Origin of the sequence: Shimia sp. R10_1, assembly GCF_017744095.1 — a bacterium.
Lineage (GTDB): Bacteria > Pseudomonadota > Alphaproteobacteria > Rhodobacterales > Rhodobacteraceae > Shimia.
On the sequence record NZ_JAGHQX010000002.1, the window covers coordinates 111,627 to 225,843 of the forward strand.

Sequence of the window (114,217 nt, forward strand, 5' to 3'; positions counted from 1 at the left end):
GGCAAGAAAGCGAAAGTCCTGACCGTTGAGGGGGAGCGTCTGGACGTGAATGCCCGCAACGGCGTGAAAGTCAATGATGCGAAAGTGACCGCAGCAGATATCGCGGCTTCTAACGGCGTGATCCATGTGATCGACAAGGTGCTGATCCCCGGCAGCTGATCGACAGATCACAAACACCATCACCACAAGCAAAAGGCGCGGGCATGTCCCGCGCCTTTTCTATTTGTTCTGTGATCGTTGATCAGGCTTTGATCAGGCCCAGGCTTTCCAGCTTCAGGATCACCTGATGCGCGCAGTTGTCCACGTCGGCACCTTCGGTTTCCACACGCAGCTCTGGATCAACCGGCACGTCATAGGGGTCAGAAATCCCGGTGAATTCCTTGATCTTGCCTTCACGTGCGAGCTTGTAGAGGCCCTTGCGGTCACGGCGCTCACATTCCTCGATCGAGGTCGCCACGTGCACTTCAACGAAAGCACCGAACTGCTCGATGTCCTCACGCACCGCGCGACGGGTGGTGGCATAAGGCGCAATCGGCGCACAGATCGCGATACCACCGTTTTTGGTGATCTCGGACGCCACATAACCGATACGACGGATATTGAGGTCACGGTGCTCTTTGGAGAAGCCCAGCTCGGAGCTGAGGTTCTTACGCACGATGTCACCATCCAGAAGCGTCACAGGGCGGCCGCCCATTTCCATCAGCTTCACCATCAGCGCGTTGGCGATGGTGGATTTGCCGGAACCGGAGAAGCCGGTGAAGAACACGGTGAAACCCTGCTGGGCGCGTGGCGGCTTGGTTTTGCGCAGCTCTTTCACAACCTCAGGGAAGGAGAACCACTCAGGGATTTCAAGACCTTCGGCCAGACGGCGACGCAGCTCGGTGCCGGAGATGTTCAGGATGGTCACATCATCCTTGTCTTCGATCTCGTCCATTGGCTCATACTGCGCGCGCTCCTGCACCCAAACCATGTGTTTGAAGTCGACCATTTCGATGCCGATTTCTTCCTGGTGCGCACGGAACAGATCCTGTGCGTCATAGGGGCCGTAGAAGTCTTCGCCTGCGGAGTTCTTGCCGGGGCCGGCGTGATCACGGCCAACGATGAAGTGGGTGCAGCCGTGGTTGGCGCGGATCAGACCGTGCCAGACCGCCTCACGTGGGCCTGCCATACGCATCGCCAGGTTCAGCAGGGACATGGAGGTGGTGGATTGAGGATATTTGTCCAGAACCGCCTCATAGCAGCGCACGCGAGTGAAGTGATCCACATCGCCCGGCTTGGTCATACCGACAACAGGGTGGATCAGCAGGTTGGCCTGCGCTTCTTTGGCGGCGCGGAAGGTCAGCTCCTGGTGCGCGCGGTGCAGCGGGTTACGTGTCTGGAACGCAACCACTTTGCGCCAGCCCATTTTACGGAAATAGGCGCGCAGCTCGTTTGGTGTGTCGCGACGGGCGCGGAAGTCATAGTGCACAGGCTGCTGGATACCAGTCACCGGGCCGCCGAGGTACACTTTGCCAGCGTGGTTGTGCAGATAGTTCACCGCAGGGTGGGCGTCGTCATCAGCGCCAAACACTTTTTCGGCTTCACGCGCTTTGTTTGGCACCCAGTTGTCGGTCACAGTCATCGTGGCGAGGATCACGCCCTCTTGGTCGCGCAGCGCGATGTCCTGACCGGCTTCCAGAGAGGCGGCAAAGTCTTCATTCACGTCCAGCGTGATCGGCATGGGCCACAGAGAGCCGTCTTCCAGACGCATGTTTTCGACAACACCGTCATAGTCTTTCTCGCTCAGGAAGCCCTTGAGTGGGTTGAAGCCGCCATTCATCAGCAACTCGAGATCACAGATCTGACGTGGTGTCAGATCCCAGCTGACCAGATCAGCCGCTTCGACTTTCAGTTTCTGAGCGCTCTCATAGGAGACATAAAGCTCAGGAATCGGAGCCAGGTTGTTTTGCATTGGATGTGTCCTGTGTTTGATAGGGACCAGGCCGCTTGCCGAGCCTGTGAGTTCCGCGTGCAGCGCGTTGTATTCAGCCAGCTTGCGGGCGAGGAATTGATCTGTGAGCCGCACTTTCTCCGTCGCACCGCGCGCGGTGAGCGAATAGGCAAACCTCTGTCGTTTGTCGGGACCTGCGCGATCACTAATGGTGATCAGCCCCGCATCTGCCGCCGCGCGCAGCTGCGCATTCAGACGCCCCAAAGAGATCCCAACCGCTGCCGCTGTGGCGCGCTGAGAGGCTTCCGGCGCCTGATCGAGCTGGCGCAGAAGGCGGAAGAGCACGTCTTCCTCATCCGTGGTAGGTTTGGCGGTCTGTGGCGACATGACAAACGACTCAAAGTGTGTTCACGAATGAACACATAGGGGCAAGACGCGATTTCGCCAAGGATTTTTTCCCCGGCATCGGAAAAAATGCTGCAACTGCAGCATTTCGCACGAGAACCCCTTTCTCCAGAAACCCGGTTTCAAGGATCGTTCGCCCAGCCGGACAAACAATGGCCAGAAATGGGATCTTGGGCGTGCGGTCAGCCAAGGACATCGCCCCTTTTCTCGCGTTCATCTTTCGCAAGCAAAACTCAAAAAGGGATCAGGCCACCGCTTGCTGGGCGAGAATATCGCGCAAATCGCTGCCAATCTGCACCGGCAAGGCGAGCACAGGCTTGGACACACCGCGCAGCTCTAAAATCTCCAGATCGAGCCGATCCACATCCTGCCCAACCGCCCGCAGCGCACTTTCAGAGACCAGCAACTCCACCCCGAGCTCTTTTGTTGCGCCCTCAAGGCGGCTTGCGGCATTCACTGTGTCGCCGATGATCGTGCGCGGCGCGTGTTGAGCCGCACCAATTTCGCCGATCACCAATGTGCCCAGATGCACCCCCATACCAATGGCCACGGGCGCAGCTTTTTCGGCACGCAAAGCTTGGTTGAATGTGACAAGCGCGGAGCTGATGCCGATCGCGGCTTCCATCGCGGCACGCGCGCTGGCGGCTTCGTCTTCCTGCTCAAACACCGCAAGCAACCCGTCGCCAAGATATTTATCAACCGTGCCGCCTGCCCCGATGATCGACGGCACAATGGCATCAAAAAAGCGGTTCAACAGGAACACCACATCATACGGCAGTTGCCCGGTGGTGCGCGCTGTAAAGCCACGCATATCCAAAAACAGAATGGCCATGTTGCGCTCTTTGCCAAGGCTTTCATGCGCCCGGGCACGCCCGCCATCACTGTTGAACACCCGCAACACTTTGGCCCGCTCTGTTGGCCGCAGCTGACAGGCCAGCCGCGCATTGGGCGGCGCATTCACCGCAGCCAGACTTGCAGCTTCCTGCGGGCTGGGCGGTGGCAGGTGTTCTGCGCCTTCTTCGACGATCACACGACAGGTGGTGCAGCGCCCGCGCCCGCCGCACATCGCCAGATGGGACACGCCCGAGGCCCGCGACATCTCAAGCAAAGTCATACCGGGCTGGCCAGAAATTTCCGGGCCAGAGACATATTTGATCCGCACAGCCCCGCGCCGCGCCAAAAGACGCCGCGCGGTCATTGCCGCGATCACCAAAATCAGCACAGCGGTAAAGACCAGCTCTGCCGCGCCAGCCCAGCCACGCAAAGCGCCAAACGCCTCCGCAGACAGCCAATTGTAGTATTCTGCCAACGCTGGGAACACATCCGGGTCGCGCAGCGCAGCCGATTGCACACGCCCCTGCACCATAAACCCTGCCAGCGCCCAGGCCGGCACAAGAACCGCAGCCGCAATAAATGCTGGCAGCGCGCGCTCCCACCAACCCTGCGTGCGCATCCAGAAGTGCAGCCCCATACAGCCATGCGCCCATGTGATCAGCAACAACGCCGATTGCTTCCACGCACTGCCCGTGTTCCAAATCAAGCCAACGAGGTAACCCATTTCATCATTGAGGGCGAAAACCTCATGCGCGAGTCGCGTATGCGCCACATGCGTGATGAGCAGAAAGGGAATGGTCAGCCCCAGCGCCACCTGCACCCACTCCCAGATCGGCATCCTGAGCGTGCGCCGACGCGCAAGACGCCACAACGCAAGCCCCCCGTGCAACAAAAAGGCGCCATAAAGCACGACGCTTCCAAGAAAGCTGCGGTGCACTGCTTCGCGCATATCCTGAAACCGCTCTGCCAGGTCCAGCGAAATCAGCCCAAATCCAATGTTGAGAAAATGCAGCAGGACATAGGTAAAAAGTACAAGGCCGGAGACGATCCGCACCCGAACGCGCCAATTGCCTTTCCAGAGTGTGTTCATCTGCGCCCGCTTGTTGTTGATGTGCCCTGCCCCAAACTGTGCGCCAACACGGGCCAGCGTCAAGATCACCCTCTGCGCCCTCGCGCAGATGTGCTGTGCGCGTCAGCGCGAGCCTCATGAAAACAGGCCTCAAAAAAGGGGCCGCAACTTTCGCTGCGACCCCTGAAATTAACACGCGCCTGACGGCTTAGCTGTTTTCCGCGACAAAGCGCTCCGCATCAAGTGCGGCCATGCAGCCCATACCGGCGGATGTGACCGCCTGACGATAAACATGGTCGGTCAGGTCACCCGCGGCAAACACGCCGGGGATCGAGGTCTTGGAGGTGCCGGGCTCCACCTGAACATAGCCGCCGTTGTGCAGCTCCAGCTGATCTTTCACCAACTCGCTTGCAGGCGCGTGGCCGATGGCGATGAACACACCTTTTGCCGGGATCTCGGTGATCTCGCCGGTTTCCACGTGCTTCACTTTCACGCCGGTCACGCCTTTGGGCATCTCGTCGCCCACAACCTCGTCCAGCTCGTGGAACCAGAGCGTTTCGATCTTTTCGTTTTTGAACAGGCGGTCCTGCAGGATCTTTTCCGCACGCAGCTCATCGCGACGGTGGATCAGGGTCACTTTGGAGGCGAAGTTGGTCAAAAACAGCGCTTCTTCAACAGCGGTGTTGCCGCCGCCCACAACCACAATTTCCTGACCGCGATAGAAGAACCCGTCACAGGTTGCGCAGGCCGACACACCAAAGCCTTTGAAGGCCTCTTCGCTGTCCAAACCAAGCCATTTGGCGCGCGCGCCGGTGGCGAGGATCACCGCATCGGCGGTGTAAAGCGTGCCGCTGTCGCCTTTGGCCTTAAAGGGGCGCTCGCTGAGATCGAGATCGGTGATAATGTCGCCCACGATCTCACAGCCCATGGCACGGGCGTGCTCTTCCATCTTCTGCATGAGCTCTGGGCCCTGCACTTCCACGAAAGAGGGATAGTTTTCCACCTCAGTTGTGGTGGTCAATTGGCCACCCGGCTCAATGCCCTGCACCAGCACAGGCTCCAGCATTGCGCGGCTGGCATAAACACCCGCAGTGTAGCCCGCAGGCCCCGACCCGATGATCAGAACCTTTGTGTGTTTTGTCTCGGCCATGAAGGCACCTTTCTGCATTGCAATTTCAAAGTCGGTAGCCGATATAGCCATCCCTGCCCCGCAGGGAAAGCCCAAGACCCAAAAGCGGAACAGTCTGACCAACAAACCACCGTGAGCAGGGAAGTCACAAAAGGATATTGCGCAAATACGAAACAATATTGCGCGCAACTCCTTTGGTGATATAACAACTGCAAATTTGACCAGTGAGAAAAAGACATGCCCGGACACCGGCTTGATCCGATTGATCGTAAAATCCTCGCAGAGCTTCAGGCCGATGGCCGCATGACGAACGTGGAACTTGCAAAGCGAGTCGGGATTTCTGCCCCGCCCTGCCTGCGCCGGGTGCGCACCCTTGAGGACTCAGGCTACATTCGGGGCTACCACGCAGATGTGGACAGCCGCGAACTGGGATTTGAGGTGCAGGTTTTTGCCATGGTTGGCCTCGTCTCTCAGGCTGAGGCGGACTTGTCTGCCTTTGAGGAACGCTGCCGCCAGTGGCCTTTGGTGCGTGAGTGCCACATGCTCAATGGTGAGGTCGATTTCATCCTGAAATGCGTGGCCCCTGACCTCAGTACATTTCAAACCTTCCTCACCGAGGAACTCACCAGCGCCGACAATGTGGCCAGTGTGAAAACATCTCTTGTGATCCGCGGCGCGAAAGACACACCCGGCGTCCCGTTTGAGGTCCTTGAAGAACGCCTGAGCCGGGACGCTTAACAGCACATCATTGTGGCGCTGGCTCAGACCAGCGCCAGTTGCTGATATTGCCGCACCCGATTGCGGCCCGTTTTCTTTGCATCCGAAAGCGCCTGATTGGCCCGCCGCATCACCGCATCAATCGCTTCATCCGCATTGCGCAGCTCAAATCCTATCGACAGCGTACAGCTCAAGGCCCCCTGATCCACCGGCAGGCTCTGTTGTTCCACAGCCGTGCGGATTTCTTCAGCTTTGCGCAATACAGCGCGCGCATCCTCCAACGGCAGGAAAATCGCGAACTCGGCATTCCCCAGCCGGGCTGCACAACCGCCGTGTACGGTCAATCGTTTGAGCGCCCGCGCGACCATCACCAGAATACGGTCCCCCATCAAAAACCCATGGGTGTCATTGATGTCTTTGAACCGATCAATCTGTATCAGCAGCACCGCGCCATTGCCCGGAGGGGTATCAGAGGTGAACATTTCCAGAAATGAGCGGCGATTGTACAGCCCGGTCAATTCATCATGCGCCAAGATTCGCGCCAATTCCTGATTTAATTCATGCACATGCAGGATCTTCTGCGCGCCCCAAAAAGACGCCAGCGGCGCGACAAACAACGGCACACATATCGATGGCAACAAGGCCTGTGGCGAAAGTCCGGTGGGCGATAAAACTGAGGTCAGGATCAAGGACCCAACAAGCGAGGTTACGGTGATCACAAGAACAAACACCAAGCGCTCGCGACTGTTCCGTATTTTCACGCGAAATAAACCCTTACCCATCCGTTGCTCCCCTTATGCGCGCATTAGGACTGAAACCCAAACCTGTTACCGCTCCCGTTTTACATGACCAAACGTAAAGAAGATCACTTAAAACGGCTCAGGATGTCAGAATAACGGCGGCTTCCGCCTGCAAAATTGCAGCCAGCACCGCGGCCCCGCGCGTCGGTTCCGCCCGCATGGGTTCCATCAGCGCAATGTCGCGGTGCGCTTCCGGGTGATCCAACCGGCGCAACCAGACATTTGTGCCGCGCTCTGCCTCGGTTGCCGCATAGATGCTTGGCAGCACCGCCACGCCTGCACCACTGGCAGCCATCAGCCGGATCGCATCCAGACTGGTGCCCTCATATTCATCCGACACCCGCCCGCCCGCGCGCAGAGCGAGCCCCTCCACAATATGCGAAAGACGGTGCTTGCGGCCAAGCGTCAGGAGCGTTTCGTTCTGCAACACCTCAAGCGCGAGTTCAGCCCCCTCCGCGTCCGGATGATCCAGCGCGAACGCCGCCCAGAGCGCCTCTGTGAACAAAGGCATGGCCCGTGCGCCCATGTGATCTTCGGGAGTGGAAATGATCATATCCAGTCGTCCAGAGCGCAGCCCCTCATCCAGATCATGGGTGCTTTCCTCGCGGATCACCAGGCGCAGATCCGGGTGTTCCGCATGCAGGCGGCGCACAACACCAGGCAGCAGGTAAGGCCCGATAGATGGCAAAACCCCAAGCCGCAGTCGCCCCTGGAAGATGCCGCCGCCTCGCGCCACGGCACGCAGGTCTTCGACCTCATGCAAAATCATGCGCGCGCGCCGCACCACCTCATCCCCGACCGGAGTGGGTTTGGCACCGCCGCGCCCGCGCAGAAACAAGGTGGCACCGAGATCCGCCTCCACCTCTGCAAGCTGCGCCGACAAGCTTGGCTGGCTCACGTTCAGCCGATCCGCCGCCACTCCGACGCGCCCGGCCTCAGCCACCGCCACGATGTATTCCAATTGCCGAAGCGTTGGCCGCATATTTCATAGCCTCAAACTATGTAAACCCCCGAAAGCTTATATTTGAACAAATGCTTCACACAAGAGATATCAGCCGAAACGCACATCCTGACGTCACCCAAATGGCTGACGATCCGACCAAGGAGCCGCTCGTGGATCATCGACGACCCCGCCAAAGTTGATCGCCTGATCACCGGCATCCCCTCCTGAAATCTTAAGAAAGTCACGCTTATGGACCTCTCCCTCGCCGCTCTGGCGGGCAACTTGCTTGCGCCCACAATTCTGTTTTTCCTCCTCGGCCTGATCGCCGCTTTTGCCAAAAGTGATCTCTCCATCCCGGAGGGGGCCGCCAAGATCATGTCGATCTATCTGCTGCTCTCCATCGGCTTCAAAGGCGGGGCTGCCGTCGCCGTCAGCGGAGTCAGTAATGCGCTGATCCTCTCACTCATCGCGGGGATTGCGCTGTCTTTCATTCTGCCTTTCGTGGCCTTTGGTCTGCTGTCGATCATGACCCGTCTTGATCCAGTAAACGCTGCCGCCGTGGCGGGGCACTATGGCTCTATCTCCATCGTCACTTTCGTCACCGCTGTCAGCCTGCTGGAAGGGCGTGGCATCGACAGCGAAGGTTTCATGGTGGCGGTGGCCGCCGTGATGGAGGTGCCTGCGATCATGTCCGCGCTCTGGCTGGCAGCCCGCAAAGGGGGCGGCGCAAAATTTGACAGCAAACTGGCCCACCACATCCTTGGCAATGGCTCCATTGTGCTGCTGCTGGGGGCGTTTGCCATTGGCGTCACAACGGGCGCGGAAGGGCTGGCGCAGATGGAACCCTTTATCATTGTGCCCTTCACCGGTGTGCTCGCGCTGTTCCTCTTGGATATGGGGCTGTCTGCGGGGCGCAGCCTGATTGAGCACCGCAAGGAAATCTCAGGCGGAGTGCTGATCTTTGGCTGTGTGATGCCGCTGATCGGATCACTGTTTGGCTGGGGCGCAGGCGCACTCGTCGGCCTCTCGATGGGCGGCACATTCCTCTTAATGGTGCTCTGCGCGTCAGCCTCCTATATCGCGGTGCCCGCAGCCATGCGTCTGGCCCTGCCGCAGGCCAAATCCGGTATCTATCTGTCGCTGGCACTTGGGGTCACCTTCCCCTTCAACCTGACATTCGGGCTGCCAATCTATTTCTATCTGGCCAGCCTGACCGGTTGATCCAACGCCTCAGCGCGAAGCGGGCGCCCCCAGACTTTCGCCCTTTTGGGCCTGTCGATAAGCTCTGGGCGACATCCCCGTCCAGCGTTTGAACGCCCGCGAAAACGCGCTCTGTTCTGAAAATCCAGTCAGAAAGGTGATTTCTATCAAGCTGTAAGAGGATGCGACCACAAGCTGCTTGGCCAGCTGGTGGCGCGCCTCATCCACCAGCGCCTGAAATGTCTGCCCCTGTTCAGACAAGCGGCGCTGAAACGTGCGCTCTCCTAGGCCCATGATCCCGGCCACTTCCGCCAGTTGTGGCACACCACCACTCAAAAGCTTGGTGATCTCTTCGATCACCAACTCGTCAAATGGGCGCGCACGGCGCGCATCGTCCTGCAACGCCTGATCCAGATGTGTGGTCAGATACTGCCAGATCGCAGCGTCGCCCACCGCGCAGGGCTGTTCCACCTCTGCCATGTCAAAATGGATCGCATCCCGCGCTGCACCAAATTCAGGCATCACCCCGAAATGCGCCATCAAGGCGTCTTTGCTGCCCTCGCGGGTGTGGCTGAACTCCACCTTTACCGGAGTCAGCGTCTTCTGCGTGGCTTCTCGACACAACACCAGCGTGGTCGCCATCGCCGCCTCAGCGGACAACGCACTGCCCAATCGCACCACTGCCGGCCCTTTCATGGACCAAACATACGCGCCACCTTCTGCCTCTGCTGCAAACTCAGAGACCCGATTGTGCAGGCGCACATATTGCTGAAGCCGCTGCAATCCCTGCCGCACCGTTGGCGCCGATTTGAAGGCCAGCCCAAACACCCCAAATTCATCGCAGCGCATGCTTTGACTTGTGCGCATGTGAAAACGCAAATCCGGCCACTCACTCTGTGCAATCGCCTCAATCAAGCTCAGGTAGGCCGCAATTGGCACCATGACAGCCCCGTCCTGCAGTTGATCAGGTGTCATTTCGATAATTTGATACAGGGGCGCCTTGTCGGGCAGGTTTATCGCCTGCTCGATCTGTTTGCGCGCATACATCGCAGAAACCGCGGTCACTTATTCACCCCACGTTCGCCTCTAAAGGGCATCTTTTGGCGCAACCCCACCGATCACGCTTTCGTGATCGACACTTTGACCTTTGACGCCTGCTGTCAAGTCTTTGGCACGCGGCGTCAATATTTCAGAGACCTGCAGCGGTATTCCTAATCACATCGAAACAACACGGCACATCGAGCCACCTTTGACAGGTCACGACGATGCGCCCCCGAGCGCCTCAATGGCGCAGCAGAAAGACGAAAGGAATACAACCATGACGTTATCCGCCCCATTGATAGGCAAGTCGATTGCAGTCGCAACAGTGGGCAGTGGCCTGACCATCTTTGCAGGCGCCCTTATCCTGGGGCTTGGCGGCCCCACCACCGGGGTCCACCACCTTGCGGATACGGGGGCAGCCCAAGTTGCGCAAACGTCAGACACATACATCGAACTGCCACGTCACACGTGACACTGCTTTCGGGGTGACCCTGTCCCTTTGTCCACCCCGTACCGGCGGTCACACTTCCCCAGCGCAGTCCCAAGTGCCTCCCGTGACCGCCCCTTTCCGACCCTGACAGATATCTCCTTTTCTGTCGGGGTCGGCTGTGGCCCGCACGTGCCCCCTCCCTCCTAAACAGCGAGCGTCATCATGCATGTCCTTACCGTTCTTGATCACCCCACCCCTTCCTGCTTTTCCGCAACAGCCGCCGCGCGTTTCATCGCCGGTCTGCGCTCCGCCGGGCATACTGCAGAACTCGCAGATCTGAATGCCGAAGGCTTTAACCCGCTCTGGTCTCTGGCCGATATTGCAGAACACCCAGCCGAGGATGTTCAGCAAGAGCAGGAACGCATGGCCCGCGCAGATGCAATCTGTCTGATTTTTCCACTATACTGGTGGGGGTTGCCTGCCAAAATGAAAGGTTGGGTCAACCGGGTGTGGCAGCCGACAGTTACGGCCAATGACAACATCGCTCCTGATGGCGCCGCGGTCTCTGCACAACAGCTGCGGGCTGGCCTTATGCTGGTTCCCGCAGGACCGCGTACAGATCGCATGGATCGCAAGGGGCACGCCCCTGCGCTGGACACCAGTTGGATGATGGGCGCCCCCGGTGCGTTTGGGACCTTGCCTGAGCGGCTGGAATTGCTGATTGGCAGCGCCTCCTCTCATGCGCGCCACGAACAGTTGCAACAACGCTGCTTTGACATCGGCCAAACTCTTCCCGCCCCTGCCAGCCAACGCACATGTTAAGCGCAGGGCTTGTTCCGCTGCCGCAGCAATGTGCCGCTGCACAAAGGTTGCTGCGCACCCAAAATCGTCCTTTTCCCGCGCCGCAACCCATGGCAACGTCGCGCCATGACACACCGCATCTTTAGCCCCAACGGCACCCCCGTCAGCCGATTTGCCTTTGGCACCATGCAATTTGGAGAAGGGGCCACCGCGCAGGACAGCGCCGAAATGTTCGAAGCCTGCCGCGGGGCGGGGATCAACCATTTTGACACGGCCCACCTCTACACCTCTGGAAAATCAGAGGAGATTCTCGGCGACCTGATCCGGGACTGTCGCGACGCATTGGTGATTGCCACGAAGGTGGGCTACAATGGCGGCGCAGGTCGCGCCAATCTTGCTGCGCAATTCGATCTGTCCCGTCAGCGGCTTCAGCTTGATCAGATCGACATCTTATACCTGCACCGCTTTGATGCAGGCACGCCGCTGGAAGAGACACTGGATTTCTTTGCCGAACAGAAATCACAGGGCAATATCCGGTATGTGGGCCTGTCCAATTTTGCCGCCTGGCAAGTGGTCAAGGCTGCCTGGCTTGGGGCGGCGCACGGCGTATCCATTGATGTGCTGCAACCCATGTACAATCTGGTCAAACGTCAGGCAGAAGTCGAAATTCTGCCCATGTGCGCCGATCTCGGCATCCTGGCCGCAACCTATTCGCCACTGGGCGGCGGTTTGCTGACAGGGAAATACAGCGCGCCCGATGGCAGGGGCAGACTGCGCTCTGATCGTGGCTATGCCGCGCGTTATGGGGTGGATTGGATGCACACCGCAGCGACAGAGCTTGCAAGCACCGCAACCGACATGGGCGTGAGCCCGGCCACATTGGCGGTTGCCTGGGCCGCGCGCCACAGCGCCGCGCCAAGCCCGATCCTGTCTGCGCGCACTGCTGCGCAACTGGCCCCTTCACTGGCGGCTGTGACTTTTGAAATGGATGATGCGCTATATGCGCAGCTGACAGCGCTCACCCCGACGCCGCCACCGGCCACCGATCGATTGGAAGAAGCATGATCGACTTCCTCATCATTGGTGGCGGCATCGCTGGGCTCTCTGCTGCGGCGCGCTTGGCACCACTGGGAAAAACCCTTGTTTTGGAACGGGAAAACGCGCTTGGCTATCATGCCTCAGGCCGCTCCGCCGCCATGTTTGAGCAAAACTACGGCCTGGCCAGCACGGTCGCGCTCAGCCGCGCCAGCGCAGATTTCTTCGCCACAACGGATGGCGGCTTCCTCTCCCCGCGTGGGGTGATGTTTCTTGCCAAACCCGAGGATCGCGCGGCTTTTGAGCAGGCGTGCGAAAGCTTTGAGGCCACACCCATCTCCACAGAAGACGCCTGCGCGCGGGTGCCCATTCTGAAACCAGAGGTCGCGGCGTTTGCCGCCATGCATGAAGAAGCCGCAGACATTGACACAGATCGCCTTTTGCAATGGTGCGCGAAGACTTGCCGCGCCCATGGCGGCGAGGTGCGCACCGGGCAGACCGTGACCAAGATCACCCGCACCGCGTCCGGCTGGCAAGTGATCGCAAATGACGCGGCCTACGAGGCCAAACTGCTTTTGAACGCGGCTGGGGCGTGGGCCGATCAGATCGCCAGTCTCGCGGGCATCGCACCGCTTGGCATCACACCGATGCGCCGCTCCATGGCGCGCATTCCAGCCCCCGGCGGTCATGACGTGCGCGATTGGCCCATGCTGCTGGATGTGCACGAACACTGGTATGCCAAGCCTGATGCAGGCAGCCTGATTGTGTCTCCGGCAGAAGAAGATCCAATGGCCCCGTTTGATGCTTGGCCAGATGATATGGTGCTGGCTGAAGGGCTTGCGAGATATCAGGAATTTGTCTCTGAGGAGGTCACCCGCCTGGAGGCCAGCTGGGCCGGATTGCGCAGCTTCACGCCAGATCGCAACCTCGCGCTTGGCCCTGACGGCACCGATCCCAGCTTTGTCTGGGTGGCCGGTCAGGGCGGTTATGGCTTCCAAACGGCCCCGGCTGCCTCTCAGCTGATTGCAGACCTGATCACCGGCCAATCCTCAGCGCTCGATGCGGCCACCCGCAGCGCCCTTGATCCAAGGAGGTTTTCGAAATGCCCCGCCGCCTGAACTTGCCTGACAGCGCCTCTGTGGCCACGCCGGACACCGCTGGCAAACTCTATGCCCCATCTGCCGCACGCAATGTCGCCCCACTGATTGACGCGCTGGCCGAATTGTTGCCCACAGAGGGCGAGGTTCTTGAAATCGCCAGCGGCACCGGACAGCACATCGCCGCCTATGCCGAAGCCTTCCCCGCGCTCACATGGCGCCCAACCGAAATCGACGCCACCCGCCGCGCCAGCATTCAGGCCTATGTGGATGAAAGCAGCCTCACGAATCTCTCCGCGCCTCAGGATCTGGACGCCACCGCCCCCGGCTGGGCAACACAGGTCGGCGCGCCACATGTGATCCTGCTGAGCAATCTTTTGCATCTGATCAGCACAGCTGAGGCGCAAACCCTGATTTCAGAGGCCGCGAAGGCGCTGCACCCGGGCGGTCAGCTGCTGATCTATGGCCCGTTCAAACGCGATGGCGTGCTGGTCAGCGACGGCGACCAACGGTTTGATGCAGACCTGCGCGCACAGGATCCGGAGATTGGCTACAAATCTGACCATGAGATTGCCGCGATTGCGATGTCTCATGGCTTGTCTGGTGGCACAATTACGGAAATGCCCGCCAACAATCTGCTGCTGCAGTACAAAAAGCCCCTGTAGTCACAGAAAAACGCCTAGCGGTGTGGCCCTTTGATCTTGGTCAATTTAATATTCCCTAACTGGAATATGTTGGCTCTGCAAATAAAAGGAGCCACCATGAGTTGGACTGACAAAATATCCGCCACACGCAATGAATTGCGCGGCCTGAACAAAACCATTCCAGACACCGCCAGAGCCTTTGGCGGGTTGAGCAAATCCGTAAAAGAAGGCGGCGTTCTGGATCACAAGACCAAAGAATTTGTCGCCCTTGGCATGGCCATTGTCAGCCGTTGCGAGCCCTGCATTTCTTTGCATTGCGAGGCGTTGGTCAAAGCCGGTGCCACCAAAGACGAAATAGCTGATGTGCTTGGTATGGCGATCCAGATGGGCGGCGGGCCGGCAATGATGTATGCGGGCAAAGCGCTTGCCTGCTTTGAAGAGCTATCAGCAGGCTGACATTTGCGCGGCACCCCCGTAAGGTGCAGACAAACATAGTCAAAATGATTGGACGAACCATGCGCATTACATTGATTTCTTCGGCTCTTGTGTCATTGGGCCTTGGGTTCAGCAGCCCAGCGCTGGCCGCAGACTCCTGGGATCTGGACGCAGACGGCACCATCACCTGGGCCGAAATGGAGGACATGCGCAAACGCACCTTTGAAACCTTTGACACCAATCAGGACGGCAAGCTCGACAATGCGGAATATTCCGCTTTTGATGATGCGCGCGCCCAAAATGCCAAAGATCACCCAAGCTCGCTGTCCAATCGCGCAGTGCTGGGCCTTGGCCGGGGCACCATGGACATCAACCTGGATGGCGATGTCACCCGCGATGAAATGACCACCCGCCTGCGTGAATGGTTCACCAGCATGGACAAAGATGGCGACAATATCCTGACCAAAGGCGAATACTAAGGCCGCACCGGACCAAGCCGGGGCCTCAAACAACAAAAAACGCCCCGCAAATCTGCGGGGCGTTTTCTTTTACTCTGAAACCTTAGCCGTCTTTGCGGATGGTTTCGTTTTTCGGATCGTATGGGCTGTCACAGGTCACAACCGCATCCCACAGCTTGTCCAGCATCTTCACCTTCAGCTTGGTGCCTTCGACCGCCAGCTCAGGCTTGACGTAGCCCATGCCGATGGATTTTTCAAAGGCCACGGAGTAGCCACCGGAGGTCAGACGGCCAACGCGCTCACCCTCAGGGGTGTAGAGCACTTCGCGGCCCCAAGGATCCGCATCTTCCGGCCCATCGATCAGCATGGTGCAGCACTTGAAGCGCACGCCTTTGGCTTCCATTTCGGCCTTGCCGTGGAACTCTTTGGACAGGTCGATGAAGCGCGGCAGGTCGGCCTCTGCCGGGGTCGCATCGCGGCCCAGCTCGGTGCCAAACGCACGGTAGGATTTCTCCTGACGCAGCCAGTTCTGCGCACGTGCGCCAACCAGCTTCATGTCAAACTCCGCACCCGCATCGACCAGCAGATCCCAGAGGTAGTTCTGCATCTCGATCGGGTGGTGGAGTTCCCAGCCAAGCTCACCGGTGTAGGCCACGCGGATCGCATTCACAGGGCACATGCCCAGCTCGATCTGGCGTGCAGACAGCCAAGGGAAGCGCTTGTTGGACAGCGCGGTGCTTGGATCGGCGTCGCTGATGACCTTTTTCAGCACATCGCGGGATTTTGGCCCGGCAATCGCAAACACACCCCACTGCGTGGTGACGTCCTGGATTTCGATGTAGCCGAACTCTTCCATCTTGTCCTCGGCCGCTTTGCGCAGGAAGTCTGCGTCATATTCGGTCCAGGCACCTGCGGAAACGATGTAGTAGTTGTTCTCGCCGTTGCGCACGATGGTGTATTCGGTCCGGGTGGTGCCGGCTGCGGTCAGCGCATAGGTCAGGTTGATACGACCCACCTTTGGCAGCTTGTTGCAGGTGAACCAGTCAAGGAACTGGGTCGCACCGGGGCCTTTGACAACGTGTTTGGTAAAGGCGGTTGCGTCGATCAGGCCAACACCTTCACGGATCGCTTTGGCCTCATCCACGGCATACTGCCACCAGCCACCACGGCGGAAGGAGCGGTTTTCCTCGTCAAAGTTCGAGGGCGCATCCACGGGGCCATAGTAGTTTGGACGTTCCCAGCCGTTCACCCAGCCAAATTGCGCGCCTTTTTCTTTCTGACGGTCAAAGGCAGGCGAGGTGCGCAGCGGGCGACAGGCCGGACGCTCTTCATCTGGGTGGTGCAGGATGTAGACGTGCTCATAGCACTCTTCGTTCTTGCGTGCCGCAAACTCGGTGGTCATCCAGTTGGAGGAGTACCGCTTCGGGTCGAGGCTCGCCATGTCGATCTCGGCTTCGCCGTCCACCATCATCTGTGCGAGGTAGTAACCGGTGCCGCCTGCTGCGGTGATGCCGAAAGAGAAGCCCTCTGCCAGCCACATGTTGCGCAGGCCAGGGGCAGGACCCACCAGCGGGTTGCCGTCTGGAGTGTAGCAGATCGGGCCGTTGAAGTCGTCTTTCAGGCCGGATTCCGCACAGGAGGGCACGCGTTCGGCCATCGCCATGTACTGATCCGCGATCCGGTCGAGATCCAGCGGGAACAGGTCTGCGCGGAAGCTGTCCGGCACACCGTGTTCAAAGCGCGCAGGTGCGCCTTTTTCATAGATGCCGAGGATCCAGCCGCCACGCTCTTCACGCGCATAGGATTCGTTGTCAGCGTCCCGCACAACAGGGTGCTCCGGGTTGCCCGCTTCACGCCATTTGACCAGCTCAGGGTCCTGATCCATCACGATGAAGGTGTGCTCCACCGGGATCGCTGGCATCTTGATGCCCAGCATTTTTGCGGTGCGCTGCGCGTGGTTGCCCGACGCGGTCACAACATGCTCTGCCGTGATCACCACTTTTTCGTCCGACTCAATCAGGTTGCCGCCTTTTTCCACCATCTTGGTGCAGGTGACTTCCCAATGCGTGCCGGTCCAGTGGAAGGAATCCGCCTGCATCTTACGGTGAATTTCCACACCACGCTGGCGCGCACCTTTGGCCATCGCCTGCGTCACGTCAGCCGGGTTAATATAACCGTCCTCGGTGTGGTAGATCGCGCCTTTCAGGTCGCCGGTCTCGATCAGCGGCCAACGCTCTTTGATCTGATCCGGTGTCAGCCACTCATAGGCCACGCCACAGGTTTCCGCGGTGGAGGCATAGAGCATATACTCGTCCATGCGCTCCTGGGTCTGCGCCATACGCAGGTTGCCCACAACCGCGAAGCCAGCATTCAGGCCGGTCTCTTCTTCCAGTGTTTTGTAGAAATCCACCGAGTACTGGTGGATGTGTGTTGTCGCATAGGACATGTTGAACAGCGGCAGCAGGCCAGCGGCGTGCCAGGTTGAGCCAGAGGTCAGCTCATCCCGCTCGATCAGCATCACATCGTCCCAGCCCGCTTTGGCCAGGTGATAGGCAATCGAGGTTCCGACGGCACCACCGCCCACAACCAGCGCTTTGACATTCGTTTTCATAAGACAGGCGACTCCCCGCAGAAGAATGATTTTGCGGTGACTGTAAACGATTGGCCACAAATCTCACGGTCCAGCCGACGCAATAGTGTGCGAATGCGACGTGACGTATCCGTCAAAACCCTTGCTGTGCAGCCGCAGCATCGTTACACCCGCCCCACCTAAAATGGAGACAGACCAGAATGCTGATCTGCCGCTCAGTTTCGGAGTGCCGCGAAGCGGTTGCAAAACTGCGCCAAAATGGCCACCGCATCGGCATGGTACCGACCATGGGCTACCTGCACGCAGGCCACATGAGCCTCATTCAGACCGCCAAAACACAAAGTGACGCCATCGTGGTGTCAATCTTCGTGAACCCCACGCAATTTGGCGAAACCGCCGATCTCGACGCATACCCACGCGATGAGGATCGCGACCTCGCTCTGCTGAAAGAGGCCGGCGTCGCGGTTGTTTTCCTGCCAGAGGTGGAGACCATGTATCCCCCCGGCGATGAAACCATCGTGGAAACCACCCGTCTGGCCAATATGCTGCACGGCGAAGTGCGCCCCGGTCACTTCCGCGGCGTGACCACAGTGGTGGCGCGGCTCTTTAACATCGTGCAGCCGGATGTGGCGGTCTTTGGCGAGAAAGACTACCAGCAGCTTCAGGTCATCAAACGCATGGTCGCCGACCTGCATATGCCCGTGCAGATCATCGGCGCGCCCACCGTGCGCGAGGCCGATGGGCTGGCCATGTCGTCACGCAATGTGCGCCTGACACCAGAAGATCGCGCCGCCGCACTGGTGCTGTCGCGCGCGCTGGACGCCGCAGCGACAGCAGCCAAGGGCGGCACCGTTGACGCCCTGCACGCCACCATCACCGCGACCATCGCCAGCGAGCCCCGCGCCACCCTCATCGGGCTGGACATCGTGGCCGATGAAACGCTCAATAGCCTCACCGGGCCGCTCACCGGCCCCACCGCCATCATGATCTCCGTTGCCTTTGGCGACATTCTTCTGATTGACCAAAGAGTAGTGACCCCATGAGCAAACAGACTCAGATCCGCCGCACCACCGTTCCACAGATCGCCGCCCGCAAAGGTGGGGAGCCGATTGTGTCGCTGACCTCCTATCACGCACACACCGCCGCGATTGTCGACAAATACGCAGATTTCATTCTGGTGGGCGACAGCCTTGGCATGGTCATGCATGGCATGGAAAGCACCGTCGGCGTGCCTCTTGATCTGATGATCATGCACGGCAAAGCCGTGGTGCGCGGCACCCAGAAAGCGCTGGTGGTGGTGGACATGCCCTTTGGCACCTATGAAGAAAGCCCCGCCGTGGCCTTCCGCAATGCCGCCAAGATCATGAAAGAGACCCAATGCGGCGCGGTGAAGCTTGAAGGCGGCAAACGCATGGCCGAAACCATCCGCTTTTTGACCGAGCGCGGCATTCCGGTGATGGCCCACATCGGCCTCACACCGCAGTCCTCAAACGTCATGGGCGGCTTCAAAACCCAGGGCCGCGATGAAGACAGCTGGGAATTGCACGAAGAAGACGCCCGCGCCGTGGCCGAGGCAGGGGCCTTTGCCATTGTGCTTGAGGGCATGGTCGAGCCACTGGCTGCCAAGATCACCAAACAGATCCCGATCCCCACCATCGGCATTGGGGCCTCAGCGGAGTGTGACGGCCAGATCCTCGTGCTTGAGGACATGCTGGGCCTGAACGAATGGACCCCGAAATTTGTGAAAGTCTACGGTGATTTAGGCCCAGCGATCGAACGCGCGGTGAGCCAATACGCCGAAGAGGTCAAAGACCGCAGCTTTCCGGGAGAGGATGAGGTGTATCGGTGACGGGGGATGACGAAGTTGGAGGGCCCAATAGGAGCCCTCTATTCGCATCGTGCTCAAAAACCAATTTACAGATACCGCTGCCATTCATCGAACCAACGCTAAAGCTGCGAACTCTGCTTTGCCCTCATCGTTGCCGTCCGTGAAACTAGCCACCGTTATCGGGTCTTCTAAATCTGGAAAATGATAAACGGCGTTGACGCAAAATGGTCCAGCTCCAGAGTGGCCAATTGAACGGCCAATACCATCTATGGTGCCTGACATAAGCCCCAGAGCATATCCACATTGGGACCATGGCCGCCCGGGCAATGGGCCCCCAAGTAGCTTTGTTTCAATCATCACTTTCAAAGTATCTCGCCGCAACAAGTTACCTGAGAACAGACCGTGAAGCAGGCGCGCGGCATCAGCCGCATTGCCGATGAGACAACCATGGTAAACCCAGAGAGGGTCATAATTTGCAGCCGCGCGCCAATGTAGTTTTGTAAACTGCTCACGTGTATCTGCGAACTCGATGCTATCAAGGCGCAAAGGCTTACAGATCATCGAAGAAATAGCCTGTCCAAGTGATTGCCCTGTTGCATCTTCAATGATGTCTCGGACAAACATGTAGCCGATATTTGAATAAGACCACCCTTGCTCCGGCTCAAACAGCATCCCTCTGGACAACGACAAGTCCAGCATTTTTTCGCGAGACCAAGGGGCTTCATGCGCGCTTACTGATCGCCCGTATTCCGGAAGCTGACAGTAGTCTGGGAGTCCAGATGTATGCGCTAGAAGCTGACGACACGAGTAAGCAGCGCCTTCAAGTGGCGCATCCAAGTCCAATGCGGAGTCTTCGTACAGCTTCAGCGCGCAAATCGCTATCGCTGTTTTGGTAAAACTCCAGTAGGGAAATCGGGCAGACTGAGAACCTCTGCTGCCTTCATTTCCAGAGGACCTGATCCAATGGGAATATGTGTTTTCAGCCCTCATAAGTGATGTATCTAACCGTTGCGTAAGGCGTCAATTGGACCTCAAAGCTGGAAGCAAACTTACTCAATCCTCTCACAAAATCTTCCCCGGATTCATGATCCCATCCGGATCAATCGCGGCTTTCACCGCCATCATCACATCCACAGCCCCGCCAAGCTCTTTGCGCAGGTAAGGCTTCTTGCCCTGCCCGATGCCATGCTCCCCCGTGCAGGTGCCGCCCATGGAAATCGCCAGATCATTGAGCCAGCTGACAAAGCCCTCCGCCTTGGCGACCTCTTCGGCGTTTTCCATGTCAATCAGCGGCAGCGTATGGAAGTTTCCGTCGCCCACATGGCCCACCACCGGCGCCAGCAAGCCAAGTTCCGCCGCCTTCTCTGTCGCCGCTGTCACACATTCCGCCAGCCGTGAAATCGGCACGCAGACATCGGTGGAAACCCCTTTTGCGCCGGGGCGCAGCTGTAGCGAGGCCCAATACATGTCATGGCGCGCCTGCCAGAGTTTGGTGCGGTCCTCAGCCTTTGTGGTCCATTCAAACCCCGTGCCGCCCATCTCCTCAGCGATGGCACCAAACATCTCTGCCTGCTCGGCCACGCCATTGTCAGAGCCGTGGAACTCCAAAAGCAACAGCGGTGTTTCCGGCAGCTCCAGCTTGGAATAGGCATTGGCCGCCTTCACGCTCATTGCGTCGAGCAATTCGATTCGCGCCACGGGAATGCCGTATTGAATGGTCGCCATCACAGCCTGACAGGCTGCATCCACGCTCTCAAACGAGCAGCGGGCGGAGGACATCGCCTCTGGAATGCCCTGCAATTTCAAGGTGATCTCTGTGATGATGCCGAGCGTGCCCTCAGCACCAATCATCAAACGGGTGAGGTCATACCCTGCGCTGGATTTCTTCGCGCGGCTGGCGGTGCGGATCACCTCGCCTGAGGGCAAAACCACCTCCAACGCCAGAACATTGTCCTTCATCGTGCCATAGCGCACCGCGTTGGTGCCGCTTGCGCGGGTGGAGGCCATCCCGCCGAGTGAGGCATTGGCCCCCGGATCAATCGGAAAGAACAGGCCGCGGTCCCGCAGATGGGTGTTGAGCTGTTCACGGGTGACACCCGGCTGCACCACGCAATCCAGATCCTGATCATGCACCGCGATGATGTTGTTCATTTCGGTCATGTCGATGCAGACACCGCCCAGGGGCGCGTTCACATGGCCCTCCAGCGAGGTGCCCGTGCCATAGGCAATCACCGGCACCTTATGGGCGGCGCAGGTTTTGACAATGGCGGCAACTTCTTCGGTCGATTTGGCAAAGATCACCGCATCCGGGGCTTGGTTGGGCAACCAGGTGGTGGTGTGGCCATGTTGCTCGCGCATGGCTTGGCCGGTCTGACAGGCCTCCCCGAACTGCTGCTTCAGCACCCCAAGCGCTGCCGCAATGCCCGTTTCATTGCGCTCCAAAACCTCTGCGTTTGCCATGCCTCTTCCCTTCGCAAGTCGCTGGGGGCCGCAAGCAAACGCAGAGCTTTGTACTCAGATGCGCTTATTCGCCATAGGCCACCCCTTCGCGGCGGTTGTCCGCCCCGCCCTGCAACCCATCACCAATTGCGATGGCATGCAAGCCAGAGTTCAGCCCCCGCACATTCACCTCAAAGCCCATCTCTGTCAGAGGGGCCTCAAAATCAGCCGCCGAGGTGCCTTCTTCCACATCATAAGTGCCAAAACGGTTCACCAGATGCGGCAGATCAATCGCCGCCTGCACATCCATACCCCAATCCATATGGGCGATGATGGTCTTGGCCACATAGCCAATGATCCGGCTGCCGCCCGGGCTGCCAATCACCAGCACAGGTTTGTCGTCTTTCAGCACAATCGTTGGCGCCATCGAGGAACGCGGGCGTTTGCCCGGCTCCACACGGTTGGCAATCGGCACGCCATCGCTGTGAGAGCGGAAGGAGAAATCAGTCAACTCGTTGTTGAGCAGATAGCCGCGCGCCATCACCCGGCTGCCAAACCCGTTTTCAATCGTGGTGGTCATCGACAAAGCGTTGCCATAGCTGTCCACAATCGAGATGTGGGAGGTGGAGGGCTGCGCAAAGGTCTGCCCGTCCCCCCAGTTCAGCGCATGGTCAAACTCCGGTGTTCCCGGTGCCACGCTTTCCAGCGCCTTATCACCAGACAGCAGCTCTGCCCGCGCGGCCAGATAGTCTGGCGAAACGAGGCCCGCGGTCGGCACTGGCACAAAATCACTGTCCGCCATGTAGCGCCCACGATCGGCAAAGGCCAAACGCGAGGCATCCCCGATCAGCCGCCAGGTATCCGCGCTCTCAGGCCCCATGCCCGCCATGTCATAAGACCCAACCAGCCCAAGGATCTGCCCAACAGTCAGCGCACCAGAGGAGGGCGGCCCCATGCCACAGACATCATGGTCGCGATACTCCACACAGACCGCATCGCGCTCTTTCACCTGATAGAGCGCCATATCCACCGTGCTCAGCACTCCTGGATTGTCGGCACTGCGCACTGTGGCCACAATATCCGTGGCAATCTCACCGGTGTAAAACGGATCCGCGCCATGTTCCGCCATCAGGCGCAGGCTCTCTGCATAATCTGCGTTCTGCAAAACACTGCCTTCCGCCAGCGGCGCGCCACCGGGCAGGAAGTAAGCCGCCGTGGTTGGATGGCTTGAGAGCCGCTCCGCATCATTGGCCACCGCGCCTGCAAGGCGTGGGGACACCGCAAAGCCGTTTTCCGCATGGCCAATCGCCGCATCCAGCAGGCCGGGCCAGGCGCTGCGCCCCCAACGGCGGTGCGCTTCTTCCATCAGCATCGGCGTGCCCGGCACCCCGACAGAGCGCCCGCCAACCACCGCATCAAAGAACTTCATACGCTCGCCGTTTTCATCCAGAAACAGCTTCGGCGTCGCCGCCAAAGGCGCTTTTTCGCGCCCATCGAGCGTGGTCACCGTGCCGCTCTCAGCATCATACCAAACCAGAAAAGCGCCCCCGCCAAGGCCCGAGCTTTGCGGCTCCACCAGCCCCAGCACCGATTGCACAGCCACCATGGCATCCGCCGCCGAGCCCCCGGCGCGCAGCACATTTGCGCCCGCCTCAACCGCCAGCGGATTGGCCGCCGCCACCATCCAGTTTTCTGCAGATGTGGGCTGACCTGCGACCTTGGCGTCCTGCGCGGCCATCAGCGCCTCAGGGATCTGACCACCAAGCTGAGTCGCAACCTCTGGCGCAACGCTGTCGGCGGCCTCCTGTGCCAAGCTCATGCTCGCCATCAGGCAAGCCACGGAAACACTTAATGAAAAACGCTTCATTCTACTCTCCCTAAACTGAAAAAGGGCGCGCTCTGCCGCTCCTCCACAGACCGACGCGCCGCTTCCCCTCAGCTTAAGTCAGAGCGGCGGCATCACCAACAGCGGATAATCGCTGAGCACCTCATACTGCGCCCCATCCGAGGTCAGATTGGAGCGATAGAGCGCGAATTCAGACACCGAGATCGGCCACATATCAAAATGAGCCCCACGTGAAATCGCACCTTGGATCTTTTCCGGTGCGTGCTGACCATCGCGAAACCGGCTCAGCGTCACATGCGGGCGAAACCGACGCTTTTCGATTTTCATGCCCACCCGACGCGCGGCGCGGGCCACGTCCGCCTGCAAATCCATCAACGCCGGATCCGGCGCCACCAACAGCCCAAGGCATCGGCTTTTGGCACCACCAAAAATGTCGATGCCCTTCATCGTCATTTCAAAGGGCAGCGCCTGGATCATTTCCAGCTCTTCATGCAGCATTTCCAGCTGCTCCACCGGCTGATCATCCAGAAACGCCAGTGTCACATGCAGATTGGCCGCCGCGACCGGTGTGCCAACCGCCAGACGGTCCTGCACATCCAAGAAACGATCCGCTTCTGGACCCTCCAGCGGTATGCCGACAAAAGCCCGCATGCCGCCTCAGAGCATCGCTGGCACAACCAGATCCGGTGGGCGGTGACCATCATCAAACGTCTTGATGTTGATCAGGACTTTCTCGCCCATCTCGATCCGCCCTTCGACGGTGGCCGATCCCATATGCGGCATCAGCACCACATTGGGCACACCGCGCAGATCGGGATGTACCTCATTGCCGTGCTCAAAAACATCGAGCCCTGCGCCCGCCAGATCACCGTTCTTCAGCGCACGTACCATGGCGTTTTCGTCGATCACTTCCCCGCGGGAGGTGTTGATCAGCACCGCCGAGGGCTTCATCAGCTTCAGACGACGCGCGTTCAGCAGGTGGAAGGTTGAGGGCGTGTGCGGGCAGTTCACGGAAATCACATCCATACGCGCCAGCATCTGGTCAAGGCTTTCCCAATAGGTCGCCTCATATTGCGCCTCAATTTCAGGGCGCAGGCGGCGGCGGTTGTGATAGTGGATCTGCATGCCACAGGCCTGCGCGCGCCGCGCCACAGCCGTGCCAATGCGGCCCATGCCCAGAATGCCAAGCCGCTTGCCACTCACACGGCCACCCAACAGCGCCGTAGGGGCCCAGCCGTCCCATTCGCCAGATTGCATGCGCTGCACGCCTTCGCTCACCCTGCGGGTCACGCCAAGAATCAAAGCCAGCGCCATATCCGCCGTGTCATCGGCTGACACACCCGGCGTATTGGACACCAGAACGCCGCGCTGACGGGCCGAAGCCACATCAATGTGGTCCACACCAGCGCCGTAGTTGGCGATCAACTTCAGCCTGTCCCCGGATTGCGCAATCATATTGGCGTCAATCTTATCGCTCAGCGTTGGCACCAGAACATCAGCGTCTTTCATCGCCGCCGCCAGCTCTTCGCGGCTCATTGGGCTGTCATCATCGCGCAGCCGCACATCAAACAGCTCAGACAGCCGCGTCTCAACAGCTTCCGGCAGGCGTCGCGTCACGACAACACTCAGACGTTGCTTTGGCATTCAATGCCTCCCCATACTTTCCAAATCAGCCCGTTGGTGTCACAGTGCAACACAGGCAAGCGGCGCACAAGAACCCCTCCGCACCTTCAATGCAGAAAAAATCAGGCAAAATGTTCACCTTGGGTCGAAATTCTCTTGTGAGCCTGGCCGCGGCTTTGCTGTTGGCGCTCACATCTTCCGTTGCGGCAAACCGCGTGTCCGCTCAAAGCGCAAGCACAGACACGACCGCAGAAACCGCTGCGCCCAAACGCGGGCCTGTCACCAACCTGCCATTGCCGCGCTATGTCTCGCTGAAGGCGAGCAAAGCCAATGTGCGACGCGGCCCGTCCCGCACCCACCGCATCGACTGGGTCTTCACCCGCAAATCCATGCCACTTCAAATCACCGCCGAATATGGCCACTGGCGGCGCGTGCGCGATATTGAGGGTGCGGGCGGCTGGGTACACTATTCTCTGCTCTCCGGCGTGCGCACCGTGATTGTGCAAAAAGACATGCTACCTCTCGCCGTGCGCCCGGATCAGACGCAAGTCTCTGCCCATCTGGAACTCGGGGTGATTGCAAAACTTGAGGAATGTACGCTGGAGTGGTGCCGCCTGAAGGCGGGCGGCTACAAAGGCTGGGTGCAGAAAACCGACCTTTGGGGCGTGTCAGCCGAGGAAATCCGCGACTGACACTGAATGGCCCTGAAGCAGAGGCGCTTACTGCGCCGCCTCTGCTGCAGCACGGATGGCGCGGATGTTGTCGCCATAGACCTGCGCCTGATCAACAGAGCCACCTTTGAACACCGCAGAGCCTGCCACCAGCGCATCTGCACCCGCCGCAGCCACCAGAGGCGCGGTTTCGGTGGTCACACCGCCATCAATCTGAATGTGGATCTCACGATCGCCAATCATCTCACGGCAGCGGCGGGTTTTCTCCACACCAGAATGGATGAACTTCTGCCCGCCAAATCCGGGGTTAACGGTCATGATCAGCACCATGTCCACCAGATCAAGCACATGTTCGATGCTTTCCAGTGGGGTGCCGGGGTTCACAGCCACGCCCGCTTTCACGCCCTGCGCCTTGATCGCCTGAATGGTGCGGTGAATGTGGGGGCCTGCTTCCACATGCGCAGTGATCATATCTGCGCCCGCTTCGGCATAAGCCTCGATGTAAGGATCCACTGGCGCGATCATCAGATGCACATCCATGAAGGTTTTCACATGTGGACGGAACGCTTTCACCGCGGGCGGGCCAAAGGTCAGGTTGGGCACAAAATGCCCGTCCATCACATCCACATGCACCCAATCCGCACCCTGATCCTCAATCGCGCGAATCTCCGCACCGAAGTTGGCAAAATCCGCTGACAGGATGGATGGGGCGATCTTAATCTTGCGATCAAAGCTCATATCTGGCTCCTTCCCGGCCGCGCCGGGAGCTGAAGAGAGGCGTTGGCAAGTCTTTGGCCAGCCCACGCATAAAGGCGATATCGCCACCGAAACAGCGATTCGAAACTGGCGGCAAAATGGCGATCACGTCGAGAAATTTCAATCCAATTGCCGCCCGCGCGCCAAAGTTCGCAGTTTGCCCGATTTTTCATCCAAATCGCTCAATATGCGCAAATTTCATACGCATGTGACAAATCCGCTCAAAAAACGGGCAGGCGTTCTTTTGATGCGCCGCCGCCAATGCGAGTCACAAGGAAAACCGACACCGCTCATCGGAGACGCCTATCACCGCCTTCACGCCCATATCACGCCCAGAGCCCGCTCTGCCGCAACAACCGCGCGCGCAAGGCAGTGCCGACATCCGCAGCAAACTGCGCGCGGGCAGCTCCGTTCTGGACGATCTGCGCCTGTCCGGCTCCAGCCGCGTCCTGTTTCCGCACGCAAACTACGCACGCGGACGCACCAAGGCGCTTCAGGCGGTTCTGCTCAACACCGCAGGCGGCATCACCGGAGGCGACCGTTTCTCCGTGGCCGCCGCCGCAGGCGCGGGCAGCCATCTCACCGTGACCACCCAGGCCGCAGAGCGTGCCTATCGCAGCATTGACGCCAAACCGGGACAGCTTGAGACAACGCTCACGCTTGAGAAAAACGCACAGCTCGACTGGCTGCCGCAAGAAACCATCCTGTTTGACGGGGCCTCCCTGTCGCGCAGCCTGACTGTGACAATGCACAAAACCGCGCGTTTTCTGATGGTAGAGCCGCTGATCTTTGGCCGCACCGCCATGGGCGAAACCGTGCGCAAAGCCGATATCTTTGACCGCATCACCCTGACACGTGGTGATGAGCTGCTGTTTGCAGACCGGGTCAAACTCAGCGGCAACATTCAGGCACATCTTGACCGCGCCACCATCGCAGGCGGCGCGCGCGCCATGGCCACCCTCCTGCTGGCTGCACCCGATGCGGGCCGCCATCTGGATAAGCTGCGCGCGCTTCTGCCCGCCACCGCTGGTGCCAGCGAAATCCGCGATGGCCTGCTGTTTGCGCGTATTCTGGCCGAAGACGGCCACGCCCTGCGCCAATCCCTCATTCCCGCGCTCACGCTTTTGCACGGCGCCGATATTCCCCGAACATGGATGCTCTGACCACATGCAACTGACCCCCCGTGAAAAGGACAAACTGCTGATCGCCATGGCCGCCGAAGTGGCCCGCAAACGCCTCGCGCGTGGCGTGAAGCTCAACCACCCAGAGGCCATTGCCCTGATCACCGACGCGGTGGTCGAAGGCGCGCGCGATGGCCGCTCGGTGGCCGATCTCATGCAATCGGGCGCACAGGTCATCACCCGTGACCAATGCATGGAAGGCATCGCAGAGATGATCCACGAGGTGCAGGTCGAAGCCACCTTCCCAGATGGCACAAAACTTGTGACCGTCCACAACCCAATCCGCTGACTGACGAGAGGAAGACAGACATGCAACGTTTCGCCGTCACGGCGCTCGCCACCGCCACAGCTGCCCCCGCCTTGGCCCATTCCGGCGCACATTTGCACCCTCATGCCGACCATCCGATCTGGCTGTCTCTGCTTTTGGGATCCCTCGCCGTAGGCGCCTTTGGTCTTTTCATGCGGAAGAAAAAATGATCCCCGGCGAACTGATCCCCGCAGAGGGCGACCTCACCCTGAACGCACACGCCGAAGCCACCACGCTGATGGTGGCCAACACCGGCGACCGCCCCATTCAGGTGGGCAGCCACTACCATTTTGCCGAAACCAATCCCGCACTGGATTTTGACCGCGCCGCCGCACATGGCCTGCGTCTGGACATCGCCGCCGGCACCGCCGTGCGCTTTGAACCGGGCCAACGCCGGGAGGTGCAGCTGATCCCGATTTCAGGCGCACGCCGCATTTATGGATTTAATCAGAAAGTCATGGGGCCTCTCTCATGACCTAACCCCAAGGAGATTTTGATGCAGACGATTGCCACGGGCTCGATCACGGCCTCACTGAATGGGTTTTTCTTTATGTCGCGGCTGATGGAGCGCAACATGCGCACCTCGCACGCGATGACAAAGGCACTGATGACATCCATGACGATGCCCTATCTGGTGAGCACATCGCCAGCTTTGGCCACGCCAAAACCTACGGCGGTGAAACCAAAACAGGCGACCAAACCCGCCGCGCCCCGGCGCAAAGCTGCACCAAAAACAAAACCGACCACCGCGCGCCGCGCGGCTTCCGCAACGGCTGCCAAACCTGCCGCGACAGAGCCAAGCATCAAAACGGTCACCGCCAAAACCGAAGCACCGGCAAAACCGGTCACCACAACACGCAAAGCAAAGCCAGAAGCAAAAGCGGCCCCAAAGCCCAAAGGTGCCGCCACACCACAACCAAAGCCCGCATCCAAGCCTGCTGCCAAACCTGCGGCAAAGGTGGTGGCAAAAACCGCCGCACCCGCGCCCAAAGCAGAGACAGACCCAGCGCCAGCGGCACGCAAAACCAAACGCCAGCCTTCCAAACCGCCGGCCATGCCGCCCGCTGCAGCCGAGACGGCCAAACCGAAAAAATAACGGGGCGCACGACCACGTTCTGCGCCTGCCAAACCAACAGAGACCCCTTTTATGCCAGCAAAAATTTCCCGCTCCGACTACGCCGCCATGTTTGGCCCCACCGTGGGTGACAAGCTGCGCCTCGCTGACACCGATCTTGTGATTGAGGTGGAGCGGGATTTGACTGCTGAGAAAGCCGGAAACGGCAACGCGCTGAGTTATGGCGAAGAGGTCAAATTCGGCGGCGGCAAGGTGATCCGCGACGGGATGGGCCAAGCACAGACCACCCGCGCCGAAGGCGCTGTGGACACAGTGATCACCAACGCGCTGATCGTGGATCACACCGGCATCTACAAAGCCGACGTGGGCCTTAAGGATGGGCGCATCGCCAAGATCGGCAAGGCGGGCAACCCCGACACCCAACCCGGGGTGGACATCATCGTAGGTCCCGGCACCGAAGCCATTGCGGGCGAAGGAAAAATCCTCACCGCAGGCGGCTTTGACAGCCATATCCACTATATCTGCCCGCAGCAGATCGAGGATGCGCTGCACTCCGGCCTCACCACCATGCTCGGCGGTGGCACCGGCCCAGCGCACGGCACTTTGGCCACCACCTGCACCCCCGGCCCATGGCACATTGGCCGCATGCTGCAATCCGCCGACGCCTTCCCGATGAACCTCGCCTTTGCGGGCAAGGGCAACGCCTCCCTGCCTGCCGCCATCGAAGAGCAAGTGAAGGCAGGCGCCTGCGCGCTCAAACTACACGAAGACTGGGGCACCACGCCCGCTGCGATTGATTGCTGCCTTTCGGTGGCCGACGCCATGGACGTGCAGGTGATGATCCACACCGACACGCTCAACGAATCTGGTTTTGTGGAAAACACCGTAGCCGCCATGAAAGGCCGCACCATCCACGCCTTCCACACTGAGGGCGCAGGTGGCGGCCACGCACCGGACATCATCAAGATATGCGGCGAAGAGCATGTGCTGCCCTCCTCCACCAACCCCACACGGCCCTTCACTGTGAACACCGTGGATGAGCATCTGGACATGCTCATGGTCTGCCACCATCTCGACAAATCCATCCCAGAGGATGTGGCCTTTGCCGAAAGCCGCATCCGGCGCGAGACCATCGCGGCTGAGGATATCCTGCATGACATGGGCGCTTTCTCAATCATCGCCTCTGACAGTCAGGCCATGGGCCGCGTCGGCGAAGTGTTGATCCGCACATGGCAGACCGCGGACAAAATGAAAAAACAGCGCGGCCGTCTGCCCGAAGAAATCGGCGAGAACGACAATTTCCGCGTCCGCCGCTATATCGCAAAATACACCATCAACCCCGCCATCGCCCATGGCATCGCCCATCAGATCGGCTCCATTGAGGAAGGCAAGCGCGCTGATCTCGTGCTGTGGAACCCGGCCTTCTTTGGCGTGAAGCCGGAAATGGTGCTGATTGGCGGCTCTATCGTCTGCGCGCAGATGGGCGACCCTAACGCCTCCATCCCAACGCCCCAGCCGGTCTATTCCCGCCCGATGTTTGGCGCCTACGGCCGCGCTGTGGAAAACGCGGCTGTGGTGTTTGTGTCAGAAGCGGCACAAGCCGAAAACATCAGGGCGTCACTGGGCTTGGCAAAACAAACCCTCGCGGTTCAGAATACCCGCAAGATTGGCAAGTCGGATCTGAAGCTGAACGCCGCCACCCCGGAAATCGAAGTCCACCCAGAGACTTACGAGGTGCGCGCGGACGGTGAGCTTCTGACCTGTCAGCCTGCCGAGGTGCTGCCCATGGCACAGCGGTACTTTATGTTCTGACCGGAGGCCCTATGCGCGCACTACTTCTCGCCCTCACCTGCTTTGCCAGCCCTCTTGCTGCGCAATGCCCCACCGCATCCGATATGGAAACCGGCATCCGCCTTGAGGATAAGGACGGTGCCATGGAGACGTATCAGAGCTTTGGCGCAAACCATGTCCGCGGCCTCTGGGAAGACACCACCGGCATTCAATCCAAATACGTCCTGCTTAAAGGGCTCTATATTGTGGAGCAGTTTGATCTGGAGGATGGCAACGCCATTCCTGACAGTCGCGCCACACACAGCTATCCGATCAGCCCAGAAGATGCGCCCCTGCCCGTCGCCGGTGGGCGCTGGGACACAAAAGTGGTCACCATGGACACCGAAGGCGTCGAAAGCCGTGTGGAAAGCTATGTCTTCGGAGACACAACCCGCATCACGTTGGGTGGTTGCAGCTACGACATGATCCCGGTCACAGGCATTTACTACGATGACGACGGCTACGAGGAAACGCTGCACTACCTGCCGGAGCTTGGCTTCTCCTATCTGTCGGAAGCCCGCTACACCAACGAAGCCCCAGACCGCTATGTCTATGTCGATATCAAAGCGGTGCCATAACACCTTAAGGCCACGCTGCATTGCAGCGTGCGCAAAACAGCTATGACGAAAGACCCTGTGCACATGCCAGACCTTTTCCCCCATATTCATCGCCAGGGGAGGACCGAACGTTTTTATCGAACTGAGGTTCAAAATGGCACTCACAGACACAACATCCGCCGCACCGTTTGCGCTTGGCAAACTGCTGGCAGCACCCTTCCGGGCAATCGGCAATGGCCTGATCGCGCTGGCAGAAAACAACAGCCGCGTACAGCAGATCGAAACGCTGAACGCCATGTCCGATGCAGAGCTGGCCAAACGGGGCCTGCGCCGCGAAGAAATCGTGCGCCACGTCTTCCGCGACTACATGCATCTCTGATCCTGCGGGCAACCGGGGGGGCGTCATGACCGCTCTGCCCACCGCCCGCGCTTATCACAGCCACGCCCATGCCCCCGCTGCGGGGCAGGTGGCGCTGAGCTACGAAGACCGCTTCCTGCGCCGCAAAACCCTGCGGCTGGAAGACGGCAGCCGCCTCCTCGTCGATCTGCCCAAAACCACATCGCTTGATCATGGCGGTGTTCTGGTGCTGAGCGACGGGCGCGAAATCACCGTGACCGCCGCGCCTGAGCCGCTCTTGCAGGTCACAGCAGATGATCTCACCCGCATCGCCTGGCACATCGGCAACCGCCACACCCCGTGCCAGATCGAGGAGGGCCGCCTGCTGATCCAACCCGACCACGTGATCAAAGACATGCTGGGCCTTTTGGGCGCAACCGTGACCGATGTGACCGAGCCATTCACGCCCGAAGGCGGCGCTTATGGCCATGGCCGCACCCATGGGCACGATCACAGTCATCCGCACGCCCATGACCACACACATGATCACAGCCACGATCATGACCACCCGCATGAGCACTGATCCAATTCTCACATTGGCCCAATGGCTGTCCCCTGCCTATCCGGTGGGGGCTTTCACCTACAGCCACGGGCTGGAGGCGCTGGTAGAGTGCGGCACGGTGCACAATGCCGCCAGCTTTTCAGACTGGCTCACCGACACGCTTACACATGGCGCGGGCCACAATGATGTCATCCTGCTCGCCGCCGCCTACAACGCGGACGATCTGAGTGCCCTGACGGAGGTGGATGACCTCGCCCGCGCGCTCGCCCCCTCTGCCGAGCGTCTGCTGGAAACCGATCAGCAGGGCGCGGCGTTTGTGCGCACCGCCAGCACCATCCACGACCTTGATCTGACGCAGCTCACCTATCCAGTCGCCGTGGGCCGCGCCGCGCGCCTGCAAGACCTGCCGCTGCCAGAGACCGCCCGCTTCTTCCTGCACGCCTTTGCCGCCAATCTCACCTCCGCCGCCACACGCCTTGTGCCTTTGGGACAGACCGAGGCGCAAAGCGTGCTCACCGCCCTCACCCCGCTGTGCCAGTCCATCGCAGATCAGGCGATCACAGAGCCGCTCTCGGCCATTGCCTCTTCTACATTTGCTTCTGACATCGCCTCAATGCGGCATGAAACCCAATACTCCCGGCTGTTCCGGTCCTAATCACAGGAAACCCACATGACCTCCTCCGCTTCCCCCCATGGCCCTCTCCGCATCGGCATCGGTGGCCCTGTTGGCGCTGGCAAAACCACGCTCACCGCCAATCTTTGCCGTGCCCTGCGCGACAAGCTCTCCATCGCCGTGGTCACCAATGACATCTACACCCGCGAAGACGCCGAGGAACTGATGCGCCAGCAGGTGCTGCCGCTCGAACGCATCAAGGGCGTGGAAACCGGCGGCTGCCCCCACACCGCAATCCGCGAAGACGCCTCCATCAACCTCGCCGCCATAGATGAACTCACCAAGGAAATCCCCGATCTCGACATCGTGCTGATCGAATCCGGCGGCGACAATCTCTCCGCCACCTTCAGCCCAGAACTGGCCGATCTCACCATCTATGTGATCGACACCGCCGCAGGCGAAGAGATCCCGCGCAAGGGCGGCCCAGCGATCACCCGCTCTGATATTCTGATCATCAACAAGACCGATCTTGCGCCCTACGTTGGGGCCTCGCTTGAGGTCATGGAGCGTGACGCCACAAAAATGCGCGGCACGCGCCCCTTCCTCTTCACCTCCCTGCGCCACGGCAAAGGGCTGGAGGCGCTGCTGCCGCTGATTGGCGACATCGGCGGCGTGCCTGCCCTCATGAGCGAATAGGCGGAACAGTTTCCCAAGAAACACACCCCGCAGGGCGTCTCATTCCCAAAATATCCCCGCCGGAGGCATCCTGCGCTTCAACCAGCGCGCGCGCCGCGCTATGAGCGCAAAAGGCAGCAACCGGCGGAACCAACCATGATCGAGCTTCAAAACGTCAGCCTCTCTTACGGGGACCGCGAGGTTCTGCGCGATCTCTCTCTGCGCCTGACGGAACGCCGCATCGCAATCATTGGCGCAAATGGCTCCGGCAAATCCACCCTCGCACGCCTGCTCAATGGCCTCGCCCTGCCCAGCACGGGCGACGTGCTGGTGGATGGGCTGAACACCCGCAAACAGGGCCGTGACGTGCGTCGCAAAGTGGGCTTTGTGTTTCAGAACCCCGACAACCAGATCGTCATGCCCATCGTCGAAGAAGACCTCGCTTTTGGCATGAAAAACTGCGGCTTCTCCAAGGCCGAGATCGCCGCAAAAACCGCTGAAATCCTTGCGCGCTACGATCTCAGCGACCTGCGCGAACACCCCGCGCACCTGCTGTCTGGCGGCCAAAAACAGCTGATTGCCATCTCTGGCGTGCTGGTGATGGAGCCTGACATCGTGGTGATGGACGAGCCAACCACGCTGCTGGATCTGCGCAACAAACGCCGCATTGCCCGCGCGGTGGCTGCCTTGGATCAGCAGGTGATCACCGTCACCCATGATCTCGATCTGCTCACCGACTATGACCGCGTGATTGTGATTGATGAGGGGCGCGTCTTTGCTGATGGTCTGCCTGCCGAGGTCATCCCCGCCTATCAGGAGCTCATGGCCTGATGCTGGATCTTTACTCACCTGGCCATTCGCCACTGCACCGCATGCGCCCGTCCCTGAAAATGGGCGCGCTGATGGTCGGGGCCACACTCCTGATGATCAACCAAAGCCTGCCAATCACCGTGGCCGCCGCGCTGGCCATCCTTGCGCTCTATCCGCTGGCGCAACTCACGCTCAAACAGGCTTTCGCGCAAGTTCGCCCGCTGCTGTGGATATTTGTGCTCTTTTTTGCAGTGCAATGGTATTTTTCAGGTCTCACACTGGCCACCTATGTGGTGCTGCGTCTGGCCGCGCTGATCCTGCTTGCCAGCCTTGTCACCCTGACCACGCGCTCCTCTGACATGATCGACACGATGACGCGCGCGCTTCGTCTCTTGCGCCCACTTGGCGTAAACCCCGCCAAAGTCAGCCTCGCCATCTCGCTCGCCCTGCGCTTTATCCCTGTGCTCGCCCAAATCATGACCGAGGTGCGCGAGGCGCAGAAAGCGCGTGGGTTGGAACGCTCTGTCATTGCAGTGGCCATGCCCATGGCAATCCGCGCCATCAAGATGGCGGATGATATTTCTGATGCCATCGATTCACGAGGATATCGTTCCTAAGTCCGCCCCGTTAGCGCCCGATGCACTTGAGCCCTCAGCGGCTTTTGCGCACCCCTCCAGCCAAACAGATTTCTGACAAGGGACGGACCAGATGGACACCGCACTCAAACAAGGCTTCGCGACCAAAGACATCGTCTATATCGCGCTCTTTGCCGCTCTCACCGCCGCACTTGGCCTGATGCCCCCAATCCACTTCGCAGGCGCGGCACTGCCGCCGATCACTGCGCAGTCGCTGGGTGTGATGCTTGCGGGTGCTGTGCTTGGGTCCAAACGCGGTGGTCTTGCGTTGCTGCTGTTCATCGCGCTTGTGGCCGTGGGCCTGCCGCTTCTGTCCGGTGGCCGTGGCGGTTTTGGCGTGCTGGTCGGCACATCTGGTGGCTTCCTGCTCGCATGGCCTTTCTGCGCCGCCCTCATCGGCTGGCTCATTGAGCGTGATAGCGACGCAAGTGCTGTCAAAACAGGTATTTACGTCGCAATCGGTGGCATTGCCCTGATGTATGCGGCTGGCATTCCTTGGATGGCCTTCATCGGCAAACTGGGCCTCACCAAGTCTCTGACGATCATGGTGGCCTACATCCCCGGCGATCTGGTAAAGGTGGTTCTGGCGACAATCATCGCCCGCGGTCTGCGCCGCGCCTTTCCAACGCTCTGAGGACGCGCTTGCCTTTACGACACGCAATAGATCATCACGCCCGCCAGCGCCCCGACGCGCTGGCGGTTGCTGTTTCTGACACCCGCCTGACCTACGGCGTATTGCATCGACGGCTGCAACGTCTGCATGCGGCCCTCAGCGCCCTGCCCGCACAGCCCCGTGCCGATCTCACCCTACCCGAAAACGCCCGTCTCTTTGCGCTTTCCGCAGGCAACCACCCCAATGCCCCCACGCTCTTGGCAACCGCACTGGCCACGCCCCATGCGGTCACCCTGCTCGATCCCCACTGGCCCGACACCCTGCACCAACGTGTGCTCGCCAAACTCCCGCCAGACGCGCTGTTCTGCCTCTCCTCCCAAACCGCGCTCATCGCCGCCGCTGAGCGCCTCGGCATCCCCGCTATCCGCATCGACACCGCCGATTTTGACGCCTTCCTTGCTGCACCCAAAGACATCCCTTTCACCGATCCGCGCGCGATCTTCATGGTGGGCTTCACCTCCGGCACCACGTCAGAACCCAAAGCCTTCGCCCGCGCCCGCCACAGTTGGCGCGCCTCGCTTGATGCCAGCCGCCTCGCCTTTGCCCTGACCGAGCAGAGCAACACCTTTGCCCCCGGCCCGCTGGCCCACGGCATCACGCTCTACGCACTCGCCGAAACGCTGGAACTTGGCGCCGCCTTCCACGCTCTGCCGAAATTTGATCTCACCGCCGCCCATAAAGCCATGGCAGAGACCCGCCGCATCGTCGCCGTGCCGAGCCTGCTCGGCGCGCTCTGTCACGGCGCGCCGGTGGATCAGGTCGTTGAAATCACCACCGCCGGGGCCAAGCTCGATCCAGCCCTTCTGACAAAGGCGCGCAGCCATTTCCCCCGCGCCCGCGTGCATGAATACTACGGCGCGTCCGAGCTGGGTTTTGTCAGCCTCAACACCCACGGCCGCCAAAGCTCCTCCGCCCCCGCCCATTCCGTGGGCCGCCCCTTCCCGCATGTGGAACTCTCCCTGCGCCAGAACGGCCAAGAGGTCGCCCAAGGTGAACCCGGCACCATCTTTGTGCGCGGGGATCTGGCGATTGACAGCTACCTCTGGGGCGGGCGCACCTCCGGCTTCCGCCGCGAAGGCCCATGGGCCACCGTCGGCGATGTGGGCAAACTCAACAATGACGGCAGCCTCAGCCTATTGGGCCGCGAAGGCGGCATGGTCATCACCGCCGGCCACAACGTCTATCCGCAGGAAATCGAAACCGCGCTCTCTGAAATCCCCGGCGTGTCTGCGGCCGTGGTGCTCGGCGTCGCCCATCAGTCGCGCGGCCAAGAACTGGTGGCTATTGTCGAAGGCGACACGCCGCTGGATGAGCTCCGCTCCCAACTCGCCATCCGTCTGCCGCGCTACAAACTCCCGCGCCATTTCTACCGCACGCAGGACTGGCCTCTGACCAGCTCCGGCAAACCGGACCGCGGGCGCCTGCTCTCCTGGCTCAGCAAAAAGGACGCGCGCCTTGTCCCTGCTGCCACCTGAGCTGCCAGCTGAGCGCCAGCCGGTCATCATCACCGCCCGCCGCAGCGCCATTGGCCGCGCAGGCGGCATGTTTGCCTCCCTGGATGTCGAAGAGCTCACCGCCCCCGTGCTGCAAGCCACCCTCGCCGACGCGGGCCTCCCCCCCGATCAGCTCGACGATGTGATCCTTGGCAACGCCGCAGGCCCCGGTGGCAACGTGGCCCGCCTCGCCGCGCTACACGCAGGCTTCCCCACATCCATCCCCGGCGTGACTGTCGATCGCCAATGCGGCTCCGGTCTTGAGGCGGTGATGTTGGCCTGCCACCTCATCATGGCAGGCGCAGGCACCGCCTATCTCGCGGGTGGCGTCGAAAGCCAAAGCCGCGCGCCCCTGCGCACCCTGCCCGCCAGTGGCACCCTGCCCGCCCAAAGCTACAAACGCGCGCGCTTTGCACCCGACAGCATCGGCGATCCAGAGATGGGCGCCGCCGCCGACACGGTGGCAGATGAATTCAACATCTCCCGCGCCCGCCAAGACGCTTTTGCCCTGCGCTCCCAACAACGCGCAACTGAGGCCCGTGCCGCGGGTCGTTTGACCGCCGAAATCACCCCAATCGCAGGCCACACCCTCGACGAATGCATCCGCGACAGGATGACAGCCGAGCGCCTCGCCCGCCTGCGCCCTGCGTTCAGCAAAGATGGCACAGTGACAGTGGGCAACGCCTGCCCCCTCAACGATGGCGCGGCTGCGCTGCTGATCACCACGGCCGCCAAAGCGCGCACACTGGGTCACACCAAAGCCCTCGCCTACCTTGGTGGCGCGGCGGCAGGTGTGGACCCCAATATTCTTGGCATCGGCCCCGTCGCCTCCACCCAAAAGCTGCTCAAGCACCACCCAAATCTGAACCTCTCCGACCTCACGCATCTGGAGTTCAACGAAGCCTTCGCCGCGCAGGTGCTCGCCAGCCTTGATGCGCTAGGGCTCAACGAAACCCTGCCCAACAAAGACGGCGGTGCCATCGCCCTTGGCCACCCTTTCGGGGCCTCGGGTGCCATCCTTGTGGTGCGCCTGTTCAGCCAACTCATCCGCCTACCCGCGCCCGAAGAGGCCCTCGCCATGGCCATGATCGGCATCGGCGGCGGCCAAGGGCTGACCGCCGCTTTCCAGCCCACACGCCTCTAAGCGCTTCTCATTCTTCAAATATCCCGGGTGAAGTTACACCTTTGGTGTGACGAGGGCAGCGCCCTCAAAACAAAAACGGGGCCGCACTGCGACCCCGTCTCAAATCTCACATCAGACGTGCTTATTCATCTTCGTCATCCAGCATCCGCACCGCGCCGAGCGAGGCGTTGGACACGTGCTGTGCATAAACCTTCAGTGCTTTGGACACCGCACGAGGGCGTCCCTCGGCTTTCCAGAACTTCTTGCCCGCCTGCGGGTGGTTGTCGCGGCGGCGTTGCAGTTCTTCGTCGCTCACATCCAGATGGATGGTCCGGTTGCGCACGGAAATGCGGATTTTGTCGCCATCTTCCACCAGGCCAATCACGCCTTTCTCTGCCGCTTCCGGCGAGGCGTGGCCAATCGAAAGGCCAGCAGTACCGCCAGAGAAACGCCCATCAGTCAACAGCGCACAGGTGTGATCCAGCTTCTTGGATTTCAGATAGGCGGTTGGGTACAGCATCTCCTGCATGCCCGGCCCACCTTTTGGCCCTTCGTAGCGGATCACCACCACGGAATACGGCTGCACCTCATTCTGCAAGATGCCATGCATCGCATCTTCCATGGATTCAAAGACCTTCGCAGTGCCTTCAAACTCATACATCTGTTTGATCACACCGGCGGTTTTCAGGATACAGCCCTGCTCTGCGATGTTGCCAAACAGCACGCAAAGCCCACCTTCTTCGGAATAGGCATTGGCAAAGTCACGCACGCAGCCGTCTTCCACGTCCAGATCCAGTTCGGTGTACATCCGCGACTGGCTGAAGGCCTCTGTGGTGCGCACGCCGCCGGGGGCCGCGATGAACAGATCGCGCGCTTCATTGCCGGCGGTTTCGCGGCGCACATCCCATTTGTCGATGAATTCGCCCACGGTGCGCTCATGCACGGTTGCGCAGTCGCGGTGGATCTTGCCCTCGCGCTCCAGCTCGCCCATGATCCGCGCAATGCCGCCGGCGCGGTGCACATCTTCCATGTGGTATTTCGGCGTTGAGGGCGCCACTTTGCTCAGGTGCGGGATCTCGCGGCTCAGGCGGTCCATATCCGCCATGGTGAAATTCACGCCACCCTCATGGGCAATCGCCAAGAGGTGCAGAACCGTGTTGGTAGACCCACCCATGGCAATATCGAGCGCCATGGCGTTTTCAAAAGCCTTGAAGGTCGCAATGCCACGCGGCAGCGCGGTCTCGTCACCTTCTTTGTACCAGCGGTCACACAGCTCGATAATCTTGTGACCGGCTTCTTCAAACAGCCCGCGGCGTTTGGAGTGGGTCGCCAGCAGCGAGCCATTGCCCGGCAGCGCCAGACCCAGCGCTTCCGCCAGACAGTTCATCGAGTTCGCAGTGAACATGCCAGAGCAGGAGCCACAGGTCGGGCAAGCAGAGCGTTCCAGCTTGTCTACTTCCTCCTGGCTGCGGTCTTCATCGGTCGCACCCACAATGGCGGTCACGAGGTCGGCCTTATGCTCGCCGTCTTTCAGGATCACCTTACCGGCTTCCATCGGGCCACCGGAGACAAAGATCGCCGGAATGTTCAGGCGCATTGCCGCCATCAACATGCCGGGGGTGATCTTGTCACAGTTGGAAATACACACCAGCGCATCCGCGCAGTGGGCATTGGCCATATACTCCACAGAGTCCGCAATCACTTCGCGGCTTGGCAGGGAATAGAGCATCCCGTCATGGCCCATGGCAATGCCGTCATCCACCGCGATGGTGTTCATCTCTTTGGCCACACCACCGGCTTTCTCAATCTCACGCGCCACCAGCTGGCCCATGTCCTTAAGATGCACGTGACCGGGCACAAATTCGGTGAATGAGTTGACCACCGCCACAATCGGCTTGCCAAAGTCTTCCGTTTTCATACCCGTCGCCCGCCATAGCGCGCGCGCAGCCGCCATTCGGCGACCGAATGTGGAGGTCTTGGAACGAAGATCGGGCATTTTATGCTCTCCTGAGGATGGCGTGGGCACCAAGTCTGATACCCCATTCATTTCTGGTCTGCACGGGTGCCATTCAAGAGGCCGGAATGCAAGCAAGATCAGAAATTTTGTTGCTCAAAATCACCGCACATCTTTCAGGATCAATCAATTGACACCCCAAATTGAGACCTACCTCCCAGTTTGAGGCTAAAATCAACGTAATCACGCGCGTGACAATCGCGCCCAGATCACTCAAAGAGATGGGCTTCGCTCTCTATGCACGCTATAGATGTGACAGGCAATCCCGCGCCGTAAAATCACACGCGCTTGCTGCAAGTGGCACATTGATACAGCGGCCTTTCCGTCACCCAATGGTCAGATGCGCCAGCAGTTCTGCGGCGTTTTTCACCTCGAACCGTTTCAACAGACGGGCGCGCACATCTTCTACCGTTCTTGGGGACAATCCCAGCTCACGGGCGATCTCCTTGCTGGTCAGCCCGCGCCCCAACCCGCCCACCACCTGCCGCTGCCGCAGGCTGAGTGACAACGACGGCCCGTCATGGATCACCGCAATGCTCATCACCAACTGCGCCAGCGGGTCCTCCGGCGTTCGGGTCTGCGCCCGAAACCGGCACCAGATCTGCCGCCCATCGCGCCGCCGCAACATCCGCTCATCGCTATAGGCTGTGTCCGCACGCAACGGCGCCAGCCCAATGTCGCGCACCCGGTCAAATTCTTCTGTGGTGTCATACAGCAGTCGAAAGGATTGCCCGATCAGCTCCGTCTTCCGGTAGCCCATCATTGCCGCAAAACTGTCATTACAGCCCCGGATCACCCGATGTTGCGTGACCACAATCCCCACCGGAGCGGCCTCATAGGCCAGCATATCCCAATCCATCACCTTCTCCCGCAGAACCGTAATCCTACGGTATTGATACCGTATACTGCCGCAATCCATGCTGAACCCATAGCTTTTTGTTGGCCTATGCGTCCCATCGCAGGCCCCGCGCCACCGCAGCTGGCGCGCATTTGCGAGGTTTGACCATGCCTTTAGACACTGACCGCCTGATTGCGCGCATAGACAGCATGCGCGAAGATCTGATCGCGCTGACCCAAGATCTGATCCGCATCCCAACACTCAACCCCCCCGGCGAATGCTATCGCGAAATTTGCGATTATCTCGACACCCGCCTCACCCGGCACGGGTTTGACACCCAGCTGATCCGCGCCCATGGCGCACCGGGAGACAGCGACAAATACCCCCGCTGGAATGTTCTGGCCCGCAAAGAGGGCCACCACCCCGGCGAGTGTGTGCATTTTAACAGCCACACCGATGTGGTGGAGGTCGGCCACGGCTGGACCTTTGATCCCTTCGGCGGGGAGATTTCAGACGGCAAAATCTATGGTCGCGGCGCTTGTGATATGAAAGGTGGGCTGGCCGCCTCTATCATCGCTGCCGAAGCCTTCATCGCCGAGTTCCCCGATTTTCACGGAGCCATTGAAATCTCCGGCACAGCGGATGAGGAAAGTGGCGGCTATGGCGGTGTGGCCTATCTGGCCGAGCGCGGCTTCTTTGCGCCAGAGCGGGTGCAGCATGTGATCATCCCGGAACCCCTGCACAAAGACCGCATCTGTCTTGGCCATCGCGGCGGCTGGTGGGCCGAAATCGAAACCTTCGGCGAAATCGCTCATGGGTCCATGCCTTTCTTAGGCGACTGTGCGGTCCGCCACATGGGTGCTGTGCTCGACAAATTTGAAAGCGACCTCTACCCCGCCATGGCCTCACGCCGCACCGATATGCCCGTGGTGCCCGAAGGCGCCCGGTCCTCCACCATGAACATCAACTCGATCCACGGTGGCCAGCTTGAGCAGCCCGAAGATTTCACCGGCCTGCCCGCCCACTGCGTGCCTGACAGCTGCCGCATCGTGATCGACCGCCGCTATCTGGCCGAAGAGTCGCACGCCGAAGTCTCCGGCGAAGTTGAGGGCCTGCTCAACGATCTTTCCGCCCAGCGCGAAAACTTCCGCTATGAAATGCGCGAGCTCAATCATGTCGCGCCTTCGATGACAGACCGCGCCGCGCCCGTTGTCACCACGGTGGACCGCGCCATTCAGGATATTCTTGGCAAATCACCTGATTATGTCGCCAGCCCCGGCACATATGACCAAAAACATATTGATCGCATCGGCAAGCTCAGGAACTGTATCGCCTATGGGCCGGGCATTTTAGAAATGGCCCACAAACCAGACGAATATATCGGCATCGACGATATGGTCGACAGCGCCAAAGTCATGGCCCACAGCCTGACACAGCTTTTGCTGCCGCCAGAAGATGTATAAGAAACTACTCCGGCCCAGTGCGCTCTAAGCCTGCGCCCAAAAACAATAAAAACCAGAATGATAAGGGAGAAAGACATGACATTTCACACGTCAAAGCTGGCCCTGACCAGCCGGATCGCCAGCACCGCCGCCCTCGCCACAGTCCTGTTTGCGGGCGCATCCTTCGCGCAAACCGACATCACCGTCGCGCTTCAGCTTGAACCACCACATCTGGATCCGACCTCCGCCGCAGCTGGTGCCATTGACAGCGTGCTTTACTCCAACGTCTTTGAGGGGCTCACCCGCTTCGCCAGCGACGGTGCGGTCATCCCCGGCCTCGCCAAAAGCTGGGAAATTTCCGAGGACGGCCTCACCTACACCTTCATGCTGAACGAAGGGGTGACCTTCCATGACGGCAGCGCCATGGACGCGGAGGATGTGAAATTCTCCCTCGACCGCGCCCGCGCCGAAGACAGCGCCAATGCCCAAAAAGCCCTGTTTGCCGGGATCACCGATGTCACCGTGGTTGATCCGCTCACCGTTCAGGTCACGCTAGAGGCCCCCAACGGCAGCTTCCTGTTCAACATGGCTTGGGGCGATGCGGTGATCGTGGCCCCTGAAACCATCGCCGACATCAAAACAACCCCGATCGGCACAGGCGCTTTCAAGTTTGAAAACTGGGTGCAGGGCGATCAGATCACGCTGGCGCGCAATGACGCCTATTGGGGCACCCCAGCCGCGCTGTCTGACGTGACCTTCAAGTTCATCTCAGATCCCACCGCCGCCTTTGCTGCGATGATGGCCGAAGACATTGATGTCTTTGCCGGGTTCCCAACACCCGAAGCCCTGCCACAGTTTGAGGCGGACCCGCGCTTTCAGGTGCTGGTCGGCAGCTCTGAGGGGGAGACCATCCTCTCCACCAATAACAAAATGCCCCCGCTAGATAATGTGAAGGTGCGCAAGGCCATCGCCCATGCGATTGACCGCTCTGCCATCATCGACGGGGCCATGTTTGGCCTTGGCACGCCGATTGGCACCCATTTTGCGCCACACAATCCCGATTACGTCGATCTGACCGGCAACTCCCAATATGACCCGGAGCTGTCCAAGAAACTTCTGGCGGAGGCGGGCTTTGCCGATGGCTTCACCACCACGCTGAAACTGCCGCCACCCTCCTATGCCCGTCGCGGCGGCGAAATCATCGCCGCACAGCTGCGCGCTGTGGGCATTGAGACCGAGATATCCAATCTGGAATGGGCCCAATGGCTGGAGCAGGTGTTCCGGGGCAAAGACTTTGGGCTCACCATCGTCAGCCACACCGAACCCTTTGACATCGGAATCTACGCCCGCCCGGAATACTACTTTCAGTATGACAATGCGGAATTCCAGAAGATCATGGAAACGCTGAACAAAGTCAGCAAACCCGCCGAGCGCAGCGCGATCTTACAAGTGGCGCAAACCATGATCGCCGAGGATTATGTGAACGGCTACCTGTTCCAGCTGGCCTTCCCCACCGTCGCCAAAGCAGGCGTCAAAGGTCTCTGGGAAAACCAGCCCACCCAGGCCACCGATCTCACCGCCGTTACTTGGGCGGAGTGACCAAATTTGACCAGCGTCGCCTCTGTGGCGGCGCTGCACCGATCCATTGACCCAGAAGGGGCGCAGCCATGATTGATCACATCCCTGCCGGACAAGTGCCCAGCCGCGCTGGCACACCGGAGTATTTCACCGGCACGGTGCGCCTCGATCTGATCACCGAAAGCCGCGCCCCATCAGAGCTGTTTGCAGCGCGTGTGACGTTTGAACCGGGCGCACGCACTGCGTGGCACACCCATCCGGTGGGCCAGACCCTGCATGTGCTCTCCGGCGTCGGCCTGATCGCGTTGCGTGGCGAAGCCCCGCGCACCATCCGTCCGGGCGACACCATCTGGATCGAACCCGGTGTGGAGCATTGGCACGGCGCAACACCGAACACCGGCATGTGCCACCTCGCCATGCAACAGGTCAAAGACGGCTCCGGCGCGGACTGGCTCGAACATGTGACCGACACAGACTACCTGATGCCCCCCGCCGAATGACCAACGCCCCAACGACCTGACCAGCCACCCTGAATCACGCAATGCTCCGCTACACCCTCAAACGCGCGCTCTCACTCGGGCTCAGCCTGATCGTGGCCTCCCTCGTGATCTTCTTTGTGATCGAGGTAGTCCCCGGAGATCCGGCCAGCTTCATGCTGGGCCTCAATGCCCAGCCCGACACCATCGCCGCCCTGCGCGCAGAACTGGGTCTGGATGTGCCCAAGTTTGAGCGCTATCTCACATGGGTTGGCGGGATGTTGCAGGGCGATTTTGGCCTCTCCTACACCTATCGCACCCCGGTGACAGAGATGATAGGCGACCGCATCTGGGTCTCCCTGCCACTGGCGCTTTATGCGCTTACGCTGTCCACCCTGATCGCCTTTCCCGCAGGCATCTACGCCGCCTCCCGTCGCGGCAAAGCAGGGGATATGGCGGTCATGGGGGCCACCCAATTTGGCATCGCCGTGCCAAACTTCTGGTTTGCGATGATGCTGGTCCTGATCTTTGCCATCAACCTGCGCTGGTTCTCTGCCGGGGGCTTTGTCGGTTGGGACAAAGGCTTTGGTGCCGCCCTGAAATCCCTCACCCTGCCCGCCATTGCGCTGGCCTTGCCACAATCCGCCATCCTCGCCCGCGTCATGCGTTCCTCGCTTCTGGATGTGCTTGGCGAAGATTTCATGCGCACCGCCCGCGCCAAGGGCCTCACACAAAGTCAGGCCATCCTGCGCCACGGGTTGCGCAACGCAATGATCCCGGTGCTGACCATCATCGGCATGCAGTTCTCCTTCCTGCTCGCAGGCGCGATCATCATTGAGCAGGTCTTCTTCCTGCCCGGCCTCGGCCGCCTGATCTTCCAGTCCATCTCCGCCCGCGACCTGATCGTGGTGGAAAGCGTGGTCATGCTCTTGGTGTTCCTCGTGATCCTCGTCACCTTCCTTGTCGATCTCGCCTACGCCGCGATTGATCCCCGCCTGAGGGCCCGCACATGAGCCTGTCGCGCAACATCCTGCTTGGCGGTCTGCTCTGCCTGATCGTGGTCAGCGCCGCGCTCACAAGCTTTGTCTGGACGCCTTATGACATCACCACGATGGACATCCCCAACAAGCTGCAAACACCCAGCGCGGTGCATTGGTTTGGCACCGACCACTTCGGACGTGACATCTTTTCAATGATCATGGTTGGCGCACGCACCTCGCTCGCCGTGGCGCTGGTGGCTGTAGGCATCGGCATGGGCCTTGGCGTGCCCCTTGGCCTCTGGGCCGCCGCGCGACAAGGAGGCTGGGCCGACGAGCTGATCATGCGCGGCAACGATCTGATCTTTGCCTTCCCCAGCCTCGTGATCGCCATTCTGATCACCGCCATCCTCGGCCCCGGCGCGCTCAACGCGATCCTTGCCATCGGCATCTTCAACGTGCCGGTCTTTGCCCGCCTCACCCGCGCAGGCGCGCTGCCGCTCTGGCAACGCGATTTCATACTCGCCGCCCGCGTCGCAGGCAAATCCCGCACCCTGATCAGCCTCGAGCACATCCTGCCCAATGTCGCCAACCTCCTGATCGTGCAGGGCACCATCCAGTTCTCCCTCGGCATCCTTGCAGAGGCAGGTCTCAGCTACGTCGGTCTTGGCGCACAGCCGCCCACGCCCTCCTGGGGCCGCATGCTGGCGGATGCGCAAACCATGGTCTCTTTCGCGCCCCACCTCGCGCTGATCCCCGGCCTCGCCATCATCTCCGCCGTGCTGGGCCTCAACCTCTTGGGCGACGGATTGCGGGACTGGCTGGATCCGAAAATCCGCGTGGTGCGCACATGACCCTGCTTTCCGTGCAAAACCTTTCGCTCAGCATCGGCCCCACCCCGATTCTGAAAGACATCAGCTTCACCATCGCGCCGGGCGAAATCCTCGCGGTCACCGGCGAAAGCGGTTCCGGCAAATCCATGACAGCCCTCGCGGTGATGCAGCTCCTGCCCGACTCCGCACAGGCACAAGGCCAGATCCTGTTAAACGACACCGACCTGCTGACCCAGTCCGAATTCGACCTCTGCACCATGCGCGGCAATGACATCGGCATGGTGTTTCAGGAGCCGATGACCGCGCTCAACCCGCTGCAGACCATTGGCACACAGGTGGCCGAAACCATCCGCATCCACTGTGTTATGCCCAAGGCCGAAGCCCGCGCGCAAGCCGCCGCCATGCTCACGCGTGTGGGCCTGCCCCAAGACCGCTTCCCCCTCAACCGCTATCCGCATGAGCTGTCCGGTGGTCAGCGCCAGCGCGTGGTCATCGCCATGGCCATCGCCCGCCGCCCGCGCCTGCTGATCGCTGATGAGCCGACCACTGCTCTGGATGTCACCACCCAGGCCCGCATCCTTGATTTGCTGAAAGATCTCGTCGCCGAGTTTGACATGGGCCTTCTGATGATCACCCACGATCTCGCCGTGGTTGCCGATATGGCCGACCGGATTGTGGTCATGCGCAAAGGCGAAATTGTCGAACAAGGCGCAACCAAGCAGCTGCTTTCCAATATGCAGCACCCCTACACCCGCGCGCTCTTTGAGGCCTCAGGCCACACCGTCGATCTGCCTGCGCCGCAAGGCACGCCTGCCCCGATCCTCACGGTGCAAAACGCCGTCCGGAACTACGCCCTGCCCCGCACTCAACTCTTCGCCCCGCGCACCTTTCACCGCGCTGTCAACGATGTGTCCTTCACCATTCACCAAGGCGAACGGGTCGGGCTGGTCGGCGAATCCGGCTGCGGAAAATCGACCCTAACACGGGCTATTCTTGGGCTGGAGCCGGTGCAAAGCGGCACAATCACCGCCTTTGGCCACCCGGTTGGCGGGGGCATGCCCGCCGCGCTGCGCATCAAAACGCAGGTCGTCTTTCAGGATCCCTACAGCAGCTTCAACCCGCGCCACCGCGTCGCTCGCATCCTGACAGAACCTTTTCATCTGGTGCAAGACCCACCCAAAGGCGCGGCCCTGCAGAGCCTCATCGGCGACGTCCTCACCGATGTTGGCCTCACGCCTCAGGACGCGCAAAAATACATCCACGAGTTCTCCGGCGGCCAGCGCCAGCGCATCGCCATCGCACGCGCCCTGATCACCCGCCCCGAGCTCATTATCTTTGACGAGGCGGTCTCTGCCCTCGATGTCTCTGTGCGCGCGCAAATCCTTGACCTGATCGCCGATCTCTCCCGACGCCACAGCCTCGCCTATCTTTTCATCTCCCACGACCTCTCCGTGGTGCGCACCGTCACAGACCGCGTTTTGGTCATGCAAAACGGCGAAATCGTCGAGGAAGGCGAGACCGAAGCGGTCTTTGCCACCCCGCAACACAGCTACACCCAAAGCCTGATCGCCGCCGCCCCTGTCCTACCCAAACTCGCCATAGAGGAGACCACCGCATGAGGCTTCTGATCAACGGCGTGCGCCTGTTTTTGGATTTTGACGGGCCGGAATGGGTCGCAGATGGCCCCACGCTGCGGCAGAAACCAACATTGATCGTCCTGCACGGCGGCCCCGGAGCGGATCACTCAATATTCAAACCGCATTACGCCGCCGCGCTTTCCGACCTCTGCCAGATTCTTTACCTCGACCACCGCGGAAATGGCCGCTCTGATGATGGCGATCCCGCACTCTGGACGCTTGAGCAATGGGCCGACGATCTCGCCACCCTCTGTGATGCGCTGGAAATCACCGATCCGATCCTCTACGGCGGCAGCTTTGGCGGCTTTGTCGCGCAGGCCTTTGCCACAAAATACCCCGACCGCCTCGCAGGCCTCATCCTGTCCAACACCACCGCACAGGTCGATTTCCCAACGATCTACAACGCCTTTGGTCAATTGGTCGGCCCGGAGGCTCAAGCGGCTGCACAAAACTACTGGGGCAATCCCACGTCCGCCTCCCGCGCCACCTACGGCCGGATCTGCGTCCCCCACTATACCCAAACCGCGATAGAGCCCGACTTCTGGTCCCGCGTGATGATGAAGGACCCAGTGGCCCTGCATTTCAACGGCCCCACCAATGAAATGGGCCGCTTTGATTTCCGCGCAGCGCTCGCCAAGGTCACCTGCCCCAGCCTGATCATCAGCGGCGACAAAGATCCGATCATGCCTAGCGCCTTTTCCGAGACCATCACTGCCGCGCTCACCCACAGCGACGCGGCCCACCATTGCCTGCCAAACTGCGGCCACCTGCCCGCGTTTGACACCCCTGACACCTATTTCAACCTCTTGCGAAATTTCCTCCAACGCATTCCCTCAAAGGACACTAAATGACTTCCGATCTCTGGTTTGACCCATCCAAATGCCTCATCGGCGGCACATGGCAACCAGCCCTCTCCGGCGACACACTGGCGCTGACCAACCCCTCAGACGGCAGCCTCCTTGCCACCATCGCCCGCGGGGCCAAGGCAGACATCGACGCCGCCGTGGCCGCCGCACAGGCCGCGCGCAACAGCGACTGGGGCCGCGCCACCGCTGTGGAACGCGGGCGCATCCTCACCCGCATCGGCCAGCTGGTGATGGAGCACGCCGAAACACTCGCCCAGCTAGAGGCGCAGGACGTGGGCAAACCGCTGACACAGGCGCGCAACGACGTCACCGCATTGGCGCGCTACATGGAGTTTTACGGCGGCGCAGCAGACAAAGTGCATGGCGAGACCATCCCCTATCTGGAAGGCTACACCGTCTACACCCTGCGCGAGCCATTCGGCGTGACCGGCCATATCGTGCCGTGGAACTACCCGATGCAGATCATTGGCCGCTCGGTCGGTGCCGCGCTCGCCATGGGCAACGCTTGTGTTCTCAAACCCGCAGAAGAGGCCTGTCTCACCGCGCTGGCCTTTGCCGATCTGGCGCAACAGGCAGGCCTGCCGGACGGCGCGCTCAATGTGGTGCCGGGTCTGGGCGCCGAAGCCGGGGCCGCGCTCGCTGCCCACCCCGATGTAAACCACATCTCCTTCACCGGCTCGGTGGACACCGGCCGCCTTGTGCAAACCGCCGCCGCAGAAAACGTCGTGCCGGTCACGCTGGAACTGGGTGGCAAATCCCCGCAACTGGTCTTTGCAGATGCCGATCTCGATGCCGCCCTGCCCTTCCTTGTGAACGCAGGTATCCAGAACGCAGGCCAGACCTGCTCGGCCTCCTCCCGCATTCTGGTGGAACGCAGCGTCTATGAAGAGGTCAAAACCCGCATGAGCGCCGCTTACAAAGCCATGCGCGCCGCCCCCGCCATGGAGGATGCCACCCTCGGCCCGCTGATCTCCGCACGGCAAAAAGACATCGTGTCAGACTTCCTCACCAAAGGCGCAGACCTGACCATCGCCGCCCAGGGCGAAATCGCCACCGACGCCCCCGGCCACTACGTGCCCCCCACGCTCTTTGCCGATGTGCCCACCGATCACCCCCTCGCGCAACAGGAAATCTTCGGCCCCGTGCAGGTCCTGATCCCCTTTGACACAGAAGACGAGGCCCTGCAGATCGCCAACAGCACCAAATACGGCCTCGTCGCCTCGGTCTGGTCGCAAAACGGCGCGCGTCAGTTGCGTCTGGCCAAACAGCTCAACGCTGGTCAGGTCTTTCTCAACAACTACGGCGCAGGCGGCGGGGTCGAGCTGCCCTTCGGCGGCACCGGCCACTCCGGCCACGGCCGCGAAAAAGGCTTTGAGGCCCTCTTCCACTTCTCCCAGCTCAAAACCGTGGCCGCTCTGCACGGCTAGGCTTCTCATTCTTCAAATATCCCCGCCGGAGGCATCTCTCTCTTTGCCCCGGCGCAGATAGATAGACTGATAAAAAGGACCAACACATGCGTCTTGCAAACAAAACAGCCATCATCACCGGCGGCGCTCAGGGCTTTGGCGCGGGCATTGTCGACAAATTTCTCACTGAGGGCGCCAAGGTGCTGGTGGCGGACATCAATGGCGAGGCAGCCGCCGCCAAAGCCGCCGAGCATGAAAATGCCACCCCCTGCACCGTGGATGTGGCGGATGCCGCCAGCGTACAGGCGATGATTGACACCGCGCTTGGCGCTTGGGGGCAGATCGACATTCTGGTGAACAACGCCGGTGTCACCCATCTGCCCGCCCCGATGGAGACTGTCACGGAAAGCGATTTTGACCGCGTCTTTGCGGTGAACTGCAAAGCCATTTACCTGATCGCACAGGCGCTTGTGCCGCATATGAAATCCCGCGCTGCAGGCGCGATCCTCAACATCTCCTCCACCGCAGGGCTGTCCCCGCGCCCCAATCTCAACTGGTACAACGCCTCCAAAGGTTGGGTGAACACCGCCACCAAAGCCATGGCCGTCGAACTCGCCCCCCATGGCATCCGCGTCAATGCGCTCAATCCCGTGGCCGGTGAAACCCCGCTCCTGAAATCCTTCATGGGCGAGGACACGCCGGAGGTGCGCGCCAAATTCCTCTCCACCATCCCGCTGGGCCGCTTCTCCCAACCCGAAGACATGGGCAACGCCGCCGCTTTCCTCTGCTCTGACGAAGCTTCCATGATCACCGGCACGCTGATGGAGGTCGATGGCGGGCGCTGCATCTAAAGCGCCTATCTTTCAGGCATCCAGCACGAAAACGGACCAACACTTAAGCAAACCGCAGCGTCACCTCCGCCATGCAGCCCTTCGCTGCGTGGCGCAACGCTGCACTGCGGCACTATCCCGAGGCACCCGCCACAGCCGCCCCGGAATCATCTCACCGTGCCAGCCAAGCTCACCATCCTCGTCGTGGAGCCCGACAAAAACCGGGCCGATGCGATCATCGACAGCCTTTCTGAGACAGGAGACCACCACATCCGTGTGCTCTCCGAATCCACCGGCCTCGCCCGCTCTGTGGCCGAGCTGAACCCCGATCTTGTGCTGGTCGATGTGGCCAATCCCAGCCGCGACGCGATTGACGCGCTCACGCTGGCCTCCTCCCCGCTTGAACGCCCGGTGGCGATGTTTGTGGACCGCTCAGACGACAGCCTGACCAAAGCCGCGATTGAGGCGGGCGTGTCGGCCTATGTTGTGGACGGCATGCACCCGGATCGCGTCAAACCTGTGCTGGATGCCGCCATCGCCCGGTTTCACATGTTTGCCCGCATGCGCAACGAGCTGGCCGCCACCAAACGCGCGCTTGAGGAACGCAAGATCATCGACCGCGCCAAAGGTATCCTGATGCGCGCGCGCGGCCTGCCGGAGGAAGAGGCCTACGCCCTCATCCGCAAAACCGCGATGAGTCAGGGCAAGAAAATCGCCGATGTCGCCCAAGCCCTTGTGACCGCATCGGAGCTTCTGTCATGAGAACCCTGCCGCTCTCTGTGGGCTTCATGCCGCTTGTTGATGCCGCCCCGCTGATTGTCGCCCATGAGCTGGGCTTTGCCGAAGAGGAGGGCCTCGCGCTGCATCTGCAAAGCGCGCCTAGCTGGTCCACCCTGCGCGACCGGCTGGTGCTGGGCCATATTGAGGCCGCCCATATGCTCGCCCCGGTGCCCGTGGCGATGGCGCTGGGTCTGGGCGGTGTCCCCACCAAGCTCGACGCGCTCTGCGTGCTTTCGGTCAATGGCAACTCCATCGGCGTCTCCAACGCGCTGGCCGCAGAGCTCTCCGCCAAACATCCCCTGCCCGATTTTCTCGATGCCGCGCAGGCCGGTCAGGCCCTTGCCAATCTGGGCCGCACCCTGCGCGTCGGTGTGCCGTTCCCGTTTTCCATGCACGCAGAACTTCTGCACTACTGGCTGGCCAGCTCGGGCCTCAACACGCCCGAGGCGCTGGACATGCGCATCATCCCGCCCCCGCTGATGGCGCAGGCCATTGCGGCTGATGAGATCGACGCCTTCTGCGTGGGCGAGCCTTGGGGCTCCATCACCGTGGAACAGGGCGGCGGCCGGCTTTTGCTCGCCGGGGCTGCCATCTGGAACTTCACCCCGGAAAAAGTGCTCGCCGTGCGCCGCGACTGGGCGCAGGCCGAGGATGATCTCACCGGCCGCCTGATGCGCGCGGTCTGGAAGGCTGGGCGCTGGCTGGCCGATCCGGCGAAACGCTCCACCGCCTCAGACATCCTCGCATGGCCCGAATATCTCGACGTCTCCGCCGAAATTCTGGATCGCGCCCTCAGCGGTCAGATGCTCACCCACCAAAGTGCAGCCAACCACAGCGTGCCCCGCATGCTCGAGTTCTTTGACAGCGCCGCCACTTTCCCATGGAAAAGTCAGGCCGCCTGGATCGGCACCCGCATGGCCGCCCGCTTCGGACTGGACCGCGCCCAATCCGCCGCCACCGCCGCCACTGTTTTCCGCTCCGATCTTTACCGTCGCCACCTCGCCCCGCTGGGGGCAACCCTCCCGGCAGCTTCAGAGAAATGCGAAGGCGCTCTGGCACACCCAACAGCGATGAAAGCCACCAATGGCCCGCTCACCCTCGGCCCGGATCGTTTCTTTGACGGACGCATTTTCGATCCGGCCCAACCCGAATGATGAAAAATTAGGCAAACACCCTGCGTCACGCGGCGACGCAGCATAAATCCGGCGATTCGTGCTTGAGCAAAGGCGCCGTGACCCGCCAAATGACCTTAACGCGGAACAAGGACGTTCCGCCCTATCAGCCCCCGAAGCCGGGGACATCCTGAGCAAAGCCGCTCGACCTGATACCGCCTCCTCCTCCCGCGGTGTCTTGGTCAGCGGCTTTTTTTTCGTTCCCCGCCCGCCTCCATCCAACAGGGCAAGCAAAAGGACACTTAAGATGAAACGCATTGCTTCCATTCTCACGGCCACAACCATGTTTGTGACCCCGGCCATGGCCGAACTGGAACTTGAGAAAGACGAGCTGACATTTGGCTTCATCAAACTCACCGACATGGCGCCGCTCGCCGTGGCCTATGAGCAGGGCTACTTTGATGACGAAGGCCTGTTTGTCACGCTGGAAGCACAGGCCAACTGGAAAGTTCTGCTGGACGGTGTGATCGACGGCCAACTGGACGGCGCGCATATGCTCGCAGGTCAGCCCCTCGCCGCCACCATCGGCTACGGCACCGAAGCCCACATCATCACCCCCTTCTCCATGGATCTGAACGGCAACGGCATCACCGTCTCCAACCAGATCTGGGAAGAAATGAAACCGCACGTGCCGCTGATGGATGATGGCCGCCCACAGCACCCGATCTCCGCATCCTCGCTGAAGCCTGTGGTGGAAAAATACACCTCTGAGGGCAAGCCGTTCAACATGGGCATGGTGTTCCCGGTCTCCACCCACAACTACGAACTGCGCTACTGGCTCGCCGCCGGTGGTCTGGAGCCGGGCTATTATTCCCCCGAAAACATCACCGGCCAGATCGGCGCGGATGTTCTGCTCTCTGTGACCCCACCACCTCAGATGCCAGCCACCATGGAGGCGGGCACCATCTACGGCTACTGCGTGGGCGAGCCTTGGAACCAGCAGGCCGTGTTCAAAGGCATCGGTGTGCCTGTGATCACCGACTACGAACTCTGGAAAAACAACCCAGAGAAAGTCTTCGGCCTGAACGCCGAGTTTGCCGAGAAATATCCCAACACCACGCTGGCCGTGACCAAAGCACTGATCCGCGCCGCCATGTGGCTCGATGAAAACGACAACGCCAACCGCGAAGAGGCGGTGCGCATCCTCAGCCAGCCGGAATATGTGGGCGCGGACTATGACGTGATCGCCAACTCCATGACCGGCACCTTTGAATATGAAAAAGGTGACAAGCGCGACGTGCCCGACTTCAACGTGTTCTTCCGCTACAACGCGACCTACCCATTCTACTCCGACGCGGTTTGGTATCTGACCCAGATGCGCCGCTGGGGCCAGATTGCCGAGGCCAAGCCGGACAGCTGGTATGACGAAGTGGCGAAGTCTGTCTACAAGCCCGCCATCTACCTCGAAGCGGCCCGCCTGCTGGTGGATGAAGGTCTCGCCAACGAAGCAGACTTCCCATGGGACAGCGACGGCTACAAAGCCCCAACCCCTGCCGAAGATATCATCGACGGCATCGCCTATGACGGCCGCACCCCGAACGCCTATCTCGACAGTCTGCCCATCGGCCTGAAGGGCGACCAGCGCGTCGTCGGCACAGAAGTGCAGGGCTAAATCACCACCCGTCGCCAGAGAGCCCCTTCCCCCCTCTGGCGACGCAACGGGCGGGCTGTTCACCTTTGCCCGCCCCGCGATTTTCCACCGTCGCGATACAGCCGCAATACCGACGCGATACCGACACGCCATTTCGCCGTTAACCTTTCACGCAACAGCGCCCCGAGCCACTCAAAGCCGCCACGCAAAGCCACGGACATATCCATGACCACAATCGACCCACAATCCATTGCTGAGGAAGACCGCGAAGCCAAACGCGCCCGTCTCTTCACCCGCATCAACAAGGCCGACGCTTGGTTCCAAGTCCTCGGCCTGAGCTTCATCACCCCGATCCTGAAAGCCGCCGCAGGCGACAACCCAAAGGCTCAAGCCACTGAAATCTGGCGACTTTTGGGCGTGCCGCTGCTCGCCATCTGCGTCTTTCTCGTGCTTTGGGGCAACCTCGCCCCCAAGGTGCAAACCTCCCTCGGCGCGGTGCCCGGCCCCAAAGAGGTCTGGACCGAAGCCGTCAATCTGCACGAAGACGCCCAGGCCAAGGCCGCCAAAGAAGCGAAGTTCATGGAACGCGTCGAGAAGCGCAACGCCAAGTTCATCGCCGCCGGCCAGCCGGAAAAAGTCAAAGATATCAAGTACACAGGCAGCCCCAGCTACTACGATCAAATCTGGACTTCGATCAAAACTGTGTTCTTTGGCTTCCTGATCGGCTCCGCCATTGCGATCCCTCTGGGCATCATGGCGGGCCTGTCGCTCTATGCCAACGCCGCCATCAACCCGCTGATCCAGATCTTCAAACCGGTCTCCCCACTGGCATGGCTCCCCATCGTCACCATGGTGGTCTCCGCCACTTACACCGTGGATGACGGTCTGTTTTCCAAAAGCTTCCTGACCTCTGCAATCACCGTAACCCTTTGTTCTCTCTGGCCAACTCTGATCAACACCTCTCTGGGCGTGGCCTCCATCGACAAGGATCTGGTGAACGTCTCCAAGGTTCTGAAGATGAACACATGGACCAAAATCACCAAGCTGGTACTGCCGTCTGCCCTGCCCCTGATCTTCACCGGTCTGCGTCTGTCGCTCGGTGTGGGCTGGATGGTTCTGATCGCCGCAGAGATGCTCGCCCAGAACCCGGGTCTTGGCAAATTTGTCTGGGATGAATTCCAAAACGGCTCCTCCAGCTCACTCGCCAAGATCATGGTCGCGGTCTTCACCATCGGGATCATCGGCTTCCTGCTCGACCGCCTAATGTACGCGATCCAGTCGCTCTTCACCTTCAGCGCAAACCGGTGAGGTCAAACAGATGAGTGTTCTGAAATTTGAAAATGTTTCCAAGAGCTTCGGGGAAGGCACCCACACCACCCACGTGCTCAAGGACATCAATCTCGAAGTGCAGGAGGGCGAGTTCCTCGTTCTCCTGGGCTTCTCCGGCACCGGCAAAACCACGCTGATCAACCTCATGGCGGGCCTTGAGATGCCCACCAAAGGCACCGTCAGCTTCAAGGACAAACCGATCACCGGCCCCGGCCCGGAACGTGGCGTGATCTTCCAAAGCTACTCGTTGATGCCCTGGCTCACCGTGAACGGCAACGTCCGCCTCGCGCTGGACAGCGTCTTCCCGAAAATGCCCAAGGCAGAAAAGGAAGAGAAAGTCGCGCATTACGTCAACATGGTGGGTCTCAGCCACGCCACCGCACGGCGCCCGGCAGAGCTGTCCGGCGGCATGCGTCAACGTGTGAACGTCGCCCGCGCACTCGCCATGAACCCCGAAGTTTTGCTTCTGGATGAACCCCTTAGCGCGCTTGACGCCCTCACCCGCGCCAATCTGGCGGATGAAATCGAAGCCATCTGGGACGCGGAGAAAAAGACTTGCGTGCTGATCACCAACGATGTGGATGAGGCCATCATTCTGGCAGACCGCATCATCGCGCTGAACCCTGACGGCACGCTGGGCCGCGAGTTCAAAGTCAATATCGAGCGCCGCCGCGACCGGATGGAAATGAACCACCACGAAGGTTTCAAAAAGCTGCGCGCCGAGGTGACAAAATACCTGATGGACGTGGGCATCGAGGCCAAGGCCGAAGGCTCCAGAGTGCTGCCTGACGTGACTCCGATTCACGGCGTGCCTGCAGCGGTCAAAGATGCCCAGAAGGGTATGATCGACCACAACTTCCTCGACTTCTCCCAACTGCATAAAGTCTATCCCACCCCCAAAGGTCCACTGACCGTAGTGGAAGATTTTGATCTCAAAATTCAACGCGGTGAGTTCATTTCGCTGATTGGCCACTCCGGCTGTGGCAAGTCCACAGTGCTGACCATGGCCGCCGGTCTGAACGCCATTTCCAAAGGCGGCATCCGTCTGGACGGCCGCCACGTTGAAGGCGCGGATCCGGAACGCGCCGTGGTGTTCCAATCCCCCAACCTCTTCCCCTGGCTCTCCGCCAAAGAGAACGTCGCGATTGGGGTGGATAAGGTCTATCCCAAGGCCAGTCAGGGCGAACGGCAGGACGTGGTGGAATACTATCTGGAGCGTGTTGGTCTGGCCGACGCCATGGACCGCCCAGCGCATTCCATGTCCAACGGCATGAAACAGCGTGTCGGCATCGCCCGCGCCTTTGCCCTCTCACCAAAACTGCTGCTTTTGGATGAGCCTTTTGGGATGCTCGACAGCCTCACCCGCTGGGAGCTGCAAGAGGTTCTGATGGAAGTCTGGGACCGCACCAAGGTGACAGCCATCTGTGTGACTCACGATGTGGACGAAGCCATCCTTCTGGCGGACCGCGTGGTGATGATGACCAACGGCCCACAGGCCACCATCGGCAAGATCGTCGATGTGGATCTGCCCCGCCCGCGCAGCCGTCAGGCACTACTCGAGCATCCAGACTATTACCGGTACCGCCAGGACGTTCTTGATTTCCTTGAGGAATATGAACACGGCGCGAAGCCAAAGCCCAAAGTAGCCAAAGCCATCGCTGCGGAGTGAATATGACACAGAAACTTATCATCATTGGTGCAGGCATGGCCGCGGGCCGCGCTCTTGAGCACCTGTTTGAACAAGCGCCGGACGCCTATGACGTCACCTTGTTCAACGCCGAACCGCGCGGAACCTACAACCGCATCATGCTGTCTCCTGTCCTGTCCGGGGACAAGAGCTTTGAAGAGATCGTCACCCATACCGCGGAGTGGTATGAGGAAAACGGCGTGACCTGCCGCTTTGGCGAGAAGGTTGTGAACATCGACCGCGCTGCCAAAACTGTGACCTCAGACACCGGCGACGTGCTGCCTTATGACAGGCTGGTCATCGCCACCGGCTCAAACCCGTTCATCATCCCGCTCCCCGGTCATGATCTGGACGGCGTGATTGCCTACCGCGACCTGGAAGACACCAACGCTATGATCGCTTTGGGCGACAAGCCAGACGCCAAAGCCGTGGTGATCGGCGGCGGTCTGTTAGGCCTTGAAGCAGCCGCAGGTCTTGCCCTGCGCGGCGTGGATGTGACCGTGGTGCACATCATGGGCCACCTGATGGAACGCCAGCTTGATGAGGCGGCGGGCTACCTGCTGCGCAAGGCGCTGGTGGACAAAGGCATCACCGTCAAATGTTCTGCCAACTCCAAGGAAATCCTTGGCGAAAACGGCAAAGTCAAAGCGCTGCTGCTGGATGACGGCACCGAATTGCCCTGTGATCTTCTGGTGATGGCCGTGGGCATCCGCCCCTCCGTCGTATTGGCCTCTGACGCCGGTCTCGCAACCGGGCGCGGCATCCACGTAGATGACCAGATGGTCACCTCCGACGAGAATATTCTCTCGCTTGGGGAATGTGTTGAGCACAACGGCGATGTCTTTGGCCTCGTTGCACCGATCTTTGATCAAGCCAAGGTGCTTACAAAAACACTGCTTGGCGAAGAAGCCTCCTTTGTGAACAAAGAGGTGGCAACCAAGCTCAAGGTGACCGGTTGTGATCTCTTCTCCGCCGGTGATTTTGCTGATGGCGAGGGGCGCGAAGACATCGTCTTCCGCGATCCGGCACGAGGTGTCTACAAGCGTCTTGTGATTGAGGAAAACCGCATCGTTGGTGCGGTGATGTACGGCGATACTGCAGATGGAAACTGGTTCTTCGGGCTGATCAAAGACCGCGAAGACATTTCTGAGATGCGCGATACGCTGATCTTTGGCCCAGCCTATCAGGGGGGCGACTCCCTGGACCCTATGGCGGCCGTTGCAGCCTTACCGGCTGACGCAGAAATCTGCGGCTGCAACGGCGTATGTAAAGGTCAGATCGTGGACGCCATCGGCAATGGCGCGACCACTTTGGAAGATGTTCGGGCAGTGACCAAGGCCTCCGGATCCTGTGGAACCTGCACCGGGCTTGTGGAACAAGTGCTTTCGGTCACTCTGGGTGATGATTTTGTCATGCCAGCTGCCAAATCGGTATGCGGCTGCACCGATCTCACTCATGAGGATGTGCGACGCCTGATCAAGTCCCGCGCGTTGAAATCTCAGCCGGCGGTTTGGCAGGAACTCGGTTGGAGCACGCCAAACGGTTGCCACGTGTGCCGGCCAGCGATCAACTACTACCTTCTGGCGGATTGGCCGTTGGACTATGCGGATGATCCACAAAGCCGTTTTGTGAACGAGCGCAATCACGCCAACATTCAGAAAGATGGCACTTATTCAGTTGTGCCGCGCATGTGGGGTGGGATCACCACCCCGGACGAGCTGCGCGCGATTGCAGACGCGGCGGATAAGTTTGACGTGCCAACGGTCAAAGTCACCGGCGGCCAGCGCATCGACCTGCTTGGCGTGAAGAAAGAAGACCTGCCCGCAATCTGGTTTGATCTGAACCAAGCGGGGCTTGTTTCCGGGCATGCCTATTCCAAAGGCCTGCGTACGGTGAAAACCTGTGTCGGCACAGATCACTGCCGCTTTGGCACGCAGGACAGCACGGGGCTTGGCATCAAGCTGGAAAAGCACCTCTGGGGATCTTGGACACCCCATAAACTCAAGCTCGCGGTCTCTGGCTGCCCACGCAACTGTGCGGAGGCAACCTGCAAGGACATTGGCGTGATTTGTGTGGACTCCGGCTATGAGGTGTCTGTTGCCGGTGCAGCGGGCATGGAAGTCAAAGAGACCCAACTGCTTTGCAAGGTGGGCTCCGAGGAGGAAGCCATCGAGGTGATCTCTGCCATGACGCAGATCTACCGCGAGAATGCCAAATATCTAGATCGCATCTGGAAATGGGTCGACAAAGTTGGGCTTGATTGGGTCAAGGCGCAGATTGTGGACGATCTGAAGAACCGCAAGGCGCTGGCCGAACGGTTTGAAATTTCACAATCCGTCTATCGTACAGATCCTTGGGCAGAACATGCCCGTGAGAAGGCGGAAACCTATCAACCGATTGCAAACCTGACACTGGAGGCTGCCGAATGAGCTGGATCGACATTTGTGACTTGAGTGACATTCCTTTGCGCGGGGCACGCATTGTCAAAACGGCAGTGGGCTGTGTTGCGGTGTTTCGCACCGATGATGCCGAGGTCTTTGCAACCTCAGATCGCTGCCCGCACAAAGGCGGCCCTTTGTCGGAAGGCATCGTCCACGGCAAGAAGGTCACATGCCCGCTGCACAACTGGGTATTTTCCTTGGAATCCGGTGAAGCGCAGGGGGCGGACGAAGGTCAGATCGCCACCTATGCGACGCAGGTTGTTGAAGGACGTGTCTTGCTGGATGCCAGCGCGCTGACAACAGGTGTGGCCGCAGAATGAGCCAAACTGTGTGCACCACCTGCCCTTACTGCGGCACAGGCTGCGGGGTCTTGGCGACACCAACAAAGGATGGGGCGCTCGCGGTCAAGGGTGACCCTAAGCATCCCGCCAATTTCGGGCGTTTGTGCTCAAAGGGCTCTGCGTTGGGAGAAACCGTCTCACCCGAGGGCCGCCTACTGACCCCAATGATCGGGAAAAAACAGACAAGTTGGGACACTGCGCTGAATATTGTGGCTGAAAAATTCAAAGCCACTGTTGCAGAACATGGCCCGGATTCCGTCGCGCTATATGTTTCTGGGCAATTGCTTACCGAAGACTATTACGTCGCCAATAAGTTCATCAAAGGCTACGTCGGTACCGCCAATATAGACACCAATTCCAGACTTTGCATGGCCTCAAGCGTTGCGGGCCACAAACGCGCCTTTGGCACTGACACTGTGCCGGGTACGTATGACGATCTTGAACTGGCAGACCTTGTCCTTTTGACAGGATCAAATCTGGCTTGGTGCCATCCAGTGCTGTACCAACGCCTGTCAGCGGCCAAAGCCAAACGCCCGAATATGAAAGTGGTGGTGATTGATCCACGGCGTACAGCAACATGCGACCTTGCCGATTTGCATCTTGGGCTACGCGCAGGAACAGATATCGCCTTGTTCAACCACTTGCTGAGAGCGTCTTACGAACAGGGGTGTGTCGATGCCGAATTTGTCGCGCAACATGTCACAGGGTTTGATGACACCCTTGATGCCGCAAGCGCCACCGATGTGACGGTGACCGGGCTCTCCGCCCAAGATATCGACACGTTTACACGCTTTTGGCTCACCACAGAAAAGACCGTCACCGTCTTTAGCCAAGGGGTCAATCAATCAGATCATGGCACCGACAAAGTCAACGCGATCATAAATTGTCACCTTGCGACCGGGCGTATTGGCAAAGCTGGTATGGGCCCACTTTCAGTCACCGGGCAACCCAATGCCATGGGTGGGCGGGAGGTCGGCGGGCTGGCAAACATGCTCGCGGCCCATCTCGACATCGAGAACGCCGACCATCGCGCAGCCGTGCAAAGCTTCTGGCAGTCGCCAACCGTTCCGGAAAAAGCTGGCCTAAAGGCTGTCGATCTGTTCCGTGCAATTGGCGAAGGCAAGGTAAAGGCGCTTTGGGTGATGTGCACAAACCCCGCAGTCAGCATGCCCGATGCGAAAGCCGTGCGCGCAGCCATTGCCGGATGCGATTTTGTGGTGGTCTCTGATATGTTTGGTGACACCGACACAGCCGAGCTGGCCGATGTGGTGCTTCCCGCCACGGGTTGGGGAGAAAAGGACGGCACCGTCACCAACTCTGATCGTACAATCAGCCGCCAACGCGGATTTTTGCCGCCCACAGGCGGCTCTCTTCATGACTGGCAGGCCATCTGTGGTGTTGCAAAGCGCATGGGATTTTCAGACGGATTCAATTTTGACTCCCCGGCGCAGATTTTTCGTGAACACGCCGCTTTGTCAGGCGTCGCAGCCGCCTTGGGCAAAGACTTCGACATTTCTGGCTTCGCTGATCTTTCCGACACCGACTATGACGCACTACAGCCAACACGTTGGCCGTTTCCAGCACATAAAACGCTGTCTGATCGCATGTTTCAGGACGGCAGATTTTTCACGCCAACGGGGCGGGCAAACATGCTCCCTATTGCGCAGCCTGTTTCGCAAACGACGTCCACAGACACCCCCTTCAGGCTCAACACTGGGCGCATTCGCGATCAGTGGCATACACAGACACGCACGGCGCGGTCACCTCGCTTAAATCAACACTACGGAGAACCCTTTCTGGAAATTCACCCAGAAGACGCGCTGGCCCTTGGCCTACGGGCTGCGGATTTGGCGACACTCAGCAACGCGCATGGTCAATCTATTCTTCGGGTATTGATCACAGATCGCGTGGCAAGGGGCGAAGTGTTTGCACCAATACACTGGACAGCCGCAACCGCGCCGAGCGGGCGTATTTCTGATGTTGTCTCCCCCAAGACTGATCCTTTTTCCGGCCAGCCAGACAGCAAAGCCGCCGAGGTGGGCATTCGTCCCTTTGCGCCGAAATGGTATGGGTTTGCAGTTTCACAAAGTGAACTTCACCCCAAGTCAGACTATTGGGCAAAATCGCGCCTTGAAGCTGGTTGGCAATATGAGTTGGCACATCAAGAGATGCCAAACTGCTGGGAAACCTATGCAAGGTTGCTATTTGACGCGCAGGACGCAGAAATTTCCAGCGTTTTGGATGCCTCACGCGACTCAGCGCGCATCGCGTTTCATAAGAATGGCGTCCTGATCGGCGCTTTGTTTGTGAGCGACCGTCCGGTTGCGGTCTCGCGTAGCTTCACGGGAAGTCAGCTGGGGTCGGAGAGTGAGACTGTGTTGCTCGGTCGGCCTGCCGTAGGGCAGCCTGATCCTGGCCCAACCGTTTGCGCCTGTTTCAGCGTCGGAGTGAACAGCATTCTGAAGGCCATCGAAACGCAAAGCCTCGTCTCAGTTGAGGCGATTGGCGAAGCACTTTCAGCTGGCACAAACTGCGGCTCCTGCAAGCCAGAACTCGCCGCCCTTCTGCACTCTGCTCAAAGGCGGGTCGCGGCTGAGTAGCCTTGTGCTGGCACCCAAGAATCTCTATTCAGCGGTCAACTCGAAAAGTGTTGATCGTCTCACTTGTTGCCAATATGCAACAAATGAGACGTGTTGGTCGCCAGTTTCGCGTGCAATCCGGCGCTATCCCGCGATTGAAGGCTTGGTATTCGCAACTCTTAGAGCCCAACCATTTTTGAAATGGTCATTTAAAATGTCGCATTTTTCACACAAGGGGGCGGTTTTCGCACACTCCACCAAAACAGATCGAGAAGGCGTTTTGGTGCTCTAAAAACTTTGCCAAGCTTGCCACATTTTCCTTGCTTTGAGTCGCGTTCAGATCGCAGCATGTCAGAAAACGACAAAATCAGCATGGGAGTCTCCAATGAACAACGAACTCAAGTACCTGAGCCGTCAGGCGGCGTTGGGCAAACTGTCACGCCGTCATTTCCTCGGACGCGCCGGTGCACTGGGTCTTTCCGCCACTGCCGCGACGACGATGCTCTCCTCTGCCGTTCACGCGGCCGGCCCACAAAAAGGCGGGACACTGCGCATTGGTCTGCAGGGCGGATCCACAACCGACAGCATGGATCCTGCGCTGGCAGCCAATACCACAGCGGTCAACCTGATCCGCATGTGGGGCGAGCCACTGGTTGAGCTGACTGATGACGGTGGCTTGCAAGGTAAGGTGGCAGAAAGCTTTGAAGCCTCTGCCGATGCAACGACATGGACGTTCACCATTCGCAACGGCATTACCTTCTCAAACGGTCAAGCCGTTACTGCAGAAGATGTTGTTGCAACAATCGACCGCCATGCCGGCGAAGACACGAAGTCTGGCGCTCTTGGCCTCTTGCGGGACATCAAAAATGTGCGCGCCGACGGTCGCACGGTGATCGTTGAACTGAACAACGGCAACGCGGACTTGCCGTATCTGATGAGTGACTATCACCTCATCATTCAGCCAAACGGCGGCAAAGACGCTCCTGACGCAGCCATCGGCACAGGCCCCTATATCATGAAAGAAATTGATATGGGCGTGCGCTTTGTTGCCGAGAAAAACCCGAACTACTGGGGTGATCTTGGCCACGTTCAGACAATCGAAATGCTGGTGATCAACGACAACACCGCCCGTGTTGCGGCGCTGCAATCCGGTCAGGTGGACATCATCGACCGCGTTCCACCGCGTACAGCGGGCCTCGTTGCACGTGCACCAAACATCACAGTGACCTCGACCGCAGGCCCAGGCCACTATGTTTTCATTGCGCACACAAATACGGCCCCCTTTGACAACCAAGACCTGATGATGGCGCTCAAGTATGGCATCAACCGTCAGGAGATGGTCGACAAGATCCTGTTTGGCTATGGCTCGGTTGGGAATGACACGCCAATCAACGCGTCCTATCCAATGTATCAGGCGCTGGAGCAGCGCGAATATGATCCAGAAAAAGCAGCGGACTATTTCAAGAAATCTGGCCATTCCGGCCCAGTTCTACTGCGGACATCCGATAACTCCTTCCCAGGCGCACCAGACGCAGCTGCCCTGTTCCAGCAGTCTCTGAAAGCGGCAGGCATTGATCTTGAGATCAAACGCGAACCAAACGATGGTTACTGGTCTGAAGTTTGGAACAACAAGCCATTCTGCACCAGCTACTGGGGTGGTCGTCCTACTCAGGATCAGATGTTCACCACAGCGTATCTTTCCACAGCTGACTGGAATGACACACGCTACAGCAGCGAACAATTCGACCAGTTACTCATCGCAGCGCGTGCCGAGCTCGACGAAACCAAGCGCAAACAGATGTACACCGATATGGCAACCATGCTGCACAACGAAAGCGGCCTGATTTGCCCGATGTTCAATGATTTCGTGGATGCCCATACCGACAAACTTGGTGGATGGGTTGAAGGCGTCGCAGGGTTCTCTCTGATGCATGGCTATGCAGCGCAGCGCATGTGGGTGACCGCCTGATATGCCGCTCCTTTTGAAACTACTGACCCAGCGCATCGCGCTGGGTCTGCTTCTGCTCTTTCTCGTCTCGATCCTGATCTTTGCTGGCACGCTCATTCTGCCGGGAGACGTGGCACAACAAATCCTTGGTCAATCGGCAACACCTGAAGCCCTCGCCAATCTGCGCGAAGAACTGGGCGTGAATGATCCGCCCGTACAGCGCTATTTTGACTGGCTTGGTGGCCTCGTTCAGGGAGATTTGGGCACGTCGCTGACCAGTGGCAAAGACATCACGGAGTCCATCGGCAGACGTTTGGGCAACACCCTTTTCCTCGCTTTCTGGGCAGCAATCATCGCTGTGCCTCTCGCGATTTTGCTGGGCCTTTTGGCCGTGCGCTATCGTGAACGCTGGCCTGACAAAATGATATCTGCCGTGACGCTGGCGTCTATCTCTGTCCCTGAGTTTCTGATCGCCTATGTCGCCATTTTCTTTATTTCGGTGCGCCTGCGTTGGGCACCCTCTGTTACGACCATAAACGACAGCATGAGCCTTGGTGAAAAGCTGCACACCATCAGCATTCCGATTGCCGTGCTTACACTTGTGGTCCTGGCGCATATGATGCGCATGACCCGTGCAGCCATTTTGAATGTGATGCAGTCTGCATACATCGAAACGGCAGAGCTTAAGGGCTTGCGCATGTTCACCATCATCTGGAAACACGCTTTACCAAACTCAATCGCACCTGTTGTGAATGTGGTGATGCTGAACCTCGCCTATCTGGTGGTGGGGGTCGTGGTGATCGAAGTGGTCTTCACCTATCCTGGCATGGGGCAGTACCTCGTTGATCATGTTTCCAAACGAGACATTCCCGTGGTGCAGGCCTGTGGCCTGATCTTCGCCGCGGTTTACATCGGCCTGAACATGGTGGCTGATATTGTGTCGATCGTCTCAAATCCGCGCTTGCGGCATCCGAAATAGGGAGGTTTTCCAGATGAGAATACCCATCGCCGCCCTGGTCGGGCTTTTTTTCACCGCGCTCTATTTCCTTGTGGCCATCTTTGCCCCGTGGATCGCGCCTTATGGCATGGCAGAGGTTGTCAGCCGAGATGTATGGCTGCCACCTTCCAGTGAGTTCCTGCTTGGCACCGACAACTTGGGGCGGGATCTGTTGAGCCGCATGATTTACGGTGGTCGCACCACGATCTTCATCGCGACAGCGGCAACGATCGTCAGCTTCACGACAGGTTCTGTCCTCGGTTTCCTCGCCGCTGTTCTTGGCGGTTGGGCGGATCAAGTGATGAGCCGTTTCGTCGATCTGGTGATGTCGATCCCATCCCTGATCTTTGCGCTGGTGGTGCTGTCAGTGACCCCAGTGACTGTCCCCGTGCTGATCGTCGTAATGGGCCTTCTGGACTCCACACGCGTGTACCGTTTGGCGCGCGCCGTGGCAGTGGACATCAACGTAATGGACTATGTTGAAGCCGCCAAACTGCGTGGCGAAGGCCGAGGCTGGATCATCTTCCGTGAAATCCTGCCAAACGCCCTCTCTCCGCTGATCGCAGAGATGGGCCTGCGCTTTATCTTTATGGTGCTGTTTGTTTCCACACTGTCTTTCCTGGGCTTGGGCGTACAACCGCCGCAAGCGGACTGGGGCGGCATCGTGAAAGAAAATGCTGATGGCATTGTCTACGGCATTGGCGCGGCACTTTATCCCGCAGTGGCAATTGCCACTCTCGCGATCTCTGTAAATCTCGTGGCGGACTGGGTTTTGAACCGCACCACATCGCTGAAAGGAGGCCGCGGATGAGCGACACGCTTCTAAAAGTCCAAAACCTCAAAATCGGCGCCACGGTGTATCCCCCCGGTGAAAAACCACACGATATTGAGATCGTGCATGGCGTGAGCTTTGAGCTGGAAAAAGGCAAAGTGCTTGGCCTGATCGGCGAGTCTGGTGCGGGCAAATCAACGATTGGCCTTGCGTCGATGGCCTATGGCCGAGGTGGAGTGCAGATCACAGGCGGCGAAGTCTGGGTGAATGGCCGGGACATTTTGAAAACAGGTCATGGTGATATCCGCAGCCTGCGTGGCAGCGAAGTGACCTATGTCAGCCAATCTGCTGCCGCTTCGTTTAACCCTGCCAAAAAGATCATGGATCAGGTCACTGAGGCTGCAATTGTGCAGGGCAAGTTTTCCAAGAAGGAGGCCGAAAAGCGTGCGATTGAACTGTTCCGCAAGCTTGGCCTGCCAGATCCGGAAAACATCGGAAGTCGGTATCCTCACCAGGTGTCAGGAGGTCAGCTGCAGCGCTGTATGACCGCATTGGCCCTATGTCCAGAGCCCGACTTGGTGGTCTTTGACGAGCCGACGACGGCGCTGGATGTGACCACACAGATTGATGTGTTGATGGCCATTAAAGAAGCCATTCGTGACACCGGTGTCGCGGCACTTTACATCACACATGATCTGGCGGTCGTGGCCCAAGTCAGCGACGAAATCCTCGTGCTCAAAATGGGGGATATGGTCGAGCATGGAACAGTGGATCAGATCATCAATGATCCGCAAGAAGACTACACAAAGGCCCTTGTTTCGGTACGTTCGATTGACCATGCCGAAAAGGAACCAACGCCTGAACCTGTTCTGAAAGTTCAAAACATTACAGCCCGCTACAAAGGCACCAATTTTGATGTTCTCAAAAACATCAATGTGGAGCTGCACGCAGGTCAAACGCTTGCGGTGGTAGGAGAAAGTGGCTCCGGCAAGTCGACGCTCGCCCGAGTGATCACAGGGCTTTTGCCGCCCAAAAATGGGACGATCCATTTTGCAGGGCGCGATCTCTCTCCTGATCTGGACGGACGTTCGCGCGAAGACTTGCGTGAGCTTCAGATGATCTACCAGATGGCGGATGTCGCAATGAACCCGCGCCAGACCGTGGGCACGATCATTGGTCGTCCGTTGGAGTTCTACTTCGGCCTCAAAGGGGCAGAAAAACGCAAACGCGTCGTCGAACTTCTGGACGAGATCGAGATGGGCGAGAAGTTCATTGATCGCTATCCAGCGGAACTTTCAGGCGGCCAGAAACAGCGTGTGTGTATTGCTCGTGCTTTGGCTGCAAAGCCCAAGATGATCATCTGTGACGAGGTCACCAGCGCGCTCGACCCACTTGTGGCGGATGGCATCCTGAAGCTGCTTCTGGATCTGCAGAAAATCGAGGATGTGGCGTATCTCTTCATCACCCACGACCTGGCGACTGTAAAGGCAATCGCGGACTCGATTTCCGTAATGTATCAGGGCGAGGTCGTCAGATACGGCGGGAAAACCGATGTGCTGAGCCCTCCATTTGATGACTACACCGACCTTCTGCTGAGCTCTGTGCCGGAAATGAAACTCGGCTGGCTCGAAGAGGTTATCGCGCACCGCAAAATGGAAAGCGCCGGAAACTAATTCCAAACACCAAATCGAAAAACATGGGCGATGTCATCAAGGCGTCGCCCTTTTTCATTAGCCGGGTTGAAAGTGTCGCATTCGCAATAGTTCTTGAGGGCGAAACTGGCGACCGTGGACCGGACTGAAAGGGAGACTCAAATGAACCGGAAACTTTTGCTCATCATTCTGGATGGCGTGCCTTGGCGCAATTGGGAACGGTTGTTTGGCAATCTGGAAGGTTGGGTTGCCGACGGCACCGCGCAGAAATGGAAAATGCGCTCGGTTTTGCCCTCTACTTCGGCCAGCTGTTATGCGTCGATCCATACTGGCGTGACGCCGCAGGAACACGGGTGCACAGGTAACGGCAATGTTTTTCGGATCAACCAACCAGATGTGTTTGCTCAGGTGCGCAAGTCAGATGGCGTGACCGGTGCAGTCGCGCATTCGTTCTGGTCGGAGTTCTTCAACCGGCATCCTTTCGACTACGTTCGGGATGTAGAGTATGACGAGCCAGAAAGCGACACGATCAATCACGGTCGGTTCCACTCCATGACAGGCTACGGCATGGCCAACCAGATGACCCCCAGCGATGTGGATCTTTTTGCCACGCTGACCAACCTTTGCCTGAAACGCGGTCTGAATTACGGCATGCTGCATAGCTGCACGCTCGATAGCATGGGGCATCGTTTTCAGCATGACAGCCACGAAATGGATCACGCCTGTTTTGTGATGGACGAGATGCTAGCACCGTTCATCCCGAAGTGGCGCGCCCTAGGCTATGAAGTGATCGTAACGGCAGATCACGGTCAGGATGCACGCGGGCACCACGGCGGTCGTGACCCTCTGCAACAGGAGTTCGCACTTTACTACTTTGGAGATGCAAAGGGACCGGAGACGGATACGGTTCTCGATCAGCTGCAGCTGGCCCCCACAATCCTGTCCCGTCTTGAGGCAGAGATCCCGGAGACCATGAAAGCGGCCCCTTTCCTAAGTTGAGGGCAGCACCGTATTAAACGCGGTCTCAAGCGCATCACAGATCAATGGGATATGGGCATCTTCCATAATGAACGGCGGCGCAAGCAGTACATGCGCCCCGTTCTGTCCATCAATCGTACCGCCCATTGGATAGCAGATCAGGCCAGCCTCAAACGCCGCGGTCTTGAGCTTTGCCGCAATGCCAAGTGCGGGATCAAACGGCGTTTTGGTGTCACGATCGGCCACCAGTTCGAGACCCAGAAATAGCCCTCTCCCTCGGATGTCACCGATATTGGCGTGCTGTCCAAACCGCTCTGCCAAAGCCTGACGCAGTTTGGCGCCCATAGGTGCCACCCGGTTAACAATGCCATCATCCACCAAGCGTGTGAGCACAGCAAGCGACGCCGCCGCAGCGGTTGGGTGGCCATTGTAGGTATGACCGTGTTGGAAGAAACCGGAGCCGTCCCGAATGGTGTTATAAATCTCGGCTGAGCAGAGCATCGCACCGATAGGTTGGTAACCGGCCCCGAGCCCTTTTGCGACAGCGCAAATGTCTGGCCTCACGTCGTCCTGCTCACATGCAAACAACGTACCGGCCCGCCCCATGCCACACATGACCTCATCCAAGATCAGCAACACACCGTTGGCGTCGCAGATTTCGCGGATGCGTTTGAAATAGCCTTCAACCGGAGGCACAGCACCCGCGGTTGCGCCGACGACAGGCTCCGCGACAAAGGCCAAAACGTTTTCCGCGCCCAGTTCATCTATCGCATCCTGAAGCTCATTTGCGACGCGCTGGCCATAGTCAAAAGCCGTTTCACCGATTTCTTGGCCGCGATAGGCATAGCACGGTGAAATATGGTGGGTGTCCATCAGGAGCGGCGCAAAAGGTGCGCGGCGCCATTCGTTCCCGCCCGTCGCAAGCGCGCCGAGGGTGTTCCCGTGGTAACTCTGTCGGCGTGCAATCACGTGGCGGCGATGGCCTTCGCCCTTCTCAAACGCATATTGCCGCGCGAGCTTAAGCGCGCTTTCCATCGCCTCAGAACCACCTGAAACGAGGTACACGCGATCCAGCCCTTTGGGAGCGTTCTCCACCAGTTTTTCTGCCAAAGCCTCAGCCGGTTCTGAGGTGAAGAAACCTGTGTGTGCAAAGGCGACCGCGTCCACTTGGGCTTTGATGGCTTGCACCACTGCCGGATCGGAATGGCCAAGGCAGGATACAGCCGCCCCTCCAGAGCCATCGAAATAGGCTTTCCCTGAAGTATCATACAAAAACGGGCCTTCGCCGCGCGCCACAGTGGGGAGCGTTTTCTTGGAGTGCCGAGGAAAAACAAAGCTCATGATTTTGCCGTTTCTTTTAATAGCGGGCGCCCCAACGCCTGGGCGATGTTGACCACGTGGCGGATGTTTTCGGCGTTGTCCTCTGCCAAACTGCCATCGGGGCGATGGATGTTGTTTTCAAAGCCTATGCGCACGTGACCACCCAACCGGATAGCCTCTTCTGCGACGGCTTGTTCATTTTTCCCAAAGGCGCAGACGGTCCAGCGGTCGGCCACATTTGCGACAGCTGAAACAAACGGTGCGAGCTCAGAGACCTCTGCCAAGCGCGGAGGCGCATAGCGCCCCAGGACGAGCAAGACATCACAACCTGACCGCTCCACCTGCCCCGACGCCTGCAAAGCCGCAAGCAAATCGATGTCTTCGTAGCTGTAAAGGATATGTTGAACATGCACATTTGCCTCACGCACGAAGGCATACACCTCGCGCGCCAGCCTCTCATCGCGCGCCATCTCGCGCACAGAAATGCTGGCCGCGTCGGGCACAAGCGATTTGAGGACTTCAAACTGGTCTGTGACGTCAAAAATTCCTGCTGATTCCGTTGTGATTTGCACGCTCAATTCAGGGGCGATTTGCGCCACTGCTGCCATAGCCTCACGGTAGCGCTGCGCATCTAGTGAGTGCTCTCCCGCATCGGTGCGTACATGGAGATGAATCTCATCAGCGCCGGCAATTGCACATTTTTGTGCCGTCAAGGCGATTTGATCGGTTGTAATTGGCAACGCCGGGTGATCTATGCGCCCGCGCCGGGCTCCGTTTGGGGCCACGGTGATTTTCAACGGTTCTGCCGTTTGCCAATCTAAGGTTCTATCAGACAAGTGCTCAGTCATGAGGTCTCTCGTTTTGCTCCACGTCCGCAAGCAGCAATACATGAAACAAATGTTCCAAATGTTGACATTCGTTAAAACACTTGCGTAAATCGAGTCAAGAGGAGGAAAACGTGAGCAACGCCAACCGTCTCCAAGAACGGGTTGCAAAGAACTACGCGGGCTTAAGCACAAAGCTTAAGGCTGCGGCTGACTATGTCGTGGCCAATCAAACGGATGTGGCGACACGCTCTTTGCGCTCTGTGTCTTCTGCGAGTGGTGTATCGCCCGCGACGCTGTCCCGACTGGCGCGCAGTTTGAACTTTGACAGCTATGAAGACATGCGCGAACTCTGCCGTGAAACCGTTGGCGCGCGCTCATTGTCCTTTTCAGAACGTGCTGAAGCACTCAAAAACAGCCAGCAAGCCGAGCAATCCATGCTCGACAGACAAGCGGCAGCCTGTGTTCTGAACATTTCAAAACTGGGAGAGCAACTGAACCGCGACCTGCTGCAAGACGCAGTCAACGCGCTTGAAAAGGCAGAGAATGTTGTGCTGTTTGGCGCGTTTGGTTCCACTGGGATTGTTGAGTACGTGGCCTATCTCGCCAATTACTTCGCGACCAACTGGACACTCGCAGGCCGTATGGGGGCATCACTGGGAGCATCGCTTGCCACGCTCAATGAGCGCGACACCCTTCTGATTGTAACCAAAGCACCCTATGCAAAAAAAGCAGTACGTGCCGCCGAATATGCGCGTGAAGCGGGGGCGCAGGTGATCATCATAAGCGATAGTCATGCGTGCCCTGCGATCAAATATGCAACTTTTCCCTTTATTGTTCCGTCAGATAGTCCACAATTCTTCTCGTCCTATGCTGCGACTCTGTCTCTTCTGGAGACCATGATAGCCATGCTGGTTGCGCAGTCAGGCGAAGACGCAAGCCGCCGGATCCGCGACGTAGAGCGCAGGAACCAAAGCTTGGGTGAATTCTGGAACGACTGACAACAAAAACACTGAAGTTAACAACCATCATCAACTAGGGAGACTATGATGATCTCGAAACTGAAACTGGCGGGTGCCGCCATTGTTGCCTCCATGGGCATTTCTGCTGGCGCGTCCGCACAGGAGTTTATCTCCATCGGCACCGGCGGCGTGACAGGCGTTTATTACCCAACTGGCGGCGCAATCTGCCGTCTGGTGAACAAAGGTCGCAAAGAGCACGGCATCCGCTGCGCCGTAGAGTCCACCGGTGGCTCTGTTTACAACATCAACACCATCAAAGCGGGCGAGCTGGAGTTTGGCGTTGCGCAGTCTGACTGGCAGTACCACGCCTACAACGGCACCTCCAAATTCGCAGACAACCCATTCCCAGATGTGCGCGCGGTGTTCTCTGTACACCCAGAGCCCTTCACAGTGGTTGCTCGCGGTGATGTGGACGTGAACAGCTTTGCTGACCTGAAAGGCAAACGTGTAAACGTTGGCAACCCAGGTTCCGGCCTGCGCGCAACCACCGAGGTTGTGATGGAAGCCTATGGCATGACCATGGACGATTTCGCACTGGCCACCGAGTACAAAGGGTCTGAAATGGCCAAGCAGCTTTGCGACGGCAACATTGACGTGATGATCTACACCATCGGTCACCCAGCTGCGGCCATCAAAGAAGCGACCACCACCTGTGACGCGAAACTGGTGAACATCACTGGTGCGGAAATCGACAAACTGGTCGAGGAAAACTCTTTCTACCGTGTCGCAACCGTTCCTGGCGGCATGTACAAAGGCACCGATGAAGACACCACCACCTTTGGTGTTGGCGCGACCTTCGTGACCTCCGCAGAGATTGCAGATGACGTTGTTTATGTTGTTGCAAAATCCGTGATGGAAAACATCGAAGACTTCCGCAAGCTGCACCCTGCGTTTGCAAATCTTGACCCAGCAGAAATGGTGCAAGACGGCCTCAGCGCGCCGCTGCACCCAGGTGCTGAGAAAGCATACATGGAACTGGGCCTGAAGTAACTTCAGGTTAACATTTCGAAAACACACAAATGCGCCCCAGAAATGTGGGCGCATTTGGCAAATGGGCTAGACGAGGACAAAAATGGTTCAGGACCCCAACAAAGATGGCAATGTATCCGCCGATGCCATGGTCGCAGAAGTCGACACGGGCGCACGCAATGCCGCGGGTTTTCAAGGAAAACTCATCATCGCGATCTGTATCATCTGGTCGTTGTTTCAGCTCTATATCGCATCAAAACTCCCCGGCACGCTTGCACAGCTCACCGGGTTTTCAGATTTTGCAAATGTGGTCAGCCAAGCGCGCTATATCCACCTCGCCTTTGCCATGGCGCTGTCCATTCTGGCCTTCCCGATGTTTCGCACGTCGCCGCGCGACCGCATTCCGCTATATGACTGGGCTCTGCTGATTATTGGCGTCAGTGCCTGTCTCTACCTCGTTTTCTTCCGTTACCAGATCGCAGACCGCCCCGGCCTTTGGAACAGCACTGACATCACAATGTCCGCAATTGGCATGGTCGTTCTGATGATCTGTGTTTATCGCTCTCTGGGCCTGCCTCTCGTGATCATTGCGAGCGCATTTGTAATGTTTGCCTTCTTTGGCGGCAACTCTGAGTGGGTGCGTGAGATCACCAACTATGGCGGCGCATCGCTCTCCAAAGCGCTTGGTCACTACTGGATGCAGACCGAAGGTGTGTTTGGTGTGGCTCTTGGCGTGTCCACATCTATGATCTTCCTGTTCGTTCTGTTTGGCGCCTTGCTGGATCGCGCGGGCGGCGGCAACTGGTTCATCAAAGTGGCGATTGCACTTTTGGGTGCCTTGCGTGGCGGCCCGGCGAAAGCCTCTGTTCTCAGCTCGATGATGACCGGTATGATCTCCGGCAGCTCGATTGCCAACACGGTGACCACCGGCACATTCACCATTCCGCTGATGAAACGCATTGGTTTCCCGGCCGAGAAGGCGGGTGCCGTTGAGGTTGCATCCTCCACCAATGGCCAGCTGACACCGCCTGTGATGGGCGCTGCGGCCTTCCTCATGGTGGAATACGTCAATATTCCTTACATTGATGTTGTGAAACACGCCTTCTTGCCGGCAGTGATTTCCTACATCGCACTGCTTTACATCGTGCACCTGGAAGCGCTGAAAATGCAGATGCAGGGCCTCAAGAAAGCGGGTCGCCATATCGGCCCGATCATGATCCTTGTGCTCTTTCTGACCGGCTTCATTGGTTTGGGGGCAATCACGTTTGCAATGATTGGCATCCGCAATGTGCTGGATCCGGTTGTAGGCGACAGTATCTACATCGCCGTGGCCATTGTTGCAGTGATGTATCTTGGCCTGCTCTATCTGGCATCCAAATATCCTGACATCGCCATGGACGACCCGAATGCACCGCTGGCGGCACCGCGTCTGACCCCCACACTTCTGGGCGGCGCATACTATGCGCTTCCGATCTTCATTCTGGTGTGGAACCTAATGGTGAAAACCGAAAATCTAGATCGTTTGTCCCCTGCGTTGTCGGCGTTTTGGGCGACGGTCTTTATGATCATCGTGGCCGTGACACACCGCCCAATCAAAGCGTTCTTCCGTGGTGAGACCGCTGTGAATGCGGCGTTCGCTGCAGGCTGGAATGACTTTGTACAGGGTCTGATCATGGGCGCGCGCAACATGATCGGCATCGGCGTGGCCACGGGTGCTGCGGGCATCATCGTGGGCACCATCAGCCTGACGGGCGCGCACCAGGTGATTGGTCAGGTGATCGAAGTCATCTCCGGGGGCAACCTGATCGTGTTGCTGCTGTTGGTGGCCGTTTTGAGCCTGATCCTCGGCATGGGTTTGCCAACAACAGCGAACTACATTGTGGTCAGCTCTCTGATGGCACCTGTCATTGTCGGCGTTGGGGCGCAGGCTGGCCTCGTGGTGCCACTGATCGCGGTGCATATGTTCGTATTCTACTTCGGTATTCTGGCAGATGACACGCCACCGGTGGGCCTCGCGGCCTATGCAGCGGCGGCCATCTCGCGCGGGGATCCGATCAAGACTGGTGTTCAAGGCTTTGCTTATGACATCCGGACAGCGCTTCTGCCATTCATGTTTATCTTCAACACCGACCTGTTGCTGATCGATGTGGGCTTTGGCAAAGCCATACTAGTGTTCTTTATCTCGCTCATCGCCATGCTGATATTTGCAGCGGCGACACAGGGGTATTTCATCGCAAAATCCCGCAAATGGGAAAGTGCTGCGCTGCTCTTTATCGCATTCATGCTTTTCCGTCCTGACTTCTTCCTGGATCAAGTATCTGAGAAGTATCAGACCGTTGTTGGCCCCGAGGCGATCCAGTTGGTTGGCGCTCAGCAAGAAGGAGCCTTGATCCGCTTTATGGTTGAAGGCCCGGATTTTGACACCGGCGACACGCGGACAACCACTGTCACTATGCTCTATCCGGGTGGTGATCCTTCGGCTGCAATGTCTGACAACGGCCTCAGCGTGCTTGAAGAAGACGGCAAATTGCTGTTGGAAGAGCCCTTCCCAGGCACCCCATACTTTGGCCAGTTGGGAACAGAGTACGACTACTACGGCGACCAGCCCGTGGTCATTTCACAAGTTCAGGTCGAGAATGACCGGATGCCAAAAGAGATCTTCTTCATTCCTGCGCTGCTGCTGCTTGCAGGCTTGATGATGATCCAGCGGCCACGAGCCACGCAGCCGGCGTTCTAAGGAGAAAAGCTGATGTTTAAGACAATCTTGCTAACTGTCGACGTCAATGACCTCAAAGGCTCTGAACGCCCAGCAGAGGTTGCACGCCAAATGGCCCTATCGGAAGGTGCTGAGCTACACGTGATGAACGTTGTGCCGGATTACGGCATGTCCATCGTCGGCTCATTCTTCAGTCAGGATCACAACAAACTGATCCTGAAAGAGGCCAAAGCCGCGTTGGAAGAGTGGTCCAAAAACGCCTTGAAGGACGTGGAGAACCTGCGCCTGCACGTTGATCAGGGGACGGTGTATGACTTGGTTTTGCAAGAAGCCAAAAACGTGGGTGCCGATGCGATTATCGTTGGCGCGCATAAATCTCAGCTGAAAGACTATCTGATTGGCCCCAACGCTGCGCGAATTTCGCGACACGCCAAACAGTCGGTTTTTGTGATTCGCTGAATCCAGAACATAAAATCAAAAAGAGCCCGCCAAGAAAATTGGCGGGCTCTTTGTCAATACCTCGGCCGAAGCCTACAAACGCGGTACAGCACTGTACCAGTTTTTCGCGAACACTTCAGTGCCATTCTCTGATGCCTTGAGCTCTGCTGCTACCAGGAAACTCTCGCCGTCAGTCCGCATAGACACCTTTGCATCAATCACGACTTGCCAGTCCCCGCGCCCGATCCGGCGCTGCCAGGTAAAACTGCTGTGCGCAGAGTTGGGATCTCTGTCTGTGATCGCGAACTGTTCCTGCAGTCGTGTCCCCGAGATGAGGCCCGTTTCCAGATCCTCAACCAGCCCAGTGTCACCAAGAATATCCAGCGTGAGGCGTGCTGTGCCGAGATCTTTGGTAATGGTCTTTTTGTTCTTTGTTTCTGAAAGCTGGCGTGTCCGTCGCGGTGTGGCAGCTTTGGGAAGATCAAAAGAAACGGTTGGTTCGTCGTCGCGGTCTGCTCTGACGGGCAATGCGATCGTCCCGGTGTGCAGCTCCAAGTTCGCCAGCTCACTTTCTGGCCAAACGTAGGGCCAATAGCTCGAGGACAGTGCCAGACGCAGGCTGTGGCCTGCTGGAACAGTATAAGCGCAATGATCCAGCGTCACCTCAACGTCCAAAGGTTCGCCGACAGGCAGGTCAACAAATGTCTCATGCCCGTCTCGATGGCGAAGGTTAAGCACACCGTGACTGATCAAAGTGCTCTGCCCATCAGGGTGTACATCACAAAGCCGCGCGATGATCTGCGCTCTTGGACGATCTGAGGTCAGGTTCAATCGCACGGATGGCGCGCCCACAATGGATCTCGCATCCTGTAGCGGCGCGGATTCAAAGCAGCAGGAAAGCGCATCATCTTCGCGTTGGTCACCCGGCAACTCGCCCGGCACCGTTCCAGCGGGCGCAAGCGAGACAGGAAAATACTCGCCGGCGGCTTGCCCACAAAGGAGCGCCGGCGCGATCACACGCCCAGCTTTACCCTGCTTTTGTGACAGGGTTTGCCCTGTCAGGTGCCAGTCTTCGGTCGCTGCGTTTGTCGCGGTCGCCGGATCGCCAATCCATTTGCCCGGGCGCTCATCATAACTGCTTGCGGGCGGCACGCTATCCATCAACCAGCGCCGCATATCAGGAAGGTTCTCAACCCCATTGTCGACGCCCTTCAGCCAACGATCCCACCACCGCAGCATCTCTCCTAGAAAATCAATTCGAGGTCCGGGGGCTGCAAAATGCGGGTATTTGTGGATCCAGGGACCAATCAACCCTTTGACTGGTGCGTCCAGATTTTCCACCAAATGTGCAATTGTGTTACGATAGCCATCGTGCCAGCCACCCACGCTCAAGACAGCCGCTTTTATGGCACTATAGTCTTCGCAAACAGATCCATGCTTCCAATAAGCGCTGCGGGCCTGTTCCTGCACCCATTTCTCTGCCAGAAAAGGCGTGTTTTCCAATCGGTGAAGCCACGCTTCGCGCCATCCATCGCCATAAATTTCGGGATCTGGCGGCAAGGCAAACCAACCAAGCACTGTGGACGCCCAGCCGACATTTTCGCCCAGCATGACGCCACCTTTGTAGTGAATATCATCCGCGAAACGATCAACAGTCGAACAAATACTGACAACAGCTTTCAACGGCTCCGGTGCCAATGCTGCAATTTGAAGGCCATTAAATCCCCCCCAGCTGATGCCCATCATTCCCACATCGCCAGAGCACCATTCCTGCGCAGCCAGCCAGTTGATGACCGCCACGCCGTCTGACAGCTCTTGAGGTGAATATTCGTCATCAAACAAGCCCTGACTGTCGCCACAGCCCCGCATATCAACACGCACACACACATAGCCATGGCCGGCCATATAAGGATGGGTCAATGCATCCCTCTCCGCCGTACCATCGCGTTTGCGATACGGCAGAAATTCGAGAATTGCGGGCAGCGGTACATCTGTTTCTGGTCGCCAGATCCGCGCAGACAACAGGGTGCCATCAGGCATTGGAATCTGAACATGCGCATGTTCGCTAACCTGATATGGGAACTCATTGACCGTTTGCATTGCGACCTCTCAAATTTGGCTTCTCGTCATGAAGCCAATCTGGGCAAATATATGCAAACAGGCAATAAAAAGCGGCCTAGCCTTCGCTGGAAATGAACCGCCGGATCAAAAGCAGCCGCGCCACCAACATCAGCACGAAACACAGAGCGAAAGACACTGTCTCCCCGATCAAAGGTGCCACAACCACGTAGATTGCGCCGCCGATCAGTGAGATCGTGGCATAAAGATCTTCTTTTAGGACGGACGGTGTCACGTTGCACAACACATCACGAATAATCCCGCCAACGATGCCCGTGATACACCCAATCACCACCGCGATAACGGCATGGGTCTGCGCCTCCAGTGCAACACGCACACCGACAAGCGTAAACAAAGCCAGCCCAATCGCATCCAGTTGCATCAGCAACCTGAGCCTGCGCCCATTCCCAGATGGCAAACGCGTGGCAATAAAATACATGGCCACTGCAACCGGAACCGCGGTGCCCAGATAACTCAGATCATTGATCCAGAACACAGGCATGCGCCCTAACAGCAAGTCTCTCAGCGTACCGCCCCCAACCGCTGTGGCGACCCCGATCAAAGACGCCCCAAACAGATCCAGACTATGGCGCACCCCCTGTATAGACGCAGATGCCGCCATAACCGCAGTGGCTATGATCGTCGTGAAGGCTACAAACTGTGTGAGCGGGTCAATCATTCGAAGGCCTGCATGTGGCATGACACGGATCAATAAAGCACGAACGCATACTAGACCCAATAAATTCAGGGGGCCCAAAGGCCCCCAAATATTAGCTGCCTGCCTACTGTCAAAACACCAAGCAGTAGGTTCCGCTTAGCCGATACGCCTTAAGCGTTTTCACGCAGGACATTCCCCGCCAGATAAAGAGACCCGCAAATCAGGATCCGCGCATCCGTTGTTGTTGCTGAGATGGCTGCAATCGCCTCTGCCACATTGTTGGCAACATGGGCTTTCATCCCTGCGTCAACAGCATGCTGTGCGGTTTCTTCGGCCAACAATGTGCTGGCCTCGCCTGGGATAGAAACCGCATGCAAACTGTCAGACACTTGCGCCAGCGGTGTCAAATAGCCCGATACGTCTTTGGTATTGAGCATCCCGCAAATGAGATGCGTTTCGCGTTTGGGCAACCCTGCGATATGTGCCGCCAAAGCTTGACCAGCTGCAGCATTGTGCCCTCCATCCAACCAAAGCTCGGCGCCTGCTGCCGCTTCCACCAACGGGCCGCTCCGCAAGCGCTGCATCCGTGCTGGCCAAAACACATCACGCATCGCAGCCTCACATGCATCAGCATCGAAACCAAGCTGGCGCAATGCAGCCAGTGCCGCACCCGCATTTTGAATTTGATGCGCGCCCGGCAAGGCAGGCAAAGGAAGATCAAGCAATCCTGTCTCATCTTGAAACACGAGCCGCCCACGCTCCTCATGCACATGCCAGTGCTGCCCGTAGGCGATCACAGGTGCACCAAGGCGCGCCGCGGTCGCCTCAATCACATCCATTGCCTCGTCAGGTTGGGGGCCCACGACAACAGGCACCCCGCGTTTGATGATACCCGCTTTTTCAGAGGCTATTTTGGCCAGTGTGTCCCCAAGGAACTGTTCGTGATCAATCGAGATCGGGGTGATGACGCAAAGCTCAGGCGCATCAATCACATTGGTCGCATCCAAACGCCCACCCAGGCCGACCTCAAGCAATGTGTAGTCGGCTTCAACCCGCGAAAACGCCAACAGCGCGGCACACGTCGTGATCTCAAAATAAGTGATGTTCTGCCGTTCGTTGGTTTCCCAGCATTCGTCCAGAACCTGCGTGAGATGCGCTTCGTCGATCAGGTCGCCCGCCAAACGGATACGCTCATGAAAACGCGCCAGATGTGGACTGGTGTAGGCGTGAACAGATTTTCCAGCACCTTCCAGCCCAGCACGGATCATCGCCTGTGTGCTGCCCTTGCCATTGGTGCCTGCAATGTGAATGACAGGCGGCAATTTTTTTTCCGGGTTGCCCAGCGCATTCAACAACCGCCACATGCGGTCCAAGGTCAGATCAATGATCTTTGGATGCAATGCCAGCATACGCGCGAGAATGGCGTCTGAGGTGTCAGGTGTTTGGGTCATATGCGCCTCCATTCCAGTCAGCTCGCCCTAAATGAAAGCGGGCTTCCGGTCAAACACACCGAAAGCCCGCATTGAAACGTTTTGGCTGGTCAGGTTACGCCTGCTGTTCGGCTTGCTCTTCAGCGGCCTTCTTTTCGGCCTCGTTTGGCGCAGGAAGATCCCCTTTTACAGCAGGAGGCATATCCATAAGCATCCGGATGATCGTCACCAGCTCTTCCTTCATCTCGGTGCGCTTGGTCACGCGGTCGAGCATGCCGTGGTCAAGCAGATATTCAGCGCGCTGGAACCCTTCGGGCAATTGTTCACCGATGGTCTGTTGAATCACACGCGGACCCGCAAAACAAATCAGAGCGTTGGGCTCGGAAATCTGGACATCGCCCAACATGGCGTAAGACGCTGTGACACCGCCGGTGGTCGGGTGCGTCAGAACAACGATGTAGGGCAGCCCTGCTTCTTTCAGCATCTGCACCGCAACAGTTGTGCGTGGCATCTGCATCAAAGACAAAATGCCTTCTTGCATGCGCGCGCCGCCAGCGGCGGAGAACAACACAAGCGGACGCTTCATGGCAACCGCCCGTTCTGCAGCTGCAATGATGGCATTGCCCACGTACATACCCATGGAGCCGCCCATGAAGGAGAAGTCTTGGCAGGCTGCGACGATCGGGGTGCGGCCAATCTCACCCTCGGCGACCAGCATCGCCTCTTTCTCGCCAGTCTTTTTCTGCGCGGCCTTCATGCGTTCAGGGTACTTCTTCTGATCGCGGAACTGCAGCGGATCAGCCAGCGGCTCGGGCACGTCGACCTCAACAAACACCCCACCGTCAAACAAGGCTTCAAACCGGTCACGGGCCGTTATTGCCATGTGATGGTCGCACTGCGTGCAGACGTTCTGGTTTGCCTTCAGCTCGCGGTGAAACAGCATTGTGCCGCATTCGTCACATTTGGTCCAAAGGTTATCTGGCACCTCGCGACGCGAAAAGATCGAGTTGATCCGCGGACGGACATAGTTGGTGATCCAGTTCATGTGATCAGGGTCCTCTGGCTTCCAATCAGTGACCGAAATAAGACGCTGCGTCAGGAAATGCAATCTATGCTGTGATGTCCAACACCGATCTTCGAATTTGCGCAGTCACTCAAAACGCACCACAGCCCTTGCCAACTGTCCCCAGAGCAACACTTTAGTGGCAAATATCCTTGATGGCTCAGAAAACTACCCTTGCGCGTTTGTCTCATCTCAACCAATTGGGTAGATAATAGAAAAATGGGATGCGCATCGTTTCGCAACCCGAAACAATGTGCAGGACTTTTTGACCATCATGGCAGGTAGCAAACGCGTTTTTCAGCAGTTTTTTCAAGCTGGTCTGGCTCGCTATTGGGCACGTGTCGCACGTAAGGCTTCACAAGAGGAACTGGGAAGACTGCGGCGTCAACGGCGTCGCGCGCGCACTTTGCGTCATCACCTAGACACGGTGATCTCAGTCTCTGAGAGCCGACTTGCGCTGCCTGTTGTCGGCTCTAACGCGTTTCCCAAACCACATGGCACTGACTGGTCTTGGCGGCCCGCCCTATGGCGTGAGCCCAACCCCACCAAGGGGCTGGCGTCTGTCCAGAACAAGGCAAAGCTTGGCAATGAGGTTACGTTGTTTCACGATTGCCGAATCTCTGAGCTGACGCTGCGCCAGCTGCGCAACCATCGCGAAAAGGACCTCGCACCTTTCGGCCTGCGCATGGATGTTTTTCGGTTTGACGGATCTTTCCTTTCGCTGGTGATTGATTTGCCGCCAGAGGCTGTGGTCGGGCTGCGCCGCGAACACGTGCTGCGGCTGGACACAATTGTTGAGATGGAAAAACCGCTGGAAATCTTTGCCCGCCTCAACATCCGCCATGGACCCAACACGGAACAAATCGTTCGTGAGTTGCCCCTAAGCGCCGAAGACATTCGCGTTGAGTTTGACTTGGCTTATTCCAACTTGAATGAAAAACGCGTTGAAAAGATGTGGATCGACTTGATCTTTGAAGGGCCGGAAATGAATCAGGTCGTGCTCAGAGATGTGACCCTGTCCAGACGCCCACGTGCCGAATTCTGAGCTACCGACAAAAAGGATTGAGATATGAGTGAGTTGTCACTGACGAAGACCCGCCTTTTTGATGGTATCTGGGAAGGCGCTCTGCACTATGAAGGTGAACCAGGTCCCGCCCCCAAGATTGATGTTACATTTCTGGGCGAAACGATTGATGGCGTCGCAATCGATACAACAGATACACCAAATACATGGAGACTTCGGTTCCCGATCCCAAAGGAGAGCTTGGCCGATGGTGTTCAAACCCTGTTGATTACCAACCAGATCACCGGCAAGCAGTTGGACAAGCTCAGTTTTGTGGCTGGTGAAGCTTTGGCAGATGACCTGCGGGCAGAAATCGATTTGTTGCGCGCTGAGCTGGATATGTTAAAGCGCGCTTTCCGGCGCCATTGCGTGGAAACCATGTAAGCGCACCGCGTCTGGCAACACACAACTCAAAATGGTGGCCAAACATTGGAAAACCCACTCACCGAATTGTTCTACATGAGCCAACCACGGCAACTGTTGTGGGGCACGATCGTGCTCAGTGCCTGCGCCATTATCCATGTGGGTTTCATCTCTGTGATGATCGAAGTGCTTGAAAAAATTGGGCGATGGGTGGCGATACGTTCGCGTTTCACCAAAACCGCAGTGCTGACCGGCGCGGCTTTCGCAATGATTGTCGGATCACACACCATTCAGGTTTGGCTTTGGGCCTATGTACTTATCTATATGGGCGCATTTACCTATCTTTATGACGCGCTCTATTTCTCGCTCGTGACCTACACGACTGTTGGCTACGGCGATGTTGTGTTGCCGATTGAATTCCGCGTGTTTGGGGCATTTGGAGGCGTCACCGGCATACTTTGCTTTGGCATTTCAACCGCATTTCTGGTGTCTCTGATCGGGAGACTGCTGCCACATTCCTTGGACTGAGACTGGACGGCTTGCCGCATTTGCGATCCCCTCAATCTAGGCCACAATAGATCTATGATGAAAATTGCTTACACAATGGCGCACGGGCGCGGGAAACTTGATCTGTTGCTTTCGGAGTTCGCTGAGCGTTTGAATGAGCGCGGCCTGACGGCACGCGGGATTGTGCAAACCAATACTGGCTGCGAGATCGATCAGCGCTGCGACATGGATGTGCGTGTCCTGCCAAATGGGCCGATCATTCGTATTTCTCAGGATCTCGGCAAAGAAGCCAGAGGCTGCCGTCTTGATCCAGACGCCATGGCCACTGCCATCACCGCTGTGTCGCAGTCCATGGAAGCGCCTTATGATGTGTTTTTGCTGAATAAATTTGGCAAGCAAGAAGCCGAAGGAAAGGGCTTCCGCGATCTGCTGGCAGAAGCGCTGGAGAACGGCGCAACCGTGATCGCAGGCACCAACCCGCTGAATGCCGAAGTGTTTGAGGAGTTCGCCGGGGGCATGGCCACGCAAGTGGCACCCAACATCGACGACCTCCTGGCCTGGTATGATCAGGTGAATGCCTAAACAGCCTGCACTCAACCGAAAAATGCGCGCCGCAGCAGGTTGAGCGAGGCGATCAACAGGACAAACAGCGTGGCCTGCCGAAAGCGGCGTTGGTCGATGCGATCCGAAATGCGCCCGCCAAACCACATGCCTAAGATCGCAGGTAGAACCAATAGCACCGACAAAGGCGCGGTCTTTGCAGTGAGCACACCAGAGCCAACATGGGCCAACAACAGCACGACTGATCCCAGCCCATAAATGACACCCTGAATGCGCATCTGCTCGGATTTCTCCGTGCCAAGCGCCGTCAGGTAAGCCACAGTCGGCGGCCCCCAAACGCCAGAAATTCCGCCAATGGCACCGGCCACCCCCCCGACAATCACCTCGCCGCGGGCTGTTGGCTTTGAGATCGTGATCGAGCGCCCCAAAAGCTGCAGCAGAGAAAACACGAAAACCGGCACCCCAATCACCAAAAGAAAAACATCCGCAGGCAGAATGCGGACAAACTGCGCGCTGATCACCATCACCGCACCACCTGCAATTAAGAATCGCCGGAAGCGCTTAACAGAGTGCCACGCGGCCGCACGGCCCTGACGCAACGCCTGCATTCCGTTTGTGACCAATGTGGGTAGGATCAGACCGGCCAAAGCCAGTTCCGGGGCCAGAAAAGAACTGAGGCCTGAGATCAGGACCATAGGCATGGCAAAACCAACCATCCCTTTGATAATCCCTGCCAAAACAGCAATCGCAGCACAAAGTAGCCACGCAACGGGCTGTAGGTTTAGAATGTCGAAATCCATATCTTCCTATAGTGCCTGACGTTCTGCCGGGCAAAGATTTGCCACGAAACAAACAATCAAAACGCAACGTCCCTTGGTATTTTTGTTGCGCTGCGGGTGCAAAGGAAATATGCACACTGCAGAAACAGAGGATATTGCGACATGGCTCATGATGGACAGGACTTGACGATGACGGCTCTGGTAACTCTACCCGATCTTCTGAAATTGACCGGCGCGGCTGTGGCCCCGGTTGAGGCCATTTTGGAAACCGCCATTGCGCGCGTGAAGGAAACTGTCTCCGAAAATGGTCGTGTTTCTGGCAAGTTGATTGAGGAAAATCAGACAGCGGCACATGGCCTGAGCTGGCTGGCAACCTACGCACAATCCCTCAAACAGATGCAGACATGGGCCGAGAAACTTGATGCGGATGGTAAGTTTGGTGAGATCGAACAGCTCATCCATCAGATCGCATTTGGCGAATACCTTTGGCAGGTTTATGGCGGCATCCCGATGAGCCAGGGCGAAATCATTCGCCTCCAGGACCTTGGGCTGACACAGGACGAGATGCGCGGCCTGATGGCACCTGACGTGATGACACTCTGCAGCGAAGGCAACAGCCAAGCGGCGCGTATGCGTCTTGTGGAGTTGATGCAGGAGCAGGCGGCCAATATCACCGTTGGCGCATCTGGTCTCGATGAAGAACTGGAAATGATCCGCGAACAATTCCGCCGTTTTGCGGTGGACCGCGTGGAACCCAACGCCCAAGAGTGGCACCTGAAAGACGAGCTTATTCCAATGGAAATCATTGAAGAGCTTGCAGAAATGGGCGTGTTTGGCCTGACTATCCCAGAAGAATACGGTGGGTTTGGCCTGTCTAAAGCCTCCATGGTTGTGGTGTCTGAGGAGCTGTCACGCGGCTATATCGGTGTGGGCTCGCTGGGCACCCGCTCTGAAATCGCAGCGGAACTGATCCTCTGTGGTGGCACTGAAGAGCAAAAACAGAACTGGCTGCCGAAACTTTCCAGTGCAGAGATTCTGCCGACGGCTGTGTTTACAGAGCCAAACACCGGGTCTGACCTCGGCTCCCTGCGCACCCGCGCGGTGAAAACAGAGGATGGCAACTGGGAAGTGACCGGCAACAAAACATGGATCACCCACGCGGCGCGGACCCAAGTGATGACCCTGCTGGCCCGCACCAATCCTGACAGCACCGACCACCGCGGCCTCTCCATGTTCCTGGCGGAGAAGACGCCGGGCACCGATGAAAACCCCTTTCCGACAGAAGGCATGACCGGTGGTGAGATCGAGGTGCTGGGCTACCGTGGCATGAAGGAATATGAGCTCGGTTTTGATGGCTTCAAAGTCAAAGGAGAAAACCTTCTGGGTGGCGAAGAAGGCAAAGGTTTCAAACAGTTGATGGAAACCTTCGAGTCAGCCCGCATTCAGACGGCGGCGCGGGCTGTGGGGGTTGCGCAGGCGGCGCTGGATGTGGGCATGCAATATGCGATTGACCGCAAACAGTTTGGCAAATCGCTGATTGATTTCCCACGTGTGGCGGGCAAGCTCGCGATGATGGCGGTGGAAATCATGATCGCGCGTCAGTTGACCTATTTCTCGGCCTGGGAGAAGGACCACGGCCATCGCTGTGATCTTGAGGCAGGCATGGCCAAGCTGCTGGGTGCACGTGTGGCCTGGGCCGCGGCGGATAATGCGCTGCAAATTCATGGCGGTAACGGATTTGCGCTGGAGTATTCCGTGAGCCGCATCCTGTGTGATGCACGTATTCTCAATATCTTTGAAGGGGCGGCTGAGATTCAGGCGCAGGTGATTGCAAGACGTTTGCTGAGCTGACACCCGCTCTCAGTTGGACAGCAGACCCGGCGCGGCTCTCCCTCGGAGCCGCGCTTTTTTTGTGCCCGTTAACAAAGTCGGTGATTCGACAAATCCGCAAAAACTGGGTGTCGGTATCGCGTCGGTATTGCGACTGTATCGCGGAGGTGCAAATTTCGGTGGTCTTTTCGCAGGTGCAGCACTTACCTGACCGCACGCTGTTGCGAGAAAAAGCGCAACATTTGGTCACACTCTGCCTGCGCCTGTTGCAGTGCAGCATTTGCACTCCTACGCTTCCATCATGACAAAGCGACTTTCACAGCAGGATTGGCTGCAGGCGGGATTTGAAGCGCTCACTGAGGCCGGACCAGCCGCCTTAAAGGCCGAGCCACTGGCGCGGCGGCTCGGCACAACCAAGGGTTCATTCTACTGGCACTTTGACGATGTACCGGGATTTCACGCCGCATTGCTCGCGGCCTGGGCGAAGGATGCTGAAGCGGTGATCACCGCGCAACGTGAGGAAACCGGTACGGCTGTGCAGAAGCTGCGCGATCTGGCGCAGATTGCCGAGCAAGAGACAGACAGCGAGGCCACGCGGCTTGGGCCAACGATGCGGGCCTGGGCGCGGGACAATGCGGATGTGGCCGCTCAGATCGCGGCGGTTGATGAGGCCCGCATGGCTTACATCACAACTCTGCTGTCAGAGATTGGGCTCACCAACCCAGAACTGACCCGATTGCTTTATGGCGCGCTCCTTGGCATGGAGGCCTTGTCTGCACATGATGGTGTGCAGAATGGCCCGGCGTTGGGCACATTGGTAGATTTGATTTTGGCATTGCATGAGGCGGAATGATGGCACGTTTTCTGGGTCTATTGGCCATAAGCTTGGGGATCGCAGCCTGCGCGCCGTCTGAGACCGTCACGCAATATGGCGGTGCAGACTACAAATGGCAGCTGCAACAAATTGATGGCGCAGCTGTGAACTATGCGGCAAGCCTCACCTTGGGCGATAGCGGCAAGGTGATGGGTGATGGGCCTTGCAACAGCTTTCTGGCGACTCAGGACGCACCTTACCCATGGATCAACATTCAGGTGGATGTGGTGGAGCAGATCTATTGCCCGGACATTGACCGCGAAGAGGCCTTTCTGACTGCGCTGCAGGAAATGAGCCTTGTGGAGGTGTCCGGCCCCAACATGGTGATGAGCAACGATGCGGGGCGGGAAATGGTGTTCAGCGGTCTGCCAACTGACGTGCAAAGCGATCAATAAAGCGCGCACGCGCATCCGGCAGCGGCTTATGGCCGAGATCGGGTGCGAGCTTTTCTGACAGGAAGTAGCCCGTGGTCGCCAGAGCGGCCAGAACTTCCTCATCGGGCGCGGGGCCTTCCCCCTTCAACACAGGCGGCAAAGGTAGCAAACGATCCGCCCACTCCCCTGCCCCTTTGGCAGAAACGGCGCGCCCGGATTTTGGGGAAACATAGATCAGGTTTTCAGTGCTGCCCGTTACCGCGCAAGCGGTCAGATCAAGGCCGTAGCCCAGCTCGGACAGCAGTGCCATTTCCCAGCGCAGATAGGCCAGCGGCCAGAGCTCCTGCTGCCCCAGCAGATCAAGCAACTGCATGCTTTGATGATAAAGCGCTGGATAAGGTTCACGGTCTGGCAAGCAAAAGGACAAAAGAGCTGTCACCGCATTAAGACCGGCCAACGAGAAGCGATCCCCCAGCACCGCCGCACGGGAGCGGAGAGGCTCCACCGTGTAGGTGCCAATGTGATCTGACAGGCGCGCGCGCCATGTGAGATCGACCTGCCCACCGGGTTGCAGGATGGGTGTCATCTTGCGGCTGATGCCACCGCGCACGATGCCCGCATGACGGCCCCGAGTCTCGGTAAAGGCCTCCAGAATGACAGAGGTTTCCCCGTGTTTTCGTGTGCTGAGCACAAAGCCCTGATCGCGCCAATCCATCGCCACATCCTTTGGCTCAGAAAAACCGTTACCGTGCTGAAAGGAAAGCCGTTTTTTGTGAGATCAGTCAGACAGACCCGGCTCATCGAGCAAATGGCGCCCCTGACGGTCCTCAACCTCGATCACCCAGGCGTCTGGGTCAAAGCTGCGCTGACGGGCCAATGCCGCATCCACATCAACCTCCTCGCCCTCGGACAGCACAACCCATTTGCGCGCCCCGCTCATCAGATCAAAGCTGCGCTGAAACACGGTGGCCTTGCCATCGAGCGTGTTGAGTTTCACCAGAACCGCCCCTGCGGTGTCATCGCCATGGGCGACGACAAAGGCTGGAATATCTGCCAGCCGAAGCCGCGCAATATAGGCATGCACCCAGAAATCAGCGGTTAGGCGCATTGGCGCGATCCTCAGGCGTTGCCGTCTTTGAAATCAAGGCCCATTTCAGAATAACGCTCTTTTTCCTCAAGCCAGTTCGGGCGCACTTTCACCTGCAAAAACAGGTGGATACGGCGGCCCATAAACTCTTCGAGCTCTTCGCGAGCAGCTTTGGAAACCGCCTTGATGGTTTCGCCTTTGTTGCCCAGAACGATGCCTTTGTGCCCGTCACGCATGACGTAGATCATCTGATCCACACGTGCGGAGCCGTCTTTGCGCTCTTCCCAGTTCTCGGTTTCCACCGTCATCTGGTACGGCAGCTCCTGATGCAGGCGCAGGGTGAGCTTTTCGCGGGTGATTTCGGCGGCGATCATGCGCATGGGCAGATCGGCGATCTGATCTTCGGGGTAGAGCCACGGGCTCTCGGGCAGCTCTGCGGCCAGCCATTTGCGCAGGTCGGCGCAGCCGTGGCCTTTCTCTGCGGAAATCATGAAGGTTTCAACGAAGTCAAAACGCTCATTGAGATCTTTGGTCATTGCCAGAAGTGCATCGGATTTCACGCGGTCGATCTTGTTGATGGCCAGCGCGACTTTGCGGCCTTCAGAAATCTCTTCGAGCTGCTCCAGAATGGCTTCGACACCTTTGGTGATGCCGCGATGGGCCTCCACCATCATCACGATGACATCGGCATCCGCAGCCCCGCCCCAAGCAGCGGCAACCATCGCGCGGTCCAAGCGGCGGCGCGGGCGGAACAGGCCGGGCGTGTCCACAAAAACAATCTGACTGTCGCCTTCCAGCGCCACGCCACGGATGCGGGCGCGGGTGGTCTGCACCTTGTGGGTCACGATCGAGACCTTCGCCCCCACCATCTGGTTGGTGAGCGTGGATTTGCCCGCGTTGGGCTCTCCGATCAGGGCAACGAATCCGGCGCGTGTGGTCATGTGAATGCCTTTGTGAGTCAGCTGTGGCTGGTTAAGGGGCGTCTGTAGCGGAAATTCTGCGCTGGGGCTAGGGGCCTGATGCGCATGGGAGATATGCGGTGCCACGCCCAGCAAGTCAGAGGGGCGCTTAACCGCTCACCTTCTCCAGCAGGGCCTTTGCGGCGGCCTGTTCTGCTTTGCGTTTGGAATTGTCGGTGGCCTCTGCCGTTGCGCCATTCTCAAGCTTTGCGGCAATGGTGAACACCGGAGCATGGTCTGGGCCGGAGCGTTTGACCAGCTCATAGCGTGGTGGTGGCAGTTTGCGTGCCTGTGCCCATTCCTGAAGGCTGGTCTTTGGGTCGCGCGCATCAGACTCAACGGTTTTGACCCGATCACCCCAAAGGCGCAGGATCAGGGCCTTGGCCGCATCAAAACCTGCATCACGGTAAACGGCGGCGATCACCGCCTCCATGGCATCGCCCAGAAGCGCCTGTTTGCGGCGGCCGCCAGACATCATCTCAGAACGGCCAAGTTTCAGCGCCGCGCCCAGATCAATCTCGCGCGCCACATCGGCGCAGGCTTCCTTGCGGACAAGAGCGTTGAAACGCGGGGCAAGCTGGCCTTCGGCGGCGGATTTGTCATGTTCCAGCAGAGCCTCAGACATGACAAGGCCCAGCACACGGTCGCCCAGAAACTCCAACCGCTGATTGTCCTGCCGTGTGGGCGAAGACATGGAGGAGTGGGTGACCGCGCGCACCAGAAGCTCGGGGCGTGCAAATTTGTGCCCCAACCGTGTTTCAAGCGCTTTCAGTTCCGCTGCGAGTTTCACGTGACCCTCACTCGATTCCTTTGAAGAAACGGTCCCCGCGCCAGGTCCAGAAGGCAAACATGGAGCTGCCCGCAGAGGAGAACATGATACGGTCAGCCCGACCGATTAGATTTTCATAAGGCACAAAACCCACCCCACGCGCGGATTGTGGCACGCGGCTGTCGGTGGAGTTGTCGCGGTTGTCCCCCATGAAGAAGTAGTGCCCTTCGGGGACGGTATAGATGCCTGTGTTGTCAGACTGCTGGTTGGTGATGTTGAGCGTCGCGTAGGATTTGCCACTTGGCAGAGTCTCGATATAGCGGGACTTGGCGCAGATACCGCCATCGCCAACCGGGCCGTTTTCACAGCGTGGGCGGTGGCGTTGCGGGCCTTGCGGGCCGTATTCTTCGCGGAAGACGCCGTCCGCCTGACGTTTCACTGGCGCGCCGTTGAGATAGACCACGCCGTTCTTGACCTGCACTTTGTCGCCGGGCAGACCGATCAGGCGTTTGATGAAGTCATAGCCCGTCACCGGATGGCGGAAGACCACCACGTCGCCGCGCTCCGGCTCTCCGCCCAAAATGCGGCCATTGTTGCCGCCAAGCCAGCCGCAGAGATCTTCGGCGTCGATGTTCACGCCCACTGCCGGAATGCGCACGGATGGGCAGGAAGCGTAGGAGTAGCCGTAGGTCATCTTGTTCACGAAGAGAAAGTCACCAATCAGCAAGGTGTCTTTCATGGAGCCTGACGGGATCCAGAACGGCTGGAAGAACAGGGTGCGGAAGACACCGGCGATCAGCAGCGCCCAGAAGATCGTTTTGATGGTCTCGACAATGCCGCTTTCACTTTTGGCTTTTTCCGCCATGGGGGATGCTCTCCGCTCGTTTTGCCAGTGGTTTTGGGTCTGAGGTTACATGCGGTCGCGGGCGCGGGGTGTCAAGCAGACTGTCCCGGTGCCGCTGCAAATGGGCGGGCTTCGATCACCACAAAGGCCTGCGCCCAGGGGTGATCATCGGTCAGGGTCACGTGAATGATCGCCTCATGGCCCGGGGGCGTCATCTCTGCCAGCCGCTCTTTGGCCCAGCCGGTGACCTCCATCACGGGTTGACCGGTGCGCAGATTGCTGACCGCCATGTCTTTCCAGCTGATGCCCATGGCGAGCCCCGTGCCAAGCGCCTTGGAGCAGGCTTCTTTGGCGGCCCATCGTTTGGCATAGGTGCCAACCGTGTCGCGGCGACGTTCAGCCTTGGCCTGCTCAATATCGGTGAACACGCGATTTTTGAAGCGATCGCCAAAGCGCTCTATCGTGCCTGCGATGCGATCGATGTTGGCGAGATCAGAGCCGATACCAAGGATCATCTGGAAAACGCCGATTTGATGAGACCGAGACCTGCGACAGCAAACAACCCCGCGACGAACCCGTCGATCCAGCGGCGGCATTTTCGATAAGCGGTCATCATGCCGCCTACAGAGAATAGCAGCGAATAAAGCGCATTGTTGGCAAAGCCTGCGAGGATGCAAACCGAAGTTGCAGCCACAACTGATGCAAAGCCATCCTCGGGCCCAAGACCCACGGACAGCGCGGCCATCCAGGCGATCACGGATTTGGGGTTGGAAAGATTGAGCACAACGCCACGCCAGAACCAGCGTCCCTGATTGGTCATGGCGACCTCTGCTTTGCCTGCGCGCGCGGCGGATTTGCCAGACTGCCACGCCAACCACAAAAGATAGGCACCGCCCAGCACCTTTAGCACCATCAACACGTAAAACGAGCTCTGCAGCACCGCGCCCATCCCACTGGCGGCGACAAGACCCCAGAAAATCAAACCCGTCGAAAGACCCGCACCATAGATCAGGCTGGATTTACGGCCAAAGCTCATCGCAATGGCGGCGTTGGAGACGTTTGCGGGCCCCGGAGAGACAGCGACCACAAAGAAGGCCAATGCGGTCAAGGCAAGAGATGTAAGGTCAATCATTCTATTTACCCCTGCAAACGTGCGGTCAGGATTTTGTAGCCAGCAAAGCCGAAAAAGCCTGCGAAGGCGAGATCAAACCAGCGAGACGCGCGGCGATAGCCTCGCACGACTTTCTCTGAGGAAAACAGGAACGCATAGCCGATAAAGATCAAGATCGAGCCCATATACAGCAGGCCGAAATAGCCAAAGAGTGTGACGGGTGTGGCCTCCGCCGGAGCGACAATGGCGTAGATCGACGCCCAGCTGAGGATGGCCTTGGGGTTCGTGATGTGGATCGCGGCGCCCTTGGCAAAAAGGCTGCGTGCGCTGCCAGAAAACGGCGTGCCTGCAGCGGTGGTTGTGTCTTTGGCCACCGCGCGCTTCAGCGCCTTAAGCGCCAGCCAGCCGAGATAAGCGGCCCCGACATAGCGCAAGATTTCAAAGACCCAGACATTGGCGAGCATCACAGCAGACAAACCAAGTGCGGCGGCAATACCCCAGCTGGCGGAGCCTGCCAAAATACCCAGTGCAAAGGCCAGTGCAGACCGGCGGCCTGCGGACATGGCGGTGCCCGCAATGCCCATGGTGGCCGGTCCCGGAGAGCCGCCCGCCATGAGCCAGGCAATCCAGATTGCTATGAACTCGGGTGTGATCATTCCTCTGAGTCGGCCCGCGCAGCATCCATCAGACGGCGCATTTCCTCGATTGCGGGTTGCAGGCCGCGGAACATGGCTTCGCCCATCAAGAAATGACCGATGTTGAGCTCCATCACCTCCGGCAGCGCAGCGATGGGGGCAACGGTTTCATAGGTCAGGCCATGGCCTGCATGCACCTCAAGCCCCAAGGAATGGGCAAAGGTGGCCATTTCGGTGAGGCGTGCCAGCTCTGCATCGCGCGCGTCAAAACGGCCTTCATAGTGGTAGTCGCAATAGGCCCCGGTGTGCAGCTCAATCACATCCGCGCCAATGCGGCTTGCGGCTTCGATCTGTTTTTGGTTCGCCTCAATAAAAATAGACACACGACTGCCCGCATCGCGCAATGGCGCGATGAAATGCGCCAGCTTGTTTTCCTCACGCGCGACCTCAAGACCGCCTTCGGTGGTGCGCTCTTCGCGCTTTTCCGGCACGATGCAGACCGCATGCGGTTTGTGGCGCAGGGCAATGGCCTGCATCTCTTCTGTTGCGGCCATCTCGAAGTTGAGCGGCACGGTGAGCGCCTCCATCAAGCCGTCGATGTCCGCATCCACGATGTGGCGACGGTCTTCGCGCAGGTGAGCGGTGATGCCATCGGCCCCGGCCTCTTCGGCCAGCTTCGCGGCACGGACAGGATCCGGGTAGGCAGAGCCACGCGCATTCCGCACGGTGGCAACGTGATCGATATTCACCCCTAGACGCAGCATGATCTCAGTCCTCATCTCGCTACTTCAAATATAGGGCGACCCTATGCCGGGGCGCGCGCGAGGAAAACCGAATTGTGATCAAAAGATTTGATAAGGCTCAGTTGTCAGCCTGAACATTTGCCGCCGCCTCTTCGGCACGGGCCCGCGCCTTTGCGATGCGTTCGGCAAATTTTGCGGAGCGGCGTTTTTGATAGGCGCGGATGACGGGAACAGAGAGATAATACATGATGGTTGCGGCGATGATGCCCGGAATGATCCCGCCAATCATGTAGGGGTAAAACACCTCATCATAAAAGATCCGCAGACCGGACCAATCTGGCACTTCGTCGGTGAAAAGCGCAAAGAGATTGTGCCACAAGTCCGCACCTGCGTTGGCGAATTTCGCCCCAAGCGACAGCTCGTGGCCTTTCTCAAACTCCGTGCCCAGCAAAAAATGCCCAGTTTGCAGAGACACCACACCAATCGGCACATAGGTGAGCGGATTGCCAAAAAAGGTCGCCAGCAGCGCAGCGAGAATATTGCCACCCAAAATGCGCGCCAAAATAGCGGCCACCACAAAATGCAGCGTGTAAAAGGGCGTGAAGGTGGTGAACACGCCCGCCCAGATGCCGCGGCCGATGGTTTCGGGTGTGCCGGGAAGGCGATGGACACGGTGCTTCACATAGCGAAACGCACGTCCCCAACCGCCACGCGGATAGAAAAATTCGCCGAGGACTCGGAGGAAGGGTCGTCTGTCGCGGCGCTTGAATACCACCGGGTCTGTCCTCAGTTACGTCAGGGCGCCAGCGCGGTGCGGGCCCTCTCCGGGTTTCTGTAACGTTCGATCTCGGCCACGTCGGTTTCCGCCTCCAAAGCCAGCATAAGCTTGTGCAGATGCTCAGCGTCGCTGAGATCCACGCTTAACAGCAGGCGGTAAAAATCCGGTTTCCGGTCCACGAACTCGAGGTCAGAGATATTGGCGTTGTTCTCGCCGATCAATGTGCAAATACGCCCCAGTACGCCGGCGTCATTGCCAATGGTGACAAAGAGCTGCACCGCATAGATCGCTTTGTGTTTTCCGGCATGCCAATGCAGATCCAACCAGCGATCAGGCTGGTCTTCGTAGTTGGACAGCGAATCGCAGTCGATGCTGTGCACGACTACGCCCTGCCCGCGGTAGGTGATGCCAATAATGCGTTCGCCGGGGAGCGGCTGACAGCAGGGGGCACGTTTGAAACTCTGGTCCGCAGACAGACCAATCACCGCGCGCTCAGAGCTGATTTCATCAGCTTCCGATGGGGCCAGATCAGGATAGACCGCCTGTAGAACCTGCTGCGCGGTCAATTCCGCGGAGCCAAGACGGGCCAGCACTTCGTCACGATCTTTCAGACGCAGGTGCTTGGCCGCCAGATCCAGCACTTTGTCGGTGGACTTTTTGCCGACATGCTCAAAAGCGGATCGGGCAAGTTCGGCCCCGAGTTTCACAAAACGCTCGCGGTCCATTTCCCGCAGTGCGCGACGAATCGCGGTACGCGCTTTGCCGGTCTTGGCCATATCAAGCCAGCTCGCCTGTGGGGTCTGCCCCTCGGCGGTGATGATCTCAACCGATTGGCCGTTTTTGATACGAGTCCAGAGCGGTACGCGGGTGTGATCGACCTTCGCGCCCACACAGGCATGGCCGATCCGCGTGTGGATGGAATACGCAAAATCGACAGGTGTCGCGCCACGGGGCAATTGCACCACTTCGCCTTTGGGCGTGAAGCAGAACACCTGATCGGAATACATCTCAAGCTTCACAGCTTCGAGGAAATCCTCGTGATCATCATCGGCATCAAACTGTTCAGTGAGGCCGGAGATCCATTTCACCGGGTCAACGGCAAAGGGGTTTTCGCCCCGCACACCATCTTTGTAGGACCAATGCGCGGCCACACCGGACTCGGCCACATCGTGCATCTGGCGTGTGCGGATCTGCACCTCCACACGGCGGCCATTGCGGCCGGAAACAGTGGTGTGAATTGAGCGGTAGCCGTTGGATTTTGGTTGGCTGATGTAATCCTTGAAACGCCCCGGCACCGCGCGCCAACGCTGGTGGATCACCCCAAGGGCGCGGTAACAGCTGTCCTCTGAATCGGTGATGATGCGGAAGCCGTAGATGTCGGAAAGTCGGGAGAAGCCCTGATCCTTCTCCTGCATCTTGCGCCAGATCGAATAGGGCTTTTTGGCACGCCCGTAGACCTCGCCGTGCACATGCTGGTCGGACAGCACCTGCACTATATCGGCGGTGGTCTTTTCGATCACATCGCCGGTTTCTTTCTGCAGGGTCACAAAGCGGCGCATGATGGAGGCGCGCCCATCGGCGTTGAGCACCTTGAACGCAAGATCCTCAAGCTCATCGCGCATCCACTGCATACCCATGCGGCCCGCAAGCGGCGCGTAAATATCCATGGTTTCACGCGCTTTCACGGCCTGCTTCTCTGGTCGCATGGCCTTGATCGTGCGCATGTTGTGCAAACGGTCTGCCAGCTTCACCAGGATCACGCGGAGATCCTTGGACATGGCCATGAACAGCTTGCGGAAGTTTTCGGCCTGTTTGGTTTCTGAGGAGGACAGCTGCAGGTTGGTCAGCTTGGTCACGCCATCCACAAGCATGGCAACTTCGTCGCCAAAACGCTCGGCCACCAACTCATAAGAAGCTTTGGTATCCTCGATCGTGTCGTGCAAAAGCGCGGTTATGATAGAGGCGTCATCCAGCCGCTGCTCTGCCAGAATACAGGCAACTTCGATCGGATGGGTAAAATAGGGCTCGCCAGAGTGGCGGAACTGGCCCTCATGCATCTCGCGGCCAAAGTCATAGGCCGCGCGAATAAGATCATCATTGGTCTTAGGGTTGTAGGCGCGAATGTGGTCGACAAGTTCGTCAGCAGGGATCATTAGCGCCTACCGTCATTGCTGGGGCCTTAGCCCTGGCCTTGCGCTTCCATGAGGGCACGCAGAAGTTTCTCTTCGGACATGTCGTCCTCAGCCGGTGTGTCCGCTTCGGCACCCATCAGAAGTGCCATGCGGTCTTCTTCTGGTTCGTCCACTTCGATCTGGCTCTGGTTGGATTCGATCAGGCGCTCGCGCAGTTCATCCGCAGTCTGGGTTTCTTCTGCAATCTCGCGCAGTGCCACCACTGGGTTTTTGTCGTTGTCGCGATCCAACGTGATTGCGGCACCAGCCGAAATTTCACGGGCGCGGTGGGACGCGAGCATCACCAGCTCAAAACGGTTCTGAACTTTGTCTACGCAGTCTTCAACGGTCACGCGGGCCATGAGGCACTCCAGTCATTAAGCATCGGGTCGGAAGTCGTGTATGTAAGCGGGATTGTACCCCTTGACAAGCAGGATTCACAGAGGCTGCGGTTCATTGCGGTCTGTTTCAGGCAATTGCGCAAACATTTCCGCAACTGTGAGGCCAATCAACGGGTGGCGCCAGTGCGGCGCGATGTCCAGAAGCGGCGCCAAGACGAAGGAACGGTCCTGCACACGCGGATGCGGGAGAATCAGTTGCTCTGGTGCGAGGGTTGCCTGTGTGGCCAAGTCGAGTTCACGCCAATGCGTTTGCGTGGCTGCATCGGGCAAAACCAAATCGTCCATCGCAATCAGATCAATGTCTAAAGGACGCGTCCCCCATCGCGTGATACGCTCACGGCCAAAGTCAGATTCAACTTGATGCAGGTGGGTGAGCAGCTCATTTGCTGTCAACTCTGTGTGAACGATGACCGCCGCATTCACAAAATCGGGCCCCGCACCTGCTGGAAAACAAGGGGTTTGAAAGAATCGGCTAATTGCGCGAAGATGGATTGCATTGCCACTCAGCAAGTTAATCGATTGAAAAAGCGTTTCTTTGGGGGACCCCGATTTTGAAGGCAGGTTGCTGCCAAGCGCCAGGAGGGCGTTTCTGCTCACGTAAAGACTCCGTTACACCGAGTTGAAAGAGACGTGCCGCTGGTGCTTGAAGGCACGGAGATATACCTATATTTTATTTAACGCTGTCGTGCCTATCCAAATTTACACTCACGGGACATTCAAAGCGCGACAGAGCCAGAAAGGACAATTTATGTTTTACAAAGACGAACGGCTCGCGCTGTTCATAGACGGTTCGAATCTGTACGCGGCTGCCAAGTCGCTCGGGTTCGATATCGACTACAAGCTACTGCGGCAGGAATTTATGCGCCGTGGTAAGCTGCTTCGCGCGTTTTACTACACAGCGCTTCTTGAAAATGACGAGTATTCGCCAATCCGCCCGCTGGTCGATTGGCTGCATTACAATGGTTTCACCATGGTGACCAAGGCCGCCAAAGAGTACACGGATGCTCAGGGCCGCCGGAAGGTCAAAGGAAACATGGATATCGAGCTGGCGGTCAACGCCATGGAGCTCGCACCGCATGTGGACCACATTGTGCTGTTTTCGGGAGATGGGGACTTCCGGCCGCTGGTGGAAAGCTTGCAACGTCAGGGCGTGCGCGTGTCGGTGGTGTCAACCATCCGCAGCCAGCCTCCAATGATCAGCGACGAACTGCGTCGTCAGGCCGACAACTTTATTGAGTTGGATGGTCTGCGCGATGTGATCGGCCGCCCGCCACGTGACCCGATGCCAGAGCCGGGCCGTGAAGCGGAGATGGTGGGCGACTAAGCCCGCCGCCATTGCGATCTTTGAAAACCGGGGTGCGCTGCATTCCGGTTTTTTTTTGCGGCCACGGCCCTGCGTCGTGTCAGCCCTGTTTCCTAACGCTCTTGCGCTTTTTTTCGCAGGCTTTGCCATCGCCATCGCGATCCAACCCGTAAGGGTCTGGCCCTACAACCTTGATTGGACCATTCACGTACATAGGGCCATTGCCACTGCCCCCCGCGCAGTCGACATCTGGCCCATTTGGCGGCAAACAAGCCCCGATATAGCTCGGATGACAGGATTTCTCAGCACTGACCGGAGAGCCTGTGAAAGGCGTGACTGTCACAACAAGCAACACGCCAAAGTTTATTCTGTTGCACTTCATGGCAGCGCGATAGTTTACTCGCTGAGCGTGTGAAAGCCCAAAGCGCCCGCAGCACGCAAAGACACAAACAAAGACAAGAGGTTGAAGATGCGACGCATTCCCTTGGCGCCCCTAACACTTGGGTTGGCAGGCGTGATCCCGTTTCTCTGGGGCGCCCTGACCTATGTGAACGCGGATCTGGCGCTTTGGACAACCGAAACGCTCGGCCCACGATTTGCTGGGCCTTATGTGCAGCTTTATTATGGTGCGATCATACTGAGTTTCATGTCTGGCGTGCTCTGGGGATTTGCCACCAAGGCCGAAGGGGGGCGGGCCGCCACCGGCTATGTGCTGTCGGTCATTCCTGCGCTCTGGGCGTTTTTCATGACCGGGGGCGGGCCGGTGAGTGCAGGCACCAATCTGATTTTCGGGTTTGTGGGGTTATTGGCGCTGGATTTTGCGTTTTTCCGCTGGGGACTGACACCTGTGTGGTGGATGCACCTGCGCCTGCTGCTAACGGCCATTGTGGTGAGCTGCCTTGCGATGACTGTGATGTTTTAGACAATTGCATTTGAAGCCCTTGGGAGGGAGATGATGATTTCAGTTCAGTTTTTGGTCACCGCACTGGTGGTGGTGATCGCGCCGGGCACAGGTGTGATTTACACACTGGCCATGGGATTGGGGCAAGGCCCACGCGCCGCGATTTGGGCGGCTGTGGGATGTACGGTGGGCATTGTCCCGCATTTGGTTGCCGCCACTTTGGGGCTGGCGGCGGTGCTGCACACCTCGGCTGTTCTTTTCAACATCGTGAAGTTTGCCGGCGTGGCGTATCTGCTGTATCTGGCCTGGCAGACGCTGCGCAGCGAGGGCGCGCTGCGGGTGCAGGCAGAGCAGCACCAGCAGATTGGCGGCGTGATTGCCCGGCGTGGTGCGCTGATCAACATTCTCAACCCGAAACTGTCGGTGTTTTTCCTCGCCCTGCTGCCTCCGTTTTTGAGCGGCAGTGCGGCCACGGCAACTGTTGAAATGGCAACACTGGGCGCGGTGTTTATGGCGATGACCTTTGCGGTGTTTGTGCTTTATGGGCTGTTTGCTGCCAAAGCGCGGGACATGCTTTTGGGCAGCGAGACCGTCATGGCTTGGCTGAACCGAAGCTTTGCGGCGCTGTTTGTGGCGCTGGCTGGCAGACTGGCATTGGAGCGGACATGAGCGATCAGGAAACGATGAAGGTTTATGCCAAGGCCGCCGGAGATTATGCAGAGCGCTTTTCGAAAGTGGCCGAAGGCGATATCGATCAGCTGAAAGATCTGAACGGGCTGTTTGCATTGTTGCCAGATAACGGGCTGGTGCTGGATCTGGGATGTGGGCCGGGACAATGGGCGGCCAAGATCCGGGATGCCGGGTATCAGGTGGAGGCGATGGATGCCTCCGCTGAAATGGCAGCTTTGGCGAAAGAAAAGTTCGATCTGGATGTCACAGTTGGGGTGTTTGAAGACCTGACAGAAGAGGCGAAATACGATGGGATCTGGGCCAATTTCAGTCTGTTGCATGCCCCCAAGGCGGATATGTCCGCACATTTGCTCCGCATCAAAACGGCATTAAAACCACGCGGGGCGTTCCACATTGGCATGAAGCTTGGCAGAGGCGAAAGCCGCGATGCTCTGGGACGGTTTTACAGCTATTATGAAGAAGCTGAGTTGATCGGCCTGCTGGAAGCGGCAGGCTTCACCATCACGCAGAAAAGACGGGGAAATGCCAAAGGATTGGCTGGCAGTGACGACACATATGTCATACTGACCGCGCATGGCTGATTTGATTGCATATACCGATGGCGCATGTTCTGGAAATCCGGGTCCGGGGGGCTGGGGCGTGCTGTTGCAGGCCAAAGATGGCGAGACCGTGATCAAGTCACGTGATCTGTCTGGCGGTGCCCCTGAGACCACCAACAACAAGATGGAGTTGATGGCCGCGATCATGGCGCTTGAGACGCTGGAACGGGCGAGCACCATCACCGTTGTGACTGACAGCACCTATGTCAAAAACGGTGTGACTGGCTGGATTTTTGGCTGGAAGAAAAACGGCTGGAAGACATCAGCCAAGAAGCCTGTGAAAAACGTCGAGCTGTGGCAACGGCTGGATGCGGCGCAGGCGCGCCATCAAGTGACATGGGAATGGGTCAAGGGCCACGCAGGCCATCCGGAAAACGAGCGCGCTGATGAGCTGGCGCGCGAAGGCATGGCACCGTTCAAAAAGTAACCAGTTGAACAGTAAGTGCGCTATTTGCGGTAATGCGTCGGCACGATGATCAGCGCGCCGATGGAGGCGACGATGGCGTTCATGCCGGGGCTGCCAAAGCCAATGTGGAACATGCGGCTAATCATAAAAAACAAGAACGCGCCGCCGACACAGATGATGATCGACGGGATATAGCCATTGTGCGTGAATCCGCTGCGCTCTGAGGCGTAGCCGATGATCCCGGCGATAACCATGGTTCCAAAAAAGGCAAAGAACATCGCGCGCCCTTAGAATTGCTGACCTTTGGTGAGCGGGAAGCCCCGCAGAAAGATATCCGCATCCTGCGCGCCTTTGCCCGCACGTTGCAAGCGCAGAAGCTGCACGGCCCCTTCACCACAGGCGACGGTGATTGACGTCTCATCAAGCAGGGTGCCAGCCTCCCCCTGCCCTTCGGCAAGGCGGGAAGCGAGGAGTTTCACCCGCTGGCCATCGATCTCGGTCCATGCGCCGGGGAACGGCGACAGGCCACGGATTTTGCGATCCACCTCAATGGCGGGCGCGGACCAGTCGATGCGGGCCTCTGATTTGTCGATCTTTTCGGCGTATGTCACGCCGTCGTCCGGCTGTGGCTCAGCCGGCAAATCCGCCAGAGAGGCCAGTGTGTCGACAATGGCGGTAGAGCCCAAAGCCGCAAGCCTGTCATGCAGCTGGGCGGTGGTTTCTTCGGCACCGATGGCGATTTCGCGGCGCAGGCGCACAGGGCCAGTGTCGAGCCCCGCATCCATCTGCATGATGCAGACGCCGGTATCCGCATCCCCGGCCATGATCGCGCGATGGATCGGCGCTGCCCCACGCCAGCGCGGCAAAAGGCTCGCATGGATGTTGAGGCAGCCCTGTGCAGGCGCATCAAGCACCGCTTGCGGCAGAAGCAGCCCATAGGCCACGACGACCCCCACATCTGCTTGAAGGTCACGGATGGTCTGCTGCACCTCGTCTGAACGCAGGCTTGTGGGGTGATGGACCTCAAGACCCAGCTCAAGCGCGCGGGCATGGACCGGGGTTGGGCGGTCTTTCTTGCCACGGCCCGCGGGGCGCGGCGGTTGGCAGAAAACGGCAGCAATTTCGTGGCCTGCCTGCACCAATGCATCAAGAACGGAGACGGAAAACTCCGGGGTGCCCATGAAAAGGATGCGCATGTTGTCTTACTCCCTCTTACCCGGCACCGCCGGGCTGCGCCTGCCTGCCCCATTGGCAGGCGCATTCGCGCCAGCCCAGACAGGCTTCGCCCTTGTGTCTCTGTCTAGCGCTGTTTCTGCGCCTTTTTGATCAGCATGGCCCGTTTGGTTTTGCTGAGGTGGTCAAAGTACATTTTGCCATTGATGTGATCGATCTGGTGCTGAACGGAAGTGGCCCAGAGACCGACGAAATCCTTTTCCACAGTCGCGCCATGCTCATCCATATAGCGTACGGTCACGGCGCGCGGGCGGGAGATTTTGGCAGACACACCAACAAGGTTGGGGCTGGCCTCTTCATGTTCACGCGGCTGCACCGAGGCGTGCAGAATTTCCGGGTTGGCCATGCGGACGGCCTGATTGCCCTCTTCGGTGGCATCCACCACGATCAGACGTTTGAGCACGCCGATCTGATTTGCGCCCATGCCGACGCCGGGCATGGCATACATGGTGTCGATCAGATCATCCCAGACTTGGCGAACCTCATCGGTGATCTCCGCCACAGGATCAGAAACAGTGCGCAGGCGTTTGTCTGGCCATGGCAGGCAGGGGCGAACGGTCATGGTGTGGTGTATCCTTGCAAAATCTCGGCGCGGGCGGAGGCTGACATATGATCGAGCGTCACACGGCCATCGAGATGATCCATTTCATGTTGAATGCAGCGGGCTTCGAACCCGTCAAAAGTCTGCTCGTGCGCCACGCCCAGCGCATCCATCCACCGCACTGTGACCTCAGACGGGCGGACAACGGGCACCATCAGATCAGGGATCGAGAGGCAGCCCTCTTCAAGCGTGTGCTCAACCGCGCTCTGATCGACGATCTCTGGATTGAGGAAGGCCATCGGCGTGCGCGTGCCCTCTTTCCAAGTGCAGTCCATCACAAACACACGTTTCATGACCCCGACTTGCGGCCCGGCGAGGCCACGGCCTGGGGCGGCATACATGGTGTCAAACATATCAGCGATCAGGGGGCGCAGGTCTTCGTCGTTCACAGGCGCGCAAACCCCAGACAGGCGCGCATCTGGATAGAAGACCAGCGGAAGAACACTCATCCGCGCGCCAGCTCACGCTTCATTTTCTGGCTCTTGCGCGTCATCATCTGGCGCTTCATCGGGCCCAGATAGTCGATGAACAGCTTGCCGTTCAGATGGTCGATTTCATGCTGCACGCAAGTGGCCCAAAGACCATCGAAGTCTTTCTCCTGCGGGTTGCCATCGATATCAATCCAGCCCACGCGCACTTCGGCGGGGCGGGTGACTTCGGCGAACTGCTCCGGGATTGACAGACAGCCTTCTTCGAAGACGCTGAGATCATCCGAGCTTGAGAGCACTTCGGGGTTGAACATCACCACCGGCTCCGGCTCGCCATCCTTGACGCAATCCATCACGATCAGACGCTCAAGCACGCCCACTTGTGGCGCAGCCAGACCAATGCCGGGCGCATCGTACATGGTTTGCAGCATATCATCGGCCAAAGTGCGCAGCTCGTCACTCAGATCGGCAACGGGCGCGCAAAGTTTTTTCAGGCGCGGATCGGGGTGGATGAGAATGGGTTTGATCATGGCCCCCATCTAGGACAGACGCGCCGCATACGCAACGGGGTAGGCACGCAGCGCGCAAGATGGGTTGCACCTGCGCCGCATTTCGCTAGCGTGCGTTGCATTGTTAAACAAAGGACCCACCGCATGAGTTTTGACGAGATCATCGACCGTTTTGGCACCCACTCTGTGAAATGGGACATGATGGAGCAAATCTATGGCGTGCCTGCCGATGACGGGATCGCGATGTGGGTTGCGGATATGGACTTCCGCCCGCCGCAATGCGTGGCAGATGCGATTGGCAAAATGCAGGCGCAGGGGGTCTATGGCTATTATGGTGACGAGACCGCCTACAATGAGGCGATCTGCTGGTGGATGAAGACCCGCCACGGCTGGGACGTGGATCCAGCGGCGATTTTCACCACCCACGGGCTGGTGAATGGCACCGGACTGTGTGTTGACAGCTTTACCAAGCCCGGTGACGGGGTTGTGCTGACCACGCCGGTTTACCACGCTTTTGCCCGCGTCATTAAGTCGGCCGGGCGTGAGGTGGTGGAATGTCCACTGGCGCTGAATGACGGGCGCTATGAGATGGATTTTGACGCCTGGGATGCGCAGATGCAGGGACATGAAACCATGTTCATCCTGTGCTCGCCGCACAATCCGGGTGGCCGCGTCTGGACCCGCGAGGAGCTGCAAGGCGTTGCCGATTTCTGCAAACGCCATGACCTCATTCTGGTGTCCGATGAGATCCACCACGATCTGGTTTATACGGGCAACACCCACATTCCGATGACACTGGTTGATGACAGCATTCTGGACCGGCTGGTCATGATGACGGCGACCACAAAAACCTTCAACATCGCTGGCAGCCATTCAGGGAACGTCATTGTCCCAGACACAGCCCTGCGTGCGAAATTTGCGGCGCGGATGGCTGCACTTGGGATTTCGGCCAACAGTTTTGGCCTGTTCATGGCAGAAGCGGCCTATTCGCCTGAGGGCGCGGCCTGGGTGGATGATCTGATCACCTATCTGGATGGCAACCGCAAAGTGCTAGACGCGGCGATTGCGGATATTCCGGGCGTGGCCTCGATGCCACTTGAAGCGACCTATCTGAGCTGGGTGGATTTCACAGACACCGGCATGTCGCGCGCGGAATTCACCAAACGTGTGGAAAAAGACGCGCGCATTGCGGTGAACCACGGGCCGACTTTTGGCAAAGGTGGGGACAACTTCCTGCGCTTTAACATTGCCACGCCACGGGCGCGGGTTCAGGAAGCCGCAGATCGTTTGCGCGCGGCTTTTGCGGATCTGCAATAAGAGAGTGCGCGCTCTCCGACCGTTCAGACGGTACGGGGAGCGCGGTATGCCCCAAAATCAGACCTGCTGTTCGATCAGCGCGACGGGGGCACCGTCTTCCTGATAGAAATCAACGGGCGCGCGATCCATCGCTGGGGTGGAGCGTTTGAACTCATAGCGCATTTCACCGTCTTCTTCGTCCGTTGCGATCACCAGACATTGATAGAGGTGCTTGCTGCCGTCATAAAGATCGACCAGCCCACGCAGTTGCGGAGCGGTTTCGGCGTCTAGGGTGAACCCATCTTCCCAGTAACGCAGCACGCGAATGCTACGACCATCCGCCTCGACACGCAGGCGGTGGCGCTGTTTCAGAGCCTTTTTACGGGCCGCGTCAATGCCCGCCTGAACTTCAGCAGAAAAATATGTGGTCATTTGGAATCTCCAGCAGCGGACCTCATCGTCCCTTTCAGTATGGCTCCGGTCAAGCGAAGATTTTGTAAACGTCGCGCCTGCGACGGCTCCGCAACGCCTTGTATTGGCGCGATTTACCTGTGGTGTCTGTGCGGATGCGCGCAGTGATCGCGCGGATATGTCAGTTTTCTGCGTAGGGCGCGCACCTTAACTTGAACTGACACACAAAGCCAACCAGCACAGCAAACAGGAGCGCATCATGGGCCTTTTGGTAGACGGAAAATGGACCGACCAGTGGTATGATACCAAATCCACAGGCGGCAAATTTGTGCGCTCCCAGTCGCAGTTTCGCAACTGGATCACCCCCGATGGCAATGCCGGACCTAGCGGCATGGACGGCTTCAAAGCGGAAAGCGGGCGCTATCACCTCTATGTGTCCTTCGCCTGCCCATGGGCGCATCGCACGCTGATTTTTCGCAAGCTCAAGGATCTGACGGATCACATCAGCATTTCGGCGGTGCACCCCGACATGCTTGGTGAAGGCTGGACCTTTGAGAAAGACGATGCCGGCGCAACCGGTGATACGCTTTATGGCCTGCCCTTTGCCCATAGCCTCTATACCAAGGCGGATGCGACCTATTCTGGACGCGTGACCGTGCCGATCCTCTGGGACACGCAGCGCGAGACCATTGTGAGCAATGAAAGCTCTGAGATCATCCGCATGTTCAACAGCGCCTTTAACGGGCTGACCGGCAACACGCTGGATTTCTGGCCAGAGGCGGAGCGCGATGCAATCGAAGAGGTCAATGCGCGGATCTATGACACGGTGAACAACGGCGTTTACAAGAGCGGTTTTGCCACCACGCAAGCGGCCTATGACGCGGCTGTGGTGCCGTTGTTTGACACGCTGGACTGGCTGGAAGCGCGGCTTTCGCAAAACCGCTATCTGATGGGCGATCACATCACCGAAGCGGATTGGCGGCTGTTCACCACATTGGTGCGCTTTGATCCGGTTTATCATTTGCATTTCAAATGCAACCGCAAGCGGCTGATCGATTATCCGAACCTCTGGGCCTACACGCGGGAGCTTTATCAAGTGGACGGCGTGGAAGAGACTGTGAATATGGATCACATTGTCGGCCATTATCATCGCAGCCACGAAAGCATCAATCCGCACCGCATTGTGCCGATCAATCCGGTGCTGGATTTTGACGCACCACATGGGCGTGGTTGAGCACCGCTTGCCAAAACCCGCCTGACTGGTGTAGCCGCGCTTTGACAGACAGTTTTGACAGGCTGGGAGCGCGGCACCATGCAGGCGGAAAAAGACTTGGTTTCAGTAATGCCGCCCCGCGATCATGGCGGCGGCATTGATGCGGCAGTGGCCCGCTGGGGCGGCAGGCGAGCTGACTGGCTGGACCTTTCCACCGGGATCAATCCCGTGCCTTACCCGCTGCCAGAATTCACCGCGGCGGATTGGAACGATCTGCCGGATCAAGCGGCGCAGGACGCCTTGCTGACAGCGGTACGCACTTTTTGGAATGTGCCGGATGGGGCAGAGATTATCGCAGCGCCGGGGGCCTCGGCCCTGATTGCCCGCATTCCGGCGCTGGCACCTGCGGACGCTGTCGACATTCCAAAGCCCACTTACAATGAACATGCCGCCGCTTTCGCAGCGCAGGGCTGGGCGGTTGAGGATACCGCTCGCACAGCGCGGGTGCTGGTGCATCCCAACAACCCCACTGGCAAGCTCTGGCAGTCAGAGGATGTCGACGCGCCGCTGGTTGTGATTGACGAAAGCTTCTGTGACGTGTGCCCGGATCAGAGCCTGATCCATCTGGCAGATCAGCCGGGGCGGATTGTTCTGAAAAGCTTTGGCAAATTCTGGGGGCTCGCTGGCCTGCGCCTGGGCTTTGCGATTGCCACGCCTGACACGATTGCCAAGCTTACCGCGCTCACGGGCCCCTGGGCGGTGTCTGGACCGGCCCTGCGCACTGGCGCGGCGGCCCTGCAAGATCACAGCTGGGCAGAGACAACTCGGACACGGCTGCAAACAGACAGCAACCGGCTTGATGCCCTGATGACAGCCAAAGGCGCGCGGGTTGTGGGCGGCACCACGCTGTTTCGCCTGTATGACGTGGCAAACGCTGCCCGCTGGCAGACAGAGCTGGCCGAGCGCCACATCTGGAGCCGCATTTTCCCTTATTCTAAGACTTTTTTGCGTCTTGGCCTGCCCGCCCCGGATCGCTGGGCACAGCTTGAAGACGCGCTGACGCATATGGAGACACACCCATGAGCACCGCATGTGTACTGGTTGGCGCAATGCTATTGGATGCCGCGCTGGGAGAGCCACGCTGGCTGTGGCAGCGCCTGCCCCATCCCGCTGTGCTGATGGGACGCATGATTGGCATGGCGGATGCACGCTTCAACACCGGTGAGATGCGCCGCCTGAAAGGCGTGCTGGTTGTCGTGGGGCTGGTGCTTGGTGCCTTGCTGCTTGGTAAGGTGATCGGTCTGTTTGGCTGGTTGCCAGAGCTACTCCTTGCCGCAATCCTGCTGGCCCAGCGCTCGCTGGTGGATCACGTGCGCGCCGTGGGGGATGGGCTGCGCCTGTCGCTGGGGGATGGGCGGCGCATGGTGTCGCGGATTGTCAGCCGCGACACCGCCGCGATGGATCAAAGCGCAGTCGCGCGATCCGCCATTGAATCCGGTGCCGAGAACCTAAGTGATGGCGTGATTGCCCCGGCCTTCTGGTTCCTGATCGGAGGGCTGCCGGGCTTGCTGGTTTACAAGGTGGTGAACACCGCAGACAGCATGATTGGCTATCGCTCTGAGACATACCTGAAGTTTGGCTGGGCGGCTGCACGGCTGGATGATGTGTTGAACTGGGTGCCCGCACGCCTGACGGCAATTTTGATCGCAGTGAGCCATGCAGGGCTTTCGCAATGGCGCGACATCCGGGCGGATGCAGGGCTGCACCGCTCCCCCAATGCGGGTTGGCCAGAGGCCGCAATGGCGCGCGCCTTGGGCATCTCTCTGGCAGGGCCACGTGCCTATGATGGCAAGATGCAGAGTTTTCCATTCGTGAACCCGCAGGGGCGCAAAACGCTGAGTGCCGAGGACGTGGATGCCGCCTGCACCGCGTTGTGGCGCAGCTGGGCGCTGACATTGGCGGCGGCTGTGGTGCTCGCCCTGTTCTGAACGCTTGCCCCAGCACCCCCCTCTGGCTATGTCTGAGCGCAGATTTTGCTTTAGGGACTTTCAGATGCGTCTATTGCCTGCGCTTGCCGCTGCCGTTCTTTCCATCACCACTGCCAGCACAGCGATTGCGCAATGCGGCGGATCATTTAACAGCTTTGTCAACGGCCTGAAGAAAGAGGCGCGTGCCATGGGCTATGACAAAAGCACGGTGAATGCGTTTTTTGCCAATGTGCGGCAAGACCCGGCGACGCTCAAAGCAGACCGCAGCCAAGGTGTGTTTCAGCGCCCGTTTCTGGATTTCAGCCAACGCCTGATCAGCCAGAACCGCATAGATGTGGGCCGCAAGAAAGCACAGCAATATGCCAGCACGTTTGATCGGATTGAGCGTCAATATGGCGTGTCGCGCGGTGTGCTACTGGCCTTTTGGGCGTTTGAAACTGATTACGGCGCGTTTCAGGGCGATTTCAACACGCTGAATTCTCTGGTGACATTGTCTCATGACTGTCGTCGTCCGGAGCTGTTCCGCCCACAGGTGTTTGCCGCACTTGAGCTGTACACACGTGGCGACCTGAGCCCGACCAAGACCACAGGCGCCTGGGCGGGAGAGATCGGCATGGTGCAGATGCTGCCCGCCGACATCATCGAAAACGGTGTGGATGGCGACGGCGATGGAAAGGTGCGCCTGAAAACCTCCCCGCAGGATGCGCTGATGTCTGGGGGCAAGATGCTATCGCATCTTGGATGGCGCGCCGGGGAGCCGTGGCTTCAGGAGGTCACGGTGCCAGCCAATCTGGATTGGTCAAAATCCGGGTTGGACACCACGCTGCCAGCCAATCAATGGGCCAAGATGGGCGTGAAACCGCGCGAAGGGCGGCTGGCCAACCTGCCCGCCTCGTTGTTGCTGCCGCAGGGGCGCAAGGGTCCGGCCTTTCTCGCCTACCCCAATTTCAGTGTCTATTTTGAGTGGAACAAAAGCTTTGTCTACGTGACCACGGCGGCCTATTTCGCCACACGGCTGGAAGGGGCCGCGCGTTATGATGCGGGCAATGCAGACCCGGGCCTCAGCGGTGCGCAGATGAAGCAGCTGCAAACCAAGCTGAAGGCACGCGGTCATGATGTGGGCAAAGTGGATGGCATTCTCGGCAAGCTCACCCGCCGTGCGGTACAATCGGAACAACAACGCCTTGGCCTGCCTGCGGATGCCTGGCCCACCCAGCAACTACTGAACGCGCTTTAAGTGTCTGCCTCCTGGTGCGCGCGCTCTTCGCGCACCGGGAAGCGCATCCCATCTTTGGTTTGTAAGACCAGCCGACCGGCGTTTTCCACAATCCGGTCACACCGCTCCACGCCCGTCACAAAGGTCACACAGAAGATGCTGTCTGCGTTGACCTCCCAATGACCATACCAGGTGCCACCGCCACCGTAGGTGTATTGATACTGGCCATTGCTTTCAAAAACAGACTGGCCGTCGTCAAAAAACACCAGCGTCTGGCCGGAGAGGCGCTCGGTCAGCGCTGCGGGATCAAAGGCTGTGTCACCCGGCTGGGCCCTCCAGTCCTGCGCCGCCACGGGCGCGGCCAACAGCATCAATACCCCAATCATCATCCGCATCACAGATCCTCCATGACGCCACTCTAGACTGCTGCGCGCTAACATCAGCCTCACAAAGCGGTGAAAGCTTTCCTCTTGCCCAAAATATCCCGGGGTGAATTGGCCCAGCGAGCCAAGAGGGGCTGGCCCCTCCCCCTTACGCGACCAGAGTCTCCGCCGCCTTGAGATCAACCGACACCAGCTGGCTCACCCCCTGCTCCACCATGGTCACGCCAAACAGGCGGTCCATACGCGCCATAGTGACGGCGTGGTGGGTGATGATCAAAAACCGTGTATTGGTGCGGCGGCACATTTCATCAAGCAGGTCACAGAAACGCGTGACGTTGGCATCGTCCAGAGGGGCGTCGACCTCATCCAGCACACAGATCGGGGCCGGATTGGCCAAGAACACCGCAAAAATCAGTGCCATGGCGGTGAGGGTCTGCTCCCCACCCGAGAGCAAGGAAAGCGTGGAGAGTTTCTTGCCTGGTGGCTGACACATGATTTCAAGTCCAGCCTCAAGCGGGTCGTCACTTTCCACAAGCACCAGATTGGCCTCGCCGCCGCCAAACAGGTGGCGGAACAGGAGCGAGAAGTTGCTGTTGACCTGTTCAAAGGCTGTCAGCAGGCGTTCGCGTCCCTCTTTATTGAGGCTGGCAATGCCACTGCGCAGAGTGCTGATCGCCGCTTCGAGATCGGTTTTCTCGCTGGTCAGCGCGTCATGCTCTTCCTGTACCTCTTTGGCGTCTTCCTCAGCCCGTAGGTTGACCGCGCCAAGGCTATCACGCTGACGTTTCAAGCGGTTCACGTCAGCTTCGATCTCCCCTGCGTCGGGCATCTTGTCCGTATCTACCGCTAGCCGTTCGAGCAGGGCGGCGGGTGTCACATCCTGATCTTCGCGAATGCGCTCTGCAGCGTAGGCCACGGTTTCACGTGCGGCATCGGCGCGGGCCTCAGACCGCGCTCGGGCCTCTCGGGCCTCACTCGCCGCGCGTTCCGCATCGCGTTCGGCGTGCTCAGCGGTGCGCAAGGCTGTTTCTGCCTCGGCCAGCGCATCGGCGGCGATGCGGCGGCGCTCCTCAGCGGTCTCGATCGCGTCAGAGAGTTCTTCGCGTTTGGCGGCGATCTCTTCTGGCGCGGCCCCCGCTTCAATCAGTTCTTCCTCAGAGGTCTCTTTGCGTTCCGCCAGCTCGCTGATGCGTTTCTCGGCGGTGTCCAGACGGTGGCGCCAGCCGCTGATCTCTTTGATCACTTCCTGTGAGCGTTTGAGGCGGGCCTCGCCTTCGCGGCGCAATTCGTCATGGGCGGAGCGGCGCGACATCATCATGATGCGGGCGGCCTCAACCGTCATTTTGATATCTTCCACATCCTGACGCGCCGCATCCAGATCACCCAGATCGGCCAGAGCGCGCTCTGCTTCATTGACCTGCGCGCGGGCTGTCATGGCCTCTTCTTCGTGGCGTGTGACCGCAAGACCAAGGCTTTCGAGCCTGCCTTCGGCCAAATTGCGATCCGCCTCTGCGCGGCTCAGGGCACGGTTGGCATCCGCCACGGCCCGATCCGCAGCACGGCGGGCCTCGCGTGCGGCCTGATCGATATCAGAGAGTTCGCGCAAGCGATTTTGCAAAGCCTCATGAGCGCCTACCGCACCATCGGTACGCGCGGTGGCGCTGGCCATCGCCTGTTTGAGCTCTTCCAGCCGGTTGAGTTGTTGCAGACGCAGCGCTGCGGCGCTTGGCGCATCTTCGGCCCAGGCGCGATAGCCGTCCCAGCGCCAAAGATCGCCCTCCAGTGACACAAGGCGCTGACCAGGTTGCAAAAGCGGCTGCAAGCGCAGCGCATCCTCGTTGGAGACAAGGCCGACCTGACTCATGCGGCGCTCAAGCACCTCGGGCACGGAGACATGTTCCGCCAGAGATGTCACGCCTTCGGGCAGAGGTTGCAGCGCTTCGTAGGGCGGCAGCACAAACCAGCCCGATGGGCCATCTTCTTCGACTTCCGGGGCACGCAGATCATCGGCCAGCGCCGCGCCCAGCGCTTTTTCAAAGCCCTGTTGCACCTGCAGACGATCAAGGATTTGCCCACCTTCGGCGGTGTCACGCTCCACAAGTTTGGCCAGGGCCGTGGTTTCTGCGCGCAAGGCGTTCAACTCGCCTTCGGCCTCGGAGCGTTCGGCGCGGGCATCTGCTTCGCGTGATTGGGTGTCTGCCCGCTCTTCTTCAACTTCGGCCAGACGCTCCTCGGCATCTTGCGCGGCTTCAATCGCTTCTACTTCGGCCTCACGGGCGAGCTCCAGCTCTTCGGCGGCGCGGCTCAGTGTTTCTTTGGACTCGGCCACCGCATCACGGGCACGGGCGGCTTCAGCTTCGCTTTTGTCTTGGGTCTTCTGGCTGTCATGCAGCAAGCGCTGTGCCGACTGATGGCGCGCTGCGAGGCGGGCCACGTCTTCGGTGAGCTGAGACAGCTCTGCCTCACGTTCCTGCAGCACACTGGCGGCTTCGCAGGCTTCATCTGAAGCAGACTCAAGCTTTTCGGCGTGACCTTCGCTGGCTTTGGCCAACTCCCGCTGTTCCCACTCCAGCCGCTCGATGGTGTCACCCGCATCGCGGTTCAGGCCCGCCTCGCGCTCCATATCCCGGCTCAGTTGCAGGATGCGGTTTTTCAGGGTTTCGATGATCTGCAGCGCGTGGGCTTCCTGATCGTTCAGGCTGTCGCGCTGCACTTGCAGACGTTGCAGGACCGCGGAGGCAATGGCCTCTTCTTCGCGCTTTCCGGGCACCACATCATCGCAGGCAACACGCTCTTTGGCTGCAGTGCGGGCCGCGACCTCGGCCTGACTGGCCTGTGTGGTGCGTTCTCGCAACTCATCATCCGCTTTGGCGCGCG

The 114,217-nt window shown here is 58.8% G+C and carries 115 protein-coding genes (2 of these 115 only partly in view); 71 read left to right on the forward strand and 44 right to left on the reverse strand.

The window, feature by feature from the left end; genetic code table 11:
* Positions 1-159, forward strand: the 3' end of a protein-coding gene (locus J7413_RS04975) for a fasciclin domain-containing protein (protein ID WP_209096886.1). Its footprint begins 345 nt before the window's first position; 159 of the gene's 504 nt are visible here — the last part of the coding sequence; its start codon lies beyond the left edge, outside the window; it ends in the stop codon at positions 157-159.
* An 82-nt stretch (positions 160-241) separates the two neighbouring features.
* Here J7413_RS04975 and J7413_RS04980 read toward each other — a convergent pair whose 3' ends face one another.
* The 3 genes from J7413_RS04980 to trxB all read right to left on the reverse strand — a co-directional run bounded on the left by J7413_RS04980 (position 242) and on the right by trxB (position 5,388).
* Positions 242-2,317 (reverse strand): bifunctional sulfate adenylyltransferase/adenylylsulfate kinase, encoded by a 2,076-nt coding sequence (locus J7413_RS04980; RefSeq protein WP_209096888.1) that lies wholly within the window; start codon positions 2,315-2,317, stop codon positions 242-244.
* 262 nt (positions 2,318-2,579) lie between these two features.
* Positions 2,580-4,328 carry an adenylate/guanylate cyclase domain-containing protein gene (locus J7413_RS04985; protein WP_348538725.1) on the reverse strand — a complete coding sequence of 583 codons (1,749 nt, stop codon included), beginning with the start codon at positions 4,326-4,328 and terminating at the stop codon, positions 2,580-2,582.
* 118 nt (positions 4,329-4,446) lie between these two features.
* Positions 4,447-5,388 carry a thioredoxin-disulfide reductase gene (gene trxB / locus J7413_RS04990; protein WP_209096889.1) on the reverse strand — a complete coding sequence of 314 codons (942 nt, stop codon included), beginning with the start codon at positions 5,386-5,388 and terminating at the stop codon, positions 4,447-4,449.
* Between the two features lie 216 nt (positions 5,389-5,604).
* Between trxB and J7413_RS04995 the strand changes: the two genes are divergently transcribed.
* Positions 5,605-6,105 (forward strand): Lrp/AsnC family transcriptional regulator, encoded by a 501-nt coding sequence (locus J7413_RS04995; protein ID WP_209096891.1) that lies wholly within the window; start codon positions 5,605-5,607, stop codon positions 6,103-6,105.
* 23 nt (positions 6,106-6,128) lie between these two features.
* Here the strand turns inward: J7413_RS04995 and J7413_RS05000 are convergent, their stop codons facing one another.
* Entirely contained in the window at positions 6,129-6,866 is a 738-nt protein-coding gene (locus J7413_RS05000) for a GGDEF domain-containing protein (RefSeq protein WP_209096893.1), read from the reverse strand.
* Between the two features lie 97 nt (positions 6,867-6,963).
* Complete coding sequence (locus J7413_RS05005; protein WP_209096894.1) at positions 6,964-7,866, reverse strand: hydrogen peroxide-inducible genes activator; 903 nt, start codon at positions 7,864-7,866, stop codon at positions 6,964-6,966.
* 210 nt (positions 7,867-8,076) lie between these two features.
* Between J7413_RS05005 and J7413_RS05010 the strand changes: the two genes are divergently transcribed.
* Positions 8,077-9,048, forward strand: a complete 972-nt coding sequence (locus tag J7413_RS05010; RefSeq protein ID WP_209096895.1) for a sodium-dependent bicarbonate transport family permease — start codon at positions 8,077-8,079, stop codon at positions 9,046-9,048.
* Between the two features lie 9 nt (positions 9,049-9,057).
* Here J7413_RS05010 and J7413_RS05015 read toward each other — a convergent pair whose 3' ends face one another.
* Positions 9,058-10,092 (reverse strand): AraC family transcriptional regulator, encoded by a 1,035-nt coding sequence (locus tag J7413_RS05015; protein ID WP_209096897.1) that lies wholly within the window; start codon positions 10,090-10,092, stop codon positions 9,058-9,060.
* A 253-nt stretch (positions 10,093-10,345) separates the two neighbouring features.
* On the opposite strand from J7413_RS05015, the gene J7413_RS05020 reads away from it, so the two are divergent.
* The 7 genes from J7413_RS05020 (at position 10,346) to J7413_RS05050 (ending at position 14,989) form a co-directional block, all read left to right on the forward strand.
* On the forward strand, positions 10,346-10,540 hold the full coding sequence (locus tag J7413_RS05020) for a hypothetical protein (protein ID WP_209096899.1): 195 nt from the start codon (positions 10,346-10,348) through the stop codon (positions 10,538-10,540).
* A gap of 180 nt (positions 10,541-10,720) precedes the next feature.
* Entirely contained in the window at positions 10,721-11,320 is a 600-nt protein-coding gene (locus tag J7413_RS05025; RefSeq protein WP_209096900.1) for an NAD(P)H-dependent oxidoreductase, read from the forward strand.
* A 105-nt stretch (positions 11,321-11,425) separates the two neighbouring features.
* Entirely contained in the window at positions 11,426-12,364 is a 939-nt protein-coding gene (locus J7413_RS05030; protein WP_209096901.1) for an aldo/keto reductase, read from the forward strand.
* A complete protein-coding gene (locus J7413_RS05035; protein ID WP_209096903.1) occupies positions 12,361-13,452 on the forward strand; it encodes an FAD-dependent oxidoreductase in 1,092 nt (363 codons plus the stop codon). The genes J7413_RS05030 and J7413_RS05035 overlap by 4 nt, the downstream gene beginning before the upstream one ends.
* Positions 13,437-14,096 carry a DUF938 domain-containing protein gene (locus J7413_RS05040; RefSeq protein WP_209096905.1) on the forward strand — a complete coding sequence of 220 codons (660 nt, stop codon included), beginning with the start codon at positions 13,437-13,439 and terminating at the stop codon, positions 14,094-14,096. The genes J7413_RS05035 and J7413_RS05040 overlap by 16 nt, the downstream gene beginning before the upstream one ends.
* Before the next feature lie 96 nt (positions 14,097-14,192).
* Complete coding sequence (locus J7413_RS05045) at positions 14,193-14,531, forward strand: carboxymuconolactone decarboxylase family protein (RefSeq protein ID WP_209096910.1); 339 nt, start codon at positions 14,193-14,195, stop codon at positions 14,529-14,531.
* Positions 14,532-14,590: 59 nt separating this feature from the next.
* Positions 14,591-14,989, forward strand: a complete 399-nt coding sequence (locus J7413_RS05050; RefSeq protein WP_209096911.1) for a hypothetical protein — start codon at positions 14,591-14,593, stop codon at positions 14,987-14,989.
* Between the two features lie 82 nt (positions 14,990-15,071).
* Here the strand turns inward: J7413_RS05050 and J7413_RS05055 are convergent, their stop codons facing one another.
* Positions 15,072-17,579 carry an FAD-dependent oxidoreductase gene (locus J7413_RS05055; RefSeq protein ID WP_209096913.1) on the reverse strand — a complete coding sequence of 836 codons (2,508 nt, stop codon included), beginning with the start codon at positions 17,577-17,579 and terminating at the stop codon, positions 15,072-15,074.
* Between the two features lie 179 nt (positions 17,580-17,758).
* Between J7413_RS05055 and panC the strand changes: the two genes are divergently transcribed.
* Positions 17,759-18,601 (forward strand): pantoate--beta-alanine ligase, encoded by an 843-nt coding sequence (panC, locus tag J7413_RS05060; protein ID WP_209096915.1) that lies wholly within the window; start codon positions 17,759-17,761, stop codon positions 18,599-18,601.
* Positions 18,598-19,407, forward strand: a complete 810-nt coding sequence (gene panB / locus J7413_RS05065) for a 3-methyl-2-oxobutanoate hydroxymethyltransferase (protein ID WP_209096917.1) — start codon at positions 18,598-18,600, stop codon at positions 19,405-19,407. The genes panC and panB overlap by 4 nt, the downstream gene beginning before the upstream one ends.
* 84 nt (positions 19,408-19,491) lie before the next feature.
* On the opposite strand, the gene J7413_RS05070 is transcribed toward panB, so the two are convergent.
* From J7413_RS05070 to J7413_RS05090, 5 genes are all read right to left on the reverse strand, one after another.
* Positions 19,492-20,376 (reverse strand): serine hydrolase domain-containing protein, encoded by an 885-nt coding sequence (locus J7413_RS05070; protein ID WP_209096919.1) that lies wholly within the window; start codon positions 20,374-20,376, stop codon positions 19,492-19,494.
* Between the two features lie 72 nt (positions 20,377-20,448).
* Complete coding sequence (locus J7413_RS05075) at positions 20,449-21,846, reverse strand: FAD-linked oxidase C-terminal domain-containing protein (RefSeq protein WP_209096920.1); 1,398 nt, start codon at positions 21,844-21,846, stop codon at positions 20,449-20,451.
* 64 nt (positions 21,847-21,910) lie between these two features.
* Entirely contained in the window at positions 21,911-23,692 is a 1,782-nt protein-coding gene (gene ggt, locus J7413_RS05080; RefSeq protein WP_209096922.1) for a gamma-glutamyltransferase, read from the reverse strand.
* Positions 23,693-23,770: 78 nt separating this feature from the next.
* Positions 23,771-24,322 carry an RNA 2',3'-cyclic phosphodiesterase gene (thpR, locus tag J7413_RS05085; RefSeq protein WP_209096923.1) on the reverse strand — a complete coding sequence of 184 codons (552 nt, stop codon included), beginning with the start codon at positions 24,320-24,322 and terminating at the stop codon, positions 23,771-23,773.
* 6 nt (positions 24,323-24,328) lie between these two features.
* Positions 24,329-25,315 (reverse strand): D-glycerate dehydrogenase, encoded by a 987-nt coding sequence (locus J7413_RS05090; protein ID WP_209096925.1) that lies wholly within the window; start codon positions 25,313-25,315, stop codon positions 24,329-24,331.
* Positions 25,316-25,404: 89 nt separating this feature from the next.
* Here J7413_RS05090 and J7413_RS05095 point away from each other — a divergent pair, with 89 nt between their 5' ends.
* Positions 25,405-25,986 (forward strand): SH3 domain-containing protein, encoded by a 582-nt coding sequence (locus J7413_RS05095; protein WP_247743342.1) that lies wholly within the window; start codon positions 25,405-25,407, stop codon positions 25,984-25,986.
* Between the two features lie 27 nt (positions 25,987-26,013).
* On the opposite strand, the gene rpe is transcribed toward J7413_RS05095, so the two are convergent.
* Positions 26,014-26,703, reverse strand: coding sequence for a ribulose-phosphate 3-epimerase (gene rpe / locus J7413_RS05100; protein ID WP_209096927.1), 690 nt, complete (start codon positions 26,701-26,703; stop codon positions 26,014-26,016).
* Positions 26,704-27,224: 521 nt separating this feature from the next.
* Here rpe and J7413_RS05105 point away from each other — a divergent pair.
* From J7413_RS05105 to J7413_RS05120, 4 genes are read left to right on the forward strand one after another with little or no spacing between them, the layout of a single operon-like run.
* Positions 27,225-27,884: an urease accessory protein UreD gene (locus tag J7413_RS05105; RefSeq protein ID WP_247743370.1), complete on the forward strand. Its 660-nt coding sequence runs from the start codon at positions 27,225-27,227 to the stop codon at positions 27,882-27,884.
* Between the two features lie 4 nt (positions 27,885-27,888).
* Positions 27,889-28,191 (forward strand): urease subunit gamma, encoded by a 303-nt coding sequence (locus tag J7413_RS05110; protein ID WP_209096929.1) that lies wholly within the window; start codon positions 27,889-27,891, stop codon positions 28,189-28,191.
* Positions 28,192-28,211: 20 nt separating this feature from the next.
* Entirely contained in the window at positions 28,212-28,379 is a 168-nt protein-coding gene (locus J7413_RS05115) for a peptidase M23 (protein WP_209096931.1), read from the forward strand.
* Positions 28,376-28,684, forward strand: coding sequence for an urease subunit beta (locus J7413_RS05120; RefSeq protein WP_209096941.1), 309 nt, complete (start codon positions 28,376-28,378; stop codon positions 28,682-28,684). The genes J7413_RS05115 and J7413_RS05120 overlap by 4 nt, the downstream gene beginning before the upstream one ends.
* A 152-nt stretch (positions 28,685-28,836) precedes the next feature.
* Here the strand turns inward: J7413_RS05120 and J7413_RS05125 are convergent, their stop codons facing one another.
* Positions 28,837-29,265, reverse strand: coding sequence for a hypothetical protein (locus J7413_RS05125; RefSeq protein ID WP_209096943.1), 429 nt, complete (start codon positions 29,263-29,265; stop codon positions 28,837-28,839).
* A 91-nt stretch (positions 29,266-29,356) separates the two neighbouring features.
* On the opposite strand from J7413_RS05125, the gene ureC reads away from it, so the two are divergent.
* From ureC to J7413_RS05180, 11 genes are all read left to right on the forward strand, one after another.
* Positions 29,357-31,096: an urease subunit alpha gene (ureC, locus tag J7413_RS05130; protein WP_209096945.1), complete on the forward strand. Its 1,740-nt coding sequence runs from the start codon at positions 29,357-29,359 to the stop codon at positions 31,094-31,096.
* A gap of 11 nt (positions 31,097-31,107) precedes the next feature.
* Positions 31,108-31,692 carry a hypothetical protein gene (locus J7413_RS05135; protein WP_209096947.1) on the forward strand — a complete coding sequence of 195 codons (585 nt, stop codon included), beginning with the start codon at positions 31,108-31,110 and terminating at the stop codon, positions 31,690-31,692.
* Positions 31,693-31,825: 133 nt separating this feature from the next.
* Positions 31,826-32,050, forward strand: coding sequence for a DUF1127 domain-containing protein (locus J7413_RS05140; protein ID WP_209096949.1), 225 nt, complete (start codon positions 31,826-31,828; stop codon positions 32,048-32,050).
* A gap of 25 nt (positions 32,051-32,075) precedes the next feature.
* Positions 32,076-32,591 (forward strand): urease accessory protein UreE, encoded by a 516-nt coding sequence (ureE, locus tag J7413_RS05145; RefSeq protein ID WP_209096950.1) that lies wholly within the window; start codon positions 32,076-32,078, stop codon positions 32,589-32,591.
* A complete protein-coding gene (locus J7413_RS05150; RefSeq protein ID WP_209097330.1) occupies positions 32,581-33,225 on the forward strand; it encodes an urease accessory protein UreF in 645 nt (214 codons plus the stop codon). The genes ureE and J7413_RS05150 overlap by 11 nt, the downstream gene beginning before the upstream one ends.
* Before the next feature lie 15 nt (positions 33,226-33,240).
* On the forward strand, positions 33,241-33,879 hold the full coding sequence (gene ureG / locus J7413_RS05155) for an urease accessory protein UreG (RefSeq protein ID WP_209096952.1): 639 nt from the start codon (positions 33,241-33,243) through the stop codon (positions 33,877-33,879).
* Positions 33,880-34,014: 135 nt separating this feature from the next.
* Complete coding sequence (locus tag J7413_RS05160; protein ID WP_209096954.1) at positions 34,015-34,689, forward strand: ATP-binding cassette domain-containing protein; 675 nt, start codon at positions 34,015-34,017, stop codon at positions 34,687-34,689.
* Positions 34,689-35,285 carry an energy-coupling factor transporter transmembrane protein EcfT gene (locus J7413_RS05165; protein ID WP_209096956.1) on the forward strand — a complete coding sequence of 199 codons (597 nt, stop codon included), beginning with the start codon at positions 34,689-34,691 and terminating at the stop codon, positions 35,283-35,285. Before J7413_RS05160 ends, J7413_RS05165 begins: the two co-directional genes overlap by 1 nt.
* A 91-nt stretch (positions 35,286-35,376) precedes the next feature.
* The gene (locus tag J7413_RS05170) at positions 35,377-35,937 is read left to right on the forward strand and encodes a biotin transporter BioY (RefSeq protein ID WP_209096958.1); all 561 of its coding nucleotides are present in this window, start codon (positions 35,377-35,379) and stop codon (positions 35,935-35,937) included.
* 8 nt (positions 35,938-35,945) lie between these two features.
* Complete coding sequence (locus J7413_RS05175) at positions 35,946-37,451, forward strand: AMP-binding protein (protein ID WP_209096960.1); 1,506 nt, start codon at positions 35,946-35,948, stop codon at positions 37,449-37,451.
* Complete coding sequence (locus tag J7413_RS05180; RefSeq protein WP_209096962.1) at positions 37,432-38,613, forward strand: thiolase family protein; 1,182 nt, start codon at positions 37,432-37,434, stop codon at positions 38,611-38,613. Before J7413_RS05175 ends, J7413_RS05180 begins: the two co-directional genes overlap by 20 nt.
* 121 nt (positions 38,614-38,734) lie before the next feature.
* Here J7413_RS05180 and ilvD read toward each other — a convergent pair whose 3' ends face one another.
* Both ilvD and J7413_RS05190 read right to left on the reverse strand, forming a co-directional pair.
* The gene (gene ilvD / locus J7413_RS05185; RefSeq protein WP_209096964.1) at positions 38,735-40,588 is read right to left on the reverse strand and encodes a dihydroxy-acid dehydratase; all 1,854 of its coding nucleotides are present in this window, start codon (positions 40,586-40,588) and stop codon (positions 38,735-38,737) included.
* A gap of 343 nt (positions 40,589-40,931) precedes the next feature.
* Positions 40,932-41,465 carry a PAS and helix-turn-helix domain-containing protein gene (locus J7413_RS05190; protein ID WP_209096965.1) on the reverse strand — a complete coding sequence of 178 codons (534 nt, stop codon included), beginning with the start codon at positions 41,463-41,465 and terminating at the stop codon, positions 40,932-40,934.
* 146 nt (positions 41,466-41,611) lie between these two features.
* Here J7413_RS05190 and J7413_RS05195 point away from each other — a divergent pair, with 146 nt between their 5' ends.
* The 22 genes from J7413_RS05195 to J7413_RS05300 all read left to right on the forward strand — a co-directional run bounded on the left by J7413_RS05195 (position 41,612) and on the right by J7413_RS05300 (position 69,777).
* Entirely contained in the window at positions 41,612-42,907 is a 1,296-nt protein-coding gene (locus J7413_RS05195) for an acetylornithine deacetylase/succinyl-diaminopimelate desuccinylase family protein (protein ID WP_209096967.1), read from the forward strand.
* A 75-nt stretch (positions 42,908-42,982) separates the two neighbouring features.
* Positions 42,983-44,485, forward strand: a complete 1,503-nt coding sequence (locus J7413_RS05200) for an ABC transporter substrate-binding protein (protein WP_209096969.1) — start codon at positions 42,983-42,985, stop codon at positions 44,483-44,485.
* A 68-nt stretch (positions 44,486-44,553) separates the two neighbouring features.
* Positions 44,554-44,964, forward strand: a complete 411-nt coding sequence (locus tag J7413_RS05205) for a cupin domain-containing protein (RefSeq protein ID WP_209096971.1) — start codon at positions 44,554-44,556, stop codon at positions 44,962-44,964.
* Between the two features lie 41 nt (positions 44,965-45,005).
* Complete coding sequence (locus tag J7413_RS05210; protein ID WP_209096973.1) at positions 45,006-45,953, forward strand: ABC transporter permease; 948 nt, start codon at positions 45,006-45,008, stop codon at positions 45,951-45,953.
* 2 nt (positions 45,954-45,955) lie between these two features.
* Positions 45,956-46,771, forward strand: coding sequence for an ABC transporter permease (locus J7413_RS05215; protein WP_209097331.1), 816 nt, complete (start codon positions 45,956-45,958; stop codon positions 46,769-46,771).
* Positions 46,768-48,369: a dipeptide ABC transporter ATP-binding protein gene (locus J7413_RS05220; RefSeq protein ID WP_209096975.1), complete on the forward strand. Its 1,602-nt coding sequence runs from the start codon at positions 46,768-46,770 to the stop codon at positions 48,367-48,369. Before J7413_RS05215 ends, J7413_RS05220 begins: the two co-directional genes overlap by 4 nt.
* The gene (locus J7413_RS05225; RefSeq protein WP_209096976.1) at positions 48,366-49,238 is read left to right on the forward strand and encodes an alpha/beta fold hydrolase; all 873 of its coding nucleotides are present in this window, start codon (positions 48,366-48,368) and stop codon (positions 49,236-49,238) included. Before J7413_RS05220 ends, J7413_RS05225 begins: the two co-directional genes overlap by 4 nt.
* Positions 49,235-50,680, forward strand: a complete 1,446-nt coding sequence (locus J7413_RS05230) for an aldehyde dehydrogenase family protein (RefSeq protein WP_209096978.1) — start codon at positions 49,235-49,237, stop codon at positions 50,678-50,680. The genes J7413_RS05225 and J7413_RS05230 overlap by 4 nt, the downstream gene beginning before the upstream one ends.
* Before the next feature lie 86 nt (positions 50,681-50,766).
* The gene (locus J7413_RS05235) at positions 50,767-51,510 is read left to right on the forward strand and encodes an SDR family oxidoreductase (RefSeq protein ID WP_209096979.1); all 744 of its coding nucleotides are present in this window, start codon (positions 50,767-50,769) and stop codon (positions 51,508-51,510) included.
* 156 nt (positions 51,511-51,666) lie between these two features.
* Complete coding sequence (locus tag J7413_RS05240; protein WP_209096981.1) at positions 51,667-52,251, forward strand: ANTAR domain-containing protein; 585 nt, start codon at positions 51,667-51,669, stop codon at positions 52,249-52,251.
* The gene (locus tag J7413_RS05245) at positions 52,248-53,423 is read left to right on the forward strand and encodes a CmpA/NrtA family ABC transporter substrate-binding protein (RefSeq protein ID WP_209096982.1); all 1,176 of its coding nucleotides are present in this window, start codon (positions 52,248-52,250) and stop codon (positions 53,421-53,423) included. The genes J7413_RS05240 and J7413_RS05245 overlap by 4 nt, the downstream gene beginning before the upstream one ends.
* Before the next feature lie 265 nt (positions 53,424-53,688).
* Positions 53,689-55,053, forward strand: coding sequence for a CmpA/NrtA family ABC transporter substrate-binding protein (locus J7413_RS05250; protein ID WP_209096984.1), 1,365 nt, complete (start codon positions 53,689-53,691; stop codon positions 55,051-55,053).
* Positions 55,054-55,257: 204 nt separating this feature from the next.
* The gene (locus J7413_RS05255; RefSeq protein WP_209059436.1) at positions 55,258-56,340 is read left to right on the forward strand and encodes an ABC transporter permease; all 1,083 of its coding nucleotides are present in this window, start codon (positions 55,258-55,260) and stop codon (positions 56,338-56,340) included.
* Positions 56,341-56,350: 10 nt separating this feature from the next.
* Complete coding sequence (locus J7413_RS05260) at positions 56,351-58,030, forward strand: ABC transporter ATP-binding protein (RefSeq protein ID WP_209096985.1); 1,680 nt, start codon at positions 56,351-56,353, stop codon at positions 58,028-58,030.
* A 2-nt stretch (positions 58,031-58,032) separates the two neighbouring features.
* Complete coding sequence (gene nirB / locus J7413_RS05265; RefSeq protein ID WP_209096987.1) at positions 58,033-60,477, forward strand: nitrite reductase large subunit NirB; 2,445 nt, start codon at positions 58,033-58,035, stop codon at positions 60,475-60,477.
* The gene (nirD, locus tag J7413_RS05270) at positions 60,474-60,809 is read left to right on the forward strand and encodes a nitrite reductase small subunit NirD (protein WP_209096989.1); all 336 of its coding nucleotides are present in this window, start codon (positions 60,474-60,476) and stop codon (positions 60,807-60,809) included. Before nirB ends, nirD begins: the two co-directional genes overlap by 4 nt.
* On the forward strand, positions 60,806-63,430 hold the full coding sequence (locus tag J7413_RS05275) for a nitrate reductase (protein WP_209096991.1): 2,625 nt from the start codon (positions 60,806-60,808) through the stop codon (positions 63,428-63,430). The genes nirD and J7413_RS05275 overlap by 4 nt, the downstream gene beginning before the upstream one ends.
* A 364-nt stretch (positions 63,431-63,794) precedes the next feature.
* Positions 63,795-65,378, forward strand: coding sequence for an ABC transporter substrate-binding protein (locus tag J7413_RS05280; protein WP_209096992.1), 1,584 nt, complete (start codon positions 63,795-63,797; stop codon positions 65,376-65,378).
* A 1-nt stretch (position 65,379) separates the two neighbouring features.
* The gene (locus J7413_RS05285; protein ID WP_209096994.1) at positions 65,380-66,336 is read left to right on the forward strand and encodes an ABC transporter permease; all 957 of its coding nucleotides are present in this window, start codon (positions 65,380-65,382) and stop codon (positions 66,334-66,336) included.
* A gap of 13 nt (positions 66,337-66,349) precedes the next feature.
* A complete protein-coding gene (locus J7413_RS05290) occupies positions 66,350-67,165 on the forward strand; it encodes an ABC transporter permease (RefSeq protein ID WP_209096996.1) in 816 nt (271 codons plus the stop codon).
* On the forward strand, positions 67,162-68,799 hold the full coding sequence (locus J7413_RS05295; protein ID WP_209096998.1) for an ABC transporter ATP-binding protein: 1,638 nt from the start codon (positions 67,162-67,164) through the stop codon (positions 68,797-68,799). The genes J7413_RS05290 and J7413_RS05295 overlap by 4 nt, the downstream gene beginning before the upstream one ends.
* A 141-nt stretch (positions 68,800-68,940) precedes the next feature.
* The gene (locus J7413_RS05300) at positions 68,941-69,777 is read left to right on the forward strand and encodes an alkaline phosphatase family protein (protein ID WP_209096999.1); all 837 of its coding nucleotides are present in this window, start codon (positions 68,941-68,943) and stop codon (positions 69,775-69,777) included.
* Here J7413_RS05300 and J7413_RS05305 read toward each other — a convergent pair.
* Together J7413_RS05305 and J7413_RS05310 are read right to left on the reverse strand one after the other, a co-directional pair.
* Entirely contained in the window at positions 69,769-71,097 is a 1,329-nt protein-coding gene (locus J7413_RS05305) for an aspartate aminotransferase family protein (RefSeq protein ID WP_209097001.1), read from the reverse strand. The genes J7413_RS05300 and J7413_RS05305 overlap by 9 nt on opposite strands.
* On the reverse strand, positions 71,094-72,071 hold the full coding sequence (locus J7413_RS05310) for a 3-keto-5-aminohexanoate cleavage protein (RefSeq protein ID WP_247743343.1): 978 nt from the start codon (positions 72,069-72,071) through the stop codon (positions 71,094-71,096). Before J7413_RS05310 ends, J7413_RS05305 begins: the two co-directional genes overlap by 4 nt.
* On the opposite strand from J7413_RS05310, the gene J7413_RS05315 reads away from it, so the two are divergent.
* The 4 genes from J7413_RS05315 to J7413_RS05330 all read left to right on the forward strand — a co-directional run bounded on the left by J7413_RS05315 (position 72,035) and on the right by J7413_RS05330 (position 77,066).
* A complete protein-coding gene (locus tag J7413_RS05315) occupies positions 72,035-72,901 on the forward strand; it encodes a MurR/RpiR family transcriptional regulator (RefSeq protein ID WP_209097007.1) in 867 nt (288 codons plus the stop codon). The two genes, J7413_RS05310 and J7413_RS05315, sit on opposite strands and share 37 nt — an antisense overlap.
* A 48-nt stretch (positions 72,902-72,949) precedes the next feature.
* Positions 72,950-73,912 carry a TAXI family TRAP transporter solute-binding subunit gene (locus J7413_RS05320; protein WP_209097009.1) on the forward strand — a complete coding sequence of 321 codons (963 nt, stop codon included), beginning with the start codon at positions 72,950-72,952 and terminating at the stop codon, positions 73,910-73,912.
* Positions 73,913-73,994: 82 nt separating this feature from the next.
* The gene (locus J7413_RS05325; RefSeq protein WP_209097011.1) at positions 73,995-76,628 is read left to right on the forward strand and encodes a TRAP transporter permease; all 2,634 of its coding nucleotides are present in this window, start codon (positions 73,995-73,997) and stop codon (positions 76,626-76,628) included.
* 12 nt (positions 76,629-76,640) lie between these two features.
* Entirely contained in the window at positions 76,641-77,066 is a 426-nt protein-coding gene (locus J7413_RS05330) for a universal stress protein (protein WP_209097013.1), read from the forward strand.
* 72 nt (positions 77,067-77,138) lie between these two features.
* On the opposite strand, the gene J7413_RS05335 is transcribed toward J7413_RS05330, so the two are convergent.
* The 4 genes from J7413_RS05335 to accD all read right to left on the reverse strand — a co-directional run bounded on the left by J7413_RS05335 (position 77,139) and on the right by accD (position 82,296).
* The gene (locus J7413_RS05335; RefSeq protein ID WP_209097019.1) at positions 77,139-79,145 is read right to left on the reverse strand and encodes a CocE/NonD family hydrolase; all 2,007 of its coding nucleotides are present in this window, start codon (positions 79,143-79,145) and stop codon (positions 77,139-77,141) included.
* Positions 79,146-79,221: 76 nt separating this feature from the next.
* The gene (locus J7413_RS05340) at positions 79,222-79,842 is read right to left on the reverse strand and encodes a trimeric intracellular cation channel family protein (protein WP_209097021.1); all 621 of its coding nucleotides are present in this window, start codon (positions 79,840-79,842) and stop codon (positions 79,222-79,224) included.
* Positions 79,843-79,991: 149 nt separating this feature from the next.
* Complete coding sequence (locus J7413_RS05345) at positions 79,992-81,272, reverse strand: folylpolyglutamate synthase/dihydrofolate synthase family protein (protein ID WP_209097022.1); 1,281 nt, start codon at positions 81,270-81,272, stop codon at positions 79,992-79,994.
* A gap of 94 nt (positions 81,273-81,366) precedes the next feature.
* Positions 81,367-82,296: an acetyl-CoA carboxylase, carboxyltransferase subunit beta gene (gene accD, locus J7413_RS05350; protein WP_209097024.1), complete on the reverse strand. Its 930-nt coding sequence runs from the start codon at positions 82,294-82,296 to the stop codon at positions 81,367-81,369.
* 292 nt (positions 82,297-82,588) lie between these two features.
* Here accD and J7413_RS05355 point away from each other — a divergent pair, with 292 nt between their 5' ends.
* From J7413_RS05355 to J7413_RS05370, 4 genes are all read left to right on the forward strand, one after another.
* Positions 82,589-83,359 (forward strand): DUF6478 family protein, encoded by a 771-nt coding sequence (locus J7413_RS05355; protein WP_209097026.1) that lies wholly within the window; start codon positions 82,589-82,591, stop codon positions 83,357-83,359.
* Between the two features lie 24 nt (positions 83,360-83,383).
* Complete coding sequence (locus J7413_RS05360; protein WP_209097027.1) at positions 83,384-83,761, forward strand: hypothetical protein; 378 nt, start codon at positions 83,384-83,386, stop codon at positions 83,759-83,761.
* Between the two features lie 75 nt (positions 83,762-83,836).
* On the forward strand, positions 83,837-84,268 hold the full coding sequence (locus J7413_RS05365; RefSeq protein ID WP_209097029.1) for a potassium channel family protein: 432 nt from the start codon (positions 83,837-83,839) through the stop codon (positions 84,266-84,268).
* A 54-nt stretch (positions 84,269-84,322) separates the two neighbouring features.
* Entirely contained in the window at positions 84,323-84,829 is a 507-nt protein-coding gene (locus J7413_RS05370) for a DUF2478 domain-containing protein (protein WP_348538726.1), read from the forward strand.
* Positions 84,830-84,840: 11 nt separating this feature from the next.
* Here J7413_RS05370 and J7413_RS05375 read toward each other — a convergent pair whose 3' ends face one another.
* Positions 84,841-85,608, reverse strand: coding sequence for a sulfite exporter TauE/SafE family protein (locus tag J7413_RS05375; protein ID WP_209097030.1), 768 nt, complete (start codon positions 85,606-85,608; stop codon positions 84,841-84,843).
* Positions 85,609-85,749: 141 nt separating this feature from the next.
* Between J7413_RS05375 and J7413_RS05380 the strand changes: the two genes are divergently transcribed.
* The 3 genes from J7413_RS05380 (at position 85,750) to J7413_RS05390 (ending at position 88,686) form a co-directional block, all read left to right on the forward strand.
* A complete protein-coding gene (locus tag J7413_RS05380) occupies positions 85,750-87,438 on the forward strand; it encodes an acyl-CoA dehydrogenase family protein (protein WP_209097032.1) in 1,689 nt (562 codons plus the stop codon).
* A gap of 280 nt (positions 87,439-87,718) precedes the next feature.
* On the forward strand, positions 87,719-88,270 hold the full coding sequence (locus J7413_RS05385) for a TetR/AcrR family transcriptional regulator (RefSeq protein WP_209097033.1): 552 nt from the start codon (positions 87,719-87,721) through the stop codon (positions 88,268-88,270).
* Positions 88,270-88,686: an META domain-containing protein gene (locus J7413_RS05390; protein WP_209097035.1), complete on the forward strand. Its 417-nt coding sequence runs from the start codon at positions 88,270-88,272 to the stop codon at positions 88,684-88,686. Before J7413_RS05385 ends, J7413_RS05390 begins: the two co-directional genes overlap by 1 nt.
* Here the strand turns inward: J7413_RS05390 and recO are convergent.
* From recO to folK, 13 genes are all read right to left on the reverse strand, one after another.
* A complete protein-coding gene (recO, locus tag J7413_RS05395; RefSeq protein ID WP_209097037.1) occupies positions 88,649-89,380 on the reverse strand; it encodes a DNA repair protein RecO in 732 nt (243 codons plus the stop codon). The genes J7413_RS05390 and recO overlap by 38 nt on opposite strands.
* Before the next feature lie 63 nt (positions 89,381-89,443).
* Positions 89,444-89,773 (reverse strand): DUF1491 family protein, encoded by a 330-nt coding sequence (locus tag J7413_RS05400; protein WP_209097038.1) that lies wholly within the window; start codon positions 89,771-89,773, stop codon positions 89,444-89,446.
* A gap of 11 nt (positions 89,774-89,784) precedes the next feature.
* Positions 89,785-90,693, reverse strand: coding sequence for a GTPase Era (era, locus tag J7413_RS05405; protein ID WP_209097039.1), 909 nt, complete (start codon positions 90,691-90,693; stop codon positions 89,785-89,787).
* 127 nt (positions 90,694-90,820) lie between these two features.
* Complete coding sequence (gene rnc / locus J7413_RS05410; protein ID WP_209097041.1) at positions 90,821-91,501, reverse strand: ribonuclease III; 681 nt, start codon at positions 91,499-91,501, stop codon at positions 90,821-90,823.
* A gap of 7 nt (positions 91,502-91,508) precedes the next feature.
* Positions 91,509-92,345: a signal peptidase I gene (gene lepB, locus J7413_RS05415; protein WP_209097043.1), complete on the reverse strand. Its 837-nt coding sequence runs from the start codon at positions 92,343-92,345 to the stop codon at positions 91,509-91,511.
* A gap of 71 nt (positions 92,346-92,416) precedes the next feature.
* Positions 92,417-92,839 (reverse strand): holo-ACP synthase, encoded by a 423-nt coding sequence (acpS, locus tag J7413_RS05420; protein ID WP_209097044.1) that lies wholly within the window; start codon positions 92,837-92,839, stop codon positions 92,417-92,419.
* Positions 92,836-93,456, reverse strand: coding sequence for a LysE family translocator (locus J7413_RS05425; protein ID WP_209097046.1), 621 nt, complete (start codon positions 93,454-93,456; stop codon positions 92,836-92,838). Before J7413_RS05425 ends, acpS begins: the two co-directional genes overlap by 4 nt.
* Positions 93,457-93,461: 5 nt before the next feature.
* Complete coding sequence (locus J7413_RS05430) at positions 93,462-94,091, reverse strand: LysE family translocator (protein ID WP_209097048.1); 630 nt, start codon at positions 94,089-94,091, stop codon at positions 93,462-93,464.
* Positions 94,088-94,834 carry a pyridoxine 5'-phosphate synthase gene (locus J7413_RS05435; RefSeq protein ID WP_247743346.1) on the reverse strand — a complete coding sequence of 249 codons (747 nt, stop codon included), beginning with the start codon at positions 94,832-94,834 and terminating at the stop codon, positions 94,088-94,090. The genes J7413_RS05430 and J7413_RS05435 overlap by 4 nt, the downstream gene beginning before the upstream one ends.
* Before the next feature lie 97 nt (positions 94,835-94,931).
* Positions 94,932-95,588 (reverse strand): DUF2062 domain-containing protein, encoded by a 657-nt coding sequence (locus J7413_RS05440; protein WP_209097051.1) that lies wholly within the window; start codon positions 95,586-95,588, stop codon positions 94,932-94,934.
* Positions 95,589-95,608: 20 nt separating this feature from the next.
* Complete coding sequence (locus J7413_RS05445; protein WP_209097053.1) at positions 95,609-97,744, reverse strand: bifunctional (p)ppGpp synthetase/guanosine-3',5'-bis(diphosphate) 3'-pyrophosphohydrolase; 2,136 nt, start codon at positions 97,742-97,744, stop codon at positions 95,609-95,611.
* Positions 97,745-97,770: 26 nt separating this feature from the next.
* The gene (rpoZ, locus tag J7413_RS05450; RefSeq protein WP_209059254.1) at positions 97,771-98,124 is read right to left on the reverse strand and encodes a DNA-directed RNA polymerase subunit omega; all 354 of its coding nucleotides are present in this window, start codon (positions 98,122-98,124) and stop codon (positions 97,771-97,773) included.
* A gap of 75 nt (positions 98,125-98,199) precedes the next feature.
* Positions 98,200-98,760: a 2-amino-4-hydroxy-6-hydroxymethyldihydropteridine diphosphokinase gene (folK, locus tag J7413_RS05455; protein ID WP_209097055.1), complete on the reverse strand. Its 561-nt coding sequence runs from the start codon at positions 98,758-98,760 to the stop codon at positions 98,200-98,202.
* Positions 98,761-98,911: 151 nt separating this feature from the next.
* Between folK and J7413_RS05460 the strand changes: the two genes are divergently transcribed.
* From J7413_RS05460 to rnhA, 5 genes are all read left to right on the forward strand, one after another.
* Entirely contained in the window at positions 98,912-99,487 is a 576-nt protein-coding gene (locus tag J7413_RS05460; protein ID WP_209097057.1) for an NYN domain-containing protein, read from the forward strand.
* A gap of 448 nt (positions 99,488-99,935) precedes the next feature.
* Positions 99,936-100,388 carry a DUF3429 domain-containing protein gene (locus tag J7413_RS05465; protein WP_209097059.1) on the forward strand — a complete coding sequence of 151 codons (453 nt, stop codon included), beginning with the start codon at positions 99,936-99,938 and terminating at the stop codon, positions 100,386-100,388.
* 33 nt (positions 100,389-100,421) lie between these two features.
* Positions 100,422-101,036 carry a LysE family translocator gene (locus tag J7413_RS05470; RefSeq protein ID WP_209097060.1) on the forward strand — a complete coding sequence of 205 codons (615 nt, stop codon included), beginning with the start codon at positions 100,422-100,424 and terminating at the stop codon, positions 101,034-101,036.
* Complete coding sequence (locus J7413_RS05475; RefSeq protein ID WP_209097061.1) at positions 101,033-101,638, forward strand: class I SAM-dependent methyltransferase; 606 nt, start codon at positions 101,033-101,035, stop codon at positions 101,636-101,638. Before J7413_RS05470 ends, J7413_RS05475 begins: the two co-directional genes overlap by 4 nt.
* Positions 101,631-102,083, forward strand: a complete 453-nt coding sequence (gene rnhA, locus J7413_RS05480; RefSeq protein WP_209097062.1) for a ribonuclease HI — start codon at positions 101,631-101,633, stop codon at positions 102,081-102,083. The genes J7413_RS05475 and rnhA overlap by 8 nt, the downstream gene beginning before the upstream one ends.
* Before the next feature lie 20 nt (positions 102,084-102,103).
* On the opposite strand, the gene J7413_RS05485 is transcribed toward rnhA, so the two are convergent.
* The 5 genes from J7413_RS05485 to def (J7413_RS05505) all read right to left on the reverse strand — a co-directional run bounded on the left by J7413_RS05485 (position 102,104) and on the right by def (J7413_RS05505) (position 104,854).
* Entirely contained in the window at positions 102,104-102,340 is a 237-nt protein-coding gene (locus J7413_RS05485) for a hypothetical protein (protein ID WP_209097063.1), read from the reverse strand.
* A gap of 9 nt (positions 102,341-102,349) precedes the next feature.
* Positions 102,350-103,258 (reverse strand): methionyl-tRNA formyltransferase, encoded by a 909-nt coding sequence (gene fmt / locus J7413_RS05490; protein WP_209097064.1) that lies wholly within the window; start codon positions 103,256-103,258, stop codon positions 102,350-102,352.
* A 104-nt stretch (positions 103,259-103,362) separates the two neighbouring features.
* Positions 103,363-103,857 carry a peptide deformylase gene (gene def, locus J7413_RS05495; protein WP_209097065.1) on the reverse strand — a complete coding sequence of 165 codons (495 nt, stop codon included), beginning with the start codon at positions 103,855-103,857 and terminating at the stop codon, positions 103,363-103,365.
* Positions 103,854-104,345 carry a peptide deformylase gene (def, locus tag J7413_RS05500; RefSeq protein WP_209097066.1) on the reverse strand — a complete coding sequence of 164 codons (492 nt, stop codon included), beginning with the start codon at positions 104,343-104,345 and terminating at the stop codon, positions 103,854-103,856. The genes def (J7413_RS05495) and def (J7413_RS05500) overlap by 4 nt, the downstream gene beginning before the upstream one ends.
* On the reverse strand, positions 104,342-104,854 hold the full coding sequence (def, locus tag J7413_RS05505; protein WP_209097067.1) for a peptide deformylase: 513 nt from the start codon (positions 104,852-104,854) through the stop codon (positions 104,342-104,344). The genes def (J7413_RS05500) and def (J7413_RS05505) overlap by 4 nt, the downstream gene beginning before the upstream one ends.
* A 123-nt stretch (positions 104,855-104,977) precedes the next feature.
* Between def (J7413_RS05505) and J7413_RS05510 the strand changes: the two genes are divergently transcribed.
* Positions 104,978-106,150 (forward strand): MalY/PatB family protein, encoded by a 1,173-nt coding sequence (locus tag J7413_RS05510; protein WP_209097068.1) that lies wholly within the window; start codon positions 104,978-104,980, stop codon positions 106,148-106,150.
* A 57-nt stretch (positions 106,151-106,207) separates the two neighbouring features.
* On the opposite strand, the gene J7413_RS05515 is transcribed toward J7413_RS05510, so the two are convergent.
* Positions 106,208-106,561, reverse strand: coding sequence for a hypothetical protein (locus J7413_RS05515; RefSeq protein ID WP_209097069.1), 354 nt, complete (start codon positions 106,559-106,561; stop codon positions 106,208-106,210).
* 238 nt (positions 106,562-106,799) lie between these two features.
* On the opposite strand from J7413_RS05515, the gene J7413_RS05520 reads away from it, so the two are divergent.
* The 4 genes from J7413_RS05520 to J7413_RS05535 all read left to right on the forward strand — a co-directional run bounded on the left by J7413_RS05520 (position 106,800) and on the right by J7413_RS05535 (position 110,978).
* Complete coding sequence (locus J7413_RS05520) at positions 106,800-107,774, forward strand: glutathione S-transferase family protein (protein WP_209097070.1); 975 nt, start codon at positions 106,800-106,802, stop codon at positions 107,772-107,774.
* 78 nt (positions 107,775-107,852) lie between these two features.
* Positions 107,853-108,836: a threonine-phosphate decarboxylase gene (locus J7413_RS05525; RefSeq protein WP_209097071.1), complete on the forward strand. Its 984-nt coding sequence runs from the start codon at positions 107,853-107,855 to the stop codon at positions 108,834-108,836.
* Positions 108,833-109,741, forward strand: a complete 909-nt coding sequence (gene cbiB, locus J7413_RS05530) for an adenosylcobinamide-phosphate synthase CbiB (protein ID WP_209097072.1) — start codon at positions 108,833-108,835, stop codon at positions 109,739-109,741. Before J7413_RS05525 ends, cbiB begins: the two co-directional genes overlap by 4 nt.
* A gap of 64 nt (positions 109,742-109,805) precedes the next feature.
* Positions 109,806-110,978 carry a lytic murein transglycosylase gene (locus J7413_RS05535; RefSeq protein WP_209097073.1) on the forward strand — a complete coding sequence of 391 codons (1,173 nt, stop codon included), beginning with the start codon at positions 109,806-109,808 and terminating at the stop codon, positions 110,976-110,978.
* Here the strand turns inward: J7413_RS05535 and J7413_RS05540 are convergent.
* Both J7413_RS05540 and smc read right to left on the reverse strand, forming a co-directional pair.
* Positions 110,975-111,352 carry a hypothetical protein gene (locus tag J7413_RS05540; RefSeq protein ID WP_209097074.1) on the reverse strand — a complete coding sequence of 126 codons (378 nt, stop codon included), beginning with the start codon at positions 111,350-111,352 and terminating at the stop codon, positions 110,975-110,977. The two genes, J7413_RS05535 and J7413_RS05540, sit on opposite strands and share 4 nt — an antisense overlap.
* Before the next feature lie 136 nt (positions 111,353-111,488).
* On the reverse strand, positions 111,489-114,217 hold the 3' portion of the coding sequence (gene smc, locus J7413_RS05545; RefSeq protein ID WP_209097075.1) for a chromosome segregation protein SMC. It continues 727 nt past the right edge of the window; 2,729 of the gene's 3,456 nt are visible here — the last part of the coding sequence; its start codon lies off the right edge, out of view; the stop codon is at positions 111,489-111,491.

Coding starts and splice junctions, on each gene's coding strand:
- J7413_RS04980 (WP_209096888.1), bottom strand. CDS start 2,317: ATGTCGCCACAGACCGCCAAACCTACCACGGATGAGGAAGACGTGCTC.
- trxB (WP_209096889.1), bottom strand. CDS start 5,388: ATGGCCGAGACAAAACACACAAAGGTTCTGATCATCGGGTCGGGGCCT.
- J7413_RS04995 (WP_209096891.1), top strand. CDS start 5,605: ATGCCCGGACACCGGCTTGATCCGATTGATCGTAAAATCCTCGCAGAG.
- J7413_RS05000 (WP_209096893.1), bottom strand. CDS start 6,866: ATGGGTAAGGGTTTATTTCGCGTGAAAATACGGAACAGTCGCGAGCGC.
- J7413_RS05005 (WP_209096894.1), bottom strand. CDS start 7,866: ATGCGGCCAACGCTTCGGCAATTGGAATACATCGTGGCGGTGGCTGAG.
- J7413_RS05010 (WP_209096895.1), top strand. CDS start 8,077: ATGGACCTCTCCCTCGCCGCTCTGGCGGGCAACTTGCTTGCGCCCACA.
- J7413_RS05020 (WP_209096899.1), top strand. CDS start 10,346: ATGACGTTATCCGCCCCATTGATAGGCAAGTCGATTGCAGTCGCAACA.
- J7413_RS05025 (WP_209096900.1), top strand. CDS start 10,721: ATGCATGTCCTTACCGTTCTTGATCACCCCACCCCTTCCTGCTTTTCC.
- J7413_RS05030 (WP_209096901.1), top strand. CDS start 11,426: ATGACACACCGCATCTTTAGCCCCAACGGCACCCCCGTCAGCCGATTT.
- J7413_RS05035 (WP_209096903.1), top strand. CDS start 12,361: ATGATCGACTTCCTCATCATTGGTGGCGGCATCGCTGGGCTCTCTGCT.
- J7413_RS05040 (WP_209096905.1), top strand. CDS start 13,437: ATGCCCCGCCGCCTGAACTTGCCTGACAGCGCCTCTGTGGCCACGCCG.
- J7413_RS05045 (WP_209096910.1), top strand. CDS start 14,193: ATGAGTTGGACTGACAAAATATCCGCCACACGCAATGAATTGCGCGGC.
- J7413_RS05050 (WP_209096911.1), top strand. CDS start 14,591: ATGCGCATTACATTGATTTCTTCGGCTCTTGTGTCATTGGGCCTTGGG.
- J7413_RS05055 (WP_209096913.1), bottom strand. CDS start 17,579: ATGAAAACGAATGTCAAAGCGCTGGTTGTGGGCGGTGGTGCCGTCGGA.
- panC (WP_209096915.1), top strand. CDS start 17,759: ATGCTGATCTGCCGCTCAGTTTCGGAGTGCCGCGAAGCGGTTGCAAAA.
- panB (WP_209096917.1), top strand. CDS start 18,598: ATGAGCAAACAGACTCAGATCCGCCGCACCACCGTTCCACAGATCGCC.
- J7413_RS05070 (WP_209096919.1), bottom strand. CDS start 20,376: ATGAGGGCTGAAAACACATATTCCCATTGGATCAGGTCCTCTGGAAAT.
- J7413_RS05075 (WP_209096920.1), bottom strand. CDS start 21,846: ATGGCAAACGCAGAGGTTTTGGAGCGCAATGAAACGGGCATTGCGGCA.
- ggt (WP_209096922.1), bottom strand. CDS start 23,692: ATGAAGCGTTTTTCATTAAGTGTTTCCGTGGCTTGCCTGATGGCGAGC.
- thpR (WP_209096923.1), bottom strand. CDS start 24,322: ATGCGGGCTTTTGTCGGCATACCGCTGGAGGGTCCAGAAGCGGATCGT.
- J7413_RS05090 (WP_209096925.1), bottom strand. CDS start 25,315: ATGCCAAAGCAACGTCTGAGTGTTGTCGTGACGCGACGCCTGCCGGAA.
- J7413_RS05095 (WP_247743342.1), top strand. CDS start 25,405: ATGCAGAAAAAATCAGGCAAAATGTTCACCTTGGGTCGAAATTCTCTT.
- rpe (WP_209096927.1), bottom strand. CDS start 26,703: ATGAGCTTTGATCGCAAGATTAAGATCGCCCCATCCATCCTGTCAGCG.
- J7413_RS05110 (WP_209096929.1), top strand. CDS start 27,889: ATGCAACTGACCCCCCGTGAAAAGGACAAACTGCTGATCGCCATGGCC.
- J7413_RS05115 (WP_209096931.1), top strand. CDS start 28,212: ATGCAACGTTTCGCCGTCACGGCGCTCGCCACCGCCACAGCTGCCCCC.
- J7413_RS05120 (WP_209096941.1), top strand. CDS start 28,376: ATGATCCCCGGCGAACTGATCCCCGCAGAGGGCGACCTCACCCTGAAC.
- J7413_RS05125 (WP_209096943.1), bottom strand. CDS start 29,265: ATGGCCGGCGGTTTGGAAGGCTGGCGTTTGGTTTTGCGTGCCGCTGGC.
- ureC (WP_209096945.1), top strand. CDS start 29,357: ATGCCAGCAAAAATTTCCCGCTCCGACTACGCCGCCATGTTTGGCCCC.
- J7413_RS05135 (WP_209096947.1), top strand. CDS start 31,108: ATGCGCGCACTACTTCTCGCCCTCACCTGCTTTGCCAGCCCTCTTGCT.
- J7413_RS05140 (WP_209096949.1), top strand. CDS start 31,826: ATGGCACTCACAGACACAACATCCGCCGCACCGTTTGCGCTTGGCAAA.
- ureE (WP_209096950.1), top strand. CDS start 32,076: ATGACCGCTCTGCCCACCGCCCGCGCTTATCACAGCCACGCCCATGCC.
- J7413_RS05150 (WP_209097330.1), top strand. CDS start 32,581: ATGAGCACTGATCCAATTCTCACATTGGCCCAATGGCTGTCCCCTGCC.
- ureG (WP_209096952.1), top strand. CDS start 33,241: ATGACCTCCTCCGCTTCCCCCCATGGCCCTCTCCGCATCGGCATCGGT.
- J7413_RS05160 (WP_209096954.1), top strand. CDS start 34,015: ATGATCGAGCTTCAAAACGTCAGCCTCTCTTACGGGGACCGCGAGGTT.
- J7413_RS05165 (WP_209096956.1), top strand. CDS start 34,689: ATGCTGGATCTTTACTCACCTGGCCATTCGCCACTGCACCGCATGCGC.
- J7413_RS05170 (WP_209096958.1), top strand. CDS start 35,377: ATGGACACCGCACTCAAACAAGGCTTCGCGACCAAAGACATCGTCTAT.
- ilvD (WP_209096964.1), bottom strand. CDS start 40,588: ATGCCCGATCTTCGTTCCAAGACCTCCACATTCGGTCGCCGAATGGCG.
- J7413_RS05190 (WP_209096965.1), bottom strand. CDS start 41,465: ATGGATTGGGATATGCTGGCCTATGAGGCCGCTCCGGTGGGGATTGTG.
- J7413_RS05195 (WP_209096967.1), top strand. CDS start 41,612: ATGCCTTTAGACACTGACCGCCTGATTGCGCGCATAGACAGCATGCGC.
- J7413_RS05200 (WP_209096969.1), top strand. CDS start 42,983: ATGACATTTCACACGTCAAAGCTGGCCCTGACCAGCCGGATCGCCAGC.
- J7413_RS05205 (WP_209096971.1), top strand. CDS start 44,554: ATGATTGATCACATCCCTGCCGGACAAGTGCCCAGCCGCGCTGGCACA.
- J7413_RS05210 (WP_209096973.1), top strand. CDS start 45,006: ATGCTCCGCTACACCCTCAAACGCGCGCTCTCACTCGGGCTCAGCCTG.
- J7413_RS05220 (WP_209096975.1), top strand. CDS start 46,768: ATGACCCTGCTTTCCGTGCAAAACCTTTCGCTCAGCATCGGCCCCACC.
- J7413_RS05225 (WP_209096976.1), top strand. CDS start 48,366: ATGAGGCTTCTGATCAACGGCGTGCGCCTGTTTTTGGATTTTGACGGG.
- J7413_RS05230 (WP_209096978.1), top strand. CDS start 49,235: ATGACTTCCGATCTCTGGTTTGACCCATCCAAATGCCTCATCGGCGGC.
- J7413_RS05235 (WP_209096979.1), top strand. CDS start 50,767: ATGCGTCTTGCAAACAAAACAGCCATCATCACCGGCGGCGCTCAGGGC.
- J7413_RS05245 (WP_209096982.1), top strand. CDS start 52,248: ATGAGAACCCTGCCGCTCTCTGTGGGCTTCATGCCGCTTGTTGATGCC.
- J7413_RS05250 (WP_209096984.1), top strand. CDS start 53,689: ATGAAACGCATTGCTTCCATTCTCACGGCCACAACCATGTTTGTGACC.
- J7413_RS05255 (WP_209059436.1), top strand. CDS start 55,258: ATGACCACAATCGACCCACAATCCATTGCTGAGGAAGACCGCGAAGCC.
- J7413_RS05260 (WP_209096985.1), top strand. CDS start 56,351: ATGAGTGTTCTGAAATTTGAAAATGTTTCCAAGAGCTTCGGGGAAGGC.
- nirB (WP_209096987.1), top strand. CDS start 58,033: ATGACACAGAAACTTATCATCATTGGTGCAGGCATGGCCGCGGGCCGC.
- nirD (WP_209096989.1), top strand. CDS start 60,474: ATGAGCTGGATCGACATTTGTGACTTGAGTGACATTCCTTTGCGCGGG.
- J7413_RS05275 (WP_209096991.1), top strand. CDS start 60,806: ATGAGCCAAACTGTGTGCACCACCTGCCCTTACTGCGGCACAGGCTGC.
- J7413_RS05280 (WP_209096992.1), top strand. CDS start 63,795: ATGAACAACGAACTCAAGTACCTGAGCCGTCAGGCGGCGTTGGGCAAA.
- J7413_RS05285 (WP_209096994.1), top strand. CDS start 65,380: ATGCCGCTCCTTTTGAAACTACTGACCCAGCGCATCGCGCTGGGTCTG.
- J7413_RS05290 (WP_209096996.1), top strand. CDS start 66,350: ATGAGAATACCCATCGCCGCCCTGGTCGGGCTTTTTTTCACCGCGCTC.
- J7413_RS05295 (WP_209096998.1), top strand. CDS start 67,162: ATGAGCGACACGCTTCTAAAAGTCCAAAACCTCAAAATCGGCGCCACG.
- J7413_RS05300 (WP_209096999.1), top strand. CDS start 68,941: ATGAACCGGAAACTTTTGCTCATCATTCTGGATGGCGTGCCTTGGCGC.
- J7413_RS05305 (WP_209097001.1), bottom strand. CDS start 71,097: ATGAGCTTTGTTTTTCCTCGGCACTCCAAGAAAACGCTCCCCACTGTG.
- J7413_RS05320 (WP_209097009.1), top strand. CDS start 72,950: ATGATCTCGAAACTGAAACTGGCGGGTGCCGCCATTGTTGCCTCCATG.
- J7413_RS05325 (WP_209097011.1), top strand. CDS start 73,995: ATGGTTCAGGACCCCAACAAAGATGGCAATGTATCCGCCGATGCCATG.
- J7413_RS05330 (WP_209097013.1), top strand. CDS start 76,641: ATGTTTAAGACAATCTTGCTAACTGTCGACGTCAATGACCTCAAAGGC.
- J7413_RS05335 (WP_209097019.1), bottom strand. CDS start 79,145: ATGCAAACGGTCAATGAGTTCCCATATCAGGTTAGCGAACATGCGCAT.
- J7413_RS05340 (WP_209097021.1), bottom strand. CDS start 79,842: ATGATTGACCCGCTCACACAGTTTGTAGCCTTCACGACGATCATAGCC.
- J7413_RS05345 (WP_209097022.1), bottom strand. CDS start 81,272: ATGACCCAAACACCTGACACCTCAGACGCCATTCTCGCGCGTATGCTG.
- accD (WP_209097024.1), bottom strand. CDS start 82,296: ATGAACTGGATCACCAACTATGTCCGTCCGCGGATCAACTCGATCTTT.
- J7413_RS05355 (WP_209097026.1), top strand. CDS start 82,589: ATGGCAGGTAGCAAACGCGTTTTTCAGCAGTTTTTTCAAGCTGGTCTG.
- J7413_RS05360 (WP_209097027.1), top strand. CDS start 83,384: ATGAGTGAGTTGTCACTGACGAAGACCCGCCTTTTTGATGGTATCTGG.
- J7413_RS05365 (WP_209097029.1), top strand. CDS start 83,837: ATGAGCCAACCACGGCAACTGTTGTGGGGCACGATCGTGCTCAGTGCC.
- J7413_RS05370 (WP_348538726.1), top strand. CDS start 84,323: ATGATGAAAATTGCTTACACAATGGCGCACGGGCGCGGGAAACTTGAT.
- J7413_RS05375 (WP_209097030.1), bottom strand. CDS start 85,608: ATGGATTTCGACATTCTAAACCTACAGCCCGTTGCGTGGCTACTTTGT.
- J7413_RS05380 (WP_209097032.1), top strand. CDS start 85,750: ATGGCTCATGATGGACAGGACTTGACGATGACGGCTCTGGTAACTCTA.
- J7413_RS05385 (WP_209097033.1), top strand. CDS start 87,719: ATGACAAAGCGACTTTCACAGCAGGATTGGCTGCAGGCGGGATTTGAA.
- J7413_RS05390 (WP_209097035.1), top strand. CDS start 88,270: ATGGCACGTTTTCTGGGTCTATTGGCCATAAGCTTGGGGATCGCAGCC.
- recO (WP_209097037.1), bottom strand. CDS start 89,380: ATGGATTGGCGCGATCAGGGCTTTGTGCTCAGCACACGAAAACACGGG.
- J7413_RS05400 (WP_209097038.1), bottom strand. CDS start 89,773: ATGCGCCTAACCGCTGATTTCTGGGTGCATGCCTATATTGCGCGGCTT.
- era (WP_209097039.1), bottom strand. CDS start 90,693: ATGACCACACGCGCCGGATTCGTTGCCCTGATCGGAGAGCCCAACGCG.
- lepB (WP_209097043.1), bottom strand. CDS start 92,345: ATGGCGGAAAAAGCCAAAAGTGAAAGCGGCATTGTCGAGACCATCAAA.
- acpS (WP_209097044.1), bottom strand. CDS start 92,839: ATGATCCTTGGTATCGGCTCTGATCTCGCCAACATCGATCGCATCGCA.
- J7413_RS05425 (WP_209097046.1), bottom strand. CDS start 93,456: ATGATTGACCTTACATCTCTTGCCTTGACCGCATTGGCCTTCTTTGTG.
- J7413_RS05430 (WP_209097048.1), bottom strand. CDS start 94,091: ATGATCACACCCGAGTTCATAGCAATCTGGATTGCCTGGCTCATGGCG.
- J7413_RS05435 (WP_247743346.1), bottom strand. CDS start 94,834: ATGCTGCGTCTAGGGGTGAATATCGATCACGTTGCCACCGTGCGGAAT.
- J7413_RS05445 (WP_209097053.1), bottom strand. CDS start 97,744: ATGATCCCTGCTGACGAACTTGTCGACCACATTCGCGCCTACAACCCT.
- rpoZ (WP_209059254.1), bottom strand. CDS start 98,124: ATGGCCCGCGTGACCGTTGAAGACTGCGTAGACAAAGTTCAGAACCGT.
- J7413_RS05460 (WP_209097057.1), top strand. CDS start 98,912: ATGTTTTACAAAGACGAACGGCTCGCGCTGTTCATAGACGGTTCGAAT.
- J7413_RS05465 (WP_209097059.1), top strand. CDS start 99,936: ATGCGACGCATTCCCTTGGCGCCCCTAACACTTGGGTTGGCAGGCGTG.
- J7413_RS05470 (WP_209097060.1), top strand. CDS start 100,422: ATGATTTCAGTTCAGTTTTTGGTCACCGCACTGGTGGTGGTGATCGCG.
- J7413_RS05475 (WP_209097061.1), top strand. CDS start 101,033: ATGAGCGATCAGGAAACGATGAAGGTTTATGCCAAGGCCGCCGGAGAT.
- rnhA (WP_209097062.1), top strand. CDS start 101,631: ATGGCTGATTTGATTGCATATACCGATGGCGCATGTTCTGGAAATCCG.
- J7413_RS05485 (WP_209097063.1), bottom strand. CDS start 102,340: ATGTTCTTTGCCTTTTTTGGAACCATGGTTATCGCCGGGATCATCGGC.
- fmt (WP_209097064.1), bottom strand. CDS start 103,258: ATGCGCATCCTTTTCATGGGCACCCCGGAGTTTTCCGTCTCCGTTCTT.
- def (WP_209097065.1), bottom strand. CDS start 103,857: ATGACCGTTCGCCCCTGCCTGCCATGGCCAGACAAACGCCTGCGCACT.
- def (WP_209097066.1), bottom strand. CDS start 104,345: ATGAGTGTTCTTCCGCTGGTCTTCTATCCAGATGCGCGCCTGTCTGGG.
- def (WP_209097067.1), bottom strand. CDS start 104,854: ATGATCAAACCCATTCTCATCCACCCCGATCCGCGCCTGAAAAAACTT.
- J7413_RS05510 (WP_209097068.1), top strand. CDS start 104,978: ATGAGTTTTGACGAGATCATCGACCGTTTTGGCACCCACTCTGTGAAA.
- J7413_RS05515 (WP_209097069.1), bottom strand. CDS start 106,561: ATGACCACATATTTTTCTGCTGAAGTTCAGGCGGGCATTGACGCGGCC.
- J7413_RS05520 (WP_209097070.1), top strand. CDS start 106,800: ATGGGCCTTTTGGTAGACGGAAAATGGACCGACCAGTGGTATGATACC.
- J7413_RS05525 (WP_209097071.1), top strand. CDS start 107,853: ATGCAGGCGGAAAAAGACTTGGTTTCAGTAATGCCGCCCCGCGATCAT.
- cbiB (WP_209097072.1), top strand. CDS start 108,833: ATGAGCACCGCATGTGTACTGGTTGGCGCAATGCTATTGGATGCCGCG.
- J7413_RS05535 (WP_209097073.1), top strand. CDS start 109,806: ATGCGTCTATTGCCTGCGCTTGCCGCTGCCGTTCTTTCCATCACCACT.
- J7413_RS05540 (WP_209097074.1), bottom strand. CDS start 111,352: ATGCGGATGATGATTGGGGTATTGATGCTGTTGGCCGCGCCCGTGGCG.